The following is a 114,778-nucleotide window of genomic DNA, read 5'->3' on the forward strand; positions in this document are numbered from 1 at the left end:
CAGCGTGTCATGGCCGGCGCCGCCGGTGATCATATTGGCCAGCGCATTGCCGGTGCCGGTGAAGTTCGCCGATCCCGTGTAGCTCAGGTTCTCGACATTGATCAGTGCAGCGATCGAATAGGCTGCAAGCGACGTGCGGATTTCGTCGGTGCCGGCACTGGCCAACTCGGTGACGATGTCGCTCGCACTGTCGACCACATAGATGTCGTTGCCCGCTCCGCCGACCAGCGTGTCATTGCCGGCACCGCCGTCCAGCAGATCATTGCCGGCGCCGCCGATGATCGTGTTGGCGAGCGCATTGCCGGTGCCGGTGAAGTTGGTCGATCCCGTATAGCTCAGAATCTCGACATTGTTGCCGAGCGTATAGTTTGCCAGCACGGTCTTGACCGTGTCAGTTCCCGCGGCGGCGTTCTCGGCAACGCTGTCGCCAGCATTGTCGACCATATAGGTGTCGTTGCCCGCTCCGCCTATCAGTATGTCAGCGCCAGCCGCACCATCCAGGGTGTCGTTGCCGACACCACCAGTGATCGTGTTGGCAAGGCTATTGCCTGTCCCGACAAAGGCTGCCGTTCCGATATAGGTGAGGTTCTCGACATTGGCTCCCAGTGTGTAGGCGGCCAGGGCCGTGCGAACCGTGTCGGTTCCCGCGACGGCGTTCTCGGCAACGCTGTCACCGGCATTGTCGACGATATAGGTGTCGTCGCCCGCACCGCCGATCAAGCTATCGGCGCCTGCCCCGCCATTCAGCGTGTCATGGCCGGCGCCGCCGGTGATCGTGTTGGCGAGCGCATTGCCGGTGCCGGTGAAGTTGGCAGATCCCGTGTAGCTCAGGTTCTCGACATTGATCAGTGCAGCGATCGAGTAGGTCGCAAGCGACGTGCGGATTTCGTCGGTGCCGGCACTGGCCAACTCGGTGACGATGTCGCTCGCACTGTCGACCACATAGATGTCGTTGCCCGCTCCGCCGACCAGCGTGTCGTTGCCGGCGCCACCGTCCAGCGTGTCGTTGCCGGCGCCGCCGGTGATTGTGTTGGCGAGCGCATTGCCGGAACCGATAAAATCGCCGGCGCCGATGAAAGCCAGGTTTTCGACATTGGCAATATTGGTCAAGGCATAGGAAGAAAGCACCGTCCTGATCAGATCGGTTCCTGCATTCAGCCCTTCGGTGACCACGTCGGCCAGATCATCGACGATATAGGTGTCGCTGCCCGCTCCGCCGATCAGCATGTCTGCTCCGGCCTTCCCGTCCAGGGTGTCGGCACCTGCCCCCCCGGTCAGGATGTTGTTCAACGCATTGCCTATGCCGGTAAACGTTCCCGTGCCGATATAGGTGAGGTTCTCGACATTAGCACCAAGCGTATAGTTTGCCGATGTCGTGCGAACCGTGTCGGTTCCCTCATCGGCGGCTTCGGTGACGACGTCGAAAGCATTGTCGACGATATAGGTGTCGTCGCCCGCACCGCCGATCAAGCTGTCCGCACCGGCTCCGCCGTTCAGCGTATCGTTGCCGGCGCCGCCGGTGATCGTGTTGGCGAGAACGTTGCCGGTGCCGGTGAAGCTGGCGGATCCCGTATAGGTCAGGGTCTCGATATTTTCGCGGAGCGTATAACTTGAAAGCGCCGTCCGAACTGTGTCCGTCCCCTGATTCGGGCTCTCGATCACAAAATCGAAATTATCGTCGACAACATAGAGGTCGTTACCCGCCCCGCCCACCATCCAGTCGGAACCAGCCCCTCCAATCAATGTGTCAGCGCCGGCACCACCATAAAGGGAATCATTTCCGGCATTGCCCCAAAGCGTATTGTTCGCTTCGTTGCCTATAATGTTGTCGTTGCCGGAGCCGGCCTGAACGTTCTCGATCAAGGACGCAACGTTGCCGTTATAAAGAAGTGCGTTGAAAATGTTGCCGCGGGCATAGCCATTGTTCGGCCCACCCCACAGATCGGCCAACTGGCTCTGGGAAAAGACCGAATACCCCCCTGCTTGCAAGTCGATCTTGAGGGCGGTGGTATAAGCGCTCAAATCATAGGTATCGATACCACCGCCGTCCCAGATTGTCGCGAAGATCCGGTTGGCATCGGGGGTGATGGCGGCCACCCCGTCGACATAGGTGACGCCTTCGTTCGGATTCCACTTATAGACGGTATCGCCATTGTTCGTCGTGTAGTCCGCACCATACATTTCCTGCAGGGCGGCGATGTCGAGCATCATGAATGTCTGTGGCGCCCCGTCATGTTCATACTCGTACCCGTCTCCATTATCTCCGACATATGTACGGTAGGTCATGATCGTGTATTCGACCGAATCGTAGGCGCGCGGAACGACCGTGGGATTGTAAAAGAAATCCGGTTCGTGAGCATGTTTCAGCCCGAGAGCGTGACCCAGTTCATGCGCCAGGGTATGTCCCGCATAATTGCCGAACTCCGGATAGCGATAGTCGGATTCCGTGCCGGCATATTCCGTCCCGAACCAGATATCGCCGCCGCTGATGCCAGCATCCGGATAATAGGCCCATGCCGTCTCAGGTAGCCACGATTGAGCGAACCGCACCGTTGCGGTATCCGCGCTTCCGGCCTCAAAGTTGGCGTTCGTAAACCCCTCAACCGAAAAGCCGTCATTTGCCGCGTTTCCATAGGATTGCTCCATAAAAAATAAGGCTACAGACTGCTGTTGCGAGGAAATCGACGAAAAATCGAAATCTTTCTCGCCGCTATAGGAATACGATGTCGAGAGAGTGGGAAACGCATAGGTTATCGTTCCGTCCCAGGCAACGCCGCTGAGAAGCCCGTCAATTCTCTGATTTCCAGTCGAATTGACGTACTTCATCCAAGTAATAAGGTTCGTCATAAAATACCCGTTTGCCTATTCAATTCGGCCGCGCCTAATGCCAGTTTCCCTCTGCCGCAAATCAGGGGAAAATTCAACTAAAAGCTTTATTTCTCTTCAGGAAGTTTTTGACCCAACTAACGCTCCTGAAGCGCTTTCTCCGCAACCTCTATCGAAGGCCAGAAGACATATTCTAGGATTCTGTGCTCGCCGGTCCGAACCTCCGCCATTGCTGCCACGACGGCACTTAAATTGACGTTACGGTCATATGCTGAAATTTAATAAGTCTCAGGCTCGGTGATATCGGGAAAGCGAGAGGTCCGCATTGTTTCGGCGCCGCCGAACATTGTCTCGCCTGTCGTGCCGCGGGCTCGCCCTCACGACGTGCCGCGTCGGGTTCGAGGATCGCGTCTGCCGCAATCTTGGTGACGTGCGCTGTGACGTTCCGTAGCGAGTGAAGAGAAAGGCTTTGAGCTTGACGACAGCGTGCTGTCCGACCGTGATGAAGCCGGTCCTTGTTCAAAGCGTCAATTTGAAGCTCGAACGTGCTCCCCAAGAAAAACCGGCGAAGCTGAAGGCCAGCTGAGCTGATCAGCTTGAAAGCCTGCTCCGGGCGTTCTCCGCCAATTCCTGTACCCGGTCTGCCGGGATGCGGCCGATCAGCATGAAGGCGTGCGTCGCATTCGACCAGTAGACGACATTCATACCTTTGCGGTGTTCGAGGTCCGGCGCTTTCGGCCCCTTGTCAGACTCGACGATGCAGAGCGCCATCGGCCCGGTCTCGGGGTCGAGATAGGCGATCTGGGCGAGCGCCTTACCATCATATTGCAGCAACAGGGCGCGTTTGAAATCAATCCCCGGCAGCGAGACGGCTTCGGGGGAGAGTGAGAGGCCGAGCTTCTCGTCAAGACCGGCGAGCTGGGCGGCCTGGTCCTCCCTGCCAGGGACGGGGCCGGCGAGCGTTTCGGCGGTATAGAGCGAGATATAGTCGGCGACCACGGCGCGCCATTCGCTGTTTTCGTCCTTTGCCGAAAAGCCTTTGCCGATGCCGATGACGGCGCGGTCGATCGCGATGCCGGCGGCCAGCGAGGCGGCGAGCGCGCCGAGGAAGCGGCGTCGAGTGGCGAATGCGGGCGTGGGACCGGATCTTGCGCTCTGCTGCACAGGAAGGGCGGCGAGCATCGCCTGCAGCTTCTCGCGGGGGGCTTCGGCGAGCAGCGGGGCGAAGGCTTGTTCGAAGGGCAGGTTGGCGCGCGCCAGAAATTCCAGCCGTTCGGCGGTGCTCTCGTCTTCGTTCACAATGGCTTCAATGCGCGCAGCCTCTTCGGGCGTCAGTTCGCCGTCGATGAGGGCGGTGAGGTCCTCGTCGGAGGGAATGGTGTGTTTCGTCGTCATTGCCGTCCCCCTTCCGGTCCGGCGTCGGAGAGCTTGGCGCGGGCCGCCGCCAGCCGGCTCATCACGGTTCCGATCGGGATATCCAATATGCCTGCAACCTCGCGATAGGAAAGTCCTTCCACATAGGCGAGGAAAACCACTGTCCTCTGCGCCTCGGGCAGCGCATTCACCTGCTTCAGCACCTGACCCGCCATCACATGGGTTTCGGTGTCGTGGGCGCCGTCGAAGGTCAGCGTCTCCCCGGCATCGACGAAACCCTGGCCCTGGCGCACCCGGCGGGAGCGGATCTCGTTCAGCCAGATCGAGTGCAGGATCGAAAACAGCCAGCGGTCGAGCCGGGTGCCGGGGATGAACTGATCGGCGCGCTCCAGCGCACGGAGGCAGGTCGCCTGGACCAGGTCGTCGGCGACATCGCGCTGATGCGAGAGAACGAGACCATAACGCCAGAGCCTTGCCAGATTTTCCGTCAGGCCGCTCCTGATATCCGCTTCGCTCGCGATGGCCGCCTCCGCCGGTCCTGCATTCTTCGAAACCGCCGGATGAACCGGCGATTCCATTCTCGCGCGACTATAGGCAGGAAAATGGGTGCGCGCGACCGACATTCTTACATCCCTTTCGTGCTTCCATTTTCCCGCCCCGTGGCCTGCTGATCAGATCTTAGAGGGATCGAGGATTGCAGCGTTCAGATCCTGATATTCCTCGCAGCCGGTGCCGCAGATCGCCTTGATTGACTGCAGCTGGTCCTTGGCGAGATCGAGCTGGCCCTTGATGACATAGGCTTCGCCGAGATATTCGCGGACCTTGGCGTATTGCGGGTCCATCTTCACCGACTGCAGATAATAGGAAATGCCTTCGTCGGTGCGGCCAAGCTTGCGGGTGGCATAACCGCGATAATTCAGCACTTCGGCGGTGTTCTGATCCTTGACCGTGTCGAGCACGGCAAGCGCCTCCTCGTAGCGGCCGGCCTTGGCCAGCGAATAGGCATAGTCGGCGCGGTTCTCGTCGGAGACGTTGGCGCTCTGCTGCTTGACGCATTTCTTGGTCTTCTGGTCGTAGATCTCGCCCTTCTTGCAGGTCGGCGTCGTGCTGCTGTTATCGCCGATCGCAAAGACCGGGCCGGAGAGAACTGAAGCGGCGAGGCAGCCGCCGAGAAGGATGGAGGCGATGCGGATTGTCGTGATCGTCATGGGGAAACTCCTCAAAGGTGACGTTGCGAGGAGAGAACACCGCTGCATCTGGCTTTATTCGCCGGCGTCTCCATTTTCTCCATCACTGCTTCGTGAAGCAGACGAGGTCGAATAAATCATCGGCACCGCGTGTTTTTCGTTCCGCCGGGAACGACAAGGAGAATTCTGTGACCGATACCGTGAAACTCGTCAGCCTCGCCATCGCCGCACCCGAACATGTCATTTTCCAAAAACAGGCGGTCGAAGCCTCGGCCCGACTGTTTGCCGACCGTTTCGAGGATTTTCGCCATCTTGCCCGCGTCTTCGATAGCGCAGGCATCGATAAGCGCCATGCGGCGCGGCCGCTTGCCTGGTTCGACGAGCCACATGGTTGGCAGGATCGAATGCAGGCCTATGCCGAGGTGGCGGGCGGGCTTTTCGTCAAGGCCGCCAGCTCCGCCCTTCGCCAGGCACGGCTTGAGGCCGGCGATGTCGACTGTGTCGTGACCGTTTCCTCCACCGGTTTTACGACACCGAGCCTTGATGCGCAGCTTAGCCGCAGGATGGGTTTCAGACCCGATATCGAGCGCGTGCCGGTCTTCGGGCTCGGCTGTGCCGCCGGCGTGTCAGGCTTTGCGATCGCCTCGCGACTGGCGCGGAGCCGGCCGGGCACTGTTGTGCTTTTCGTCTCGATCGAGCTTTGCACGCTCGCCTTCCGGCTGGACGAGCTGACGCGGCCGAACATCATCGCGACGGCGCTTTTCGGCGACGGCGCTGCCGCCTGCCTGCTGCGATCCGGCGAAGGCGGGCTGGCGGAAGTGGAATCGACCGGCGAGCATCTCTTTCCCGACACGCTCGACATCATGGGCTGGAAGATCGATGACGGCGGCTTCGGCATCGTGCTGGCGCAATCGCTGCCGCCCTTTGCCGAACGCGAGCTCGGGCCCGCGGTAGCGGCCATTCTGGCGCGCAACGGGCTGAGACGGGAGGATATCGACCGCTTCATCTGCCATCCCGGCGGCATGAAGGTGCTGGCCGCGATGGAAAACGCGCTGTCGCTGGCGCCGGGCTCGCTCGATCACGAGCGCGCCGTGCTGGCCGAATATGGCAACATGTCCTCGCCAACCATCCTGTTCGTGCTGGAGCGGGCAATCCGCGCCGGATTGCCGGCGCGCGCCGCGATGATCGCCATGGGGCCGGGCTTTTCGGCCAGCTGCGTGACGCTCCGGAGAGCGGCATGATGTGGCCGTCAATCGCGCTTCTTGCATTCGTAACGCTGCAGCGACTGGGGGAGCTGGTGCTTGCCCGGCGCAACACGACGGCGCTTCTTGCCAGGGGTGCTAGAGAGGTGGCACCCGACCACTATCCAGTCATGGTGGCGCTGCACGCGGGCTGGATCATCGGCCTTTGGCTGCTTGCCCCCGGCAGGCCGATCGCGCTCTTCTGGTTTCTGGTGTTCATGGGGCTGCAGGTGCTGCGGCTCTGGGTGCTGGCGACGCTGAAAGGCCGCTGGACGACGCGTATCATCATCCTGCCCGGCGCGCCGCTCGTCGGATCGGGGCCTTATCGCTTCCTCCGGCATCCGAACTATACAATCGTCGTCGGCGAGATCGCCGCCCTTCCCCTCGCCTTCGGCCTGCCGCTTTACGCGATCGTCTTTTCCCTTCTCAACGGGCTTGTCCTCTATGTCCGCGTAAAGGCCGAAAATGCCGCGCTGAAAGGCGCAATGATTTTGAAATGAACGCGATTTTCCGTTTGCGTTGCGGTATCGGCACGGGCATTTTTACCCCGATAGACAAAGCGGAATGCAAGCGGAAATGACGAAGAACGCAATCGTGCTCGGCGCCGGCATCGTCGGGGTTTCCACGGCCATCCATCTTCAGCGGCGCGGCCGGCAGGTGACGCTGATCGACCGCAAGGATCCGGGCAACGAAACCTCGTTCGGCAATGCCGGCCTGATCCAGCGCGAAGGTGTGGCGCCTTACGGCTTTCCCCAGCAGCTCGGCCTTTTGCTGCGCTATGCGCTGAATAACCGCATCGACGCGCATTATCACCTGCGCACGCTGCCGAGCCAGATCGCCTTTCTCGCCCGCTACTGGTGGAATTCCAATGCGCGGCGCCACGCGATCATCACCCGGGCCTATGCGCCGTTGATCGAAAATTCGATTGCCGAACACAAAGACCTGATCGAGGCGTCGCAGGCCGAAGGGCTGATCCGCAAGGACGGCTGGATCAAGATTTTCCGCACTGAAGCCAAGCGCGACGGGGCTCTTGCGGAGGCCGCACTTTGGCAGAATGAATTCGGCGTGGAGTATGACAGCCTGACTCCGGCCGACATTGCCCACATCGAACCTCATATGACCGGCGATTTCGCCGGCGGCATCCGCTGGCGCGATCCCTGGTCGGTGCTCGATCCGCATGCGCTGACATCGGCCTATCGCCGCTATTTCGAAAGTATCGGCGGCCGCTTCGTCACGGGTGACGCCGCCTCGCTCGGCCCGTTCGGCTCCGGCTGGAAGATCATGACCGCGGAAGGTCCGCTCGAAGCCGAGGATACGGTGATGGCGCTCGGCCCCTGGGCGGCCGTTGCAACGCGCCGGCTCGGCTATTCCTTTCCGCTCGGCGTCAAGCGCGGCTATCACATGCACTATGCCGCCGAGGGCAATGCCGTGCTCAACAACTGGACGCTCGATGCCGAACGCGGCTATCTCCTGGCGCCGATGCGCCGCGGCATCCGCCTGACGACAGGGGCGGAGTTTGCAACGCTCGACGCCCCGAGGACGCCGGTCCAGCTCGACCGCGCCGAAGCCGTGGCGCGCACGATCTTCCCGCTCGGAGGCAGGCTCGATCCCGAACCCTGGATGGGCGCGCGCCCCTGCACGCCAGACATGATGCCTGTTATCGGCAAGGCGCCGCGCCATCAGGGCCTGTGGTTTGCCTTCGGCCATGCCCATCACGGACTGACCCTCGGGCCGGTGACCGGCCGCGTGCTTGCCGAACTCATCACCGGCGAGACGCCGTTCATTGATATCGCGGCCTATTCGCCGCAGCGTTTCAACCCGTAACGCCGAGCGCTGAAAGGCCCTTGAGCGCCGTTGCCGCGATGCCTTCGATCGTGTCGTCGATATCGACGGTGACGACACCCGGCTCGCCTGTAGGCACCTCAAGCGTCGCCAGCTGGCTGTCGAGCAGCGAGACCGGCATGAAATGTCCCTTGCGCTCGCCCATACGCTTCATCAGCAGCGCCCTGGAACCTTCGAGATAGACGAAGAACAGATTGCCGCCGGCGGCAGCCCTCAGCCTGTCGCGATAGAGGCGTCTCAGCGCCGAGCAGGAAACGATGATGCCCTCGCCTTTCTCCAGCGAGGCCTTGATGTCTTCGCCGATGCGGTCGAGCCAGGGCATCCGATCCTCATCGGTCAGCGGGATGCCCTTCGACATCTTCTCGACATTGGCGGCGGGATGAAGCGCATCGCCTTCGACGAAGGCCAGGCGCAGGGCTTCGGCAAGCTTCTCGCCAACGGAGGATTTACCGCAGCCGCTGACCCCCATGACGATGATCGCATGAGGCCTGTTCATCTGCTCATCCGGCATGTTTCCTTCCCCAGCATCTAACCTTTTGTCTGCGCAATTCCGGACGGAAAACCGCTACACACTTTTCCTGGAATTGCTCCGGCTCCCACTTAATCGAGCGGGAAATGACAGGCATATTGTTGTGCGCCTTCTCCCCTCAATTCGGGAGAAACCTGGCGACAATAGTCCTGCGCCTTCCAGCAGCGCGGATTGAAGTGACAGCCGGACGGCGGCCTCAAGGGCGACGGCAGTTCGCCCTGCAGGCGGATGCGGGTCTTCTCGCGCTCGGGATCGGCGATCGGGGTCGCCGACAACAAGGCGGCCGTATAGGGATGGCGCGGCCGGGCGAAGACTTCAGCGGCAGGACCGGTTTCGATCGGGCGGCCGAGATACATGACCATCACCTCGTCGGCGATGTGATGGACGACCGAGAGACCGTGCGAGATGAAGAGATAGGCAAGGCCCATCTCCTTCTGCAGGTCCATCAGCAAGTTCAGCACCTGCGCCTGGATCGACAGATCGAGAGCCGAAACCGGTTCGTCGAGCACCAGCACCTTCGGCCGCAGCATCAAAGCGCGGGCAATGGCGATGCGCTGGCGCTGGCCGCCGGAGAACATATGGGGATAGCGGCCGTGATGCTCCGGACGCAGGCCGACGCGGGCCATCATCTCCTCCACCTTGCGACGGCGGGCGGCGGCATCGAGATCGGTATTGATCTTCAGCGGCTCTTCGAGGATCGCGCCGACCTTCTGGCGCGGGTTGAGCGAGCCGTAAGGATTCTGGAAGACGATCTGCACCTGGCTGCGCAGGCTACGGTCGCCGACGCGGGCGGGCCTGCCGTCGATCAGCAATTCGCCGGCCGTCGGATCCTCGATCATCGTGACCAGGCGGGCGAGCGTCGACTTGCCACAGCCGGATTCGCCGACGACGGCAAGCGTCTTGCCGGAATGGAGACTGAAGCTGACGCCGTTCAGCGCCTTGACGGTGGCATCGGCTTTGAAGAGACCGCGGTTGACGGTGTAGAAGCGGGCGAGATCCCTGCCCTCGAGAACAGCGCCGGTCATACCAGGTCTCCTGCAGTTTCAACGGCCATGATGCCGGGATGCCCGAGCGGCTTGCCGTCCTTCAAAGGATAGTTGCAGAGCGCCAGCCCGAGCTCCGGCCCCTGGCGGACGACGCCGCGATCGCATTCGACCGTGGCGTAGCCGCAGCGCGGCGCGAAAAGACAGCCTGTCGGGCGGCCATGTTGGCCGGGCACGACACCGGCGATCGAGGGAAGGCGCTGGCCGACTTTGGCGCGCTCCGGCAAAGCGGCGAGCAGGGCTGCCGTATAGGGATGGTGCGGATCGCGGAACAGCGCCCTCACCGGCTGCTCCTCGACCTTTTGGCCGGCATATTGCACCTGCACACGCTCGGCGGTTTCAGCAACGACACCCATGTCGTGGGTGATCAGCACCAGCGCCATGCCGTGCTCCTTCTGCAGGCGCACGAGCAGATCGAGGATCTGTGCCTGGATGGTCACGTCGAGCGCGGTCGTCGGCTCGTCGGCGATCAGAAGCTTCGGATTGCAGGCGAGCGCCATGGCGATCATGACGCGCTGGCTCATGCCGCCGGACATCTGATGCGGGAAGTTCGACAGGCGGTCTTCCGGCGCCGGAATGCCGACGAGGTTCAGAAGCTCGATCGAACGTTCGCGACGTTCCTTCCGGTTGAGGCCCATATGGAAGCGCAGTGTCTCGCCAAGCTGGAAGCCGACCGTGAAGCACGGATTGAGGCTCGACATCGGCTCCTGGAAGATCATCGCCATGTCCTTGCCGATGATCCTGCGGCGCTGGCGGGCGGAGATGCCGCGCAGATCCTGGCCATCGAACTGCATGCGATCGGCGGTGATCTTCGCCGTCCAGGGCAAAAGCCCCATCAGTGCCAGCATGGCAACGGATTTGCCCGAGCCGGATTCACCGACGATCGAGAGGATCTCGCCCTTGTCGCAGGTGAGCGATACGCCATCGACGGCGCGGAAAAGACCCGATGACGTCTGGAATTCGACAGTCAGATTTTCGATTTCGAGAAGTGGCATCACGACCTCTTCAGCTTGGGGTCAAGCGCATCGCGCAGGCCGTCACCCATCAGGTTGATGGCGAGAACGGTGATGAGGATGGCAAGACCCGGGAATGTTACGACCCACCAGGCGCGCGAGATGAACTCACGGGATTCGGCCAGCATCGTCCCCCATTCGGGTGTCGGCGGCTGGGCGCCCATGCCGAGGAAGCCGAGGGCAGCGGCATCGAGGATCGCGGCCGAAAAGGCGAGCGTCGCCTGAACGATCAGTGGCCCTAGACAGTTCGGCAAAATCGTCTTGAACATCAACCGGAAGGTGCCGGCACCGGCGACACGCGAAGCGATCACATATTCCTTCTCACGCTCTGAAATGACCGAGGCGCGCGTCAGCCGGACGAAATGCGGCTGGTTGACCAGCGAAATCGCGATCATCGCATTGGTCAGACCGGGGCCTAGCACGGCCACCAGAACGAGAGCGAGCAGCAGCGACGGAAAGGCCAGGATGATATCCATCAGGCGCATGATTGCCGTATCGACCTTGCCGCGGAAATATCCGGCGACGAGGCCGATCAGGACGCCTGAAATGACCGAAAGCGTGACGACGACGACGCCGATGAAGAGCGAGAACCGCGCGCCGTAGATCAGGCGCGAGAGGATATCGCGGCCAACGGCATCTGTTCCGAGCAGGTAGGAGGCGCTGCCCGCCTCCATCCAGAAGGGTACGGCCAGCAGCACTTGGCGGTTCTGCTCGTTTGGCGCATGCGGCGCAAAGAGCGGCGCGAGGATTGCGACGACCAGGATGATGACGAAAACCACCAGGCCGATGACGGCGCCCTTGTTGCGGGAGAAATAATGCCAGAATTCCGCAAGAGCGGATGGCTGGCCGGTTTTGACGGTGACCGTGCTCATGGACCGCTCCTAATGACGAATGCGCGGATTGATGAAGCCGTAAAGAACATCAACAATCAGATTGACCAGCATGATGACGCCGGCGATCAGCAGAAGGCCGCCCTGGACCACGGCGTAGTCGCGCTTGAAGACCGAATCGACCATCCATTTGCCGATACCCGGCCAGGAGAAGATCGTCTCGGTGAGGATGGCGCCGGCAAGAAGAACGCCGATCTGCAGACCGATCGTGGTGATAACAGGGATCATCGCATTGCGCAGCGCATGCACGCCGACGACACGCAGCGGCTTCAGTCCCTTCGAGCGTGCCGTGCGAACATAGTCCTCACCCAGCACCTCGAGCATCGCCGAACGCGTCTGGCGGGCGATAACGGCGAGAGGGATGGTTGCCAGCACGATGGTCGGCAGAATGAGGTAGCTGACGGCCGAGGCGAAGGCTCCCTTCTGGCCCGACAGCAGACTGTCGACAAGCATGAATCCGGTGACCGGCTTGAAGAAATACATCAGCGAGATGCGGCCGGAAACCGGCGTCCAGCCGAGATAGCCGGAGAAGAAGATGATGAGCAGCAGACCCCACCAGAAAATCGGCATGGAATAACCGATGAGGGCAACTCCCATCACGCTCTGATCGAACCACGTGCCTCGCTTGACGGCCGCAAAGACGCCGGCGGGCACGCCAAGACAGACGGCAATGATGATGGCACAGAGCGAAAGCTCCAGCGTTGCCGGGAACAATGTGAAGAACTCGCCGAGAACGGGCCGCTTGGTGACGATCGAGGTGCCGAGATCGCCTTGCAGCACTTTTCCGAGATAATCGAAATACTGCACATATAGGGGCCGGTCGAAACCGAGATCGTGCATGATCTGGGCGTGACGTTCCGGCGCCATCACACGTTCACCCGACAAAAGCATGACGGGGTCGCCGGGGATCATGCGGATGAACGAGAAGGCTATCAGCGAAACGCCAAGGAATGTCGGGATCAGCACCGCGAGGCGGCCGATGAAAAAACGCAACATAGCAGGTTTTCCAATAGTTTCCGGCGGTCAGGGGAACCTGACCGCCGGCCGCACCCGGCGTTGACCGGGCAGTTTACAGATTTTTTATTATTCGGAAATGTCCACGCCGTCGAAGCGGTGAATTCCGAGCGGGTCCATGAAGAATCCCGAGACCTTCTTGCTCATCGGAACGAAGACCAATGAGTGGTCGAGCGTATTCCAGGGAGCTTCCTTCTTGAAGATCAGCTGAGCCTGTTCATAGGCCTTCGTGCGCTCGGCGACGTCGGCCGTCTGCTTGGCCTTCGTCATCAGATCGTCGAATTCCTTGTTGCACCACTGAGCGCGGTTGTTACCGCCGACAGCGTCGCAGCCAAGCAACGTATCCATGAAGTTGTCAGGGTCGCCATTGTCGCCGGTCCAGCCGAGGATGACGGCACCGTCGCGATTCTTGTCGGACGAGAGCTTCAGATATTCGGCCCATTCATGGGTGACGATTTCCACATCGACGCCGACCTTGGCCAAGTCGGCCTGCATCAATTCTGCGGCGCGACGTGCGTTCAACATGTACGGACGCGAAACCGGCATCGCCCAGATCTTCATCTTCAGATCCTTGACGCCGGCATCTGCCAGCATCTTCTTCGACGCATCGGGGTCATACTTGTCGTCTACGACGGCATCGTTATAGGACCACATGGTCGGCGGGATCGGGTTCTTGGCAACGGCCGCAGCACCCTGGAAGACGGCGTCGACGATCGCCTGCTTGTTGATCGCCATGTTCAGCGCCTTGCGGACTTCGGCCTTGTCGAAGGGAGCAATCAAGGTGTTGTAAGCGAGATACGAAACGTTCAGGCCGGCCTGCTCGAGCACGGTCAGGTTCTCGTCCTTCTTGAGTTCGGCGACGTCAGCCGCATTCGGATAAGGAATGAGGTGGCATTCGCCGGCCTTCAGCTTCTGCGCGCGGACGGCGGCATCAGAGGTGATGGCGAAAACCAGATCGTCGATCTTTTCCTTGCCCTTGAAATAGGTTTCGTTCGCCTTGTAGCGGATGACGGCATCCGGCTGGTAGGCGACGAAGGTGAACGGGCCGGTGCCGAGCGGCTGCTGATTGAGCTGCGCCATCTTGCCGTCGGCGGCGAGCTTGTCGGCATATTCCTTGGAGACGATCGAGGCAAAGTCCATGGCGAGGTCGGCAAGGAACGGCGCTTCGGGATGGTTGAGCGTGAACTTGACGGTGAGGTCATCGACCTTCTCGATCGACTTGATCAACTCCGGGAAGCCCATGCCGGCCGCGTATTCGTAGGAACCGCCCTCGACATATTTGTTCCACGGATTGTCAGCCTTGAGCTGACGCTCGAACGAGAAGATGACGTCGTCCGCGTTGAAGTCACGTGTCGGCGTGAAGAAGTCGGTGGTCTGGTACTTGACGCCCGGATGCAGCTTGAAGGTATACTCCTTGCCGTCGGCCGAAACGCTCCAGCTGTCGGCCAGGCCGGGCTCGATCTCGGTTCCGCCATGCTTGAATTCGACGAGGCGGCTATAGACCGTGCGCGACGACGCGTCGAAGGTCGTGCCTGCCGTATAGAGGCTGGGGTCGAAGCCTTCCGGCGAGCCCTCGGAGCAATAAACAAGGGTCTTGGACCAGGCCGACGTCGCCATGACGGAAATCAAGGCCGTCGCTGCCAGCAGGACAGAGATCTTTTTCATAATATTGTTTCCCGGTTGTTCTTTTTTGATGTTTGGAGACCGTAGATTGCCATCCCGGTCGACGGTCGATGGAACGATATTTATTTACTGAAAGCAACGGGCTACGCAGAAAATTTTTCCAGCTGGACAATTTTAGAAATTTTCCGTCAAAAATCAGCCTCATTCGGAAATATTCGCACAAAAAAGACCGAAATTTTGTCGCATTTGGTATAAAAGCGCGCCCGTCGCGACACGCAGCCGGCATTTCCCCGTTCTGGAGCCCACGGAGATGCCCCGCAAAAACAAAAACCGCGGTTGCCGGGGCAACCGCGGTTCAGAAGTTTGTGCTGGTCTTTTGATCAGGCGGCCGGGGCGACGATCGCGGGTTTGCGATAGGCCGGCTCGCCGGTGATTCCGAGAAGGAAATTGATCTGCGGACGCGCCTTGACGAGATCGTCAATCGAGTATTCCGAAAGCACGGCAAAGAAAGCGTTGAGCGCCTTGCGCAGCGCCGAATTCAAACCGCAGCTGTCGACCAGCGGGCATTCGACCTCGCCGTCGTCCTCGAAGCATTCGGCCATGGCGAAGCTATCTTCCGTCACCCGAACGACGTCGAAAAGACTAATGTCGGCGGCCGGCTTGCCCAAGCGCACGCCGCCGTTGCGACCGCGCACCGTTTCGACCAGACCCGCCTTGTTCAGCGGCTGGAGGATCTTGAAAAGAAAGAGCTCGGAAACGCCATAGGCCTTGGCGATTTCCGGAATCCGGCTCAAGTGCCCGTCGTTGGCAGCACAATACATCAACATGCGAACCGCATAGTTCGTCTGCTTCGTCAACCGCATGCCATTCTCCTGACTCGTCTGTTCAGACCTATATAGGCGGTTTGCTAGTTTTGAACAATTCCAAAATATGAAATTCGCATTCAGCTTATGAGGCCATTTGCCGCGACGTCAATCCCGCCTCAGGATCTTCTGGTTGCAATCCATGATGACCTGCCGGCGCTCGGGCGGGCCGGGACAGTGAAAGCATGCCGGTGCGGCGTGCGCTTGGTTTCCAAGATCAAATAGAACGGGGGCCGAAAGGCCCCCGAATTGCAGATTGGAATGTCGTAACGATCACTTCATCGTCGGCATGACGAATTCGGCGCCGCTCTTGATGCCGGAAGGCCAGCGGGCGGTGACGGTCTTGGTCTTCGTCCAGAACTTGATCGAATCCGTGCCGTGCTGGTTGAGGTCGCCGAAGCTCGAGGCCTTCCAGCCGCCGAAGGAGTGATAGGCGAGCGGAACCGGGATCGGAACGTTGATGCCGATCATGCCGATATTGATGCGCGAGGCGAAATCGCGGGCGGCATCGCCGTCGCGGGTGTAGATGGCGACGCCGTTGCCATATTCGTGCTTCATCGGCAGCGACAGCGCTTCCTCATAGTTCTGGGCACGAACGACGGAGAGGACGGGTCCGAAGATCTCGGTCTTGTAGATGTCCATCTCGGGCGTGACGTGGTCGAACAGGCAGCCGCCGACGAAATAGCCGTCTTCATAGCCCTGGAGCTTGAAATCGCGGCCGTCGACGACGAGCTTGGCGCCTTCTTCGATGCCGCGGTCGATCAAGCCGCGAACACGGGTATAGGCTTCCTTGGTGACGAGCGGGCCCATGTCGGCCTTGTCGTCGGTGTAGGGGCCGATGCGCAGGGATTCGATCTTCGGCGTCAGCTTCTCGACGAGGCGGTTGGCGGTCTCCTCGCCGACCGGAACGGCAACCGAGATCGCCATGCAGCGCTCGCCGGCCGAACCATAGCCTGCGCCCATCAGCGCGTTGACGGCCTGATCCAGGTCAGCATCCGGCATGATGATCATGTGGTTCTTGGCGCCGCCGAAGCACTGGGCGCGTTTGCCGTTCATCGCCGCGGTGCCATAGACGTAGCGGGCGATCGGCGTCGAGCCGACGAAGGAGACGGCGCCGATATCGGGATCGGTGAGGATCGCGTCGACGGCACCCTTGTCGCCATTGACGACGTTGAGGATGCCGGCCGGCAGGCCGGCCTCGATCATCAGTTCGGCGAGACGGATCGGCAGGGAGGGATCGCGCTCGGAGGGCTTCAGGATAAAGGCGTTGCCGCAGGCGATCGCCGGCGCAAACATCCACATCGGGATCATGCCCGGGAAATTGAAGGGCGTAATGCCGGCGCCGATGCCGACCGGCTGGCGGATCGAATACATGTCGATCGCAGGCCCGGCGCCCTCGGTGAATTCGCCCTTGGCGAGATGAGGAATGCCGCAGACGAATTCGCAGACTTCGAGGCCGCGGATAACGTCGCCCTTGGCATCCTCGATCGTCTTGCCGTGTTCCTTGGAGAGGATTTCGGCAAGCTCGTCCATGTGCTTGTTCAGGAGTTCGACGAATTTGAAGAAGACGCGGGCGCGGCGCTGAGGATTGGTGGCGGCCCATTTCGGCTGCGCAGCCTTGGCGTTTTCGACAGCGGCGCGCAATTCCTCGACGCTTGCGAGTGCGACCGTCGCCTGCACTTCGCCGGTTGCCGGATTGTAGACGTTGCTTACGCGGCCGCTGGTGCCGGCAACCTGTTTGCCGCCGATGAAATGACCGATCTCACGCATGGGTGTTCCTCCTGTTTTTGGATGGCCGACAATCGCACTTCAATTTGCACAAATCAATGCGCTGATGTAAGCAACCGTTGTGCGTAAATTATAGCTCTATCGTTGCATCAGGCGCTGCCGCTGCTTTCAAATTTGGTACGGCACGCCCACAAGTCAAACGACGACAAGTTAAACCGTAGGGAGGTCAAACCGATGAACCGGAAACCCGTCGTCAGAATGGCGGAGCTGGAGATCGATCCGGAAACGCTTGAATCATATCGCGCATTGCTCAAGGAAGAAATCGAAGCGTCCGTCGCGCTGGAAGACGGCGTCCTTTCCCTGAGCGCTGTCTCCATCAGGGACAACCCAAACCGGATCCGTATCCTTGAAGTCTACGCCGACCAGAAAGCATACGAGGCCCATCTGCGGACACCGCATTTCCTGAAGTACAAAAACCAGACGGTGCATATGGTCACATCGCTGACACTTACCGAGGTTGATCCGATCGCAATGCGTGCCAAGCCATGAACTGGGACGATGTTCGGATTTTCCTCGCCGTTGCCCGTACCGGGCAGATCCTTGCCGCCTCGAAGCGGCTGGGGCTCAATCACGCGACACTCTCGCGTCGACTGACGTCGCTGGAAGAGGCGCTGAAGACGCGGCTTTTCATCCGCCGCACGAATGGCTGCGAGCTGACGGCCGAAGGTGAAGTGTTTCTGGCATCCGCAGAGCGGATGGAAACGGAAATGCTCGCAGTACAGGCCAGCCTCGGCCACACCGATACGGCAATTGCCGGAACCGTGCGTGTCGGCGCGCCCGACGGCTTCGGTGTTTCCTTTCTTGCGCCGCGCATGGGCAGGTTGATCGAGCGCCATCCGGCACTGAAGATCCAACTCGTGCCGGTGCCGCGCTCTTTCTCACTCTCGCAGCGCGAGGCCGATATCGCCATCACGCTGGAGCGACCGGACCAAGGCCGGCTCGTTTCCTCGAAGCTGACGGATTACACACTCGGCCTTTATGCCTCACGGGATTATCTGGCGTCACAGGGAGCACCTGCCGATATCGACGCGCTCAAGGAGCATCGCCGCATCGGCTATGTCGAAGACCTGATCTTCACTGCGTCGCTGAATTTTTCCGGCGCAGTCATGCGAAGCTGGGATGCAGGCTTCGAGATTTCGACGGCGATCGGACAGACGGAGGCGGTACGAACAGGCGCCGGCATCGGCATCCTGCACGACTATATCGCCAGGCAGTATCCGGAACTCCAGCGCATTCTGCCGGAGGTTTCGATCCGGCGCGCCTACTGGACGACCTATCACGAAACGGCGCGCGACCTGCTACGCGTCCGGAGCGTCATCGATTTCCTGCAGGAACTCGTCAGCGCCGAACGGCAAATTTTTCTTTAGGAGACGTGCTTGGCCGGCTCGTCGTTCTCATCCGGGTTCGGAACCGGCGCTTCATCAGGAAGCCTGTCCGGCTCCGGTTCCTTGATCGGCGGCACCGGCTTCCAGCCGGGCCCGGGCATCGGCGGCTGATCAGGAATGGGTTCGTTGGGCACGGACATGACCGCCTCCCTTTTCATGATGTTGGAATAAACGCGACGTTCGACCGGGGCTACTTGTCCGGCTTCAACGATTCGGCAGCGCGCATCGGCATGCTGTCGATGATGGCGAAAAGCTCGCCATCGGTGATCGGCTCGCTGACCTTGAGCTTGACGGTGCCGTCCTTGCCGACAAGGAAGGCGGCGAATTCGCCGACCTCCGTCGCCTCGAGATCGCAGCGGATCGCTTCGCCGTCGAGGCCGTCAGCCGCACCGAAGAGCGGTCGAACGCCGGCGCCGGAAACCTTCAGCACCACCAAGTCACGCTCATCGAGGGCCGAGCGGTCGGCGAGCAGGTGATTTTCCTGCCGGGCGGCGCGGGAATTATCCCTGTCGGCGAAAAGGATGAAGACGCGGTTCTTCCACTGAAACTGGGCGAGACTTTCGACCGGCGCGTAAGCGCTGTTGGTCTCGTCGATTTTCGTCGCGCCGTAGAGCAGGGTTTTCGACATGCATATTCTCCCGTTAACATGAGAACGACCCGATGCCGCATGGGTTCCATCGAAACGATAGGAACCAGGTTTTCATTCTGATGGTGGGGGAGATGGTACGGTTGGGGGGTCTCGAACCTCCGACCTCAGGTGCCACAAACCTGCGCTCTAACCAACTGAGCTACAACCGCATAAATCGCGCTTGGCGCGACGGGGGTCACATACGAGGACTTGGCGAGGAATTCAAGTCCCATTCCTCGTCAATATACAAAAAGGCTGGACGCGAGGTCCAGCCTTTTATCTCCGATCGGTAAGGACCGATCAGGCAACCTTGAAGGAAGCCATGGCCTTTTCGGCGGCGTCCTTGGAGGGCTTTGCGAGCTTTTCGGCCACCTGCTTGGTGGTTTCCTGGATCGACTTCGCCTGCTCGACGGTGAGTTCGGCCTGCTTGCGGATGAACGAGGTCTGCAGCTCGAAGAATTCGGCCGGCGACTTGACGCCGAGCAGCGCTTCGAAGTGCGACAGCGAGTTCTCGGAATTGATGCGCAGGATGTCGATCGCCTTCAGGCCGATCTCGACGCTGCCGGCCTGTGCCGTCTGGACGGTGGCTTCGAGCGTCTTGCCGGCTTCCTCGCCAGCGGTCTTCAGCTTGGCATATGCATCCTTCGACTGCTGAGCGCCCTTTTCGGCGAATTCACGGAAGGATTCCGTGAACTTGGACGGGTCGAAAGAAGCGATTGAAAAAACGTCGTCGGTCTTTATGGTAGCCATGGGTCGCATCCTTTGGGTTGAGGCAGCCGCTGCCTGCATAGTTGGGATGATGCTTATATAAGACATTTTATTGTGCATTGCAACAATTATTGTGCAGTGCACAAGACGTTAACCTTTCCGGCCGAAAACCCCCTCCTCTTCTGGACCGGCATGCGCCCCGCAGTTATTAATAAGCCGTTAATTTAAGAAGGCCGACAGCGACAAGGTTCGAACATGCCCGCAGTCCAATATCCGTTCATCGATATCGCCGTGCACGCACGGGTGCGGGAACGCTTTTCACGCGGCGAGGCCATGGTGCTGTTTTCGGCCGATCTTGCGCGCCTGCTCTGGGCGAACGGTGCGGGTGCGGAGCTTTTCGGCCATTCGGCAGTCTATGACCTGCTCGATCAGGGGGTCGACCGCACCGACATCACCTTCCGCCAGCTGGAAACCGCCGCGCGCCAGCTGACCGATATCGGTGACAACAGAAGCCTGATGATCCGCGTCGCCAAGGGCTTTCAGCGTGCGCAGGTGCAGGCGGCTGCCGAACTGATCCGGCTTTCCCAAGGCGAAAAGGCCATCCTGTTTTCGGTGCCGGTCTCGGCAAAGCCACTCGCGGCCGGCGCATCGGCCGCTCAGATGCTACAGGGACTTGATGATCCCGACACGCATATGGCGGTGATCGGCGCCAATGGCGAGGTTATCGCCGCTTCTCCGGGCTTTGCCTCGCTCGGGATCTCCGAGCTGACGGCAAAGACCTTGATCAACCTTGCCGGCGCGCATCCCGACCGGCTGGTGAAACGACCTGTCGCCACCGGCAGAGGCAATCTTCCGGCCGCGGTCGGCAAACTCAGCGACGATCCGGCGCTCAATCTGCTCTTTGCCGTGGAGACTGCGATCGGTCATCTCGACGCGGTCGAAGCGCCCGCGCTCGACGCGATCGATGCGCCCGCACAGGAAGAAAGCGCGCCGCCGGCCGAACTGCGTCAAGACGAACCTGTCGCCGTCGCAGGCTTCACCGAGATCATCGACGCGGTCTCGGGGATCGAAGAGGTCGAGGAGACGCTCGAGGAGATCGCCGGCGAAAACGAACAGCCCGCCGAAACAGCCGCGGCATCCGCAGACGAGGCGATTGAAGAGACGCATCCTGCCGCGGATGCGGAGCCGGAGAGCGACGGCGACATGATCGATAGCAGCGCGGATGAGGCCACCGAGCCCGCCGCGGTCATCGAGGACGATGTGACCTCCATTGCGGAGACGGTGGAAACGGCTGCGGCGGAGCCGCCTGTTGAAGCCAGCGAAACGCCTATCGAAGACACGCCGGAAGCGGTCCGCGAAGAGCCAGCCATTGAAACGCCTGTGGTCGCCGATGCCACCCCTGCCCCTCAGCTTGCGGCTGAGCCCGGCTTCGTCTTCAGGCCGAACAGCCGTGCCACACGCTTCGTCTGGAAGATCGACGCCGAAGGCCGGTTCAACGAGGTCAGCCACGAATTTGCAGAGGCCGTCGGTCCGCATGCGTCCGACATCATCGGCTCTGCCTTCGGCGATGTCGCCGCCCTCTTCAATCTCGATCCCGACGGCAAGCTTTCCGAGGCGCTCGCCCGCCGCGACACATGGTCGGGCAAGACGATCCTCTGGCCGGTCGAAGGCACCAGTCTCGTCGTTCCGGTCGATCTGGCAGCACTGCCGACCTATACCCGCAACCGCGACTTCGATGGTTTCCGCGGTTTTGGCGTCGTTAGGCTTTCGGATGCGCAGGAAGATCCGCTGGCGCTCGGCCTGACACTCGGCCCTGATGCTATCGGCCATGATGCAGCGAGCCTCGGCCCGGTGGCCGAGCCCGTCGCCGAAGTGGCAGATGAAGCGGAAGCCGCCCCCCAAGGGGTCTCGGCCGAAACCATTGCAGCGGAAGAGATCGACGACCAAGCGTTTACGGCAGCCGAGCCGGAGACCGAAGAGACAGGATCGGAAGAGATCACTGCCGAAGAGGCGATCGTGGAGACATCAGCGCCGGAGAGTGCCGTAGAAGAACAGGCGGTCGGCGCCGACGAAGCACCTGCCGCCGAGCCGGCAGCGGATGTTTCGGACGAGCCGCCGGCGCTTCGGATTTCGGAAACGCCCAATCGCCGTTTCTCCGACAAGATCGTTCAGCTCCACAACAGCGGCGCCGGACTGACGGCTGCCGAACAGGCCAATTTCCGCGAGATCGCCAAGCGGCTCGAAGCCTTCGGCACGCGTAAGGAAGAGCCTGTCGCCCCGGCGCCGATGGAACCCAGCGCCGCGGCGCCGGCTGAACCCGCCGTCACTGAAACGGCCGGCTTCGAAGAGGCCTCCGGACCCGAAGAGTTCGAGGCCGAAACTCCCGCCGACAAGGCTGATATACCGTCGCCCGAGGAAATCGCGCCGCAGCAGGCGATCTTCGAGAATGCCGTCGAGGCAGAGCACGAAGACGACGGTGCCGCTGAAGAACCGATTGTCATCGCCGAGGACGAGGCGACGGAAGGGCTGGAGGAGACGGCCAGCCAGATCGAGGTTCTCACCAGCTTCATCCCGCCGCGCATCAAGATGACGGACGGGCTTTCGATGGGCACGGTCGATCAACTGCCTGTCGCCGTGCTCATCCATATCGGCGATGCGCTGATCCATGCCAATCCGGAATTCATGCGGCTGACGGGCTACGGTTCACTCGACGCATTGCGCGAAGTGGGCGGCATCGAAGCCCTGCTGCAGCGCCGCGAACTCGAGGAGAAGGCCGCAGGCTCCGGTACCATGATGCTCGTCAAGGCCGACGATACGCTGGCGCCGGTGACTGCGCGGCTGCAATCGGTGCGCTGGGAAGACGCCAACGCCCTGATGCTGGCGCTGATGCCGGTGGAGGGTAAGGAAGATGGCCGCAGCGATGTAAACCGGTCCGAGGGCCGCTCCGAAGGCCGCCCCGAGCGGATGGTCGAGAAGGTCGCTAAACTCCAGGTCGAAGTGGAAGAATTGCGCTCGATCCTGGAAACGGCGACCGACGGCGTCGTCGTCATCGGCACGGAGGGCGATATCCGCTCGATGAACCGGTCGGCCAGCGCGCTTTTCAATTATGACGAACAGGAGACGCGCGGCAAACCCTTCGTCATGCTGTTTGCCCATGAGAGCCAGAAGGCGGTCATCGACTATCTGAACGGCCTCTCCGGCCATGGCGTGGCAAGCGTGTTGAACGACGGGCGTGAAGTGATCGGCCGCGAGGCCGCCGGCGGCTTCGTGCCGCTGTTCATGACGATGGGCCAGCTCACCTCCTCCAACGGCTATTGCGCCGTCATCCGCGACATCACCCAATGGAAGCGCACCGAAGACGAGTTGCGCAACGCCAAGGGTGCGGCCGAAACCGCCAACGCCCACAAGACCGATTTCCTCGCCCGCGTCAGCCACGAGATCCGCACGCCGCTCAACGCCATCATCGGCTTTTCCGACATGATGGCCGGCGAGCGTTTCGGGCCGATCGGCCATCCGCGTTATATCGAATATGCCAACGACATCGGCCGCTCCGGCAGGCATGTCCTCGACATCGTCAACGACCTGCTCGACATTTCGAAGATCGAGGCGGGCGAGATGGATCTCGATTTTGCTGCCGTCGGCCTCAATGAGGCGGTCTCCGAGGCCGTGGCTCTGGTACAGCCGCAGGCGAACAGCCAGCGCGTCATCATCCGCACGGCGCTGTCGCATGCAGTGCCTGAGGTCGTGGCGGATCTGCGCTCGATCAAGCAGATCGCGCTCAACATCCTGTCGAACGCCATCCGCTTCACCCCGTCAGGCGGGCAGATCGTCGTTTCGACGTCCTATGAGGCGAATGGCAGCGTTGTCCTCAGGGTCCGCGATACCGGCATCGGCATGACGCGCAGCGAGCTCGACCAGGCGATGAAGCCGTTCCGGCAGGTCTCCTCGACCCAATCGCGCCACCGCGGCGACGGCACCGGCCTCGGCCTGCCGTTGACCAAGGCGATGGTGGATGCCAACCGGGCGACCTTCTCGATCAATTCGGCGCCGAACGAGGGCACGCTCGTCGAGATCACCTTCCCGTCGCAGCGGGTGCTGGCCGGTTGATAAAGAAAAGGCAGCCACGAGGCCGCCTTGAAATTTGGTGCTGTTCAACAAGAGCTCAGTCGATCAACGTCATGTTGTAAGCCCGAAGGCTCCAGCCGCCTCGTTCATGTGCGGCCCCAAGTTAGCTTTACATTTGACAAACCTTTCTTAACGAAAGGTTTCCATGACAGAAGATTGATAGATGGTGAAAGCTTCTAGCTTAAGAGTACTATCAATCCTTCAGCTCGCTTAGCCCGGCGAAGAGTCTTAGAGCCTCTGGATTGGCAAGCGCTTCCTGGTTTTTCACCGGCCGGCCGTGAACGACCTCGCGCACGGCAAGCTCGACGATCTTGCCGGATTTGGTGCGGGGAATATCGGCAACCGCGATGATCTTCGCCGGCACGTGCCGCGGCGAGGCGCCGGTGCGGATGCGGGCCTTGATCGCCTTGACGAGATCCTCGGTCAACGTCACGGCGGGGGCAAGGCGGACGAAGAGGATGACGCGCACGTCGTCGTCCCAGTCCTGGCCGATGCACAGCGCCTCGGCCACCTCCTCCATCTGCTCCACCTGATTGTAAATCTCGGCCGTGCCGATGCGCACACCACCAGGATTGAGCGTCGCATCCGAGCGGCCGTGGATGATCAAACCGCCATGCTCCGTCCATTCGGCGAAATCGCCGTGGCACCAGACATTGTCGAACCGGTCGAAATAGGCGGCGCGATATTTGGCGCCATCGGGGTCGTTCCAGAACATCACCGGCATCGAGGGGAAGGCCTTGGTGCAAACCAGTTCACCCTTCTCCCCGCGCACCGGCTTGCCGTCATCGTTCCAGACGTCGACCGCAAGGCCGAGGCCAGGTCCCTGGATCTCGCCGCGCCAGACCGGCTGCAGCGGATTACCGAGCACGAAGCAGGAGACGATATCGGTGCCGCCTGAGATCGAGGCGAGCTGTACGTCTTCCTTGATACCCTCATAGACGAAGGTGAACCCTTCCGGCGACAGCGGCGAGCCGGTGGAGGTCATCAGCCGCAGGCTGGAGAGATCGTGGCTGACGCGCGGCGTCAGCCCACCCTTGCGCACCGCGTCGATATATTTCGCCGAGGTGCCGAAGATGGCGAATTTTTCCGCCTCGGCATAGTCGAACAGCACGTTGCCATCGGGGGCGAAGGGCGAACCGTCGAACAGGCAGAGCGTTGCGCCGCTGGCAAGACCGCTGACCAGCCAGTTCCACATCATCCAGCCACAGGTGGTGAAATAGAACAGCTTCTCGCCCGCCTGCAGGCCGCAATGCAGCCGCTGCTCCTTGAGGTGCTGCAGCAGCGTTCCGCCGGCCGAATGCACGATGCATTTCGGCACGCCTGTCGTGCCCGACGAAAAGAGGATGTAGAGCGGGTGGGAAAAGCCAAGCCGGGTGAACTCGACCTCCCTTGCCTCATAGGGCGCGACAAAGGCCTCGAGCGTTAAAGCCCCCGGCGTCTGGCGCGCCACGGCCTCCGCATCGCCGGCGTAATGGACGATGACCGTCGGGACACCCAGGCTTTTTGCAACCGTGGCGACCTTGGCGCCGACATCCTGCAGCTTGCCGGAATACCAATAGGCATCACAGGCGATGAACAGCCTTGGCTCGATCTGGCCGAAGCGGTCGAGCACACCCTGCTCGCCGAAATCAGGCGAACAGGACGACCAGATGGCGCCGATCGAGGCGGCGGCGAGCATGGCCGCGACGGTCTCCGGCATGTTCGGCATCATAGCGGCGATGCGGTCGCCCTTGCCGATGCCGAGTGCTGCAAAGGCCTGCTGCAGCTTCGAGACCAGCACGTGCAACCGGTCCCACGACCAGCGGTCCTCGGCCTTGTCCTCGCCGCGGAAGATGATGGCATCGCCCTCACCGCGGCGGGGCAGCAGGTTTTCGGCGAAGTTCAGCGTCGCATCGGGAAAGAAGCGGGCTTCCAGCATGCGGTCGCCATTGGCAAGCACCTTGGCGCCACGCTCTCCCTTGACGCCGCAGAAATCCCAGACGGTCGACCAGAAACTCTCCCGCTCGGCCACCGACCATGCATGCAGATCCTCAAAGCGGGAAAGAGAAAGCCCGAAATCGGCATTGCAGCGCTCCATGAAGGCATGGATCGGGCTTCTTGCTACCGCATTCTCCGAGGGCACCCAAAGTGGTCTGGTATCGCGCATTCAATCTCCTCCCCAATAGCGTCTTTATAACATGCTGCATTGCATTATAAAGTGTGGAACCGACGCGATCCGTCGCCTCGAGCATGATGCCGAAAAGTGTGGGCGGTTTTCGGACAACATCATGCTCTAACTATTTTATTGAAGTGCTACGTCGTCCTTGGCGCGTCTGAAAAGACGCGCGGCGCTGTAGGGATTTGCATATGCCTGATATTTCCTATATCCGGCGAAATCAGCGCATAACGGGATGACCGGCTGAATTTGCCGGCGGAGATCATGAGCACGTCAAGACATCGCAGGTGGCGCAGGAAGATCGGACCCGTTTCGCGCTGGCTTCCGGCCTTCGCCCGCCTGTCGACGGTATTCCTGCTGATCGCGCTGGCGCTTTTCGTGGCGCTCAGGGTTGCCGCCCCCTATCTCATCTCGACCGGCTTTGTGCGCTCCGGCATCGAGGACACGCTGTCGAAATGGACGGGCTACCATGCCGAGATCAAGGGTAGTCCGGTTCTCGAATTCTGGCCGACGCCACGCATCACGCTGAACCAGATCACCATCCGCCAACCGCGCGAAAGCGGCGACAAGCTGCTCGGCAGCATTGAAAGCCTGTCGGCCGATTTCAGCCTCATCGACGCGTTGAGAGGCCGGACGAGTTTCCACGAGTTCCACCTGGTGCGCCCCAAGCTGGCGCTGACGCGCGACGAAAAAGGGCTGATCGACTGGAGTTATGCCGGCCTGCTCGCACGCGCGATCAGCGGCGTACGTTACGAAAACGGAGCTGAGGTGCTCGATCCCGATCTCGATGCCGAGATCGGCGCGGTGACCGTCGAGGACGGCACGCTTGTGGTCACCGACATCAAGTCCGCCACGACCTATCATTTCGACAGCGTCACCGCCGATATCGCTTGGCCGAGACTATCCGGCGCGATCTCGGCAGTGGTCATCGCCCGCATCAACGGCGAGGACCTGAAGGTCGATTTCGCCTCGCGCCAGCCGCTGCTCGCCTTTGCCGGCAGGAATGCCGAGACACGGACGTCGCTCACATCAAACCTTTTGACCGCGCACTTCCAGGGCATTGCCAGCATCGCCAGCCTTTCGGCCTTTTCCGGCAATATCACCGCCAGCATTCCCGATGTGCCCGCACTTCTGACATGGTCGGGCAAATCGATCCCCGGCATCGCAACGCTGAAGAGCGCCTCGCTGGAATCCGATATCATGTCGTCGGGCAACGGGCTGCGTTTCAACAATCTCAGCCTCTCGCTGAACGAAGCGAGCGCCACCGGGGTGATGGACCTTTTCACCCAACCCGGCAAACGACCGAAAATCGGCGGCACGCTCGCCTTCGACCAGATGAACCTCAAGCCTTTCCTCGATGCCTTCGCGCTCAGGCTCGCAGCCGGCGAGGCGGAGGAAATCTCCGCCGGCATCAGCGGACCGCTGCGGGTGCTGGATGTCGACGTCAGGCTTTCGGCACGGCGCGCGCAGATGGGTCTCTTCGAGCTTTCCGATGTCGGCGCCAGCATGATCGTTGCCGGCGGCGAGGCGAAATTCGATATTGGCGACAGCCAGTTCGAAGGCGGTGAAATGACCGCGCATCTGGAAGCGACGCAGCGCGACTTCGACGGCGGCGGCAAGCTGCAGCTGTCGATCCGCAATGCCGATTTCGCAGCCCTTGCCGAGCGCCTGCAGCTGAAGGGTCCGCTGCCGCTTGCGACCGGATCGCTCGATCTCGACCTGCAGTCGCCGAAGGCGATCTGGACGACCGGCCTTGCCGACGTCACCGGCAGGCTGCACTTCTGGACCAGGGAAGGCACGATTCCCGGCATCGATGCTGCAGCAGTCCGGACGCAGGCGGCCGAAAAACCGTTCTTTCCGCTGAGCGCGGCAGCAGGCGGCGCCTTCGCCTTCAACCAGCTCAACCTTCAGGCCGATTTCGCCAACGGCTCTGCCGAAATGCACGACGCCCGCATTGCCGGCGTCACACAGACGCTGACGCTTTCCGGCGTCATCACCTATCAGTCGAACGGGCTGGCGCTATCCGGATCGCTGGCGGCGACCGATCCGGCCAAGGCAGCGGAACTGCCGCTTCTGCCGTTCTTCATCGGCGGCTCATGGCCGAACCCGGTGATCTCGCCGGTTCCGCTTTTCGGCAATACGCCTCAGGCGCAATAGAGCATGTCGCGCAAAAGTGTGCGCGGTTTTGCGATAACGACATGCGCAAAAATAAGACCTAAAGCGCGTCGCACGGCATCAGGCGCCGGCGGCTGCCGCACGCTCGTCCCGCTGGCGCTGGATTTCACGGCGCTTGGTGACGATCGAGGCGCAGATGACACCAACGGTCACGATCGCGATCAGGATCGTGCACACCGCATTGATTTCCGGCGTCACACCGAGGCGCACCTGACTGTAGATCCTCATCGGCAGCGTGGTGGCGCCCGGCCCCGACGTGAAACTGGCGATCACCAGATCGTCGAGCGACAGGGTGAAGGCAAGGATCCAGCCGGAGAGCACAGCCGGCGCGATGATCGGCAGGGTGATCTCGAAGAAAGTCCGCACCGGCGGCGCGCCGAGATCCTGCGCCGCTTCCTCGATCGATTGATCGAAGCTCAACAGGCGCGACTGCACGACGACGGCGACGAAGCACATGGTCAGCGTCGTATGCGCGAGCGTGATCGTCCAGAAGCCGCGGTCGAAACCGATCGCGACGAAGAGCAGCAGCAGCGACAGGCCGGTGATGACGTCAGGCATGACGAGCGGCGCGTAGATCATGCCCGAAAACAGCATGCGGCCACGAAAGCGCGTGTAGCGCACCAGCGTCAGCGCCGCCATCGTGCCGAGGATGGTTGCGGCCGTTGCCGACAGCAGGCCGACACGGATCGTCACCCAGGCGGCGTCGAGCAGGCCCTGGTTCGAGAGCAGCGAGACATACCACTTGGTGGAGAAGCCGCCCCAGACGGTGACGAGCTTCGATTCGTTGAAGGAGAAGATCACCAGCAGCACGATCGGCAGGTAGAGAAAGGCAAAGCCGAGCGTGACGGAGATGATGTTGAAACGGGTCCATCTCAGCATGACTTATTTCCCCCGCTCTTCGGCTTTGGCCTGGGCGTTCTGGAAGAAGACGATCGGGATCACCAGGATCATCAGCAGGATCGTTGCGACCGCCGAGGAAACCGGCCAATCGCGGTTGGCGTTGAATTCGTTCCAGAGCGTCTTGCCGATCATCAGCGTCTGCGAACCGCCGAGCAGGTCGGGAATGACGAATTCACCGACGGCGGGGATGAAGACCAGCATGCAGCCCGCGACCACGCCGGGGATCGACAGCGGAAAGGTGACGCGCCAGAAGGCCTGGATCGGCGTGCAGCCGAGATCCTGCGCCGCCTCGATGAGCGTACCGTCCATCTTTTCCAGAGCCGAATAGAGCGGCAGCACCATGAAGGGCAGATAGGAATAGACGATGCCGATATAGACGGCGGTATTGGTGTTGAGGATGATCAGCGGGCTGTCGATGATGTGCAGCGACAGGAGAAGCTGGTTGAAAAGCCCTTCCGGCTTCAGGATCGCGATCCAGGAATAAACGCGTATCAGGAAGCTTGTCCAGAACGGCAGGATGACCAGCATCACCAGCGTCGGGCGGATGGTGCGCGGCGCCTGTGCCATGCCATAGGCAATCGGATAGGCGATCAGCAGTGTGAGGAAGGTGGAGATCCCGGCAATCACCACGCTCGAGACATAGGCATTGAAATAGAGCGAGTCCTCGGTGAGGTAGCTGTAATTGTCGAAGGAGAGCTCTCCGATCTTGCTCCAGAGCCCGGCCCAACCGTCGGCAAGCGAGAAGACCGGCTCGTAAGGCGGCATGGCGATCGCCGTCGTCGACAGCGAAATGCGGAAAACGATAAAGAAGGGCGCCAGGAAGAAGAGCAGCAGCCAAGTATAGGGGATGGCAATGACGAGGCGATTGTAGAGGCCGGAGGTGAGCTTGCCCATGACGTCAATCCTTCAGCAGAATGCCGGCGTTCTCATCGAAAGAGACCCAGACTTCCTGATCGTAGGTGAAGGGGTCGTCGACGGAGCGCTGCGCATTGAGGGACGAGGCCTTGACGATAGTGCCGCTCTGCAATTTCACATGGAAGACGGTCATGTCGCCGAGATAGGCGATATCCCAGAGTTCGCCTCTCGCGGCGTTGACCGAAGCGTTGGCGGGAGGCGTACGCTCGACCCGCATCTTTTCCGGCCGGATGGCGAAGCCGACGGCGCTGCCGGCCGAGGGCGTTTCGGCAGCGGCGACGCGCACGCTGAAGCCGCTGTCGATGGCGATCTCGATGGTGCCGTTGCCCGATGAGGCGACCTTGCCGTCGAAGATGTTCACGTCGCCGATGAAATCCGCGACGAAGCGGGAATTCGGCGCCTCGTAGATCTCCGCCGGCGTCGCTACCTGCACGACCTTGCCGTGGCTCATGACGGCGATCCGGTCGGCCATGGTCATCGCCTCTTCCTGGTCATGGGTGACGACGACGAAGGTGAGGCCGAGGTTCTGCTGCAGGTCCATCAGCTCGAACTGGGTTTCCTCGCGCAGCTTCTTGTCGAGCGCGCCGAGCGGTTCGTCGAGCAGCAGCACTTTCGGGCGCTTGGCAAGCGAGCGGGCGAGCGCCACGCGCTGGCGCTGGCCGCCGGAAAGCTGGTTCGGCTTGCGGGAGGCGAACTGCTCCAGCTTGACCAGCTTCAGCATCTGCGAGACACGCTCGGCCATCTCGTCCTTCGACATGCCGTCCTGCCTCAGGCCGAAGGCGATATTCTTCTCGACCGTCATGTGCGGGAAAAGCGCATAGGACTGGAACATCATGTTGACCGGCCGTCTGTAGGGCGGGGTGCCGGCCATGTCGGTGCCGTCGAGAACGATTTCGCCCGAGGTCGGCTGCTCGAAACCGGCGAGCATGCGCAGCAGCGTCGACTTGCCGCAACCCGACGCTCCGAGCAGCGCGAAGAACTCGCGGTGATAGATGTTCAGCGACAGATCGTCGACGGCGGTAAAATCGCCAAAGCGCTTGGTGACATTCTTGAAAGCAATGAAGGGTTTTGCAGACGGATCGGTCCAAGGCGCAAAAGCGCGGCGGATATTGCCGAGAGACTTCATATTATTCCCCGAAATACAAGGTTCTGCCGGCCTCCACCCCGGCCGGTAATTGAAAGGCCCGGACGTTTCCGTCCGGGCCTAAGGCTGAATTACTGGCCGGTGACGACCTTCGTCCAGAGGCGCGTCCCCAGACGCTGCGTTTTCGGATCCCACGGCTTGACCGTGAAGAGGTTCTTCATCACCTCCTCGGTCGGATAGATCGCCGGGTCTTCCAGAATCTCCTTGCTGACGAACTGCTGCGAAGCCTTGTTGCCGTTGGCGTAGAAGGTGTGGTCGCTCGCCTTGGCGATGACCTCAGGCTTCATCATGTAGTTCAGGAACTCGTGGGCTTCCGCGACATGGGGCGCATCGGCGGGGATAGCCATCATGTCGAACCACATCTGGGCGCCCTGCGAGGGGATCGAATAATTGACCTCGACGCCGTTCTTGGCTTCGGCCGCACGGTCGCGCGCCTGCAGCATGTCGCCGGAATAGCCGAAGGCGATGCAGATGTCGCCGTTGGCAAGCGCATTGATGTATTCGGACGAGTGGAACTTGCGGATATTGGGGCGGACGGCCGTCAGCAGATCTTCGGCCTTCTTGAAATCCTCAGCGTTTGTGGAGTTCGGGTCGAGGCCGAGATAACGGAACGCCGTGGAGATGACGTCCTTCGGCGTGTCGAGAACGTAGATGCCGCAATCCTTGAACTTTTCGGCGACCTTCGGATCGAAGATCACTTCGAGGCCGGGCTTGACATCGGGACCGAGGATTTCAGCGACCTTCTTGACGTTGTAGCCGATGCCGTCCGTACCCCACATATAATCGACCGCGTGTTCGTTGCCCGCGTCATATTCGGCTGTGCGCTTCTGGATCACATCCCACATGTTGGAAAGGTTCGGCAGTTTCGACTTGTCGAGCTTCTGGAAGACGCCGGCCTGGATCTGACGCTGAAGGAAGTCGGCTGTGGGAACGACGACGTCATAACCCGTGCCGCCGGCAAGCAGCTTGGTTTCCACGGTCTCGTTGGAATCGAAGGTGTCGTAGACGACCTTGATGCCGGTTTCCTTGGTGAAGTCGGTCAGGATGGAGTCGTCGATATAATCCGACCAGTTGTAGACGTTGACCACGCGCTCCTGCGCATAGGCCGGCGCGGCAGCAAGGAGTGCGGTAACGGCGGCGGCCGTCACGCATAGAATGGTTGACCTCATGACTTCTCCTGTTTGTTCAAAGATTCCGCACCCGGGGCATCTTTTCCCTCTGGTTTTGCCCGCAGACTAAGAAGGAATTTCACAGCCCACAAGCGTAAAATCCTGCGCCCTCAATGATTTCACAATCACTGGAAATCGAAGGCGCTGAGGCCTGCCACCATCTCGTCGAGCCCGAGCGGTCTCGTCACCGGCGGCTCGGCGCGGGAAAGGCAGCCGCGCCGCTCGCAGAGGCGACAGGCCGGACCGACCGCGACCGGCTCGAGCGCCATCGCCTGCCCATAGACCACGCCCTCGCCAAGGGCAGCGTCGCAGCCGATCAGGATCGCAGTGCGCCTGACCCGTTCGCCGAATTCGACGCTCGGTCCCTCCAGGGTGCGGGCGACCGTCAGAAAGGATGCGCCGTCAGGCATGACGACCGTTTCGGCGAGGATCTGGCCCGGCTGCAGGAAGGCGGCATGGATATTGAGCTTCGGACAGCCGCCGCCGAAACGGGCCTGCGGAAAGCCCTGGGCGCCGGCCCTGCGCAGGCGGTGGCCGGCGGCATCGATCTCGATCAGGAAGAAGGGAATGGCGGCCGCCCCGGGGCGCTGCAGCATGGCAAGCCTCGCAGCCGCCTGGCCGAAGGAGACGCCGAAACGCGCACGCAGAATATCAATATCGTAGCGCGTCGCCTTCGCCGCCGAAAGAAAGGCCTCGTAGGGCATTGCCAGCGCTAGTGCGGCGATGCGGGCAAGCTCAAAGCGGGCGATGCGGCGTGCCTCGGCGGAGGAGAGCGAGAGATCGTCGAGCTCGGCATCGATTGCCGGCAGCAAAGCGAGAGTCGCGGCCTCGACGGCGATCTCGTGCGCCCGGTCGGCTTGTGATAGGCGCTCCGAGACGAAAAGCCGCATCGAATGGCGATCGAAACGGCGGCGCAGATCCGGCATGACGTGGACGGGCAGGACACGTACCGCGATGCCGCGCTCGGAACGCAACCAGTCCCTCAGCCCGGCGGCAAGATCGAGGCCGCCGGGGAGCGTTGCGGCAAGGGCTTCTGCCGCCGTCTCGATCCGTCCGAAATAACCGGACCTGCGCTCCAGCATCTCGCGCACCTCGTCCAGCGGCAACCGGCCGGCGGCGACCGGCGCATGCCCTTCGGCGGCCATCAGCGCCGTCAGATCGGAAAGTCTTGCCGCCTGCTCGCGATAGGCGCGGTAGAGCTTGATCATGCCGCTTGCGGCATTGGGTGCTGCCTCGGCCACCTCCACCAATTCCTGATCACCCGGCAGCTCGCCCGACAGCAGCGGATCGGCAAAGACCTCCTTGAGCTGGCCGAGACTGCCGCCGCTCTGTCCCCGCAACTCTTCCAGATCGACCCTGTAGACGCTTGCAAGCTTGAGAAGGAGCTGCACCGTCAACGGCCGCTGGTTGCGCTCGATCAGGTTCAGGTAGGACGGCGATATTTCAAGCGCTTCGGCCATGGCGGTCTGCGTCAGCGCCAGCGCATTGCGGATGCGCCTGACTTTTGGGCCTGCGAATATCTTTCGTTCCGCCATGTCACACCCTTTGACAGGAAGGAGCGCTCATATTTACAAAATTTTACAAATTCACAGCGCCGCTCTGTCAATCATCCTCATCTTAACCTCTTTCCCGCCAGCAAATCAAAGGTTTTTCTGGTCAAAGCGCGTCATATTGTCAATCTTGTCACGCAGCACCTTTATCGGGCTTTTAGTGAGGAGAGCAGCATGACCGATTTTTACAAACTTGTCCCCAACACATCGGCTGGTCGTTTCGACGGCATCGAGAGACCCTACTCGGCCGATGACGTGCAGCGGCTGCGGGGCTCGGTGGCGCTTCGCCACACGCTGGCAGAAATGGGGGCGGACCGGTTGTGGCGGCTTCTGCATCAGGAGGATTTCGTCAATGCGCTCGGCGCACTGTCCGGCAACCAGGCAATGCAGATGGTGCGCGCCGGACTGAAGGCGATCTATCTCTCCGGCTGGCAGGTGGCGGCCGACGCCAATACGGCGTCCGCCATGTATCCCGACCAGTCACTCTATCCCGCCAATGCCGGTCCGGAACTGGCCAAACGCATCAACCGCACGCTGCAGCGCGCCGATCAGATCGAGACCTCGGAAGGCCAGGGACTTTCCGTCGACACCTGGTTCGCGCCGATCGTTGCCGATGCGGAAGCCGGTTTTGGCGGGCCGCTCAACGCCTTCGAGATCATGAAGGCCTATATCGAGGCCGGTGCGGCCGGCGTTCATTTCGAAGACCAGCTCGCCTCGGAGAAGAAATGCGGCCATCTCGGCGGCAAGGTGCTGATCCCGACGGCGGCCCATATCCGCAATCTTGACGCCGCCCGGCTTGCCGCCGACGTCATGGGCGTTGCGACGCTGGTCATCGCCCGCACAGACGCGGAAGCAGCAAAGCTCCTGACATCCGACATCGACGAGCGCGACCAGCCCTTCGTCGACTACGATGCCGGCCGCACGGTCGAAGGTTTCTATCAGGTGCGAAACGGCATCGAGCCGTGCATCGCGCGCGCCGTCGCCTATGCGCCGCACTGCGATCTCATCTGGTGCGAGACCTCGAAGCCGGACCTCGATCAGGCGCGGCGCTTTGCCGAAGGCGTGCACAAGGTCCATCCCGGTAAGCTGCTCGCCTATAATTGTTCGCCTTCGTTCAACTGGAAGAAGAACCTCGACGAAGCGACAATCGCGAAGTTCCAGCGCGAGCTCGGCGCGATGGGCTACAAGTTCCAGTTCATCACGCTCGCCGGCTTCCACCAGCTGAATTACGGCATGTACGAACTGGCGCGCGGCTACAAGCAGCGGCAGATGTCGGCCTATTCCGAGCTGCAGCAGGCGGAATTCGCCGCCGAGGTCAATGGCTATACCGCCACAAAACATCAACGCGAGGTCGGCACCGGCTATTTCGACGCCGTGTCGCTCGCCATCACCGGCGGCCGGTCTTCGACCACGGCGATGCACGATTCAACTGAACATGCGCAGTTCAAGCCGGCTGCGGAATAACTCGAAGAGGAGGAGAAGATCATGGCATCCATTACACGCGTCCGGGAACGGGCCGAGGAGCAGGCAAGCAGCATGAGCGAGGATCAGCAGACGACGATCCGCATGCTCGCCAACGACCTGCATCGGCTGAACCAATCGGTCATGAAAGCCGTCGAGGCCGGCGTCTCGGTCGAACTGGTGCGCTCGGCCCGTCATCATGGCGGCGACGGCAACTGGGGCGACCTGCTGATCCCGATCGTCGTCACCAACCGGCATTGACCAAAGCCGACTGCGGCGCGCGAAAGCAATTCCAGGAAAAGTGCGAAGCGGTTTTCCGTCCGGAATTGCCTGAAAACAAAAGGTTAGAGCGGTTCTGCGTTTCTGTGAAAAGCTGAACTGCTCTAGCCGCGGCTCGGTCGTTTTCCGGCGAAGAGATCGGCATAACTTTTGATCAGCTTGGTCATGCGGTCGGCGACCGTCCGGATCTCCGGGCGGTGGCGGTCCTCGGCATTCATGACGATCCATTGCCGGTGGCGCAATTCCGGCAACTCGCCGCCCTGCCGCTGCAGTTCGGGATGGAGATCACCGACGAAACAGGGAAGTACGGTCTTGCCGGCGCCGGCGCGCACCAGATCCGGCAGCGAGCGCGGCCGATTGACCGTGGCAACGATCCCCGTCCCGGCATGGGTATGCGGCCAGCGCAGATAGGCCGATATCGCCTCTTCCTCAGCGACGGCAATCCAGCGTTCGTCGGTCTCGGCGGCGTTGCGCCTGATATAGACGGCATAGGCCACCTCCCCGAGCAAACGTGCGGCAAGATTGGCTTCCTCAGGCTCGAAGGCGCGAATACCGATATCGCTTTCACGATATGCAAGGCTCGCCCGCGCCTCGCCGATGGTGAGCGAAATAGCGAAGGCATCGCCCGGCATGCGGATTGCGGCGAAATTCTCGGTCAGCAGCCAGGCGAGCCAGGTGCCGGCGGCGACCCTGACGGTCGTGCCGCCCTCGCCGGATTGCCGCCACGCCGCCACCTTGCGGGCGGCGGCCTCCATTTCCTGCAGGTGATCGAGCAGGGCCTGGCCATCCTGGGTCAGACGGTATCCGGTCTGGCTGCGCGAAAACAAGGCGCGGCCAATCTCCTGCTCGAGATCGAGCATGCGCCGGCCGACGGTCGCAGGACTGAGCCCGCTTGCGGTGCTTGCCCCCGTCAGCCCGCCGAGCCGGGCCACCTGCAGGAAAAGCTGATAGGAATCCCAACTCGCGTTTTTCATTGATGAAAAACATAGCGGGATTTTTCTCGTTTATAAAGAGAAATTCGACGCCTAGATCAGGTGATGTCTTACACAGGAAAGGACATTGTCATGATCGACATGCTCACCATCGCAGGCACCATCGGCTACCGGCACTATCCCCAGCGAAGCGGTTCAAAGGCGGACGAGGACAGATTCTATGCCGAGTTCGGAAACAATAGCCTCATTGGCTTTACCGCCTGGCTGACGTCGCTCGACCTCAACCTCAGAAAGCGCCGCAAGACCGCGGCGCAATCCCGCAGTGGCTGCGGCTGCGCGGTTCAGGCGACTCTTCTTGCTCCGAGATGAGCCGGTGCCGATTCTGCGACGATGCGGAACCGCTCGATCAGCGCCATCAGCGTATCGGCCTCGCCGGCAAGCAGACGGCTTGCCTGCGTCGTCTCGGCAACCATCGCCGCGTTCTTCTGGGTCATCTGGTCCATGGCGTTGACCGAACCGTTGACCTCCTGCAGCGCGGCCGACTGGTCGCGGCTGGCGGTGGCGATGGTTTCGACATGGCCGCTGATCGCGATGATCTCCTGGCTGATCGAGGCAAGGACGCTGCCGGTCTTTTGGACCAGTTCGGACCCTGCCGTCACTTCGCGGCTCGATGTCTCGATCAGCGACTTGATCTCGCGCGCAGCGTCGGCCGAGCGCTGGGCGAGTTCGCGGACTTCCTGGGCGACGACGGCAAAACCCTTGCCCGCCTCGCCGGCGCGCGCCGCCTCGATGCCGGCATTCAGCGCCAGAAGATTGGTCTGGAAGGCTATGTCGTCAATCACCTCGATGATCTGCTCGATACGCTGCGAGGCCTGCTCGATGCGATCCATGGCGGCGACGGCATCGCCGACGACGGCGCCGGAATTGTCGGCCGTCTTCTTGGTCGCAGCCACGACATTGTTGGCTTCACGGGCACGCTCGGCGGAAGAACGAACCGTCACGGTAATCTCTTCCACCGCCGCTGCGGTCTCCTCGAGGTTGGCCGCCTGCGCCTCGGTGCGTTTCGAAAGCTCGCCGGCAGAGGCAGAGACGGCGCCGCTGTTGCGCTGGATCGTCGAGGCGCTATCACGGATACCGGACAGCGTATCCTGGAGCCGCAGGAGGGAAGCGTTGAAGTCGACGCGCAGCTGCTCCAGCCGGCCGACGAAGGGCGTGCCGATCGTCTGCGAGACATCGCCCTGCGACAGGCGCCCGAGGCCAGCGGCCAGCTGGTTGACGGCAAAGTCGATCTGGCCGTCGAGCGAGCGCTTGTCGGCATCGTTCCTGGCCCGTTCGGCATCGCTCAAGGCGCGCTGTTCGGCGGCCTGGGTTTCCAGGTCGCGCCTTGCGCGGGCACTGTCGCTGAAAAGCGCCAAGGCCCGGCCGATATCGCCGAACTCGTTCTTCTTGTCGACACAAGGGATCGCCCCTTCGAGATCGCCCGCGGAAATCGAGTGAACGCTCGCGGTCAGCGCCTGCAAAGGCTTCACCGACAGGCGGATCGCATAGAAGGCGACAACACCGACGATCAGCATGACGATGGCGCCGACGCCGAGGACCAGCATCTGCAGCTCATACAGGCGCTGGTAATAGACCTCCATCGGAATGCCGATGAAGAGAATGCCGACATTGGCGCTCGACGCGTTCTTGATGGGGAAGTAACCGGTGATGAACTGGCGGCCGAAAAGCACCGCCGGGCCGTAATAGGCCTCGCCCTTGGCGAGAACCGGCTGTGCGGGGTGTTCGGCGACGAGCTTGGTACCGACGGCGCGGTCGCCGTTTTCCTTCTTGACGTTTGTGGATATGCGGACGTAGTCGCTGCCCTGCTTTTGGAAGATGGTCGCAACACCGGCGATCGACTGCGCCGTGCGGTCGACCAGCGAATGATCCGCAAGGGCCGGAATGGCGTCTTCGGTAACAGCGGAGAGCTGGTTGTCCTTCAGCTCGATCTTTGCCGCCTGATCGGCCGCGCCGTAGAGGACGGCCATGACGCGGGTGGCTTCCTTCGCATCGGCGACAGCCCCGTCCATGACATGGTGGCTCAGATTGTAATAGGTCACGCCGACAATGGCGGCCGTGCTGATCGCCAGCAGAAACAGCGTGATCGCAACAATCTGGCGTACGATCGACGTAGAGAAAAGGCGCAGCATCGAGACCCCCGGGAGATAGACCAAGGTTAAATTAGACTAAAAGCGTTAAGGAAAATTCTCCGCAAATCATGACTGCTGGAGATATTCATCGCCTCATTCCCGGGCGTTTTTCGATTATCCCGGCGTGATAGACCGCCCGGCATTCGACCTCTCAAATCTTCTCAGTCGCGGCGCAATTTTTTAGAAATAAGAATGGCCCCGGAAAGTCCGGGGCCGTTCGAATGAAGACGGGTCGGTCGATGATCATGCGGCGCGGTAGACCGGCGCGCCGGTGGCTTCGCCGTCGATCTTGAACTGCTGGATGAGCCTGCGTAGCGAATCGGCCTCGTCGGCCAGTTCGCGGCTGGCGGCAGTCGTCTCCTCCACCATGGCGGCGTTCTGCTGGGTCATCTGGTCCATCTGGTTGACCGTCGCGTTGACGCTCTGCAACGCGTTGGACTGGTCGTGGCTGGCGCGGGCGATCATCTCGACATGCTGGCTGATCGTGACGATCTGGGCGCTGATCTTGGCGAGCACCGTGCCGGTCTCCTGGACGAACTGCGAGCCGGAATTGACCTCGTTGGTCGACTTGTTGATCAGCCCCTTGATCTCCTGCGCCGCGGCGGCGGAGCGCTGGGCCAGTTCGCGGACCTCCATCGCGACCACCGCGAAGCCCTTGCCGGCTTCACCGGCGCGCGCTGCCTCGATACCGGCGTTGAGCGCCAGGAGGTTGGTCTGGAAGGCGATCTCGTCGATGACGCCGATGATCTGCTCGATCTGGCGCGAGGCACCTTCGATGCGGCTCATCGCGTCGATCGCATTGCTGACGACGACGGCGGAATCGTCGGCGCTGCGCTTGGCCTGACGGACGATCTGGTCCGCATCCTTGGCGCGTTCAGCCGACGAGCGGACCGTGACGGTAATCTGGTCGACGGCAGCCGCGGTCTCTTCGAGCGAGGCTGCCTGCTGTTCGGTGCGCTTGGAGAGGTCCTCGGCCGACTGGGCCATCTGGTTGCCGTTGCCCTGGATCAGCTCGACATTGTCGCGGATCTGGCTCATCGTCGCCTGCAGGCGCATCATCGAACCGTTGAAATCCTGACGCAGCTGTTCGAGACGGCCGATGAAGGGCGTTTCGATCGTCGTCGAGATATCGCCCTGCGACATGCGTTCGAGGCCGGCGGCGAGCGCGTTGACCGCGAATTCGATCTGACGATCCATCTCGCGCTTTTCGGCGTCGTTGCGCTGACGCTCGTGTTCGGCGGCGGCGCGTTCCTCGTCGCTCTGTTCCTCGATGCGGATCTTCGAGATGGCATTCTCCTTGAAGATGCCGAGCGCGCGGGCCATGTCGCCGATTTCATCGTGGCGCTGCTCGCCGGAGATGCTGGTATCCAGCGCTCCTTCGGCGATGCGGCGCATGGCGGCGGTGATATGACTGATCGGGCGCTGCAGCGTCAGCACCAGGGCAATGCCGCCGAGGATCGACAGAAGGATGCCGAGACCGGTGGTCATGACGGAGATGCTGTTTGCCTGGGTGCGCTCGGTACCGGCCGTCTGCTTCTGCAGCTCGGCGAAATCGGTCAGCTTTTTCCAGATCTGGTCGAGTTCCTGGCGGGCCGCCGCATAGGCCGCGACGCGCTCGCCGATCGTGTCGACGATCTTCGAGCCGCCGCCGGAGATGACATCCAGCGCCGGCTGGATCGCGCCGGATATGCCTTCGGCAAAACCCATGCCCTTGGCGCTGGTGACCAGCACCTGCATGTCCTTACCGAGCGTGCCGGCCTGCTGCTGCAGGCGCACGAGATTTTCCTTGCTGGAATCGGCGAGAAAGTCGGAAAGAACGATCTGAAGCGAATAGACGGAATTTTCGAGACGCCTCGTATCCTGCAGGACCGAGTTGGCCTGGGCAATCCGGCCGTCGAGCGCGGCGAATTCCTGGGTCGCGTCACGCATCTTCTGCGTTGCAGTCAGCTGCGTATAGGTCGAGGTCTGGCGGAAGCGCGAAATGAGACGGCCGAGTTCGGTGGCGGTCTCGTCGGTCGGATTGGGCGTCTGGGCGATCGCCTTGATGCCGTCGATGGTCGCAGCCAGCGCGTCGATGACATTCTTCTGATTGCTCGGAACCGAGATGGCGATCAGACGCTGCGATTTGATGATCTCCGGCATCTGTTCGTTGATGAAGGCGATCTTGTCCTGCGGTGTCTGCGGCTTGCTGAAGCCGCTGGCGACAGTGCCGAGGAAATCGCCGCCCTTCAGCAGGCGGTCGGCGGTGCGAAGGGTGCTGGTGGCGGCGCTCTCGTCGCTCTGGACGGTGCTCTGCAACTGCTCGGCCTGGTAGGACACAGTGAAACGGGTGCTGATCACGCTCTTCTGCGCTGCGTCGATCTGCTCATGCAATGCCTTCTCCTGCTCGTGCAGCGCCCAGAGCTTGTCGACGACGCCCGAAATTTCCTTGGTGCGGCGCGATGCTTCCGCAAGGCTGTCGCGACCGGCGGCCTCGTCACCGACCTGGCTCAGCGTCTGGTCGAGCACGCCTTGCTGGGTCTTCAGATCCGCAATCAGCTTGTCGCGCGCCTCAGGGCTGGTGACGCGCAGGAAATCGTCCATCGAGCCATAGAGATCCTTGAAGCCGCTCAGCGACTGCAGCACGCTGTTGGATATTTCCATGCGGCCCTGCAGAAGTCCGGAAGCATAGAGGCCCGTCAGGCCCACCGCCGAAATGGTGACGACGAAAGGCAGAACGAAGATCAGAACCTTGGTCTTGATCCTGAAGCGGGAAAGAATCTTGTCAATCAACATGGCGTTCCGGGCCTTTCATACACCACTCCTCCCGCAGGCGGCCACATGGCGCCAGCCGGGTGCACATCGAGCTGTTCTTATTTTACATTGGGGAACCCGGAGGCCAGGCGGCAGTCATTGCCAATTCACGTCCAAACAACTTGGAGATGCCCAAATATTCGCGAGCAATTGTGTCAGATTAGATATTAATTTTCGGATAAGCGGTTATGGCGGGTTAAGCCAAGGCAGTGAAATAGTTGCAAATTATGGGCCGCGACGCCGCGGTGCGACAATCACCATGCCGCAACATTGGTTTCAGGCCTGCAGACAGGATCAGATGAAGTGCGAGAGCAGCAGCGCGAGGCTGGCGGCGGTGGCGCCGGCTGCAAGCATCAGATAGCGCAGGGCGACCATTCGTGCGTTCGGCTTTGCCTCGGCAATTGCGATGGCGCGGGCGCGTCGTGCGTTTCTGTTCATGGCGAAACCTCACTTCTCTCTGACACAACAACAATCCAACAAATCGGCTTGCCGGTAAAGCTTAATTTAGGAACGACCTTACAAACCGCCAATTGAGACAGGATGGCGCACCTCTATTAAAAAGTCTTGAATCGGTATCTCCGGATACTTCCAAGGCATGTCAAAAAATGTGCAGCGGTTTTGGGCCAACGACATGCATCAAAACAAAGAGCTTTAGACGCATTCGCCGGCGGCAAAACCGGAAGCCCAGGCCCACTGAAAATTATAGCCGCCGAGCCAGCCGGTGACGTCGACGCATTCGCCGATGAAATAGAGGCCGGGCACGGCTTTTGCTTCCATGCTGCGGGAATCGAGCGCTGCCGTGTCGATGCCGCCGAGCGTCACTTCGGCGGTGCGGTAGCCTTCCGAGCCGGACGGTTTGACCGCCCAGTTCTGGACCCCGGCGGCAAGACGCAGCAGCGCCTTGTCGGGCAGGTCGGCCATGTTGCCGGAGATTTTTTCGCGCTCGACGAGAAATTGTGCCAGCCGTTTCGGCAGGATATCGCCGAGTGCCGTCTGCGGCGACTGACGGCCATTCAGCTGCTTTGCCGTTTTCAGATGCGCGGCAATGTCGATATCCGGCTCGATCGCAACCACGATCTCGTCGCCTTCGCGCCAGTAGGAGGAGATCTGCAGGATGGCGGGGCCGCTCAGCCCGCGATGGGTGAAGAGCAGCGCTTCACGGAAGGCGGTCCTGCCGTGGCGGATTTCGGCCGGGGCGGCAATGCCGGCGAGCGGCGCGATGCTTTCCAGCAGGCCGGGATCGAGCGTCAACGGCACGAGGCCGGGTCGGGTTTCGAGCACGGCCAAGCCGAACTGCTCGGCGAGACGATAGGCAAAGCCGGTGGCGCCCATCTTCGGGATCGACTTGCCGCCGGTGGCGACGATCAGCGACGATGCTTCACAGTGACCTTCGCTCGTCGATACCCGGAAGCCGGCTTCGGTCTTTTCGACGCCGGATATTTCAGTGCCAAGATGCAGCACTGCACCGGCCATGCGCATCTCCGCCAGCAGCATGCGGATGATGTCTTTGGCGCTATCGTCGCAGAAAAGCTGGCCCAGCGTCTTCTCGTGCCAGGCGATGCCGTGGCCGTCGACCATGGCGATGAAATCGGCGGGCGTGAAACGGGCAAGCGCCGACTTGCAGAAATGCGGGTTGGCGGAGAGGAAATTCTTCGGTCCGGCATGGATATTGGTGAAATTGCAGCGGCCGCCGCCTGATATGCGGATCTTCTCGCCAGGCGCCCTGGCATGGTCGAGGATGACGACTGAGCGGCCGCGTTTTCCGGCACGGATGGCCGCCATCATGCCCGCCGCTCCGGCGCCGATGACGATAACGTCGCTTTTGCGCTGCAAACCCGTTTCCCCGATCAAACCCGCGTCTTCTTTTTCCATCAAAGGGCGAAAGTCAACGTTTGCCACCCCTCGCCAATTGGCAAAGTCTGGTTATGATGGCGCCACGATCAACGCAAACCGGTGTGTCATGTCCCCAAAAAAGACGACGCTGAAGCCTGCCAGAAACGTACCCGCCTCGAAAAAAACTCCCCCGGAGCCCGGATCCCTGCGCGGCGTTGCGAACTGGAAGGAAGCAGCGCGGTGGCTGAGGGACAGGGGTATCGAAGACATCGAATGCATCACGCCGGACCTTGCCGGCGTTGCGCGCGGCAAGATGATGCCGAGCTCGAAATTCACTTCGAACACTTCGCTGGCGCTGCCGTCGGCGATCTACCGGCACACGATTTCGGGCGAATATCCCGACGAGACGGAAAGCTTTCGCTACGAACCGCGCGACAGCGACCTCAAGCTGATGCCCGACCTTTCGACGCTTTCCGTCGTACCCTGGGAAACCGACCCGACGGCGCAGGTGATCTGCGATATCGTCGATTCGGACGGTGGGGAAGTGCCCTATACGCCGCGCAACGTGCTGAAGCGGATCATGAGCCTCTATCATGAGCGCGGCTGGAAACCGATCGTGGCGCCCGAGATCGAATTCTACCTCGTCGCCAAGAACGACGATCCCGACTATCCGCTGCACCCGCCGAAAGGCCGGTCCGGCCGCTCGATCCTCGGCGGCCAGGGCTATTCGATCGCCGGCATCAACGAGTTCGACGAACTGATCGACGACGTCTATCATTTCTCGGAGAAGCAGGGGCTGGAGATCGATACGCTGATCCATGAAGAGGGACCGGCGCAGCTCGAGATCAACCTGCGCCACGGCAATCCGATCGAGCTTGCCGACCAGGTGTTCCTGTTCAAGCGGACGATCCGCGAGGCGGCGCTGAAACACGACATCTACGCGACCTTCATGGCCAAGCCGATGCAGGGCCAGCCGGGCTCGGCGATGCATATCCACCAATCGGTGGTCAACATCGAGACCGGCAAGAACATCTTCTCCAATCCCGATGGCTCGGCTTCAAAGGAATTCTTCCATTTCATCGGCGGCATGCAGAAATTTGTGCCGAGCGCGATGGCGATGCTGGCGCCCTATGTGAATTCCTACCGGCGCCTGCAGCCCGATATGTCCTGCCCGGTCAACAATGCCTGGGGTTACGACAACCGGACGACCGCCTTCCGTGTCCCGGTCTCCGATCCGCAGGCGCGGCGCGTGGAAAACCGGCTGCCGAGCTCGGACGCCAATCCCTATCTGGCGCTCGCCGCTTCGCTCGCCTCCGGCCTGCTTGGCATCATGAAGGAGATCGAGCCGACGGCGCCGACCGAGGATTCGGCCAATGAGGGTTCGATCGACCTGCCGCGCGGCCTGCTGGAAGCCGTGGCACTGCTCGAGGACGAACCCGCCTTCGAGGAGATATTCGGCAAGCAGTTCATCGGCCTTTATGCCGGCGTCAAGCGCGGCGAGTTCGAGACCTTCATGCAGGTGATCAGCCCCTGGGAGCGGGAATTCCTTCTGCTCAACGTGTGAGGGACTATCATGGCATCGCAGGAGACGTGGCAGAGCCCGATCGCGCCCGGGCTGTCCTGGTATCAGGCAACCGTCGGGGAGCGGCCCACCTACCCCGCTCTCGACGGATCGAGAACATGCGACGTCGCGATTGTCGGCGGCGGTTATACCGGCCTGCAAGCCGCCTATAATCTTGCCAAGTCAGGCGTTTCGGTGGTCCTGATCGACGCCTGCCGCTTCGGCGACGGGGCGTCCGGGCGCAATGGCGGCCAACTCGGCACCGGTCAGCGATGGTGGCCGGAGGAACTGGAGGAGAAGGTCGGCTACGAACGCTCGAAGGCGCTGTTCGATCTTGCCGAGGCGGCCAAGCGCCATCTCATCGAGTTCGCTCGCGAGCATCAGATCGAGATCGACTATGTGCCCGGCCAGCTCAATGTCGCACACAAGGCGAGCTATAAACGCGACTATTACGAAAATGCCGAGATTGCCGCAGAGCGCTACGGCTATCCGCATCTCAGCTTCATGGACGAGAAGGAAACGCAGGAGCGGCTCGGCTCGAAGCGCTTCCATTGCGGCGTGCGCGATGTCGGCACCGGCCATATTCATCCGCTGAAGCTGCTGGTGGGGCTGGCGCGGGTCGCCGCCAATGCGGGCGCTGAAATCTTCGAGATGACCAAGGCAACGGCGATCCGCCAAAGCGGCGGCAAGGTGACGATCGAAACCGAAAGGGGAACGATCACCGCCGACCGTGCACTGATCGCCTGCGACGGCCATATCGACGGGCTCGAACCGGTGACGGCAAGCCATGTCATGCCGATCCGCTCCTTCATCGGCGCCACCGCGCCGCTCGACGGGCATCCCGATGTACTGCCCGGGGGCGAGGCCGTGGCCGATTCGCGCTTCGTCGTGCGGTACTTCCGCAAATTCGGCGACGGCCGCCTGCTGTTCGGCGGGCGCGAGGCCTATACCTCCGACAATCCGCGCGACATTTCGCAGCACATCCGCCGGCAGGTCGCCGAGATCTATCCAGACCTGAAGGACATCGAGATCACCCATGCCTGGGGCGGCAGCGTCGGCATCACCTTGCCGCGCCAGCCCTTCGTGCGCGAGGTCATGCCCGGCGTCATCTCGATCGGCGGTTATTCCGGCCATGGCGTCATGCTGTCAAACTACTGTGGCAAGCTCTACGCGGAAACGGTGGTTGGAAAATCTCGCGATCTCGACCTCTTCACATCGCTTGATATTCCAGCCTTTCCCGGTGGTGCGCGCATGCGGGCGCCGTTGCTTTTCCTCGCCTTGTCGTGGTTTGCGCTTCGCGACAAGTTTTAGTCCGATTGCGGATTTCCTCTTCCGGAAATTCGCTCTAAAACCGGTGCCTGACAGATTCATTGCACTGCACACTGGCTTTTTTAAATCGATTAGATTAAAAGAGCCGTCAACCAAGCCTGATTGAGAGACAAGCTCATGAGCAGCCAGATTATTCCCGTTGAGCCTTTTGATTACGTCGTTTTCGGCGGCAGCGGCGACCTTGCCGAACGCAAGTTGCTGCCCGCCCTTTATCATCGCCAGATCGAAGGCCAGTTCAGCGAACCGACCCGCGTGATCGGCGCCTCGCGCAGCCCGTTGACCCACGAGGAATACCGCAATTTTGCCCGCGATGCGCTGAAGGAACACCTGAAGAAGGGCGAATATGACGAGGCCGAGGTGGAGAAGTTCTGTGCCCGCCTCTACTACGTCTCGGTCGATGCCCGCACCGACAGCGGCTGGGATCAGCTGAAGAAACTGCTCGATGAGGGCAAGGAGCGTGTGCGCGCCTTCTATCTGGCGGTCGCGCCCGGCATCTTCGGCGACATTTCGCAGAAGATCCACGACCACAAGCTGATCACCAAGTCGACCCGCATCGTTGTCGAGAAGCCGATCGGCCGCGACCTCGCCTCGGCGCTGCAGCTCAACGACACGATCGGCCGCGCCTTCAAGGAAGAACAGATCTTCCGCATCGACCACTATCTCGGCAAGGAGACGGTGCAGAACCTGATGGCGCTGCGCTTCGCCAACGCGCTCTATGAGCCGCTGTGGAACGCCAACTACATCGACCACGTGCAGATCACCGTGGCTGAATCGGTCGGCCTCGAAGGCCGCGCCGGCTATTACGACACGGCGGGCGCACTGCGCGACATGGTGCAGAACCACATACTGCAACTCCTCTGCCTGACGGCGATGGAAGTGCCCTCGTCGATGGATTCGGAAGCCGTTCGCGACGAGAAGCTGAAGGTGCTGCGCGCGCTGAAGCCGCTCAATGCCTCCAACGTCGAGCAGGCGACGGTGCGCGGCCAGTACCGCGCCGGCGCATCGGGCACCGGCCCGGTCAAGGGCTACCTCGAAGAGCTCGAAGGCGGCGTCTCGAACACCGAGACCTTCGTCGCCATCAAGGCCGAGATCAACAATTGGCGCTGGGCCGGCGTCCCCTTCTACATTCGCACCGGCAAGCGCCTGACCGGGCGCATGTCCGAGATCGTCATCACCTTCAAGCCGATCCCGCACGCGATCTTCGACCAGGCGGCCGGGCGCATCGTCGCCAACCAGTTGATCATCCGCCTGCAGCCGGACGAGGGCGTCAAGCAGTCACTGATGATCAAGGATCCGGGTCCGGGCGGCATGCGCCTGCGTAACGTCTCGCTCGACATGAGCTTCGCCCAGGCCTTCAATGTCCGCAATCCGGACGCCTACGAGCGTCTGCTGATGGACGTGATCCGCTCCAACCAGACATTGTTCATGCGCCGCGACGAAGTGGAAGCCGCATGGAAATGGGTGGATCCGATCCTCAAGGGTTGGGAAACGACCGGCCAGCAAGTGCAGGGCTATACGGCCGGCACCTGGGGGCCGAGCCAGGCCATCGCGCTGATCGAGCGTGACGGCCGCACCTGGCATGACGAAATCTAGGACGAAATCGATGGCATCGACCCTGCATTCCTTCGCCAGCGCCGCAGACCTCGCCGGCAGTCTCGCCGATAAGGTCGCGGATACGCTTTCGGCGGCGATTGCCGCCCGCGGAACGGCGTCCATCGCCGTTTCCGGCGGCTCCACGCCGAAGGTCTTCTTCCAGGTACTTTCGACGCGCGACATCGCCTGGGACAAGGTGACGATCACGCTTGTCGACGAACGTTTCGTGCCGGCCGACAATCCGCGCTCGAACCATCTGCTGGTCGATGCCAATCTGCTGCAGAACGAGGCACAGGCGGCGCGCTTCCTGCCGCTCTATCAGGACGCGGCCTCCGCGGAGGAGGCGGCAAGGCTCGCAACAGAGAAGACCAAGGCGATCAGTTCACCCTTCGACATCGTCATCCTCGGCATGGGTGGCGACGGACACACCGCCTCGTTCTTTCCCGGCGGCAGCAATCTTGCCAAGGCGCTCGATGCATCGACGCCGCGGGGCATCATCACCATGGAAGCGGAAGGAGCCGGCGAGCCGCGCCTGACCTTCACCTTCTCCAGTCTTGAGGATGCCGCACTCCTGGTTCTCCATATTGAGGGCGAAGGCAAAAAAGACGTTCTCGCCAAGGCGGAAGGCAGCGGTGACGAGGCAGAAATGCCGATCCGCGCCGTTCTGCGCCGGGCCACTTCCCCGGTCGAGATCTACTGGGCTCCCTGATCCGCCTTAGATCCATTGAGATTTAGGCCAGAGCCGCCGAAACAGATAGAGACAACGAACAAGGCAGGGATATTCCATGTCCGCTCACGCACGCATTTCTGCGATCACCGATCGCATCGTCGAACGCTCGAAACCAAGCCGCGAGCGCTACCTGGAACGCCTGCGGGCGGCCGCCTCGCAGGGGGTCGCGCGCTCGGTGCTTGGCTGCGCCAACCTTGCCCACGGCTTCGCGGTCTGTTCCCCCGCCGACAAGGATGCGCTTGCCGGCGACCGCATCCCCAATCTCGGCATCATCACCGCCTATAACGACATGCTCTCGGCCCACCAGCCGTTCGAGACCTATCCGGCGATCATCCGCGAGGCGGCGGCCGAGGCAGGCGGCGTGGCGCAGGTGGCCGGCGGCGTGCCGGCGATGTGCGACGGCGTCACCCAGGGACAGCCGGGCATGGAGCTCTCGCTCTTCTCGCGCGACCTGATCGCCATGTCGGCGGGCGTCGGCCTGTCGCACAACATGTTCGATGCCGCCCTCTTCCTCGGCGTCTGCGACAAGATCGTGCCCGGCCTGGTGATCGCGGCGCTCTCCTTCGGGCACCTGCCGTCGATCTTCGTTCCGGCCGGTCCGATGACCACAGGCCTGCCGAACGACGAGAAGTCGCGCGTGCGCCAGCTCTTTGCCGAGGGCAAGGTCGGACGCGCCGAGCTGCTCGAGGCGGAATCAAAATCCTATCACGGTCCCGGCACCTGCACCTTCTACGGCACCGCCAATTCCAACCAGATGCTGATGGAGATCATGGGCTTCCACATGCCGGGCTCATCCTTCATCAATCCCGGCACGCCGCTGCGCGAAGCGCTGACGCGCGAAGCCGCCAAGCGGGCGCTGGCGATCACCGCGCTCGGCAACGAATTCACGCCGGCGGGCGAAATGATCGACGAGCGCTCGGTCGTCAACGGCGTCGTCGGCCTGCATGCAACCGGCGGCTCGACCAACCATACGCTGCACCTCGTCGCCATGGCGCGGGCAGCCGGCATCCAGCTCACCTGGCAGGACATTGCCGAGCTTTCGGAAGTGGTCCCGCTGCTTGCCCGCGTCTACCCGAACGGGCTTGCCGACGTGAACCATTTCCAGGCGGCCGGCGGCATGGGTTTCCTCATCAAGGAACTGTTGAAGCACGGTCTGGTGCACGACGACGTGCGCACCGTCTTCGGCCAGGGTCTCCAAGCTTATACGGTGGATGCCCGTCTCGGCGAAAACGGCGGCGTCCTGCGCGAGCCGTCGCCGGAAAAAAGCGTCGATCCCAAAGTGCTCTCCAGCATCGAAACGCCGTTCCAGGCGAATGGCGGGCTGAAGATGCTGCGCGGCAATCTCGGCAAGGCGGTCATCAAGATATCCGCCGTCAAGCCGGAGCGTCACATCATCGAGGCGCCGGCAATCATCTTCCACAGCCAGCAGGAACTGCAGGATGCTTTCAAGGAAGGCAAGCTCAACCGCGATTTCATCGCCGTGGTTCGCTTCCAGGGCCCGAAGGCGAACGGCATGCCGGAACTGCACAAGCTGACGCCGCCGCTCGGCGTGCTGCAGGACCGCGGCTTCCGTGTGGCGCTGCTCACCGACGGGCGCATGTCCGGCGCATCCGGCAAGGTGCCGGCAGCGATCCACGTCACGCCGGAAGCGGTCGACGGCGGCCCGATCGCCCGCATCCGCGAGGGCGACATCATTCGCCTCGACGCGATCAAGGGCACACTCGAGCTGCTGGTCGACGCAGCCGATTTGGCCGAGCGGGAGCCGGTGACCGTCGATCTCTCCGACAATGAATTCGGCATGGGCCGCGAGCTCTTCGCGCCGTTCCGCCGCGCCGTCGGACCTTCGGACCAGGGTGCGAGCGTGCTCTTCCACCACTGAGCATGGTCACTGGGGGCAAACAAAAACCCGCGTGGCGCGCGAAGCACCCCGCGGGTTTTCTGTATCAGCCCGATCTATCCGTCAGGCTCGAATATCGAGAACGTAGTCGCGGTGGGCCGGATGGGTGCTGTAGACGAAGATCTTGTTCAGCTCCTTCTGCGTCAGCAGGCGCAGGAAGCGGACGTCGATCGTATTGTTGGCGTTGACCTTCATCAGCAGGCAACCGACCTTGGTGATGCGGGCATCCGGAATATCCAGATAGAACTGCTTCGGTAGGCTGAACTGGGTGAGGATCGCGAGTGTCGCGCTGCTCATCGAGATCCGGACAATATCGCAGCGGCGCGAAGCCGCGTGCATGACGCCCTTTTCCGTATATTCGATGCGCGCGGCATTCATCGTGTCCTCCATCTTGAACCGCACCTCGCGGTCATACATGAAGGATTCTTCCTTGCTCAGGAAATGAGATTTTGGCTGTGACGGATTGGAAGCGGCCACCTGCTTATCCCCCTCATAAATTGACGAGGAAAAGGTAGCAGCCGATCTTTAACAGAAAGTGAGAATTCGGCTCGCCCTGCACAATTCCTGAGGTGATCACCCCAAAAATGGCCGCCTTATTTCCGGTAGGTATGACCGGTTGCATCAAAGAGATGCAACTTCTGCCTGTCGGCGGCAAACCGCATCCTCTGGCCCTTCTTCACATCATAGATGCCGGGCAGTTTGACGACGATCGGCTCGCCGGGAACCAGGCCCTCGATATAAAGCAGCGTCACTTCGCCGAGCGCTTCGACGATCGACACTTCACCTTCAAACAGGTAGTCGGCACCATCGGCAACCTCGAGATCCTCCGGACGAACGCCGAAGCTCGCCTGCTTGCCCATTTCGGACGCATCGGTCGCCACATCTAATGTCACCGACATGCCGCCGGTCAGCGTCACCGTCGTCTGGCTTCCGGTCCCGGCGATCGTCGCGGGGATGATGTTCATCGCCGGCGAGCCGATGAATTTCGCGACGAAGAGGTTTGCCGGGCGCTCGTAGAGCTCCAGCGGCGCGCCGACCTGCTCGATATTGCCGGCGGAGAGAACGACGATGCGATCGGCGAGCGTCATCGCCTCGACCTGGTCATGGGTGACATAGATCATCGTCGTATCGGCCATCTGTTCGTTCAGGCGGGCGATCTCGATGCGGGTCGCAACGCGTAGCGCGGCATCGAGGTTGGACAGCGGCTCGTCGAACAGGAAGACCTTAGGATCGCGGCAGATGGCGCGGCCGATCGCCACGCGCTGGCGCTGGCCGCCGGAAAGCGCCTTCGGCAGGCGACCGAGATATTGGGTCAGCTGCAGGCTCTCGGCCGCCGCTTTGACGCGGCGATCGATTTCCTGCTTGCTTTCGCCGGCAATCTTCATGCCGAAAGCCATGTTGTCGAACACGGTCATATGCGGGTAGAGCGCATATGACTGGAAGACCATGGCGATGCCGCGCTTGGAGGGCGGCACGTCATTGACGAGATGGCCGTCGATATACATCTCACCGCCGGTGATCGCCTCGAGACCGGCGATCATGCGCAGAAGCGTGGACTTGCCACAGCCGGACGGACCGACGAAGACGATGAATTCGCCCTGCTTGATATCGAGGTCGATACCATGGAGAACATCCACGGAACCGTAGGATTTGCGGATATCCTTCAGCGTCAGTCCAGTCATTTCTCTCTCCCCTGTTCCTTAGGCAAGACGGGCGAAATACGCCCCCCAGGCCGGAATATCGATCTTGTCGCCATAGTTGTTGCTGGTAAAGCCGTGGCCCGTCAATGCCTGCCATTCTCCCGCGGGCAGAATGACGGCGGCCTCGGCCGGACTCATGTTGAAGATGCAGAGCAGCTTCTCATTGCCGTATTCACGGGTGAAGACCAGGCTATCGCCCTGTGTTTCCTCGAATTCGATCTCGCCCTTGGCAAAAGCCGGGTGCAGCTTGCGGAAGGCGATGAAGCGGCGATAGTGCTCCAGCACGGAAGCCTCGTCGCCCAGCTGGACGCTGACGGCACGCAGAATATGCTCGACCGGCACCGGCAACCAGGGCTTGACCGTCGAGAAGCCGCCCTGGGCGACCTGGCTGTCCCAGACCATCGGCGTGCGGCAGCCGTCGCGGCCCTTGAATTCCGGCCAGAACTGGATGCCATAGGGGTCCTGCAGATCCTGATAGGCGAGATCGGCCTCGGTCAGCGCCAGCTCCTCGCCCTGGTAGAGGCAGACGGAGCCGCGCATGGTCATCAGCAACGAAGCATAGAGCTTGGCAAAGGCGTCGTGATCGGCGACCAGCCCGCCCCAGCGGCTGACATGGCGCATGACGTCGTGATTGGAAAAGGCCCAGCAGGCCCAGCCATCCGGTGCCGCAGCTTCGAAATCCTGCATCACCTCCTCGACGCGCTCCGGCGTCAGCGGATCGGGGGCCAGGAACTCGAAGGCATAACACATATGCATCTTGTCGTTGCCGGAGGTATATTCGCCGACGATTTCGAGGCCGCGCTGGCTGTCGCCGACTTCGCCGACGGCGGCGATCGCCGGGAATTCCTCGAGAACGGCGCGGAAGCGCTTCAGGAAGGCAAGGTTTTCGGGCCGGTTCTTGTCGTAGAGATGCTCCTGAAAATTATAGGGATTGACCGCCGGCGCCGTCGAGGCGTTGCGGCGCTCGGGCGCAAGCGCCGGATTGTCGCGCAACTGCGTATCATGGAAATAGAAATTGATGGTGTCGAGGCGGAAGCCGTCGACGCCGCGATTGAGCCAGAAGCGCACGACATCGAGCAGACGGTCCTGCACTTCCGGGTTATGCAGGTTCATATCCGGCTGCGAGGTCAGGAAGTTGTGCATGTAATATTGCATGCGCGTCGGATCCCACGCCCATGCCGAGCCGCCGAAAATCGACAGCCAGTTGTTCGGCGGCGTGCCATCCGGCTTGGCATCGGCCCAGACATACCAGTCGGCCTTGGCGTTGGTCTTGCTGGAACGGCTTTGCACGAACCAGGGATGCTGATCCGAGCTGTGGGAGATGACGAGGTCGATCATCACGCGGATGCCGAGGCGATGGGCCTCGGCGATCATCGTGTCGAAATCCACCAGCGTGCCGAAGATCGAATCGACATTCTCGTAGTCGGAAACGTCATAACCGAAATCACGCATCGGCGAGGTGAAGAAGGGCGAGATCCAGATCGCATCGACGCCAAGGTTTGCCACATGCGGCAGGCGGGCGGTGATGCCCTTCAGGTCGCCGATGCCGTCGCCGTTCGAATCCTGGTAGGAGCGCGGGTAGATCTGATAGATCACCGCGCCGCGCCACCAGTCCTTGTCAGGGGTCGAGATCGATTGGGAAGCCACGTTCATAGAATATCCTGTTTGAAGTCACGGTCGGGAATGGTCATCCTCCCTTGACCGAACCCGCCAGCAGACCGCGCACCAGGTAGCGCTGAAGCCCGAAGAAGACGAGCAGCGGCACGATGATGGTGACGAAGGCTGACGCCGTCAAAATCTCCCAATTGCCGCCGCGCGAGCCGAGCAGCGCGTTCAGGCTGCCGGTCAGCACGATGTGGTCCTTGTCGGTGCCGAGGAAGACCATGGCGACGAGCAGGTCGTTCCACACCCACAGGAACTGGAAGATGGCGAAGGAGGCGAGTGCCGGGAAGGACAGAGGTAAAACGATGCGGACGAAGATCTCGAAATCACTCGCGCCGTCGACGCGGGCGGATTCGATGATCTCCTTCGGCAGGCCGGCGATATAGGCCCGCAAGAGATAGATGGCGAGCGGCATGCCGAAAGCGGTGTGCGCCAGCCAGATGCCGGGATAGGTCTTCGACGGCTGGCCGAGCATGTTGCCGATCTCGTTGTAGAGACGCAGCAGCGGGATCAGCGACATCTGCAGCGGCACGACGATGAGGCCGACAACGAGCGCGATCAGCAGCGCACGGCCGGGAAACTCCATCCAGCTCAGGGCATAAGCGGCGAAAGCGGCAATCAGGATCGGGATGATCGTCGCCGGGATCGTCACGGTCAGCGAGTTGATGAAGGATTGGCCGATGCCCTCGCCGGTCAGAACCGTGTTGTAGTTCTGCATCGTGAATTCCGGCGGCGCCGAGACGGATGCATAGATGCGCTTCGGGCGTTGGTCGGGCGAAAAGGCGGCGTTCTTCACATAGCGATAACTGCCGTCGCTGTTGATCTGCAGGGTTTCACCGTCGCCGAGATCGGCGGTCTCACCGGCCTTGAAGGCGGCCGGCTGCTGCACGCGGTTGCCGAAGGCCTTCACCGCGCGGCCGGTCTGGCCTTCCAGCACATTGCCCGCAATGACGTAGGCGGCACCTTCCTGCTGCTGCTGGTCCGGCGTGCCCAAGCGAACGGCAACGGTCTGCGTCGAGCCGACAAAGGCCGTCCACCAGCCGGAGACGACGATCTGGTCCTTGTCGCGCAGCGCGCTGACGAAGATGCCGAGCGTCGGGATGAGCCAGATGATGACGATCAACAGAACGGCTGCGTGAACGAAGAGCCGGGCGGGGCCGATCTTGAAATAGCTTCCGATAGCAGTCATCTCAGTGGCCCTTCAATTCGCGATTGGCGCGGCGCACGTTCCAAACCATGATCGGCGTGACGGCAAGCATGATGATGATGGCGATGACGGCACTTCGGCCGGAATCACCGCCACCGCGGAACATCCAGTCGAACATCAGGTTCGCCAGCACCATCGTCTGCCACTGGCCGTTGGTCATGGTCAGCACGATGTCGAAGACCTTGAGGACGAGGATCGTGATCGTCGTCCAGACGACGGCGATCGAGCCCCAGATCTGCGGCACCATGATGCGCCAGAAGATCTGCCAGCCATTGGCGCCGTCGATGACGGCGGCCTCGATCGTCTCTTCCGGAATGCCGCGAAGAGCCGCCGACAGGATGACCATGGCGAAACCGGTCTGGATCCAGATCAGGATGATCATCAAGAAGAAGTTGTTCCAGAAGGGAATGGAGATCCACACTTCCGGCGTGCCGCCGAAAGTCTGGACGATGGCGTTCAGCAGGCCGATCTGGACGTCGTTGCCGCCGCGATATTCATAGATGAATTTCCAAATGACCGAGGCGCCGACGAAGGAGATCGCCATCGGCATGAAGACGATGCTCTTGGCGATATTGCCCCACCAGATGCGATCGGTCATCACGGCGATGACGAGGCCGAAGAAGGTGCAGGCAGCCGGCACGACGGCGAGCCAGAGGATGTTGTTGAAGATCGACTGGCGGAATTCGCGGTCACCGAGCGCCCATTTGTAGTTGGCGAGGCCGACGAACTGCAGACCGGCACGGTCGTAGAAGGAGAGGATGAAGGTCGCAACGACGGGATAGACGAGATAGACGATGAGGAGGAAGAGCGCTGGGCCGATGAACAACCAAGGCCGGACAAGTGCACGCCGGTTCAGATTGCGCGATGCGGCGCGGATGTCGCCATCCTTCACCGGCAGAGCGAGATCCAGGATTTTGTTCGAAAAATAGAAATAGGCCGAGCATGCGATAACGGCTCCGACCACGACGCCCAAAGCGGACACTATCTGCGACAGCATTCGTCCCTCCCCTGCTTCCCCTGATCTTATTCCGACCGGTTTTTATTCTGACGGGTCAACGCCGGTCACCGTCAATCTATTTGTATAGCCCAATCACAATATATCCTGCGATGGCCGGGCTCTTTGCGAGCCCAGCCAGTCATGCAAGCCATGCCGCCGGCAAGCCGGCGGCATAATTTTGAAAGATTACTTGATGCCGTCCCAGGCGCTCTGGATTTCGCCAGCGGCCTCTTCAGCAGATTTGCCGCCGACGAAATCGACCATGCCCGTCCAGAAGGCGCCGGCGCCGATCTTGCCCGGCATGAGGTCGGAACCGTCGAAGCGGAAGGTGGTGGCCGACGTCAGGATATCGCCTTCCTTCTTCATCTGCGGGTTGGCATAGGCCTCGGTGCTGACGCTCTTATACGGCGTCAGGAAGCTCGACTGCGCCATCCAGACCTCATGGGCGATCGGGGTCTTCAGGAAGTCGATGAAGGCGCGGGCCGTCTTCGAGTCCTTGGCGATCGAGACGAGCGTGCCGGCGCCGAGAACCGGCTTGCCGAGCTCGGGATGCGAAGCGAAGGTCGGCATGTAGAAGAAGTCGGCATCCTGGCCGAGCTTCGTGCCCTCAGGGAAGAAGGACGGAATGAACGAGGCCTGATGGTGCATGTAGCACTTCGGCGGAACCGAGAAGAGGCCCTTCGGGCTGTCGCGGAAATCGGTCGAGGCCACGGCCGCGACGCCGCCATTGACGTATTTCTCGTTCTTGGCGAACTTGCCGAATTCGTCGATCGCGGCAACGACGGCCGGATCGGTAAATTTCAGCTCGTTGGTCGTCCATTTGTCATAGGCTTCCGGCGGCTGCATGCGCAGCATGATGTCTTCGACCCAGTCGGTCGCCGGCCAGCCGGTGGCGCCGCCGGAACCGAGACCGATGCACCAGGGAACGCCGCCATCCTTGACGATCTGGTCGGTCAGGGCATGCAGCTCTTCCATGGTGGTCGGGATCTTGTAGCCGGCTTCCTCGAAGTTCTCCGGCACATACCAGACGAGCGATTTCACGTCAGCCTTATAAGGGAAGGCGTAGAAGGCTTCCTTGCCGTCCTTGCCCTTGTAGGTACCGTAGCCGACCCAGCTGTCGCCGGCGCCGTAATTGTCCTTGATCCACTTGGAATTGTCGTCGCCGAGCGGCGTCAGGAAGCCCTTGCTGGCGAGATCGGCCAGCAGGCCCGGCTGCGGCAGAACGGCGATGTTCGGCGGCGAGCCTGCCTGCGTGTCGATGACGATCTGCTGTTCGTAGTTTTCGGAAGAGGAATATTTGACATCGATGCCGGTGGCTTCGGTGAAGTAGGCAAGCACGCTCTGGAAGAACGCCTCGTCCTCGCCGCGCCACGGTCCGAAGATCGTCAGCGGCTGACCCTTCAGATCGGCATGCGCAGCCTTGAAATCGTCATAGCTCTTCCAGTTGAACTTGGCATCCTGTCCCGGCGCAAATTTCAGATCGGCCGCAGACGCAGCACCAGCAAAAAGCGCTGCCACGGCAACGCCCATCAAAAATGACTTTTTCATGTGATCATCCTCCCATCACAATCCCAACCGCGCCGAATTCCCTCAATACAGAAATTTCAAAGCGCTTTGACACCCAACTCATTCCACTTTCGGTGGAATGGAGTCAAGTCAATTCGCGAAAACCCGCTGTGAACACGCCGGATATCGCGGCATATCGCGGCGCAACAGCGCCTATCGGGAAATATGGAGCGATTTTTCTTGAGTCAAGCGCGCCAGATGATACATAATTGAAAGCGCTTTGGATGCCACTGGGAGGCGGCAGGCCTTTTCAAGACGGCTGATGGGCGGGCTGGGAGGAAGCATAGCAGGTGAATCTCAAACAGCTATCGGAATTGCTGGGGCTGTCTCAGACGACGGTGAGCCGGGCGCTGAACGGCTATCCCGAGGTCAATGAGGCGACCCGGGAGCGCGTGCTTCAGGCTGTCAAGGAAACCGGATACAGGCCGAACAAGGCGGCGCAGCGGCTTGCGACCGGCAAGGCGGGCTCGATCGGCCTCGTCATGCCGACGGCGCCCGGCCACCAGTCCGACGTTCATTTCGGTGAATTCCTGGCCGGGCTCGGCGAAGAGGCCGTGCGCCACGATTTCCACTTCGTCATCATGCCGGCCGACCCGGATGACGAGGTGGCGGCGCTGCGCCGCCTTGCGATCAGCGGCAATGTCGATGCCCTGTTCGTCGCCTATATGCGCGGCCACGACCCGCGGCTCGCCATGCTGAAATCGCTCTCGATGCCCTATGTCGTGCACGGCCGGTCCTTCGGTTCGGAGCCCGACTACCCCTATCTCGACATTGACAATGAAGGCGCCTTCTACGACGCGACGCGGCTCTTGCTGCAGCTCGGCCATACGCGCTTTGCGCTGATGAACGGACCGATGCATCTCGATTTCGCCATCCGCAGGAAGAACGGCGTCGTATCGGCCCTTGCCGAGCGCGGGCTCACGCTCGAGGAGGGTTGTATGAGCCACGCGCTGATGACGGACGAGCAAGGCCTGCTGGCGATGGAACACTTCCTGCAATTGCCGGAGCGGCCGACGGCGATCCTCTGCTCCAGCACGGTGCTGGCGCTCGGCGCGATCCGCGCGGTCAACCAGGCCGGCTTGCGGCTCGGTGAAGATATCTCGCTGATCGCCCATGACGACGTGCTGCCGCTGCTGAAACCGGAAAGCTTTTCGGTGCCGCTGACGACGACACGCTCTTCATTGCGGGCGGCGGGCGTTCGCATTGCGCAACGGCTGATCGGCACGGTGAAGCAGGCCGGCCCCTTCCCCGACCAGGAGCTCTGGAAGACCGAGCTGATCGTCAGGGCCTCGACCGGTCCTGCCCCGCGGCCGTAGTCAAAACTGGGGCGGCGTCTGCCCCGCAGCGCGATGAGCGGCGATGACGGTGTTGGCCATCAGCATGGCGATGGTCATCGGTCCGACGCCGCCGGGAACCGGAGTAATGGTGCCGGCGACCGCCGAGACCTCCTCGAAGGCGACGTCGCCGACGAGCCGGGTCTTGCCCTCGCCTCTTTCGGGGGCCGCCACACGGTTGATGCCGACGTCGATGACCGTCGCACCGGGCTTGACCCAATCGGCCCTGACCATCTCCGGTCGGCCGACGGCGGCCACCAGGATATCGGCGTTGCGGCAGACCTCGGCAAGATTCTTGGTCCTGGAATGGGCAATCGTCACCGTCGCATTGGCGTTGAGCAGCAATTGCGCCATCGGCTTGCCGAACAGGTTGGAGCGGCCAATGACGACGGCGTTGAGGCCGGAGAGATCCTCGCCATGGGTGCGGCGGACGAAGACCATGGCGCCGGCCGGGGTGCAGGAGACCAGTCCGGTCTTCAGGTCGCCGGTGGCGAGCTTGCCGGCATTGACGACGCTCAGGCCGTCGACATCCTTTTCCGGCAGGATCGACTGGATGATCGCCTCGCTGTCGAGCGGCTTCGGCAAGGGCAGTTGCACCAGAATGCCGTGGATCGACGGATCGGCGTTGAGGGTGGCGACGAGAGCTGCCAGATCCTCCTGCTTCGTCTCAGCCGGCAGCGTGTGCTGAACGGATTTGAAGCCGCACTCCTTGGCCATGCGGCCCTTGGAGCCGACATAGGCGTGGCTTGCCGGGTCATCGCCGACGATGACGACCGCAAGGCCGGTGGTGACGCCGCTGCTCTTTTCCAGCGCCGCCGTCGCACTCTTGACCGTCTGAATGACCGATGCAGCTACGTTCTTTCCGTCGATTACTGTCGTCACGCGTCTCTCCGCCCTGTTTCGCGTCAATCTATGGATACTCGGCGAGCGTCAATTGCCCGCTAACGCCCTATCCTGTCGGAAAGCGGCAATGCAATAGCAAGCTTGCAAGGAAATGTTCGTTCAGCGCAGCGGCTGCCGCGCTTCGAGCGCATGCACACGAAGCCGGTCGCGCAGGCCGGAGATTTCGGAGCGCAACAGCTCCATTTCGTCGGCTGGTGCGAGGGCCTGCGCGGGCATCGAGGGCAGTGGGGCCTGCGGCCGGGATACGGGCATTTTCTCGCTTGCGGACTCGGCGGCAGGCCTACGCAGCCGGAGCAGGAAGGCCGCGGCAAGGCCTATCGCAAGGCCCGTCGCGGCACCGGCCAGCGCGCGGCCGGTCAGGCCATCGCTTCCCAATACTGCGGTTGCCAATGCCGGCTTCAGGAGAACGACACGACCGTCGGCGGCCGTTTCCGCCGTTGCGGACGACGCCTCTTCGAGGCGCGAGCGGGCGGCATTCGCCTTTTCGCTGAGTTCGGTCAGGCGTGACAAATCGACGCCGGTGTCCCGGCTCTGGGCGATCAGCGTGTTGCGGCGATCGTTCAGACCTTTGCGCGCATCGACGGCGACCTTGGCGGAGAGGTTGGCAGCCTGGGCAAGACGGCTAAGCTCCTTGCCCATATTCTCCTTCAGACCGTCAGTTTCGGCCTGCTGCTGCAAGAGGCGCGGATGACGCGGGCCGAGCTCGGCCGAAAGCTGCGCAAGCGTCGTTTTGGCGACGGCATATTTGTCGCGCCAGTCCTGCAGCGCCGGCGAAAGCATGTCGGAGGGGAGCGAACCGTCGAGCACTTCGGCAAGTTTTGCAGCCTTGAGCCGGTCGGCCTGCGCCTTGGCGGCAAGGATGTTCTGGTCGGCGGCTTTCAGATCGGCATCGAGCCGGTCGATCTGGCGGCGAAGATCGATCGCCACCTTGACGTTGCCCTCGCCGCTCTTCGCCGTGAAGGCGGCAAGCTCCGCCTTGACCTCGTCATAGGTTTTACGCAAGGCGGTATCGGTCTCGACGTTGCCGCCGGCTCCGTCTGCGGCGGACACCGCTTCGGCAAGCCTTGCGGCGATGCGCATGGATTTGCCGCTGTCGCCGGTCGTCACCCTGACGAGGATGGTGCCGGCGGCGGCATCGGGCAGTACCTCGACCGCATGTTTCAGCGTCGCCTCGGCCCGCGAAGCCGGATCAGCAGCAGCGCCGGTCGCCGAGAGGAGATCGAGCGCAACGCCGAGCGCATTGGCACTGGCGCCGGCAAATTCGGGATCATGATCGAGTTTCAGGGCGGCGACCGTCGAAGCAACCACCCTCGCCGACAGCAGCCCTTTCACTGCTGCCTGGGTGAAGGCCGCGCGGCTTGCGGCATCGCTCTTCACCGCAAGCGTCGTCTCGGCACGGTAGAGGGCCGGCGAAGCTGGCATCAGCGCCGGCAAGCCCGCGCCGATCATCGTCGCGGCGGCCACCATCATCGCAAGGCCGATCCCGCTCGCTCGACGCCGCGGCGCTGCCGGCCGGGGCTCGGCGAGTTCTTCGCGAACCGCGGCCAGCGGTTCGGGTGAGCTCATCGGCTCGTCGGCCGGAACGCTCAGCTCTTCATCGTCCGCCGGCTCTTGAAGAATCGGATGGCCGACATCGTTGGCGGCCCGAAGGCGGTTGCCGAGGATGGTTTCGATGCGGTCGACCAGCGGTTCGGTGCGCGCCGCTCTTGTGCGCTGTTCTTCCAGCGCGCGACCGATGGCGCGCAGTAATTCGGCCTCGGGCGGCGCGATATCAGGCCTGCTCGACCGGGGCGACCCATAGGAATCGTCATGGGCGCGGGGCCTTGCGGCTGCGCGATCCTGGAAGCTGTTTCTGGCCCTGATATCGTACATTTGCACCACATCTCATGCACATGATGGCCGAGTTCGCTCATCCGCACGAATGCAGATGATTAAGTGACTCTAAATATTCATGGCAAAGAAATGGTTAACCGCAGCGGGCAAGAATTGCTAAGCCGCGCGTCCTGTTAGACATGCGGCGCTATTAGGTCAGCTCGCCTTCTTACGCTCCGCCCGCGGCTGCAGCGCGCTGCCGTGCTCCTCCGGATGGCTGAGGATCCTTTCGCGCCGGCGGAAGCGGTAGCGCAGGACATGGAAGAGGAAGACCGGGATGCCGATGATGTAACGGCGCCAGAGGCGCGTCGGCTCCTGCAGCAGGCGATAGGCCCATTCCAGGCGCATCATCCGCACCGTCTTCGGCGCACGCGGGACGGCGCCGGAGACGAAGTCGAAGAGAGCGCCGACGGTCAGCACCAGGCGCGCATGATCGGCGCGGATATTGTTGTGAACCCATTTCTCCTGCAGCGGCGTTCCCATGCCGACGATCAGGATATCGAGCTTCTGGTGCTCGAGCTCCTCGATGACTTCAGTGGAATCGACCTTATCGAAATAACCGTCGGAAACGACGACAAATTCATGCCAAGGCGTGTGCTTGCGGAAATTTTCCGCCGCCGCCTCAACAACCGAGCGCTTGCCGCCGATGAGACCGATGCGGCGCGGGGCCTCCATGAAGGTCAGGAAAGCCGGCACGAAATCGGTGCCGTTCAGATTGGCGGGAAACGGCGCGCCATGGGCGATCTGCGATGCGATGTTGAGGCCGATGCCATCCGGCAGCACCAGATTGTGCGACATGATCCGGTAATATTCGTCGTCGCGCAGCGCCGTCAGCATGTTGTGGGCGTTGACGAAGCAAACCACGGTCTGGCCGACGGGAATGGAAGCCAGCTCGTTGATGAAAACGAGGGCGTCGTCCCAGCCGAGATCGCAGACCGGCAGATCGAAGATCGTCCGCCGCGATGCGAGCACCGCGAAGTTTGCAATCAGATTCATTCCTACCTCCTGCCGAGGGTGCTGCATGCGCCCGACATCCCGGAAAACAAGCCCATATTTCCGCACCGGAGGTCTCGAAAGGACCCGGTCGCGTCCCGCTGGTGGGCGTCGCTCCGATCCCGGATAAGCGGCGCATGCCAAGCTGTGACAGCTGATATAACAGGACGGTTTCAAACAACCCTTAGGAAAATTCCTTGAATTTCCATGCTCGCATAAGTGGTTTGTTAACCACGCGCGCCAACGACAAACGGCGCCCTCGGGCGCCGTTTGTCGTCGATGAAATGATAGTCCTTAATGGGCCGCTGGCGCCGGTGCTTCGGCGGCCGGTGCGGTCTCGACGATCTTGACGGGCGCGCCCACCTTCTTCGGCTGACCGGCGGAGCTTTCCTTGACCTCTTCCTTGGACAGATAGTCGAGCTGCTCCAGCATCACGTCGGCGACGTATTCGCCGCCGAGGCGCTCGTTCATGCCCTTCTTGATCTCCTCGCGGAAAGCCTTCGGATCGAAGGATTTGATGTGGGCGATATCGACCATCTTGTTGCCGACGAGCAGGCTGAAAAGCTCGTCCGTCGTCATCTCGCTCAGCGGCAGCGTCACGCCTTTCAGCATGTCCTTGTTCATCATGAAAGAAACGCGGCCGAGGAAATAGCCGGTGATCGCACCGTTGCCGATAATCGGCACCGTGATCGTTTCGCCCTTCACCAGTTCAAGCGCGCTTTGCTTGGAATCCGTTGCTGCGGGCGCCGGCGCGGTCGCCAGGTACACCGAGATATAGACCGATGCCAAGGTGATGGCGCAAACCCAGACACCGGTGAGGACGAGCTTGATCATCAGTTTCCACGCGCGGCGAATTGTTCCTGGGAATAGGTGCCGTCGGCATCGGCGTCCTGAACTGCGTTCTTCAGCAGGTCGGCGACAGCGCGAACAGCTTCGAGATGCGCCTCGACGCGACGGGCATTGAGAACGAGTTTCTTCTTCAGGCCGTGCAACTGATCGAGATGGGCAGCGGCAAGCTCGGCCGGATCGGTATCGCGGAAAAGCATCGACAGCTCGTAGAGGCAGCGGCTCTTATGGGCATTGGAGACCTTGAGATCGAACTGCGGATCGTTGCCGATCCGGGTGTTCTCATTGTCGATGATCATTTCGAGGCGTCCGAGAACGGATTTGATCCTGTATTCGTTCGAAATTATTTCCATGGTACCCTCGGTTATGCTTCGCTTAGAGCATGATGCCAAAAAACGTGCGCGGTTTCGGACGACAGCATGCTCTAACTGTTAATTGGAACGGGATTCGATTTTTGGCCGACGGGCCTAAGATCATCCTGTTCTATCGGTCTTGGCTTCGGCGGTCGGCGTGCCAAAGGTCTTGCGCTGGAAGTCGTCGATCATGCTGAGCGCGGTGTTGCGGTCATCGTCGTCGGTGGAGGCATTGACGATCTTGCCTTCCTGCCGGCGCAACTGCTCGCTATACATCTGCTTGGCGATGCCGATGCCGTCTCCCTTGGCCATGGTGTTGCCAAGCTGTTCGGCCATCATGCCTTTCCAGATATCGCCGGTCGCGCCCTTGCCGTAGACCTCTTCGCTTTCGCTCGGCAGCATGGACTTGACGAAATTCTGCAGGACCATGGCCTCGAACTTCCGGTAGCTTTCCGGAACTTCCTCGGTCTTGGTGCGGTTCTGGACGTTGGCGAGGCCGCTCTTCTGGCCGACATGATCGAGAACGTCGACCGTATTGGAGAAGCCCTTGCCATTTTCGGCGAGACTCGTTGCGGCAAAGGCCGCACGATTTGCCTTCAACTTTTCCTGGGCCGCCTGGACCTCCATGGGGTCGGCAGCTTTGACAACGTCCAGGACCAGATCACTGGGAGGCGAAATAGCCACGTTACAATCCTCTGAATTTAAGATCGTAACGACTATGGTTTTTGAAGCTTGCTGGAGGCTGGCGTTGCGAATTGCTGATCGATGACATCGTAGACGGCGTTGTCATCGGCCTCGCGGCGCTCGGCCTCGAGTGCTTCCTTCATGCCCTCTTCAAAGCGGTCACCCTTGGCGCGCTCGCGCGCCAGCCGCATCTCGTGGATCTGCTGCATGCCGGTCAGCTGCTGGTCCTTGATGCTGAGCCTGCCGAATCGGTCGGCGTAATTCTGCGAGAAGGCATGGTGGACGGGGTCCATCGAGCCGAGCGCGAGGATGACGTCGTCCATCGCCACATTAACCTCGACACGCTGGCGGCTGGTTTCGGCCAGGTCGTTCTCGGCCATTCTTTCGATATGCCGCTGCACCGAGAGCAGTCGCTTGAGCTTTTGGGAGCGGCTCTTTTCGACCATGACAGCCTCATCGCCCGATATAGATCGAGCCGAAGGACTGGCCGAACTGGCTGACCATCGCCGCGATCGAGAAATAGATCAGGAAGAGCCCGCCCATCAGCAGATAGGGCGTGGAAATGAAGTAGACCGGGATCTGCGGCGCCAGCTTGTTGATGAAACCGATTGAGACGTTGAAGATCAGGCCGTAGATCAAAAACGGGCTCGACAGCCGCAGCATGATGTAGGTGGTCTGCTCCAGCGTGTCGGTAAAGGAGATCAGCGTCGCGCGCATCTGCATCAGGCCGCCGAATGGCATGGTCGTGTAGGAGTCGATCAGTGCGCGGAAGACGATGTGATGGAAATCCATGATGAAGAGAATCATCATGCCGGCAAAGGTGATAAAGGCCGACAGGCTGGTCTCCGGCGTATCTTCGATCACGTCGGCAGAGCCCGGCTGGGTGTAGCCGACCATCATGGCGGTGATCGAGGCGGCGAACTGCATGCCGAGCGTGTAGATCCTCGCCAACATGCCATACATCACGCCGATCAGCGATTCGCTGAAGATCAGGCCGATATAGGTTCCGGCACCGGTGTGAACGGCCGGATAGACGGTATCCCAGAGCAACGGCATGACGGCGATCGAGAGCGCTCCGGCGATAAAGACGCGCAGCTGTTGGGGCACGCGCGCCGAGGAAAAACCCGGAAGAGCCAGCACACAGCCACCGATCCGGCAGAAAACCAGAAACAGCGCGAGAACGGTCCCTTGCGGGTCTGTTATCATGAAATAGAGCCCAAAATCTTTATCTCGATGCCCTTGGCCAGTTCGACATGCGACAGGACCGGGAGCGTGGCGAACAGCCTCTCGATGATCATGCGCACATAGGAGCGTGTTTCCGGCGACGTGACAAGTGCGAATGGCAGGCCGCGATCCATGAACTCACGGATAACTTTGGTGGCCTGCTCGCTGAACTCCTCCAGGCTGCGCGGATCGATGTCGAATTCGATCACCTCGCCCTTGGCGTCGCGCTTCAGCGCCTGGTGGAAAGCGAGATCCCATTTGCTGCCCAGCCGCAGCACGCGCAGCACGCCGTTGTCGGCGAGGTCGCCACAGAGCTGCTGGGCCATGCGGATGCGGACATGCTCGACGATCTGCTCGGTCTTCCTGACATGCGGGGCAAGCTCGGCCACCGCCTCGAGAATGAGGTGCAGGTTGCGAATCGAGACACGTTCGGCAAGCAGCAGCTTGAGCACCGCCTGCAGGCCGGAATAGGACATGTGCGACGAGCAGATTTCGTCGGCGAGCTTCTTGTATTCGGGATCGAGCCGATCGATCAGCACCTTGACGTCCTTGTAGGACAGAAGCTGCGGCAAGTTGTTGCGGATGACCTCGCTCATATGGGTCAGCACGACGGAGACATTGTCGATCGGCTGGAAGCCCTCGCGTTTCAAATCGTCGGCGAAGTTTTCGAGGATCGAGACGGCAGGCATGCCGAAGGCGGGCTCGCGGATTTCGTCGCCGGGAATGCTCGGCCTGCGGCCGGCGCCGGTCACGACGAGGACTTCGCCGACGCGCAGCAGGTTGGAGGCGACCGTCGTGCCGTGGATGCGGATCTGGTAGGACTTCTCGGCAATGGCGATATCGTCGGTCACCTTGATCTCGGGCACGACAAAGCCGTATTGCGTGGCGAACTTCTTGCGCATCTTGCCGACGCGGAAGGCGAGCTCCTGGTGGGCGCCGAGCAGGCGCGTCGAGACCATCTTGCCGAGCGCGAGCTCGATTTCAGAGGTGCGCAGCACCGCCTTGACCGAATCCTTTTCCAGTTCCTTGTTCTGGACGACCTTCTTTTCTTCCTGCTCGCGGCGAAGCATGTTCTCTGCCTCGACCTGACGCGGGATGAACCAGGCGCCGAAGGCGAGAAGACCGCCGAGGACCACGAAGGGTACAAACGGCAGACCCGGCATCAAGGCCAGGATGAACATCAGCACCGCCGAGACGGAAAGCGCACGGGGATAACCACTCAACTGGTTAACGACCGCCTGGTCGGTGGAGCCGGTGGTGCCGCCGCGAGAGACGAGAAGGCCGGCGGCCAGCGAGACGATAAGAGCCGGCATCTGTGCGACGAGGCCGTCGCCGACCGAGAGCTTGACGAAGACGTCGGCGGCTTCGCCAATCGGCATGCCGTGGCGGAAATAGCCGATAATGATGCCGCCGAAGATGTTGATGCAGGTGATGATCAAGCCGGCGACGGCATCGCCGCGTACGAATTTCGACGCACCGTCCATCGCACCGAAGAAGGAGCTTTCCTCCTCGAGTTCCCTGCGCCGGCGCTGGGCTTCCCTCTCGTCGATGATGCCGGCCGAGAGATCGGCGTCGATCGACATCTGCTTGCCGGGGATGGCATCCAGGGTGAAACGTGCGCCGACTTCGGCGATACGCGTGGCGCCCTTGGTGATGACGATGAAGTTGATGGTGATGAGAATCAGGAAGACGATCAGACCGATGACGAAGTCGCCGGACATCACCAGGCTTGCAAAACCGGCGATGACGCCGCCTGCGGCATCGTGGCCCTCATGGCCATGCGAAAGGATCACGCGTGTTGTGGCGATGTTCAGCGCCAGCCGGGTCATCGTCGCGATCAGCAGAATGGTCGGAAAGGACGAGAAATCGAGCGGTTTCTGGATCCACAGCGCGACCATCAGGATCAGCACCGAGAAGGCGATCGAGAAGGCCAGTCCCATATCGATCAGGAATGGCGGGATCGGCAGAAAGAGAATGCAGATGATGCCGATGATGCCGAGGGCAAAACCGACATCGCGCAGGCTCGGGGCGACTTTTGGAATGGGGAGTGCAGGTGGTTGCGCCATGACGATTCCGTCTCTTCATGAGAGGAGGCGGACATGCAGCCCGCCCAATTCGGATCGAGAATTAAATGGCGAAGCTTGCGCGAAGGTGGCTCAGAAACCGGACTGGATGCGCGAGAAGACCAGATTGGTGAAAATCGAGATCTGCGAGCCGACGAAGGGTGCTGTGACCCCGACGGTGATCAGCACCGCGACGATCTTCGGCACGAAGGTCAGTGTCGCTTCCTGCACCTGGGTCAGCGCCTGGATCAAGGCAATGACGAGACCCACCACCATCGCCGCGATGACGGCGGGACCGGCGGCAATCAGGACGGTCCAGATCGCCGCCTGGAACAGATCCAATGCATCAGCTTCATTCATCCGAAGGCAACCTCATATCGCCTTGAAGCGGCCCTGCCGTGGCCGGACCGCCATTGGTTGGTATCACCCCAGTTATGCGGCGCCGCGGCGCCGTGGATATCAGGTATCGCTGGTGTCGGTCGACGTGGTCGGCGCCTTGTCGGCAATAGTGATTCCCGCCTGCACGAGTATATTCCCGCCAGCCGTGGTTGTCGCAATGATTCCGTCGGAATAAACCTTGACGGATTCGATGGTGCCCTTGACCTTACCGTCGGCGCTTTCCATGTATTTGCCGACGTAGCTGCTGGCCTGAGTAAGGCTCGAGCTTGCCAGAAGTGTGTCCAGCTTGGTGTTGGTCTGGATCGTCTGCTCGACCTGCGAGAAGCTCGCCAGCTGCGACATCTGCTCGCTGGCATCCATCGGATCGGTCGGATCCTGGTTCTTCATCTGCGCGATGAGCAGCTGAAGGAAATTGTCGTAGTTCAGCGTCGCCTTCTTCTGGGCCGAACTCGTGGAGTTCGTCGAGGTCGTGCTGTTCACGTTCGACGTTGCATCTACCGCCATGGTGCAATCTCCCTGCGAATCTGCTCGACCATCGTCGGCGGCATTTCGTGGTTGTTGAGGATATTGTCTTCGATCGCGTAGAGGCCGCGGATCGCCTTGAGCGCGTCGAAGGCGCGGCCCGTCGAGACGAGCGCATCGATGCGCTTCAGTTCGGCGAGGATCTCCTCGTTCTTGAAGCAGGAGAGCAGCATGGTGATCGACTTGCGGAACAACGCCGTCGAGTGGTCCTTGCCCTCAGGGTTGATGAGGATCATCTGCGCGATGAAATAGAGCTGACGCAGCGGCGTCGTGGCTCCCTCCGGCTGGAGGACATGGTTTTCGAGAAGGAACGTCACATCATTCAGGAATTCCAGCGCGACCTTGCGGTCGACGCGCAGGACGGCGCCGTTGATGAAGATTCTTTCTCCGGCTTTCAGAGAAATGCGAAGTGTACTTTTCATTTAAGTCCATCCCTGATGATGGTGGTAACGTCGATGATGCCCTGGTAGTTATTAGACTGACGTTTTCTGATCCTGTCGCATTCCTTCAATATCCAGATCGCGATCGAGATGAGGTTGGCCCTGAGCCCGATCTCCAGCTGGTTGTCGGGATGTTTGAGATCCTCGATGAAGCTGATCCACACCCGGCGCGTATAAAACAGGGCTTCAATGGCTTCCCGGCCGTATTTTTCCTTTTCGCGCGCCAACGACAGCAGGTCTATGGACCGGTCAAGAACCTGCCATTCCCGCTCTTTCGCGTCGGCCACCGAGTCCTGCATGACTTCGGCATATGAGAACTGATACATTCATGCATCCTTCTTTATTGCGCGCCTTTGCTCATCAAAGGTAGTTTACAAGACTCAACTGCTGGATCTTCGAGACGATCGTGTAAGCCGTTTCAAGCTGCGTTTCCAAAGTCTTGACGAGCGTCGAGGCTTCGTAAGGATCGACGCCCTGGAGATCGACGAGCTTGTTCTTGATGATGTTCGATTGAGCGTCGAGAGCGTCGTTGGACTTCTTGACGCGCTCCTGCGAAAGGCCGAGCTGGCTTGCCTGGGTAACCAGGCCGCTGGTCGCCTTCGCCGTATAGCTGATCGCCTGCTTGGACACCGTGCTCATCGCATCGGTGCTCAGGGTCTGACCCAACAGTGCCGAGGTCATCACTGAGGCGAGCGCGAAGTAACGCATGCCCTCGGAATTGGCATTGGTCGAGGATTCGATCACTTCGGAGTTGCTGATGCGGCTCGTCATGTTCTGGTTCGATGCCTGCGACCAACCGGTCGCCGGATTGGTCCAGTTGGCCTGGCTGAACATCGGCTCTACCGTCGTGGTGATAAAGGTGCTCATTTCGGCGCCGGTCAGATCCTTGACCGCCTTCGGCGGGACAAGAGCGGCGGCGTAGGCATTCAACTGCGTGACGATGGCGGCACTCGTCGCGGCCGTCTTGTCTGTCAGCGGCTGCACATCGGTGTTGATGCCCGAGAACAGATATTCGCCGTTCACCATCGTGTTGGCCGTATCCATCATCGTGGACAGGGCGCTGGTCGCCGATTGAATGGCGACGGTGATGCTGCCGGGATCGTGGCTGCCCTGGAGCGCCGTCAGCTTCGAAACGAGGCCGTCGCCGACGTCCTTCATCTTGGAAAGGCCGAGCTGCGAGGATTCCATGCGCGCGGTGACAAGCGAGTTGCTTGATTTGATCGAGGCTATCCTGTCGACCTCGCGGCTGAAGTCCACGCTCCTGGCGGCGTTGCCGCCGAGAGACACACCGATATCCGCATAGACTCCCGTCGTCGCTTCCATCGTCGCCTTCGTCATCTGGTTCTGCGCCTGACGGATCGTCAAGCGCATCGCATTCTGAATGGCCGAACTTGAAATAAATGAGCTCTTCATGGCTTAACTCGCAATATCCAGCAATGACTTCAACATTTCGTCAACGGCGTTCAGGATCTTGGTCGCCGCCTTGTAGGACTGCTCTATGTCGAGGAGCAGCGTCAGTTCCTCGTCGAGGTTGACGCCCGTCTCATTGGAATAGGCTTCGTCGGAGCGTGACAGCGCCGCCGAGGTGTTTTCCGCCGCCGTCGTGGCGTTGCTGCGGTACTGCTCGAGCCAGCCGAGCGAATTCGTGGCGAATTCCATGATGCTGACGTTTGAATCGATGCCGGTCGTGGCGTCGAACCCGACAGGCGTCCCCGCCGCGGGATCGAAGTCGATGTCGGAGCCCAATGCGGTATAGAGACGATCGAGTTCAGCCGTATAACCGCTGACGCCTGACGTGTTCAAGACGAGGCCGGTGGCGTTGACGCCACCATCGCGCAGACGCATCGGATCGCCGCCTTGCGAGGTGATGACGCGGCTGCTGACCGTGATGGTTGCCGCCATGCCGGCAACCGCGGTGGCGCCGGTATCGACCGTGCCGCCGCTCCAGGTGAAGAGGCCGGGCACATAGGCCGGACCGGCTGCCGTGTTCTGCTCCTTGAAGAGCGAGACCAGGCCGCGGGCGACTTCGTCGAGCTGCTTCTGGAAGTTCGGGGCGATTTCGTCGCGGACCTGGAGGAGAGACTGAAGGCTTCCCTGCCCCGTCGTCGTCGATCCGCTGCCGCGCGGAAGTGCCACACCGTCAACATAGACCGAATTGCCGGTGATGGTCGCGGTATAAACATCCTGAGACTTGAACGTCACCTTGCGCGGGATCGTCTCGAAGAGGATCGTCCCGTCAGACGTGCTCAGCACCATGTCGTTATTGTCGCGCGTCGTTGCGTTGACGCCGACGATCTGCGAAATCTGCTTGAGAGCCTTCTCGCGTTCGTCGAGTGCGCCGGATGCATCCGCACCCGAGGCCGTGGCGGTCTTCACCGCGTTGTTGGCCTTCTCGAAGTCGCTGAGAAGCGTATTCAGCTTATCGACGTCGGTGGCGATCTGCTTGTCGGCGGTGGCGCGGACGTTCTGAACGGATTGCGAGGCATTGTTCAGCGAGTTGGCAACGTCCTGGGCGGCGGTGATGGCGCCCTGGGCGGCGACGGTGCTGCCCGGCGTCGTGCGGAAGGCCTGAAGCTTCTGCTGGAAAACGCCGAGATAGGTGGATGGCGACGTTTCGTAGTCGTTGCCACCCATGATCGACTTGAGATCCTCGAGACCGCCGAGCAATGCCTGCTGGGCGCTGTCTTGAGAGGATGTCTTCAGATATTGGCGCAGCAGCGCCTCTTCCTGCGCCCGGTCTATCTTGACGACCTGGGCGCCATTCAACGACGTGGTGAGCATCGCCTGCCGGCGCACGTAATCTTTGTTGCCCGCATTCGAGATATTGTTCGATACGACACTGCTCTGCGTGCCCGTATTGTTGAATATGTTCTGCGCGGTATTAAGTGCGGATGTGAGCGACATGGCTTACCCGGTACCTTGCTTATCTCTTGAGGTTGACGAGAACGTCCATAATGTCGGAACCCGTCTGGAACACCTTGGAATTGGCGGTATAGCTGCGCTGCGATTCGATCATTTCGGTCAGCTCGCCAGCGAGGTCGACGTTTGAACCTTCGAGAGCGCCTGCTTTGATCGTGCCGAGGCCGTTGGTCTGCGGGAAGCCGGTGACGGTGACGCCCGACTGGCCGTTGGCGCTGTAGACGTTGCCGCTCATCAGCGTCAGTTTGTCCGGGCTTGCGACGTTGGCCAGCGGAATGCGATAGAGCGGCTTGGTGCTGCCGTCTTCATATTTCGCGTAGACGATGCCGTCGCCGTCAACCGTGACGTCCTTGACGGGGGTCGCCGCCTGACCGTTCGGCGTACCGGTGCCGGAGAAGTCGGCGCCGAGCTGCGTGAAAGCGGAGAAGTCCATGGCAATCGTCTGACCAGTCACCGGATCGACGATGTTAACGGCGCCGGTCGAGGTCATCTTGCCATCGCGGTCGAAGGTGAGCGCTCCCGTGCCGACAGCGGCGGTGGAGTAAGGGAAGGAGGTCGCGCCGCCGACCGCGGCATCGGCGTTGCGGAACATCGCCACTTCCCAGGTGGCAGCGGTAGCGGGAGGTGCCGGCGGCGGCGCTGCCGCGACTGAGGACTTGGTGAAGTAGAAGTCGTACATCACCTTGTTGCCGAGACGGTCGTAGGCGACCATCGAGACCTTCTTGGTATCGGTCGTCGTCGTGGCGAGGTTTGCACTTGGAGCCGTCGCGGGAGCGACCGGAGCGATCTTGGCGTTGGAGTCCAGGTTGCCCTTGAAGATGCCGGATGTCGAGGCGATCGCGGTCAGGCCATCCTGGTTGACATTGACGGGAACGAGGCCATCGAAGCCGTTGACGACGACGGCTGGAGCGCCGGAGTCGTAGGAATAGCCCATCAGCATGAAGCCGGCGGCGTTGACGAGGTTGCCTTCGTCGTCCTTGGTGAAGTCGCCGGCGCGGGTCAGGACCGGCGTGCCGTCAGGACCCTGGACGATGAAGAAGCCGTCGCCTGAGATTGCAAGGTCGGTGCTCGAGGTGGTGTAGGAAATATCGCCCTGGTCGGAGACAGCCTGGCGGACGGAGGTCTGAACGCCGCCGGAATTGTAGTTGCCGCCCGAGGAAGGCAGAACCAGCGACGAGAAGCTCGTCGACACAGCCTTGTAACCGGTGGTGTTAACGTTGGCGATGTTGTCGGCGACGGTGCTGAGGCGGTTGGCCTGAGCGTTCATCCCCGATACTGCCGTCTTCATGCTGCCGAAAATGCTCATCTGAAAACCTCGTTTTACCTGTTATGCACGAGAGTATTTGTCGGGCCTTGCGTGAAGCTGTCTGTCATGCGAGCTGCGAGGCCAGATATTGAAGTTCAGCCGGGCGCCGCCCGACCGAGAAATCAGGCCCAATCGATGCAGTAACCAAGGAAGCGCTTGGAATCGACCGGATCGACGCCGAGCTTTTTGCGCAGCTTCTTGCGCAGCTTCGAGATGTGGCTTTCGACGACGTTCTCCTCGACCTCTTCATCGAAGATGCCGTAGATGGCGTTGAAGATCTGGGTCTTGGTGACGCGGCGACCGCGATTGGCGATCAAATATTCGAGGATGCGGCGCTCGCGCCGGGGAAGTGCGAAGACTTCGCCGTTGATCTCGGGGTCGCGACCATCCGAGAAGACGCGGATCCCGCCGATCTCGGTGTAATTGGTGATCGCCTTCAGCCGGCGCCGGATCGCAGCCGCCCTTGCAAGGATCTCGCGGGGATGCACCGGTTTGCGCACCACGTCGTCGACGCCGCAATCGAAAAGCGCAAGAGTGTTTTCGAGCGAGTGCTGGTCGCTGACCGCAATCACCGGCGCCATCGACCGGTCCCGGATCGCCCGGGGCAGTTCGAAGTTGCGCTGGCCCTGACCGATCAGAAAGGCCTCGACTGCAGCTATATCGGAATCGGCGGCGGTCTGTACCCACTCGCCAAATTCTGTTGGATCAAAGCCGGTGGAGGGAATGCCCTCACGACCGAACAGAGATGTATATCCATCTTTCACGAGCTCACGCTCATCAACCACTACGATCATTCGTCCGCCTCCGAATCAGTGTGGCACTTCGATGATCTATGGGTACGAATCGCACGAATCGGCGACAACTCGTTAAAGTTAATGGCAGAAACTAATAATTGATTAAGATCTGGGTAGCGATTTGATCTATATCTAGTGGGTGCGCCTGATTATGCACACCAAAATTTCGTGGAAAAGTTAACGGTCGGTTAAATATGACTTGCGCACGGGTTTTGTGCCGGATTCCCGCCACATTGTGACACAGTTTCGTCACAATACACCTCTTCCATTTTTGGTTGAATCAATTTCGGCAAAAGTTACTCGCATTGAGAGTCCACTTGCCATAGCCGGTGGCGACGAGATTGGAGATGACGCGGCAGACATATTGCTTCTGCGCAGGGTTGTTGTTGGGTCCGGCGTGGTATCTGGCTACCGCCATCGTCCATGTCTCGTGACGGTCATGCAGGTTGCGGAGGAATTTCGCCGCATACTCAACGTTGCGATGCGGGTCGAACATCTCCTCGGCGGAGCGGAAATTCTCGCCGTGAAAGTAATGGTTGATCTGCATGCAGCCGATGTCGATGAGCTTGGCGCCGCTGCTGCGGGCGACATCGAACTGCCGCATCGCGTCCTGCTCCGAGGGCGGAAAGATCGCCTTGCCTTCGACGTTCATGGCGTAAGGATAGAGCGAGCCCTTGCGGCCGGTCTCCGTCAGCCCAACCGAATAGAGGATGCCTTCCGGGATGCCGTATTTGGCCGCTGCCGACTGGATCTCGCGTTCGCAGGCGCCGGTGGAGGCGATCGCCTCAGAGGTAAACGCCGCCAGCGCCGTTGCTGCCAGCCCCACCGCCACGAGCGTCTTCAATACCGGTCTCGCCTGCGCCATTCAAGCCTCCGTCCGTCCGCTGTGCCGTCTGATTTTGGCGCTCGCGCGCCTCGCCGCCCTGCCCCTGCTGGGGGAGCGACTGCTGCTGGGAGGCCTGGCCCTGGTTGCCCGCGTCGGGACGCTCGACCGGCGCCATGCTGATCGTGACGTTTTCGACCGCGTAACCCTGGCTGCGCAGAGCTTCGAGAATCTTGCCGTGATCTTCCTTCATTTGACGATAGGCCGCCCCGGTTTCGACCTTGAGGTCGACGTTCAGGGCGTCGCCGGACAGGCGCATGGTCGCCGTCACCAGGCCGAGATCGAGCGGGTTCATCTGGATCTTCAACGTATTGACCACCTTGCCGGTGCTCGTCCATTCCGCCGCGTTGGAGAGCGCCGAGCTCGGCTCCATAGCGCGCGCCCATTCGGAATCGCCGGAGAGAGCGGCGGTAACAGCGGCGGAATTCGAATTCTGCATCAGGCCGATATAGCGGCGCGATTCGAGCACCGAAACGTTTTCGACATCGGCCTTCTTCGAACCATCTTTCGGCCCGGCCTGATCCGTGCCGATATGGACATCCATCGACACGCCGCGGCCATCGGCACGGCTGATCCTGAATGTCTTGCCATCGGCGGCTTCGGCAGTCTCCGATCCGGGAACCTTGATATCATCCGCCTTGCCGCTCTCGACGTTGCCGCTGACGGCGGCAAGAGCGTCGGACGCATGGCCGCCCGCCTTGGCTTCGATACCATCGAGTTTCTTGTCGGCCGGTCCAGCCTCGTCGACCTTGGCGGAGACGTGATGCGCGGTGGCCGCCGCCGGCAAAGTCACGGTCCCGTCGGCAGGATCCTGCTTCAGCAGACCGAGAACATCGGAAATGCCGCCGTCATCATCGTCGCTGGCCTTGTCCGTATCGGTTTCCAGCGCGTCGGCCTTGGTGTGTTTGCCGGCCTTGGCTGCCGGAGCGACCTCGTCTGCGGGACTGTCCTTCGGATCGAGCTTGCCGAAGGCGAGATCGGCCGGCATTTTGACCTCAGCCTTTACGGGCTTTGCCGCCGCCTTTTCAACACTGGCAATCGTTTCCGGCTGTACCTCCGCCTGTGCCTTCAACGCGGCATCGCTAAGGTCGATCAACGGCTTTGCGCTGCTGCGGCCGCGGATCGTCCGCGCCACTTTCTCGGCGCCGCCATCGGCAGCCACGCCCTGATCCGGTTGCGCATCGTCGGGCTCGTCATTGACGGCATCGCTGCCTGCCTTGGCAAGCGCGTCGAAGAAGCCGTTTTTTTGGCCGTCAGCATCACCTTTTCCGGCCAGTCGCGCGGATTTCGCAACCGCAGCCGTCTCCGTACCGGAGGCTCCTCCCGAGACGCTTATATCCATCATTGTTCGTTGCCTTCTTGCGCCAGAAGACCGTCGATCTCGTCGAGCTTGGATCGTTTGGTCGTCACAAATGCGTTGAATGAGGGGTCGGTATCCTGGCTTTGGCCAGTCGATGCCACACCTCCCGGAACAGGCTCGGGAAGCGCGTCTGGCGCTCCCGGTTGCGTGGCTATCGCCGCAGCCTTTTCAGAAGTGATTTCTTGATCATCAGTGTTAGGATTGGAGGCTTGCGTCAAGCTTGCCGGGTCGGGAGCGCGCAGGATCTGCTCGGCAACGGATCGCGCCGCCTCCTGCAGCGCCTGATCCCGCAGCGACAGCGCGTTGCCGTCGATACCGCTGACATTCTTTGCTGCCTGATCGATATCCTCCGTGGGAAGGCCGGCCATGCCGCCATAGAAATCCGCGAGCGGGCCGAAAGCATTGTCGGTGCCGGCGCCAAGCGACTGCACACGTCCGACCGCCATGCGGGCCAGCTCCGGCTTGCCTGATATCGCGGCGGCGCGGGCGATGCGCAGATAGACCTCGCGCTGGCGCGGTGCGTCCATGAAGGACAGGATGTCGATGACATCCTGCGGTTTCACGTCGTGATCGTGGCCGACGACGAGGGTGACGAAAAGATCGGCGAACTGGCTAGCATAGGGCGAATGCAGGAAGCGTCTGACATAGCGCTGCGAATAGGCCATTCCCCTGTCGAGCATCCCCTTGTCGACGCAAATGGCGACTGACCGGCGCAACGCCGCCTCCTCGACGATCGTACCGGGGGCGGCAAGACGCGCCTGGTCGTAGAGATCCAGCGCGTCTGTCGGTTTCGTCGCGATCAGCACGTTGCCGCCGATCAGCGCAAGGTAGGGGCCGATCTTCTTGTCGCGATATTCCTTGGCCGTCTCCTCCAGCGTCTTGGCGACGAGCAGCCCCTTGCCGCTCAGATATTTGCGCAGCACATCGGTGACGCGGTTGTCGAAATAGCCGTTGACGTCGTGGGCGATCAGATATTCGAGCGTCTGGGGATTGCCGCCGCTCATCGTGTAGATCAGCGCCGCGTCGACGTTGCGGTCGTCGTCGAAGATCGAAGGATTGACGGTGCGCAGCCGCTCGTCGATCGTGCCCAGCATGAAGCGCTGCATCTCGCCGGCCGAATGATCGCCGGTGACGACGGAATCCTGCACGAATTGCAGCGAGCGCAGCATCTTGTAGGGTGCGAGATCGTCCGGGTCCTGCGCATTGGCTGCGACCGGCGAAAGCATCGCCAGGCCGAGGGCCACAAATCCGACGTAACGATGCTGCCGACGCGCCATTCGACTATCCTTGATCCGCCTGCACCAGGATCTCGATCCGGCGGTTGGTCGCGTTGAACGGGTCAGACGGCAGCTTCAGTCGACGGTCGGCAAAGCCGGAGACCTGGGAGATGCGTTTCTCATCAAGCCCGCCGCGCACAAGCATGTAGTAGGCGCTCTGAGCGCGGTCCATCGAAAGCCGCCAGTTCTCGTTCTGCGTGCCCTTATACTGGCGACCGTCCGTGTGGCCGCGGATGGCAACCGCACCACCCCTCTCCTTCAGGATCGCGCCGATCTTTTCCATGGCGAGCACCATCTCCTGGCGCGGAACCGCAGAACCGATATTGAACATCGAATCGTCGGTCTGGTCGGAGATGCTGACCAGCAATCCGCCTTCGGACGCCGTCACGGTCAGGCCTTCGGCGAGCTTGCCGGCCACGCCGCCGATCTGCTGGGCGATCTGCGCCTGCAGCTGCTCGGCTTCCTTCTGCTGCTTCTGCTCGGCCTCGGCGGCACTCTTGTCGGCATCCTTCTGATGATCGGCGTCCTTCTGAGCTTCGGCCTTCTTGTCTTCCGGCGACTTGCCACCTGACGTCTTGCCGTCCTTGGCCTCGACCGAGCCCTTGGTCTCCTTGGTTTCTTTGGTCTCCTGGGCGGCCTTCTGATCGGCGGTCAGCGGTATCGGCTTGGCGTCCTCAAGCTTGGCGACCTCGGTTGTCTCGCTCTCGACCGCCTGCTCGTCGCTCTTGCCGGGCGGTAACGGCTTGCCGGCCATCGTGACCTCGACCTGCTTCGTCCAGAAATCCGGATCGAAGGGATCACGATAGGCCTCGCCGCCATCGGCGCCGGTGGCCGGCCCGGAATCGGCGGCACCGCCATCGCCCTTGGCGCTGACATTGGCCTGCTGGCCGACCTCCTGCGCGATTTCGGCAAGAACCGAATATGGGTTTTCGAAGAAATCGGCCTCGGAATAATTGGTTTGGTCGCCGGAGGTCGATGTCTGATCGTCACCATCCGCCGCGGCCTTGCCGTCGTTCGGATCTTCTTCCTTCTGTTTCGACTTTTCCTGCTTCTCCTCGCCCTCGGCGTTGTCCACGGGCTTCTTCAGGCCCTTCTGGGTCGGCTTTTCGTCGGAGAGTTTGATCGGATTGAAATAGGTCGCGACCGAGGCCTTGGTCTCCTCGTTGGCGGCATTGACCAGCCACATCACCAGGAAGAACGCCATCATCGCCGTCATGAAGTCGGCATAGGCAATTTTCCACGCACCGCCATGGGCGCCATCGTGATCACCGCCGCCATGTCTCTTGACGATGATGATCTCGTTCTTGCCGTGGTGGTGGTTTTCGCCTTCGCTCATTCCAGAACTTTCTTCAAGCTGGCCGCCCAGGCGGACATACGGGTGACGATGACGGAATCACCGATTTCGACGGCAAGATCGATATCGTCGGTCTCAAAGTGGCGAACCGCGCCTGCATGTTCGCCGAGCTCGGCCTTCAATATGTCGAAAAGCCGGGTCGGGCCCCTGACGACGATCGCTCCGGCCGCGCCTTCGAGGATCGCATCACGCAGCAGGGCGGCGAGGCTTTCGGCAGCCTTGGCTGCGAGCGCATCCGTCATCACAGGCGCAATGGCCTCAGCGGCGCCGGCGCTGACCAGCTGAGCGACCTCTTCGGCGATATCGCGGATGCGGGACGCAATGACCGCCGCCGCCTCGACCTCGTAGCGAAGTTTCAGTTCCTCGAGTTCACGCGCATGGACCTCCGCCAGCGTCCGCGCCTCGCGTTCGTACTTCTCGGTCAATTCCACGGTCGCTGCGGCATGACCTTCCGCATAGGCTTCGCGGCGCTCCGCCTCGACGTCGATCGCCGGTTCGCTCGGCATTTCGGGGAAATCGTCGCCGAAATCGTTCATGTCGAGGATCGGCGCTGACGATTCCGGTTCACCGAAATCCTTCAAATACCGGGAAAGCGTAATGCTCATAAAAACCATCCAGCATTCGGGAGACATGCAGCACGCCCGCCCCCGCTCAAAGTGACCTTGCGCGCCGGCATCCCCTTCGAAACGGGCAAGGGGCTGACCTTGCGCGGCACGGATTCGGACGATGCCTTCATGCCGGAAACTAGGCAGTCAAACTTGCGCGAGGATGAATGGCGCCGCCGCCACCCGTGATCGCGCCCACCCCTATTCCAGCAGGATCAGGATCTTACTTGCGGCCGTGTTGAGGATCGAGATCGCTTCGACGGCCATCTGCTTCTGGGTTTCGATCGCCTTCTGCCGGATCGAAGCCTCGTCCATGTCGGTATCGACGAGCGCGCCGACACTCTTGTCGATCGAATCAGACAGATCGGCGGTGTAGTCTATCTGATCGTCGATACGCGCCTTCATCACGCCGATAGAAGCGGCCGTCGTCGTCAGCGAGGAAAGCAGCGCATCGGTCACATCAAGCATGTCGACGAGCTGCGCATCGGTCGTGTTTGTGCCGATCGCAATTTCCGTACCTGTCGCCGGCGTGGTCGAGTTGGCGTTCAAAAGGTAGTAGTTGCGCGACGTCGCGCCGCTGTTGTTGATCGCGTTGGCATCGACCGGCTTGGTCAACAGGCCGCCACTCGCATTGTTCTTGTCGATGAGAATGGTCTGCGACGATGGGAAATCGATGGTCCGGGCCTGATATTCGCCGGTCGGAGCGCGCACGAAGCTCGAGATGACCGACCATGTCGGCGGCGCAGCCGCGTCGCCGTTCAGCAGCCAGTTTTCTCCCGCAAACGACGTCGATTCGACGATCGTCTGCAGCTGCTCCTTGTATTCGCTGATCTCGGCGTTGATCTTGTTCTTATCGGCGCCGGGCTCTCTTGCCGAAACCAGCTTGGCGCGAATCTGGCCTAGGAGGTCGATTGACGAGGTCATCGCCGTGTAGGTCGCATCGACCTTGGCCGCGCCGAGACCGAGCGCATCTCCGATCGTAGCGAGATTGGTGCTGTCCGAGCGCATGACGGTCGCGACCGACCAGTAGGACGCATCGTCGGCGGCCGTCTCGATACGATATCCCGAGGACACTTGCTGTTGGGTCTGGCTTGCTTCTTTGTTGATGCTGCGCAGCACCGCAAGCGCATTCACCGCGGACGCGCTGGTAATCTTAACGGTCATCGACAGGGTCTCGGAATAAGGTGAAAGGGCAGGCCGGATTGCCGGCGGCGACTGAGGTGGCATCATGCCTCCGGCAGGGTTTCCACCGGTGTGTCGCAAAAGCAAATCAACTCGAGGCGAAGGTAACTCGATATCAACCTGTTGGGCAAGAGCGCAGCATTGAGCGTGGCGCGTCGACCGTCATATCGATCAAGTTATTGATATAAAAGAAAGAACCGCGCCGTTTTGGGCGCGGTCCAGGAGGCATTTCATTTGCTGCCAGACGATGGCGCAAGATTCGGTCCAGCTTCAGCGCCGACTTAGCTGCGGAACAGCGTGAGGATGTTCTGAGCGCTGGAGTTGGCAATCGACAGCGATTGGATGGCCAGCTGCTGCTGCGTTTGCAACGCCGTCAGCTTGCTCGATTCTTCTTCCATGTCGGCATCGATCAGACGTCCGACACCGGAGTCAATCGAATCACTGAGAGAAGCGACGAAATTTTCCTGCAGGTCGATGCGGGTGGAAATCGAGCCGAGTTGCGAGGCAGCCTTGGTCATTGCTTCCAGGCCCGCCTCGATCGCCGTCAGGGCCATGGAGATCTCGGTCGAGCCGAAGCTGGTGATGTCCATCGTGTAGATCGAACCGATCGTACCGCTTGATGTGCCGATGATGCCGGAGGTCGTCTCGATTGCACCAACCGAGGTCATGCCGAAGAGAACGTTGCCCATGGAGCCCGAGCTCAGGACGTAGTCCGTCGTCTTGACCGAAACATTGCCGTTGCCGTCGCGGACGAAGGTCGAAACGACGCTCTTCGTCGAATTGCCGGCCACCCAGTTCTCGCCGGAGAAGGATGCGGACTGGGCAATGCTCATCAGCTGTGCCTGAAGCTGCTTGATCTCTTCCTGGACCTTGGTCTTGTCGACACCCTTTTCAGTCGCGGCGACGATCTTCGCCTTGATTTCGCTGATGACGTCGATGGCGCTGTCCATGGCGGAGTAAGCGGTGTCGACCTTTGCGGCTCCCAGGCCGAGAGCGTCGGAAACGGCCGAGAGAGCCTTGTTGTCCGACCGCATGGTCGTTGCGATCGACCAGTAGGCGGCGTTGTCAGCTGCCTTTTCGACGCGGTAACCCGACGATACCCGGTTCTGCGTATCCTCGAGGCTATCGTTGATTCCGCGAAGTGTCTGAAGAGCGGCCATCGCCGCGACGTTCGTCAAAATGCTGGTCATGAAATGTTTGCCCCTTGTCGGCAGATGGAAAAAAGGGACATTCCGGAAAGCTACCGGGAACGGGGGACCAGCCTCATGCCTATTAACCGGTTCTTAAACTTGGTTAACCCGCCGTCTCGTTGACCGCAGAAGACAGCATTATGGTTAATCATTGGTTAATACAAATCAAAAAGCCGCGCTCCATCGAAGCGCGGCTCTATTCCTGGATACCCGCCGGAGACCGGCGGGCCGATATTTCCGAGGGTTATTAGCCGCGGAACAGCGTGAGGATGTTCTGCGAAGAGGAATTCGCAATCGACAGCGACTGGATCGCCAGCTGCTGCTGGGTCTGCAGGGCGCTGAGCTTGGAGGATTCTTCTTCCATGTTGGCATCGACGAGGCGGCCAACACCGGAGTCGATCGAGTCGCTGAGGGCGTTGACGAAGTCTTCCTGCAGGCCGATGCGGGTGGAGACCGAGCCGAGAGCAGCGCCGGCGCTGGTCATGGCCTTCAGAGCCGATTCAACGTTGGTCAGAGCCGTCTGGATCTGGCCGAGCGTGAAGGTGGTGATGCTCATTGCGAAGACGGAGCCGACCGCGGAGTACGAGGTACCAAGGATACCTGTGGAGGTTTCGACCGAGCCGCCGCTCATACCGAACATGACGTTGCCCATGGAGCCGTTCGAGAGAACGTAGTCAGTCATCTTGACCGAAACGGCGTTGGAGGCGTCGCGGACGAAGGTGGAAACAACGCTCTTGGTGCCGTTGGTGCCGGCAACCCAGTTTTCGCCGGAGAAGGAAGCCGACTGAGCGATGCTCAGGAGCTGCTGCTGCAGCTGGCTGATTTCTTCCTGAACCTTGGCCTTGTCGACGCCGTTTTCAGTGGCGGCAACCAGCTTGGCCTTGATGTTGCCGACGACGTCGATGGCGCTGTCCATTGCGGAGTAAGCGGTGTCGACCTTGGCGGCGCCGAGGCCGAGAGCGTCGGAAACGGCCGAGAGAGCCTTGTTGTCCGAACGCATGGTCGTTGCGATCGACCAGTAAGCGGCGTTGTCGGAAGCCTTGCCGACGCGATAGCCGGACGAAACGTGAGCCTGGGTTTCCTGGAGACCCTGGTTGATGCCACGGAGAGTCTGGAGGGCTGCCATTGCAGCGTTATTGGTGTTGATGCTCGTCATAGTTTGCTTGCCCCTTGTTGGCAGATTTTTAAAAAGGGACATTCCGGATTTTCGGCCGGCCCACAGCGATCAGCATCATGCCTGTTAACCATTCCTGTTAAGGTTAACTCGCCGTTTCGATGGGCCTAGATGACAGCAAGATGGTTAAGGAAAGCTAAATTCAAATTGGAAATAGCGTAAAAATATCTGAGACTTAGAAGGATTTTCATTAACCTTATATTAAAACATTTCGCGGCCGGGGATGACCCGGCCGCGAAACTTGGAAACCTTGTGTCGACTGGTCTTAGCGGAACAGCGACAGGATGTTCTGCGAAGAGGAGTTCGCGATCGACAGCGACTGGATCGCCAGCTGCTGCTGGGTCTGCAGGGCGCTGAGCTTGGAGGATTCTTCTTCCATGTTGGCGTCAACGAGGCGGCCGACACCGGAGTCGATCGAGTCGCTGAGGGCGTTGACGAAGTCGTCCTGGCTGTCGATGCGCTTGGAGAGCGAGCCGAGAGCAGCGCCGGCGCTGGTCATGGCCTTCAGAGCCGATTCAACGTTGGTCAAAGCCGTCTGGATCTGGCCGGCGGTGAAGGTGGTGATGCTCATCGAGTAGATCGAGCCGGTCGCGCCCGACGAGGTGCCGAGGATACCCGTGGAGGTTTCGACCGAGCCGCCGCTCATGCCGAACAGGACGTTGCCGAGCGAGCCGTTCGAGAGAACGTAGTCGGTGGTCTTGATCGAAACGGCGTTGGAGCCGTCGCGGACGAAGGAGGAAACAACGCCCTTGGTGCCGGTACCAGCAACCCAGTTTTCGCCGTTGAAGGAAGCCGATTGAGCGATGCTCAGGAGCTGCTGCTGCAGCTGGCCGATTTCTTCCTGGACCTTGGCCTTGTCGACGCCGCTTTCAGTTGCAGCAACCAGCTTGGCCTTGATGTCGCCGACGACATCGATGGCGCTGTCCATGGCGGTGTAAGCGGTATCGACCTTGGCGGCGCCTACGCCGAGAGCGTCGGATACAGCCGAGAGAGCCTTGTTGTCCGAACGCATGGTCGTTGCGATCGACCAGTAGGCGGCGTTGTCGGAAGCCTTTTCAACGCGATAGCCCGAAGAAACGTGGTTCTGCGTCTGGTTGAGGCCCTGGTTGACGGCACGCAGCGTCTGGAGAGCGGCCATTGCGGAAGAATTGGTGTTAATGCTTGTCATAAGTCTGTCCCCTGGAAAACTAGATACAAAAAGGAGGACATACCGGACTATAGTACCGGCGATGACGGACCAGCTTCATGCTACTCGGCGCCTTTTTTGTTTGGCCCAAACCCGTCATGTCCAGGGCAATCTCGCAGCCAATGCTTGCCAACTTCTTAAAAATACGGGTCCTGCACCTGCCCCTCACACGGGATAGTTAATGCCTCCTCACAAGGCTTAGTTAATGGCTGCTGAAGATAATTTTCTGGCGTCCGAATTCGAGTGGCAAAAACGAACTTTACCGGCGAGAGGGGCGCTTTCCTGGACAGGCGAGGCCTTCGGGACAAAGCAGGCGTTCATCAAGCCACCGGTTTCAAGCAAGCTTCGAATGCCAGTGTGGCAGATGCCGGGATAGCATCATCGGATCGATCCCGTTTTTCGGGGAGGACGGCTCGTGCGTGCGTCGGCAATGGACATCCACGCCAGAACATTTCCCTCACGGAGTTGGGTTTTGAACAGCAAAGTTTCGTTCTCTGCGGCATCCAAGGATTACCAGATGGGCCGCTACACACAGTCCTTGGCGACGCTCAACCAGCTGATGGATATCCAGCAGGATGCCAAGACCTATGCGCTGCTGGCCAAGAACCTCGTGCAGCTCGGCTTCAAGGCCGATGCCGCGAAGGCCTATAGCCTGGCCGGCAACTGCGAAGGGCCGAATTCCTACGAATATCTGAAGCAGGCCGCCAAGCTCCATTACGAGACCGGCAGCGAGGACGAGGCTCTGCTGATCGCCATGCGCAATCTTGCCAAGGCGCAGGAAGATCCGGAGCTCGCATTCATCATCACAGCGATCTATCTGAAACGCCAGCAGCGGGATATCATCAGCCCGTTCAAGACGGTGTTGTCGGAGAGCATGAATCCCGATCACATCCGCCTGGCAGCCTTGCTGCTCGGCGACGACCTCCATGACGCAACGAACCAGAAGCTCGCGCGTAGCCTCTTCAAGCGTTTTCCCGGTAATGTCGCATTCCGTTTCCTCCATCTTGTTTTCCTCCGCGAATTCAACGAATTCGAAGAGGCGAGCAAGCATCAGGGTCTGATCGACGAGACCCTTGCAAAGGGCGATATCGAGATCCTGCGCAAGGACAACCCGTTCTATCATCTGCACTGGTGCGGGAACGAGGATTACAATCGATATGCGACGATCGGCACCACGCCCCTCAACCAGGAACGGGTGACCTTCCGCCGCAATCAGCCGCACAGCTGGTCGGACAAGATCCGAATCGGCTACATGTCATCGGACTTCTGGGATCGCCACGCGACGATGAAGCTCTTGCAGCGCATCCTGGAATTGCACGACAAGGACCGCTTCGAGATCACGCTGTTCTGCCACACTGGCCCTGAATTTCTGAAGCACAACGATACCGACCGCAGCCGCTGGGGCAGGATCGTCGACGTTCACGGCTTCTCCGACCAAGCGATGCTGGAGGCGGTGCGAGAGCATAATATCGACATCATGGTCGACCTAAAGGGCCATACGTCAGGCAGCCGCGCGACGGCCTTCAACCTGCCGCTGGCGCCGGTGCATGTCGGCTGGCTCGGTTTTCCCGGCAGCACGGTCAATATCGACCTCGATTATGTCATCGGCGACCATTCGGTATTGCCCGATGTAGCAAAGCCCTTCTATCACGAGAAGTTCTGCCGGCTGCCGGAGAGCTACCAGCCGAACGACCCGATGCATCGCCCGAAGCCCCGCCCCGTCACCCGCGAAAAGCTCGGCTTGCCGGAAGAGGCCTTCATCTTTGCGTCCTTCAACGGCAATCGCAAGATCACACCGGAGACGATCGACAGCTGGTGCCGCATTCTCAAGCGCGCGCCGAACAGCGTGCTCTGGCTGATGGCAAATACGCCGCGCAACCAGGCGAACCTCTTGAAGCAATTCCAGACGGCCGGCATTTCGCCCAAGCGGATCATCTTCTGCCCGCGCGCGCCCTATGAAGACCATATCGACCGTCAGCAGGCGGCCGACCTCGGCATCGATACCTTCCCCGTCAACGGCCATACGACCACCTCGGAGCAGCTCTGGGGCGGCCTGCCGGTCCTGACTGTCAAGGGCACCAACTTCGCCTCACGCGTCAGCGAGAGCCTGCTCAGGGCCATCGACCTGCCCGATCTCGTTGCGCCCGACCTGCAGGCCTATGAGGATATGGCCGTCGAACTGGCGCAAAATCCCGGGCGGATCGCCGAATACAAGGCGCATCTCAAGGAGAAGCGTTATATCGCGCCGCTCTTCGATGCCGAACGGTTCTGCGACCATTTGGAGCAGGCCTATGAAATCATGGCCGAGCGCGCCAGGCAGGGTCTTGCACCCGATCACATGGACATTCCGGCGCTGCCGCCGCGCACGGCGCCGTTCGCGGCCGAGTGAGGCTTTTCGACCGCTACAGCGCGCGTCTTTCAGGCGCGTGAAGGACGCCGTAGCACTTTGAATTGCTGCATAATGAAAGAACCCGCCGGAGCAGTCCGGCGGGTTCTTTCATTGGCGAATATCCAAGCGGCGGCAGCGGTCAGCTGAACGAGCGCACCAGGCTGCCGACGAGCAGGTTCCAGCCGTCGATCAGCACAAAGAAGAGAATCTTGAAAGGCAGCGAGATCGAGGTCGGCGGCAGCATCATCATGCCCATCGCCATGGTGATGGTCGCGACGATGAGGTCGATGACTAGGAACGGCAGCACGACGAGGAAGCCGATCTCGAAGCCGCGGCGAATCTCGGAAATCATGAAGGCCGGGATCAGCACGCGGTAGTCGATCGGATCGGTCGTCTGGATATTCTGTCCGCGTTCGCGCGCCAGATCGACGAAGAGCGCCAGATCCTTGTCGCGGGTATTGGCCGCCATGAAGGTACGGAAGGGTTCGGCGATACGCTGGACCGCCTCGGTCTCGTTGATCTGATTGGCAAGCAGCGGCTGCACGCCGTTCTGCCAGGCCTGATCGAAGGTCGGCGACATGACGTAGAAGGTCATGAACAGCGACAGCGACAGGAGGATCATGTTGGAGGGCGTCGAGGAGAGGCCCATCCCTGAGCGGAGGATCGAAAAAGCGATGATGAAGCGCGGAAAGCTCGTCACCATGATCAGGATGCCCGGCGCGACCGAAAGAATGGTCAGCAGGCCGAATGTCCGGATGATCCAGGCGGCGACGGAGCCATCGACCGGTATATTCAACAAGTCAGTCGGCAGCTGCTGTGCCACCGCCAGTTCCGGTACCGCCATCATGGCGGCAAGGAAAACTATGAGACGAATCATTCGATGACAAATGTCCTGAACATGACCTTCGATACCCGCCCTTGCGAGCGAAGGTCAACACGTTCCTGTATGTCATCCTTGAGATATTGAAAGCCCCGCGGCCCCTCGATCTGCTGCAGGGAGACAGTCCTGATATAGGCGAGGATATCCTGGTGAATATCCTCGGAAACCTTGACATCCGGCGGCCCGTTGAACAGCAGCGCGACTTCGAGTCGCACCCAATTTTCGGAGGGGTAGGCGAGGTTCGAGGTGATCGGCTCGAGCTGGACGACGTTGTTGGCCTCGGTCGAGATGCGCGCCAGGCCTTCCTCGGCCTTCTTCTTCGCCTCCGCATCCTTGGCCTGCTCGACCTCCTTGGCGCCCTTGATGTTGGGCGCGACGATCGTGCCGACCGCCCAGCCGCCGCCGGCGCCGACGAGCGTCAGGACGGCGATGCCGATGATCGTCATCAGCGAGCCGGATTTCTTCTGCGATTGACCTGCGCTTGCGTCTGGCTCTGCCATCGTCGTTCAGCCTCAAAGCGGCGAGAAAAGATCGACGGCCTGCTGGCCGCGCGGAGGCTGCTGCACTTCCATCAGGCGGCCGCGGCCGCCGTAGGAGATGCGGGCTTCGGCGATCTTGTCGTAGGAGATCTGGTTGTCGGCATTGACGTCCTGCGGACGAACGATACCGGCGACATTCAGGATGCGCAGCTCCTGGTTCAGGCGAACTTCCTGCGAGCCTGATATGACGAGGTTGCCGTTTTCGAGAATGCCGGTGACGACGGCGGCGACCAGAAGGGTGAGTTTGTCGGTGCGCTCGATCTTGCCCTTGCCGTCGGTGCTGGTGTCGGAGCCATAAGTCAGGTCAGTCTTCGACTCCGGCGTCCAGCCGAAGATCTGAGCGTTGACATCCCAGTTCATGCCGCTCGAATTCGTGCGGCTGCGGTTGGTCTCGTTGTCGAAGGAGGCCTTGTCGTTGATCTGGATGTCGACGGTCAGGATGTCGCCGACGTTGAGCGCGCGCGCATCCTTGAAGAGGGCGGCCTGCGAATCGCTCCACAGCGAATAGCCCTGCGCCACGGCGCGCGGCTGCTTCGGATAAAGCGCCATCTGCGGCGTCTGGCCGTAGGCGAGGCCGCTGCCGATCGGGCTCATGGCAGGCGCACGGCCGATCTCGCTGACCGCCGTCGGAGACTGGCAACCTGCAAGGAGTGCGAGGGCGGCGATCGCGGCCGGGAAACGCATATTCATGAAGGGTCCTTCGACGTATTGGGATCGGACGCACTGGCGATGACGCTGGCGATGACCGCGGCCTTCTCAGGGTCCATCTCGTTGAGGATGAGGCTCGACTGACGCGGGCCGAGCCGCATGATCACGGCGGAGGCCACCTCGATCTTCATGTCCTGCAACTGAAGTGCGGCCGCATCCGGCTTCATCTTCCTGTAGATCTCGGTGAGGCCGGCTTCAGCCTGCTTCAGGAAATCGTCGCGGCGCTTCAGCCAGTCCTGATATTCTGCCTTGCGCTTGTCCATTTCCGCCATGCGGGCGTCGATGTCGGCGCGAAGCTTTTCCAGCTCCTGCTTCTGCAGGAGGTAACGCTGGTCGCGGGCGGGCTCCGCGATGTTGGTGCAGAACTGCTTGATCTCATCCTGGGAGGTGATGTCGCCTGCCGGCGCATGTTCCTGCGCGAAGGCGCTGGGGATCGACAAAAGGACGAGGCCTGCGGCCGGCAACGCCAGCCGGCGCAGCAATTGCAGAACCGTCATGTCAGGGTTGATGATATCAATCATTGCAGCACAAGCTCCGCCTGCAGGGCGCCTGCCGACTTGATGCCCTGGAGAATGGCGATGATGCCATCCGGTTTCACACCGATATTGTTGAGGCCGGCGACAAGGGTCCTGAGATCTGGACCATCGATGATGGCGACGCGCCCGCCGGTCTGCTCGGCCGCGATATCGGTCTGCGGCTGGACGGCGGTCCGGCCGCGCGAGAAGGGTTCGGGCTGGATGATCTGCGGCGTCTCGGTGACCTGGACAGTCAAGGTGCCGTAGCTGACGGCAACCGGCGAGACGCGGACGTCGGAGCCGATCACGATCGTTCCGGTGCGCTCATTGATGACCACCTTGGCCGGCGTATCGGTTTCGACGATGAGATTTTCGACGTCGGCCATCAGCCGGGTGAGATCGGCCGCGCGCGGCTTCTGGATCACAACTTCCTGCGAATCCTTGGCTTCGGCGACCGGGCCGCCGAAGCGCGCCGAGGCATAACCGTTGACGATGTCGGCGATACGGATCGCCGTCGAGAAGTCTGGGTTGCGCAGCTGCAGGACGAGATTGACCGAATCCTTGAAACGGGACGGCAGTTCGCGTTCGATGATCGCGCCGCCGGGCACGCGGCCTGCGGTGGTGACGCCTTCGGTCACGGTCGCCGCCTGGCCCTGCGCCTGAAAACCGGAGACGATTACAGCGCCCTGCGCAACGGCGTAGATCTGGCCGTCGGCGCCGGAAAGCGAGGTCATGACGAGCGTGCCGCCGCGAAGCGACGTCGCGTCGCCGAGCGAGCTCACCGTGACGTCGATACGGCTGCCGGGACTTGCGAAGGGCGGCAGGTTGGCGGTGACCATCACGGCCGCGGTATTCTTGGCGTTGGACTGACCGCCCTGCGTCGAGATGCCGAGATTCTGCAGCATCGCCCGCATCGACTGCTCGGTGAAGGGCGAGGCACGGAAGCCGTCGCCGGTTCCCTGCAGGCCGACAATGAGGCCATAACCGATCAACTGGTTATCACGCCCGGCCTGAAGGGAGGCGATATCCTTGATGCGGGAGGTCAGCGCCCAGGCGGGCGCGACATCAGCCAAACTCATGGCGAGAACCGCGACAAGAGTGAGGAAACGGAAGAACAATTTCATTTTGCCCTCACATGGACCGTGCCGTCCGCAAGCACCGTGCCGCTGACGATGACGCCGGAGTCCATATTGCGCGCACGGACGACCTGCCCGATCGTGCCGTCTTCGAGCGGCGTGCCGGCGGCGGAGATCGTCATCGCGCCGAGCGATAAGACCAGACGGATCGAAGAGCCGCGTGTCACCGTATAGGCTTCGCGCAGGCCCGAAACCGAAATCGTGCGGCCCGGCAACAGCGTGCGCTTGGAGACCATGCCTTCGACCTGGGAAATGGATTTGGCATAATCGCCGGCGAGGTTGGGGTTGGTGACCTCGACCTCCTGAAGCTGGCTCGACGACAATGTGTCGCCGGGGTAGATGATCGTCGTCGGGACGACGGCATAACCCATGCCTGCATCCACGTCCGCGGGCAAGAAAACGCCCGCGACTGCGATCGTGGCTGCCGCCACCCATCCTGAGATGTGTCCTGCCCGGCAAAACATCATGTTTCGGCCCTTCCCTTTACTTCAGGTTCTTGCTGACGATGGAGGCCATTTCATCAGCGGTGGTGATCACCTTGGAATTCATTTCGTAAGCGCGCTGGGCCGAGATCAGCTCGGTGATTTCCTTCACCGGGTCGACGTTCGAAGATTCCAAGTAACCCTGCTTCATGTAAGCGAAACCTTCCTCGTCAGGATTGCCGATGACGGCTTCGCCGGAGGCCGGCGTTTCCTGGAAGAGATTGTCGCCGAGCGGCTGGAGACCAGCCTCGTTGACGAAGTCGGCAAGAGTCAACTGGCCGAGCTCGGTCGCCTCCGTCGCTCCCGGCAGCTTGGCCGAGACCTGGCCGGAGCGGCTGATCGTCAGTTCGGTCGAGCCCGTCGGAATGGTGATGCCGGGAAGGACCTCGTAGCCATCGATGGTGACGAGCTGGCCCTGGTCGTTTTTATTGAAGGCGCCGGCGCGGGTGTAAAGCGTCGTACCATCGGTCGACTGGATCTGGAAGAAACCCTTGCCGATCAGCGCCACGTCGAGATCGTTGCCGGTCTGGGTCAGTTCACCCTGGAGATGCAGGTTGCGGACCGCCGAGGTCTGGACGCCGAGGCCGATATTGGCACCTTCCGGAACGACGGCCTGGTTGGCGCGGTTGGCGACACCCTTGGCACGTTCGGTCTGGTAGAGAAGATCCGAGAATTCGGCGCGGGCGCGCTTGAAACCGGTCGTATTGATGTTGGCGATATTGTTCGCGATGACTTCCAGATTGGTCTGCTGGGCATCCATGCCCGTTGCTGCGATGGCGAGCGCTCTCATGTGTTCGTCCTCAAATCAGTTACATCTGCATCTTGGTGACTTCGAGAAAGGCCGAGACGACCTTGTCGCGGATGGCAATCGCGGTCTGCAGCGTCTGCTCGGCCTGGAGCATGGAATCGACGACTTCGCGCGTCGACGCCGTGCCCTTGATACCGGCAAAGGACATGCTTTCCGCACCCTTCAGGCTGTTGACCGCGTCGCTCGCCATGTTGCCCATGACGGAGGCGAAGCTCATGCCACTGGCCGCACCTGCGGCGCCCGGCATAGTGGCGGCAGACGACGAGGCGGAATTTTCGGTGTCGACGGCGCCGAGCGCGCGGGTCATCGAAAGGTTGCTGACATTCTGGACGCTGCTGATCATTATTATTGGCTCTTCAGGAGGTCGATCGTGGAGGAGATGAGATCGCGGGTCTGTTTGATGGTCTGCAGATTGGCGTCATACGAGCGGTTGGCTTCGCGCATGTCGGCCATCTCGACCAGGATATTGACGTTCGGCAGTTTGACGACGCCCTTCTGGTCCGCAGCCGGATTGCTGGGGTCGAATTCAGTGCTGAAGTCGCCTTCGTCGACGCCGACCTTCTTGACGTTGACAGTCTCGACGCCGTTGGTGCGATCCATCTGCTGGCCGAAGGTGATCGTCTTGCGGCGGTAGGGGTCGGCACCGGGCGTGTCGCCGGTCGAGCGGGCATTGGCAATGTTTTCCGAAACGATGCGCAGGCGCGTCGACTGCGCCTCGAGCCCGGAACCGGCGATTTTCATTGCTGCTGAAAGCGGATCCATGACTTTACCTCCTGACGGTCATCAACATCATGCGGTTGAAGGAACTGACCAGCGAGGTGTTCAGATCGTACTGGCGCTTGATATCGCCCGACTTGGAGAGCTCCTCGGCCAACCCGACTGTATTGCCGGATTCCTGGACGCCGATCTCCTGGTCGAGCGCGGCGTCCTTGACGTCGATATCGCCGCTGTCGCTGAAATCGTTGCCGCTGAGATGCGCCGGATTGGTGCGCGCCATGTTGATATTGGAATTGTCGAGCACCGCATCAAAGGGCGTAACGTCCTTGGCGCGGAACTTCGGGGTATTGGCATTCGCGATGTTGCCGGCAACAACCTGCTGACGGATCGTCAGCCATTCCGCCTGCCGCGAAGCCAAGTCGAAAAGTTGGATCGGTTGCATGAGAACTCTCCGTTTTTACTGTCCCGAACCTAGTGCGGTAATCTTGCGTGGGACTTACGGGAATTCAGGCTTCGAGGCGGTTTTCGGCGAACGCCGCCGCTGTGACAGCGCCGCGCGTCTTTCGGACGTGCAAGCACGCTGTAACTATTTGAATTGATGCGTCATACCTTAAGTGGGAATCGATCCAACGAATGCCGGAATTAAAAAAAGGGGCTCCGGCTGGTTCGCGGCGGAGCCCCCTGTTGCCTTCGGCGTTTGCGGACAGGTTCAATTGTTCTGGTAGATCTCGCCCTTGGAGGTGACGATCACCCATTTGCCGTCGCGCTGTTCGAGTGTCGCAAGGCGGCTTTCGTCGGGCAGGATCGAGCCGATGCGCACCACGTACATGCCCGAGGGATCCTCGATCAGCGCCCGGCCGTTGGAAACATGCAGCAGGCGGAAGGAAGATCTGCCGGGGAAAGGCTGATCTTCCTGTATGGCGCGGCCATCGCGCTCCTTGCCGAGATCGGAGACCGTCGCCGTCGTCAGCGGATCGATCGGCGGGGCCTTCTTGTCCGCCTCGTTCTTGTTGACCATGGCAAGCGGCGAGACACTGAAGACGTTGCGGGCCGGCCAATCCGGCAGTTCACGCGAATTCTCGCTGGCGGCGACATTGATGCCGAATTTGTCCGCGTTGAAGAAGACGTACCAGGGAAAGAAGGCGGAGGCGCCGGCAAGCGCCAGGCCGGAGAAAGTCAGAAACCGATCCAGGATCGCAGTCTTCCTGCGCTGCTTCAGGGAAGCGATACGTTCGTCGTCGAAATCAGCCACGTCTAGCCTCTCCTCTGAATAGGGCCGCCCTGATTGCCCATGCCGGCTGCAGCCTTGAGCGCGCCGGCGAGATCGGCGAAAGCGTCGAGCGAGTCGCGATCGCCCGGAGACTGCTTCAGAACGTCGTAAATAATCGGCACCTGCTTGATCGCCATGTCGAGATCGGGATCAGCACCCTGACGGTAACCGCCGATCATGCGCAGGTCGCGCGTCTCTTCGAAACGATGGATCAGCACCTTCAGCCGCGATACCAGCTTTTCCTGATCCGGCGTCCAGGCCTTGCGGGCAAGACGCGAGATCGAGGCGAGCGGATCGATCGGGGGATAACGCCCTTCTTCGGCGAGACTGCGCTGCAGGACGATATGACCGTCGAGGATGCCGCGGGTCGAATCGGCGATCGGGTCATTGTGATTGTCGCCGTCGACGAGGATCGAGATGATCGCCGTGATGGTGCCGGCGCCCTCGGGACCGGGACCGGCGCGTTCCAAGAGGCGCGGCAGCTCGGTGAAGACCGAGGCGGGATAACCGCGCGCGATCGGCGGCTCGCCGGAGGCGGTCGCCACCTCGCGGATCGCATGGGCGAAACGCGTGACGCTATCGACGATGAAGAGGACGTTCTCGCCCTTGTCGCGGAAATGCTCGGCGATGGTGACCGCCGTCAGCGGCGCCATCTTGCGCAGCATCGGGCTCTCGTCGCTGGTGGCGACGACGGCGATCGCCTTCTTCATATTGCTGCCGAGCGTATCCTCGATGAATTCGCGCACCTCGCGGCCGCGTTCGCCGACGAGCGCAATGACAACCTTGTCGAAGGCATCGGCGCGGGCGAGCATGGACAAAAGCGTCGACTTGCCGACCCCGGAACCGGCGAAGATGCCGAGGCGCTGGCCGAGGCAGAGCGGCGAAAAGATGTCGATCGCGCGCACGCCGGTCTTGAAGCCGGTCTCGACACGCTTGCGGGTCATCGAGGGCGGCGCGGTATTGGAGATCGAGCGGCGATCGAGGCCTTCGGTGATCGGCCCCAGCCCGTCGATCGGCTCGCAGAGCGAGTTGACGGTGCGCCCGCACCAGCTGTCCGTCGGTGAAATGCGAAAGGCGCCCTTGCGGATGACGGTATCGTGGATGCCGATCGGCTCGCCGGGTTCGATCGGGCAGACATAGATCAGTTCCGGCTCGACGCGCACGACTTCGCCGAGATGAATACCGGTCGCCGATTTATGGGCCACGAATTCGCCGAGACGAACATGGCGAGAGAGACCGTGAACCGTGTAGTGGCCGGCAGCGATGGTCTGCACGCGACCGCCGTGGGCGACCGCGAACTCCGGCGATGCGTATTGGTCGACGAGGCCCGCCAGATGCGCCAGCTTCGGAGAAAGACCGTCCACTGATAGTAGCGTGGTGCTCATGCTTCAAATCCCACCCTAAAATACGTTGTGTGCAGCTTGCTGCATGCGACGTATTTTAGATCCTTGTTCATGTGCATGTCGTTCTCCCAAAACCGCCGGACACTTTGGGCGACATGCATTAGCGGCTGCCGCCAAGCGTCTGAACGGCTTCCTTGAAGGAATCCTCGCTGTCGCGCATCAGCGACGAGACGCTTTCGAAGGCCCGGTTGACTTCGATCAGCTGGGTGATCTCGCGCATGGCGTTGACGTTGGAGTTTTCGAGATAACCCTGCTCGACACCGACATTGAAGCGGTCGACGACGGCGCGCGGCTGGTCGGTGGTCATGATGCCGCTGTTTTCGTAGCGCAGGTAACCCTTGCTGATATCGGCCTCGAACAGGCCGAGCGAACCGATCTGGCGGCCGCCCTGATAGATGATGCCGTCTGTGCCGACGGCCGGCTCACCGCCTGTCGTGTTGAGCTGGATCGGCGCGCCGCCGGCGTCAAGAACCGGGTATCCGCGGATCGAGACGAGTTCGCCGGTATCCTTGATCGTAAAGCGGCCGTCCCTCGTCAGGACCCGGCCGGCCGGCGTGTCGAGCCCAAACCAGGCATCACCCTTGACGGCGAAATCAAGCATGTTGCCGGTGTGCTGCAACTCGCCACTTCCCTCGTTCAGGTAGTCGTTGCCCTGGGAAACGAAGGCGACCTTGGTGTTCAGTTTGTTCTTGGTGGCCGCCACCATCTCGTCGAACTTCACTTCGGTGGCGCGAAAACCGGTCGTGTTCACGTTCGCCATGTTGTCTGCGATGGTGGTCAGACGCTTTTCGAGGGCCATCTGCGACGACAGAGAAACATAAAGACCGGATTGCATGTCGGTAAGCTCCAAGCATTGGCGATGAACGGAACGAAAAGCCGGGTGTCGTCTCATGTGGTTCGGCCGGGATTTCGCTGAGGCGGCATCTCAGAAACGGGTGCTGACACCCATTCGTCCCCCTTAGACTGACGGCAGATGCTTGCGCGAAGCTGGCACGCGGAAATGCCTCGCGACCGGCCCTTTCATCAGCCTCACGCAAGGCAGAAACCCTATCGGTCTCAAAGAAAAGCAACGTTCAGATTGGGCTGACGATGAACATCATTATCGGATTTATAGTGACTTGCGGCTGTGTCATCGGCGGCTTCATGGCGATGGGCGGCCACGTGGACGCTCTGTTCCAGCCCTTCGAATTCCTCATCATCGGCGGCGCCGGTATCGGCAGCTTCATCATGGCGAATCCGATGAAGGTGGTGAAGGATTCCGGCAAGGCCCTCGCCGAAGCCTTCAAGCACGCGGTGCCGAAGGAACGCAATTATCTCGATACGCTCGGCGTGCTCTATTCGCTGATGCGCGACCTGCGCACCAAGTCGCGCAACGAAATCGAAGCCCATATCGACAATCCAGCCGAATCGACGATCTTCCAGCAGGCTCCGACCGTTCTGAAGAACAAGGAACTGACGGCGTTCATCTGCGATTACGTGCGCCTGATCATCATCGGCAATGCCCGCAGCCACGAGATCGAGGCGCTGATGGACGAAGAGCTCAACACCATCATGCACGACAAGATGAAACCCTACCACGCGATCCAGATCATGGGCGATTCCTTCCCGGCGATCGGTATCGTCGCGGCCGTTCTCGGCGTCATCAAGGCGATGGCGGCGATCAACGAATCGCCTGAGGTGCTCGGTCACCTGATCGGCTCGGCGCTCGTCGGCACCTTCCTCGGCATTCTCTTGTCCTACTGCCTCTGCTCGCCGCTGGTCTCCCAGATCAAGATCGTGCGCAACAAGCAGCACCGCCTTTACGTCATCGTCAAGCAGACGCTGCTTGCCTACATGAACGGTTCGGTGCCGCAGGTCGCTCTCGAATACGGCCGCAAGACGATCTCGGCTTACGAGCGTCCGTCCATCGATGCGGTCGAGCAGGAAATGATGAACCCAGGTGGCGAAAACAAGGCGGCTTAAATGACTATGAGCAATGCTTCGCACGACAAACCGGCAATGGATCCTGCCCTCCTCGCCAAGCTGACAGGCGGGCTTGGAGACAGAGGCAGGGTCGCCAAGATCTGCAGCTCCTTCGGGGAAATCTACAGCGAATTCTTTCCCGACGTCATCAAAAGCGAGACCGGCCTCGACGTGACGGTCAACTATCTCGGCTGCGAGATCGGTTACAGGAACCACCTGATCGAAGACCTGAGCGCGAACGTCACACTCGTCGACGCGACGCTGCGCAACTGGTCGCAGAACATTACGCTTGCCTGCGGCAACGGCTTCGTCATCACACTGATGGAGCATCTGCTCGGCGCCACAGCCGATACGATCGAGGAACCGGCCGACCGGCTGCTGTCGATCATCGAGCTCGATCTGGCGGTCATGGTGTTCGACAAGATCGCCAAGGTGCTACGCTCGGCCGTCAACGCGCCTGGCGGTTTCGAGCCGAGCCTTTCGGCCCCGTACGCCCATGACATGCGCGCCCGGCCGCCGGAGGATCGTCCGGATGAATTCGCGGCCGCCATCAACATGTCGATCACGCTTGCCGGCATCGTTTCGGAATTTTCGTTGATCGTTCCGCAGACGGCGCTGCTCAAGACCAAGGTGACGCCGCCGAAGCCGAAACGTCAGGCCAGCAGCTCAGCGGAATGGACCGAACAGCTCGGCGACCAGGTCCGCCGCTCGCATGTCACGCTCGAGGCGAAGATCAGGTTGCAGGACCTGACGCTGCGCACGATATCGAAGCTGATGGTCGGCGACGTCATTCCGTTCCGCGACCACGGCGAGGTGCGTGTCGAGGTCAGCGCCAACAGCAAGGAATTGTATGTGTGCGAGTTCGGGCGTTCAGGCGAAAACTACATGGTCCGCGTCAAGGATACGATGAACTCGGATGACGAACTCATCCGTCATTTAATGAATTAATCGGTTCTCTGGCTTTTGGGCTGCAAAGGCAGTTTGAGGCAAGTTTCAACTGGAATAGTGATTTCATGGCTACGAAGAAAACACAGCAGAACAGCGACCTCTCCCTGGATCTTCCGGGCAGCGAAGCCGATCTCGATCAGGCGATCGACGATCTGCGCGGCGTGCTGAAGCAGGATGCCGATGGCGACCTGCCGCAGTTTGGCGACGACCTGCAGACCGACGCCTTCGCAGCAGGAACGGACCTGGCTGCCTTCGGCGGCGAGGCTTCGGAAAGTCCTTTCGGCGGCGACGATTTCGGCGGTGATTTCGGCGGCAGCAATGCCAGCCCGACTGCCGGCATGGATTTCGGCAGCAGCCCCTCCTTCGAGGCGTCGCCGGCTCCGCTCGGCAGCGCTTTGAATTCCAACTTCGACCTGATCATGGACATCCCGATCGACGTCCAAATCATGCTCGGCACCAGCCGCATGCAGGTCTCCGGCCTGATGAACCTCAATGAAGGGGCGACGATCGCCCTCGACAAGAAAATTGGTGAACCGGTCGAGATTATGGTGAACGGCCGCAGGATTGCACGTGGCGAAATTACGGTGCTTGATAACGACGACACGCGATTCGGTGTGAAACTGATTGAAGTTTTGAGTACGAAAAAAGCCTGATCCCTGTGTGGGACGGAGAGGTTAGACCATGATGGACTTTGACGATTTCGGCGGCGCACTAGCCGGGAAACCGTTGACCCAGGCTGAAAAGGCGGCGGCTGTTCTTCTCGCTATGGGAAAGGGCGTCGCCGGCCGGCTGTTGAAGTATTTCACTCAGGCCGAACTGCAGACCATTATCTCATCCGCCCAGTCGCTGCGTGCTATTCCGCCGGACGAGCTCCTGTTGCTCGTCTCCGAGTTCGAAGACCTCTTCACCGAGGGCGCCGGACTGATGGACAACGCCAAGGCGATCGAGGCCATTCTTGAAGAAGGCCTGACGCCCGACGAAGTCGACAGCCTGCTCGGCCGCCGCACTGCATTCCAGGCCTACGAAACCTCGATCTGGGATCGCCTCAGCGAGGCGGAGCCGGCGTTCGTCGCACAGTTCCTGCTGCGCGAGCATCCGCAGACCGTCGCCTATATTCTTTCGATGATGCCCTCCGCCTTCGGCGCCAAGGTGCTGCTGCAGCTTCCCGACAACCGCCGCGCCGACATCATGAACAGAACGGTCAACATGAAGGCGGTCAGCCCGAAGGCTGCGCAGATCATCGAGAACCAGGTCATGACGCTGCTTGCCGAGGTCGAGGCAGAGCGCAATGCGGCCGGCTCGACGAAGGTCGCCGATCTGATGAACGAACTCGACAAGCCGCAGGTCGACACGCTGCTCACCTCGCTCGAATCGATCAGCCGCGAGTCGGTCAACAAGGTTCGCCCAAAGATCTTCCTGTTCGAGGACCTCATGTACATGCCGCAGCGCAGCCGCGTCATGCTGCTCAACGACATCTCGGCGGACGTACTCACCGTCGCGCTGCGCGGGTCGCCCCCCGAGATCCGCGAATCGGTTCTCTCCGCCATCAGCCCACGCCAGCGCCGCATGATCGAATCGGATCTGCAGAGCGGCATGGGCGGCGTCAATCCGCGCGAGATCGCCATTGCCCGCCGCGCCGTGGCGCAGGAAGCGATTCGCCTGGCCAATTCCGGCCAGATCGAGCTCAAGGAAAAGGAAGGCGACGCTTCGGCGGCCGCCTAACACGTCGAGACTGTTGACAAAGCCGGCATGCCGAACGGTGGCTGTTGATCGCCGTGCCACAGGCGACTACCCTTCCAGCAACGGACCGCGCGCTAAAGCGTGTCGCATAGAACTCGGTTCTTGCGACGCGCTTTAAGTCTTTGTTCTGATGCATGTCGTCATCCCAAAAGCGCTGCACGTTTTTGGGCGACATGCATTGGCCGCGGCCTATTTCTTTGACGGAGGGCCGCGACTTGGCAGACGATGACAAGGACAGCAAAACAGAAGCCCCAACCGCGAAAAAGCAAAGCGATGCCGCGGAAAAGGGCAACGTACCGTCTTCGCGCGAACTTTCGATCTTTGCGACCATCCTTGCGACCTTCATTTACCTCGTATTCTTCCTTCCCGACAGCGTCGGACGCATGACTGAAATGCTGCGCGACATCTTCGAACAGCCCGACCAGTGGAAGATCGAGACGGGACCAGATGTCCTGGCGCTGTTCGTCCGGATCGGCTGGGCAAGTGCCGCGCTGCTGGCGCCCGCCTTCATCTTGTTCATGGTGTTCGGCGTCGCCTCCTCCGTCTTCCAGAATCTGCCGACACTGGTGCTTGAGCGCATCCGCCCGCAGACGTCGCGTATCTCGCCGATCAAAGGCTGGTCACGGCTCTTCAGCCTGCCCGGCCTGGTCGAATTCGGAAAATCGCTGTTCAAGGTGGTCGTCGTCGGGGTGATCCTGTTCTTCGTGCTCAGGAGCGAATATTTCGGCTCGATCGACGCGATGTTCTCCGATCCGCAGACGATTCTGGTGCGAATGATGGCGGCGATGCGCAAGATCATCATCGTCATGCTGATCGCCACGGCGATCGTCGCCATTGCCGATCTTTTCTGGACGCGCCATCACTGGTTCACCGAGCTGAAGATGACCCGGCACGAGGTCAAGGAAGAAAACAAGCAGGCGCAGGGCGACCCCTTCGTCAAGAGCCGACAGCGCTCGCTGATGCGCGACAGGGCGCGCCGGCGCATGATCGCCAACGTGGACCGCGCGACGCTGGTGATCGCAAACCCGACGCATTATGCGGTGGCGCTGCGTTACGTGCGCGAAGAGAACGACGCGCCGGTAGTGCTGGCCAAGGGTCAGGACCTGATTGCGCTCAAAATCAGGGAAATCGCCGAAAAGAACGGCATACCGGTGTTCGAAGATCCGCCACTTGCGCGCTCCATGTTTGCGCAAGTCTCGATCGATAGTGTCATCCCGTCAGTCTTCTATAAGGCGGTAGCGGAGCTCATCCACCGGGTCTACGCTGCGGACGCCAAGAACAAACGGGTAAGATAAGCCGAATGAAAAAATGCCCCCACTCTACCCAGCGTGAAAAGATCCTCGCAGACGCGATCAGCCCGGTCGCCACTGAACTGCGCCTTCTGGATGCTTCTGACCTTATTTCACTGCTGCGCTTCGAGTATTACGGCAACCTTTCCGATCTCGTCGCTTCGGCGGCGGAGCTTTTCTTTCATCCGGGCACGGTGAATTTCGGCCTGGGCGGCAATTATACCCTGGAGTGGGGCGGCAAGCCCGAAGTCGTTCTCGATCTGGAAATCAAGCCGCGCGGCGTCACCGTCTACGCACAACTCACCCTTGCCGAAGATCATGCCGGCATCGAGATCAGCCACATCGCTTTTCAGGAACCCTCGGCCGATCCCGACGAGAACACCATTTTCCTCGAAAAGAGCCTTCGGCAAGCGCGTTACAGCGTCAACCAGCCGCCGCAGGCGCTGGCCGGCTGACTTTCTTTCAAGACATTCGAGCTTTTATTCGGCTTACAGCACCCTTTGCGTGTCTTAAAGGATGCGCGACGCTGTAAAGCACTGCGGGGGTTCAGCTGATATAACCGAGCCGGATCGCCTTGGCGATCGCCTGGATGCGATTGACGGAATCGAGCTTGATGGTCGCCGAGCCGAGATAGGCGTTCACGGTGTGCACGGACAGGCCGAGCTTGTCGGCAATCTCTTCGCTGATGCGTCCGTCGCCGGCAAGCTGCAGACAGGCGATCTCGCGTTCGCTGAGCGCCTCGGCGGCAGCCGTGCGGCGTTCGTCGAGCGAGAGCAGATCCATCATGATATGGCAGCAGCGACCGTGCAGCTCGACGATGGTATCGCTCGAGGGATCGATCTCATCGCCGGTGAAAAGGATGAAACCGTTGCCGACGGCGCCGAGCCGCACCGGAAAGGCAAGGCCGGAAAAAGGCAGAATACCGTCCTGCAGTCGCGTCATGAACGGCGAGAAGTCTGCCGGACCGGGTGCCGCACGGTCGTAACCGCCGGCCCATGAGAGCGGCAGCAGCGACTTGTCGATATGATCGAGAAGAATATCGCCGTAGGCATCCGTGACGGCCTTGCCGAAACCGGCATTGGAAGAGCCCCAGTTTTCGAGTTCGCAGACAAGCCTCTGCTTTGCCGGAAGGCCCGAGCCGTTGACGCGGAAGATCGCGAAGCCTTGCGCGTCGGCCAGCTTCTGCATCGCGATCAGCCGCGGGAAAAGATCGGACCGGCTGGAAATCCTGTTCACACGCACCATGCGCAGCTGCTCGGCGCTGCTCATCGTCCTGCCTGCTGGATAGCCCATGGATCCCCCTATACGAGATTATTGCGGACGGCGAAGGCAATGGCCTCGGACCTGGTCTTGGTCGCCGTCTTGCGCATCACGCTGGTGATGTAGTTGTTGATGGTATTACGGGAGATTCCGAGGATCATCGCGATCTCGTCGCTGGTCTTGCCTTCGGCGATCCAGAACAGGCATTCCAGCTCGCGGTCGGTCAATTCGAAATCGCGATCGACCTTCGTACCGCCGCAGCGCAGGAAGCTCGCGACATAACCTGCAAGCAGACCGACATCCCGCAGGCGCTCCGGCGAAAGGATGAACCCCTCGCCGAACAGGAACATCAAGGCCAGCCGCGACCGGCCGACATTGAAGGTCACCGAACAATATTGGCGGCTGGCACCATCCGGAATCTCGGCACTGTCAGGCAGAAGAGCAAAATTCGGCTGGAAGACCTGCATGCATTTTTCCAGCTCCGTCGACCGGGAATAGCCGCGGACCAGATCATTGGCGATGTCCCTGACCAGATCGAAAGGCCAGTCCGACGAAACGATGAAATCGAGGCCACTTTCCTGGATGAGATCACAGCGCGCCAGAAGGTAGTGCGAAGCACCCACGTAGTCCGTCAGTGCGCGCAGACCAGACTGCAACCTGCCGGTGCTGGCGACACCGTGGAGGCGCTGGAGCAGCTCATCGCGCGGCAACAGATCCGGCACCACCGCACTCGCGAAATTCGCCATATGCCTCTCGCCTTTGCTCGCCTGAATTACATTCATATCCATTGGCAATGTCCTGCGGCTGAGAAACGATCGAACTCGGTGCAACAGCAATTTTTCTGTAAAGGATTCAGGTCAAGTCCCGCTCGAATCCCATTTCGAATCACCTAAGGGTAAGCCAGCCGATGCAAATCACCATCTCCGACTTCTAGGGATTTACTTTCGCTGTCGCCAATGCACTGATTCGACCGCTCGTTCCAGCCTTCAAGATATAGGGAGGCTAAGATGATTCTTGCGGTATCGCAACGTCCTTCGCGTTTTACGCGAGTCCATCTCATCACATCACCCTAAAGCCGCATTTCAGTCACGGCTTTTCGGGACAGCGGTTAGTAATCGAATTCGGTACCGATATGAAAAAAAGGCCGGTTGCCCGGCCTTTCTTTTACGCTGCGTCGTCGATCGCCCATTTCCTGAGGATTTTCGCGGCGCGTTCCTCGTTGATTTCGACCATACGGGAAAGCTTGCGTTCCGGGCCTTCCTTGACGCGACGATTGAAGTTTCCATCGTCGTCGCCGAGGCTGAGCAGATCCTCGGTACTGTCGAAGCCGAAGTCGGACCCGAAGCCGTCCATGAGAGCGCCGCCGGGTGCGCCCGATGCAGGCGCGAAGTCCGGCAGCTCGAGGCCGGCCGCTTCCGGCGTCGCGTCGCCGAAAGCCGGGGAGCTGCCGTTGCCGCTGACGCTGCGCACCAGAGGCCGCAGGCCCATCCAGACCACCACGAAGGCGACCGCGACAAAGGCGAGCGAGTTGATGATGCCGGCAAGGTTGCGGCTCAGCATGTCCATGACGCGGACGCCACCGGTGGCGTCTTCGAGCAGCTGGTTCTCGAGGAAGTCCATGGCGGTGACGGTGACGACGTCGCCGCGCTTGGCGTCGATGCCGGCCGCCGAAGCGACGATCTTTTGCATTTCGGCAAGATAGGCGTCGACCTTGGTCTGGTCGGCGGGCTCACCGACCATCTTGGCGATGCGGCCCTTGTTGACCACCACGGCGATCGAAAGCTTTTCGACCTTGTAGCTGTTGCGGGTCGTCGCCGTCGTCTTGCTGTTTATTTCGTAGTTGGTCTGTTCTTCGCGCTTGTCGGACTTGTCCTGCGATTCCGGCCCGGCGGAACCGCCGGCCTCGGGAGCCGCCTGCGGGATGTTCTGCTCGACCGTCGTCGCGCTATCGGACGTCTTCTGCTGCGACTGCTGGGCTTCCTTCGTCGAGCGGACCGAGCGTTCGACCTTGGATTCTGGATCGTAGGTCGTTTCCTGGATCTGCTGGGCGTCGGTGTTGAGATCGGCGGTGACGCTCGAGCGGAAGTTGTCCATGCCGAGGAAGGGCGCCAGCGCCTTGTCGATGTTGGATTCGACTTCCTGCTGAACGTTCTGGACGATGTTGAGCGAGCGGTTCAGCGAGCTGTTGCTCGCCTCGTCGCCGGAAGCGAGCAGCTGGCCGGCGGAATCGAGGATCGTCACGTCATCGACGTCGAGCCCCGGCACGGCCGAGGCGACGAGGTGGCGGATCGAGGTCGCCGCGCTGCGCCCGGTGGTGGCGCTTGCGCGAATCATGACGGAGGCGGTCGGTTTCTGCTCCGCCTTCCGGAAGTTTCCAACCTCCGGCATGACGATATGGACGCGCGCGGCTGTTATACCCGAGATCGACTGGATGGTGCGGGCGATTTCGCCTTCAAGCGCTCGAACTCGCGTCACCTCCTGCATGAAGGAGGTCAGGCCGAGGGAGCCGACATTGTCGAAGAGTTCGTAACCGGCATTGGCGCTGTTCGGCAGGCCGCGCTCGGCAAGCATCAGGCGGGCTTTGCCCGTCATCCCCGCGGGAACGCTGATGCTGGAGCCATCCGTGCCGACCTGGAAATTGATGTTGGCTTCGGCAAGCGCCATGCTGATCTGGTTGAGATCTGGCGAGTCCAGACCGACATAGAGCGTTTCCTGTGCCGGCTTGTTGACGAAAAGGGCGGCCGCAAGGACGATTGCAATGGAAACGGCACCGACGCCTCCGAGAATCATCAGGCGTGTTCGGCCCAGGGAACCGAAGTTCTTAAAGATCTGAACTAATTGATTTAACAGATTCATTCTGTTCTCGCACGATCCGTCAAAGACAAAGCAGGCTTATTGCCTCATCAGACGAATAGTCGGCGAAACTTGTGCGAGCGTTTCGTGAGAGCGTGCGGGAGCGAAAAGGCCTAAGGTAATTCCAGCAAAAGTGCGCAGCGGTTTACGTCCGGAATTGCGCAAGAACAAGGAGAGAGCGTTTCCGTGACTCGGAGAAACGGAGACGTTCTAGAAGAAATCGAAGTCGCCGGCTGCCTTGCTCAATGGCTGGGAATGGCCGTGGCGTGTGGCGCCGCCCAATGCCTTCTGCATCTCTGCCAGCTTGACGAGGCTGAGCGCGGTTGCAACGTCGACTGCCCAGCCGTGCGGGATTTCGCCGGTGATGGTGTCGATGAATTCGGCAAGACCACGCGATTTCTGCACGGCCAGATCGATGCCCTGCATGACCTTCATGGCATCCGGCGAGTTCAGGATTTCGGCGCCGCCGATTTCGAGAAGCTGCGGCTCGATGCGCTCGATGAGGTAGGCGACATCGTGCAGTTCGGACACGATGCGCATCAGGATGTCGCTCAGCGCTTCGACTGGCGCAGGCGGCTCCATCATCTGGGTAAATGTCATATGAAAATCCTCGCCATCAAAAAAATTCGATACTGGTTTCGACGGGTTTCTGCGGAGCGGCGGGGCGCTGCTCGAGAGCGACGGTTCTCTGCGTTTCGGCGCCGGTCAGGGGGTATTGCCGGGCACGACCGGAGACCGGCCAATATTCAAGCTTGCGTCCATGCTCTCCGCCGGTCGAGGAACCGACCACCGGAATGCCTTCATCCCTCAGGAACTGCACGGCGAAGGCCGCGTTCTGCTCACCGACATTGGAGAATGTCGAGATCGTCTTCGCGCCGCCGAAGATCTTTGCCTCCAGCCGGTCGCGCCGGGCGCCCTGCTTCAGGAGACCGTTGATCAGCAGTTCCATCAAATGCACGCCGTACCGCGTGGCATCGCCGCCTGATGTCGGCGACGTCGCCGAACCGGGCAGCAGAAAGTGGTTCATGCCGCCGACACCGGCGACAGGATCTCTGAGGCACGCAGCCACGCACGAACCGAGAATGGTCGAGAGGACCGCATTCGGATCGTTCAGAACCTTGTACTCGCCCTGAATGATGTGCACGCGGCGGGCTGCCCCCTCAGTGATCATTTCAGGGCTCCAAACACGGCTTCGATGGCCGCCTTCATCTTCTCGATCGTGAACGGCTTGGCGAGCACGTTGTTGGCGCCGAGCTGGGCCGCCTTCTGCACCAGTGCGCGGTCGCCCTGGGCGGTCAGGATGATGAAGGCCGCTTTCTTGGTGTTGGGGTTGGTGCGAACCGCCTGAAGGAAGCCGATGCCATCCATCTTCGGCATGTTGAAATCCGAGATCACCAGGTGGTGCGGCTGCTCGGCCATGATCTTCATGCCCTGCTCACCGTCACCAGCCGACGTGATCTGCTTGAAACCGAGCTGGGTCAGCGCATCGCTGAGCAGCAACCGGCTCGTTACCTGATCGTCGACGATCAGAACTTTGATTTTCTCCGCGAGCGACATTTATTCGGTCCCTTCCTTTCGGGCGGCTGTCATTTTCAATATTTCTTCACCGATGGCAGACAGCGGCAGCTGCTGCTCAACGGCGCCAAGTTCATGAGCAACCCTTGGCATTCCGTAAACGACACAGGTTTTTTCGTTCTGGCCGAGCGTTCTGGCGCCGGCGTGGCGCATTTTCAACAATCCGGCGGCGCCATCGCGGCCCATTCCGGTCAAAATCACGCCGACGGCATTACGGCCCGCCAGTTCCGCGACCGAATCGAACAGCACGTCCACCGAGGGGCGGTGACCATTGACCGGCGCCCGATCAACGAGACGGCAGCACGGCGCCGAGGCGCCGCTGACCTGCAGGTGACGCTCGCCGCCGGGCGCCAGATAGATCTTGCCGATTTCGAGCCGGGCACCGTCTGTCGCTTCCTGCACCACCGGCGCACAGAGGCGGTTTAGCCGTTCGGCGAAGCTCTTGGTGAAGGTCGGCGGCATATGCTGGGTGATGACCGTCGGCGGGCAATTCGCCGGGAATTTCTGCAGCACGGCAATCAGCGCCTCGACGCCGCCGGTCGACGAGCCGATCGCGACGATCTTGCGGCCGACGCGGAAATCGGCGACCGAGGGGGGTGGCGCGACGGCGGCGACGGGTTGGGAATACTGGCGTTGCGTGCGTGCGGCGGCCTTGACCTTCTCGGCGAGGTCGCCAAACGGCCTGAGTTCGCCCGGCGCCGGCTTGCCGACGCAGTCGAACGCGCCGATCTCCAGCGCCGCGAGCGTCGCCTCGGCGCCGCGATGGGTCATCGTGGATACCATGATCACCGGCATCGGGCGCAGCGTCATGATCTTTTCGAGGAAATCGAGGCCGTTCATGTTCGGCATCTCGATGTCGAGCGTCAGGACGTCGGGGTTCAGCCGCTTGATCGCCTCGCGCGCTTCCAGCGCGTCGCCGGCCTGGCCGATGACGTTGACCTCGGGGTCGGAACTCAGCACGGCGGTGATCAACCCCCGCATCGTCGGCGAGTCGTCAACAACGAGTACCCTTGCCGGCGCGCTCATGCCTTCCTCCCGAGACCTTTGGCCGTATAGCGATAGGTCGTGATGCCGATATTGTCGAAGACGTGTTTCGCCTCGCCCGACACACGCTCGGAATGGCCGATATAGAGATGGCCGCCTTCCGGCAGCAGGCCGGCGAAACGCTGCCAGATCTTCATCTGCGTCGGCTCGTCGAAATAGATGACGACATTGCGGCAGAAGATGACGTCGAACTTGCCCTTGAACGGCCATTGCGCCATCAGGTTCAGCTCGTTGTAGGTGATCAGCCGCTTGACGCGGTCGTCGACCTGGAACTTCCGGCGGCCCTGCACCTCGACTTCGCTGAACCATTGCTTGCGCATGGCCGGCGACACGGTTTCGAGCGCATTTTCGTCATAGGCGCCGGCCCGGGCGATCGCGAGGATCTTCGGATCGATGTCGGTCGCCAGGATCTTGAAGTCGTAATCCGCGACATTCGGCATCAGCGACAGCACCGTCAGCGCGATCGAATAGGGTTCCTGCCCGTCGGAAGAGGCGGCCGACCAGATGCGCACCCTGCCGCCCGATCTCGCCCGCTGCAGAAGCTCCGGCAGGACATGGTCGCGCAGATGGTCGAAATGGTGGTTTTCGCGGAAGAAGCGGGTAAAATTGGTTGTCAGATGCGAAAGCATCTCGCGGCGCGGCGCAGCACCCGCCGGCGAAGCGACGAGGTCGCAATACTCCCGAAAGCCGGACAGGCCGAGATTGCGGATATGCTTCGACAGGCGCGAATAGACGAGCGACGCCTTCGTCTCATTGAGGAAGATGCCGGCATCCGAATAGATCATCGCGGCGATCTCGGTGAGGTCGCGGCGCGTCAGCGGATATTCTCCGCTTGCCAGGACCTCGTCGGATCCCTGCCTCTGATCTTTTGCGCCCATTACATTCATGCGGCTTCGCTTTCGGTCTCGGGAAAGAGGGATTCGAGTTCGATCAGGCAGATCATGCGCTTCTCGATAGCGAGAATGCCGCGGGCAAATTGACGCTCGAGTTCCGAAGAGATTTCGGGCGTCGGCTGGATGGTTTCGTCGGTCACCGTCAGGATATCGGAAACGGCATCGACCAGCAGGCCGACGACCTTGCGCCGGACCTGGGCGACGATGATGACATGACGGGCAGTCGGATCGGCCGGCTTCATGCCAAGCCGTGCGGCAAGATCGATGATCGGCAGCACCGCGCCGCGCAGGTTGATGACACCCAGCATATAGCCAGGCGAATGCGGCATCGCGGTCGCCGGGGTCCAGCCGCGGATCTCGCGAACCGACATGATGTTCACGCAAAATTCCTGATCCCCGATGCGGAACGCGATCAGCTCGCGATCCCCCTCGTTCAGATTTTTTACGGCGTACGACATTCCTTATCCTACCGCTGCTAACGACATTTCTGCTTTGAGCGATTGGCCGCGCGAGGCGCCGACAACCGCGTCGACATCGAGGATGAGCGCCACGCGCCCGTCACCGAGAATGGTGGCAGCGGCAATGCCCGGGACATGGGTGTAGTTCGCTTCCAGGCTCTTGATGACCACCTGGCGCTGACCCTGGATGGCGTCGACCATCAGGGCGCGCTGGCCGCCGCCTTCGGATTCCACCAGAAGCGCCACGCCCTCGACCGGATTCGCCTGGGTGGCGCGGAAGTTCAGGATACGGCCGACATCGACGAGCGGGCAGAACGAGTTGCGGATCGAGATCAGTCGGTGGTTCGCACCGAAGGAGTGGATCGCGGCCGCTTCCGGCTGCAAGGTTTCGACGATCGCCGTCAGCGGCACGACCAGCGTCTGGCCGGCGACGGTGACCACCATGCCGTCGAGGACGGCGAGCGTCAGCGGCAGGCTCATGGTGAAGACCGAGCCGTGGCCCGGTTTCGAGGTGATGTTGATACGGCCGCCGAGCGCCTGGATCGAACGCTTGACGACGTCCATGCCGACGCCACGGCCTGAAATGTCGGAGATCTTGTCGGCCGTCGAGAAACCCGGCAGGAAGATCAGGTTGTCGATTTCCTCATCCGACAGGTTGGCATCGGCCGGGATGAGGTCGTTGTCGATCGCCTTCTGGCGGACCTTCTCGCGGTTGATGCCGGCGCCGTCGTCGGCAAGCTCGATCAGGATGCGTCCCGAACGATGCTTGGCGGTCAGGCGGACGGTGCCTTCGGTGTTCTTGCCGGCGGCCGCACGCTTTTCGGGCGTTTCGATGCCGTGGTCGACGGCATTGCGGATCATGTGGGTCAGCGGTTCGGCGAGCTTGTCGATGACTGTCTTGTCGACTTCGGTGTTTTCACCTTCGGTGATCAGGCGGATCGACTTGCCGGTCATGTCGGCGATTTCGCGGACGATACGGGACATGCGCTGGAAGACCGGCTTCACCGGCTGCGCGCGGATGGCCATGACCGAGTCCTGGATCTCGCGGGTGAGCTGCTGCAGCTCCTCGAGGCCCATATTGATCGAGGAGGTGCCGGTCGTGTCATTCTCGATGACGCTCTGCGACAGCATCGCCTGGTTGATGACCAATTCACCGACGAGGTTGATAAGGCGGTCGACACGGTCGAGATCGACGCGGATCGTCTGGCCGGCGCCAGCGGCATTGTTCTGGGCGGCAGCGCTTGCAGCGGCCGCTGCGGCGGCTGCCGATTCCTTCTTCTCGACGCGGGCGGCGACAATCTGGGTGACGTTGGAGGCAGTCTCGGCGGCAGCAACGGCCGCGGCCGTCGCCTCGGCCCGCGCGTCTGAGGCGGAAACCTCTTCCATTGCGCCCGTTTCGTCGAGGATCGACAGATCGAAAGGAACCGGCACCATCGGCAGTTCGTCGTTGCTCGTCGCGTCGGCCCTTGCCTCTTCGACCGGCTTCACCGTCAGTTCGCAATCCCACTCGGCGAATTCGAAGACGGTGCGGATGGCGTCCTCGCCCTTGTCCGTCTTGATCGTGACGTTCCAGAAGAAATAAGCGCCTTCCGGATCGAGTTCCTCGAGGCCCGGCAGGTCATCCGTATTGCAATAGATCGTCATTTCACCGAGGCGCGAGAGATCACGCAGCAGCAGGGTGGCGTCGTTGCCCTTGGAATAGAGTTCGTAGCGCGGCTTGAAGATAACTTCATAGGTCGGCATGCCGCCCGCATCATCTTCGCCGCCAAAATCGTCGAAGGAAAAGGGGACCGGCTGGAAGCCGCTGTCGTCCGTCGGCTTGGGGGTCGGCGCCGGAGCGGCCGGAGCAGCCTTTGCAGCGGCCTTCGGCGCAGGCGCCTCGGCCGACGCAGAGGGAGACGGCAATTCGCCGTTGGCCAGCGCCTCGAGCTCCTTGACGAGTCCGCGGCTGCGGCTTTCATCGACGCTGCCGCCGTCGCGCGCAGCATTCGTCAGGTCGGCCAGCACGTCGGCCGACTTCAGCATCACCTTCAGGACGTCCTGGTTCGGTTCAAGCTTGTTGGATCGAACGCAATCGAGAGTGGTCTCGAAAACATGGGCGAAGGCGACCAGATCGTCAAGGCCGAAGGCGCCGGCGCCACCCTTGATCGAATGGACGGCACGGAACACCGCATTGACGGTTTCCGGATCGCGATCGCCATCATTCATTTTCAGAAGACCGGATTCCAACTCGGCGAGCTGTTCCTCGCACTCCTGGAAAAAGATCTCTTTGATTTCGTTCATATCCATAGGAGCAAATCCTGGGTTTAAGCGGTTACACGCTCAATGGCATCGATCAGCTTGGCCGGGTCGAAAGGCTTGACGATCCAGCCCGTGGCACCGGCCTGGCGGGCGCGGTTCTTCTTTTCCGCGTCGCTTTCGGTGGTCAGGACCAGGATCGGGATCGCCCGATATTTCTCGTTGCGGCGGACACCTTCGATGAAGCCGAAACCATCGAGGCGCGGCATGTTGATGTCGGTCACGATGACGTCAGGATTGGACTCTTCGAGAACCTCGAGGCCCTCGATGCCGTCTTCCGCCTGGATCGTCTCGAAGCCGGCATTGTTGAGCGTCACGAGAAGCATGTTTCGGATGGTGCGGGAATCATCCACGGTCAGCACTTTTTTCTTCATTGCCGAATCTCCTTGGCAAGCAGGTGGTCAATATTGACGCCAACCAGCTGCATGGTTTTCTGAAATGCGTCGGACACCTTGGAGAAGGTGAACGGCTGCTTGTCCTGCTCCCAGGTCTTCTCGGCGGACATCAGAACCTGGGCGCAAAGAGCACCGATCCGTTCGACGCCGGAAGCGTCTATCGAAAGACCGCTACCCCGGAGGGAGAGGAGTTTATCGCGCAAGGCGGAAGCCTCGTTGAGGTCGAGCACCGCTGTCAAATCCAGCGTCTTGCCACTCTTCTTTGCTGCCATCAGCTTTTCCTTGTCCCCTTGTCCCCGGCCCGAAAAGACGAGCTGAGGCAATCATCCGATAGGTTAGTAAACATTCCGCCCACCTCCGACGCTTGCGAACGCTTGCGGAAGGCCAAAATCGTCATTTTCGTATTCGTCCACGACCGGTGCCGGCCGGATCGCGCCCTCAAGGGCGCGCGGCGGTGTCACGCGCACCGGCGCCGGGCGCCCGGCAGTGGCGTTTTCCCGGGCGATGCGGAATTCGCGAATCGTCTGGCCGAGCTCGAGAATGACGGTGTGGAGGTGGTCGGCGCCTTCGGCCGAGCGCTCCGCCAAGCCGGCGCTATCCGCCACCTCGCCACCCAGGCCCTTGATGTCTGATGTCACGCTGTCGAGGCTGGCGGCATGTTCGCCGGTTCGGGTGGCGATGCCGGCGATGGCGGCGTTGATATCGGTGACCTGACGCACGATGCTGCCGATCGAATCCTGTGTGCGGCCGACCATCTGCACGCCGGCGTCGACCTGCGCCTTGGTCGTCGTCACCAGGGTCTTGATCTCGCGGGCGGCTTCGGCCGAACGCTGGGCAAGGGCTCGGACTTCCTGGGCGACGACGGCAAAACCGCGGCCGGAATCGCCGGCGCGAGCCGCCTCGATGCCGGCATTCAGCGCCAGAAGATTGGTCTGGAAGGCGATCTCGTCGATCGCGCCGATGATCTGGCCGATCTTTTCAGCCGACTGCTCGATATCGGCCATGGCGCTGATCGCGCGGCCGACGACCTCGCCGCTTTCCTCGACGGCGGCGCGCGTCGAGGCGGCCGCCTGTTCGGCAGCGCGGCTGTCGGCGGCGCCGTCGCGCACACTGCCGGCGATGCCGGCAAGGGCAGCGGCGGAAAGCTGCAGCCGGTCGGCCTGGCCGGAAGCCGGGCCGGCGAACTGCCGCGACAGCCCGGCAAGCGAACCTGTCGCCGCTTCGGCCTTGAGCGTGCGCTCGGTGATGGCAGTAAACTCGGCCTGGAGGCCGTCCAACGCGCCGTTCAGCGCGGCGGCGATGCCGCCATAGGCGCCTTCGCCGTCGACGGGCGCGCGGCGCGTCAGGTCGCGTGCGGACAGGCTTTCGATGACATCGCCGAAGATCCGGGCGATTTCGGCCTCGTTGTCGGCGCGCTGGTCGGCGAGTGCGCGGCTCTGGGCGGCGCGCAGCGCATTGAAGCGGAGCGAGACGGCAATTTCCACATCGACCATGACGATGCGGATGATCGCCGTCATCAGATCGGAGATTTCGCGGGCGCGGCGCTTGGCCGACGGCAGCAGCGGACGGCCGGCGACCTCTTCGGCGAGGCCGGAAACGACATGCTCCAGCATGACGCCGTGGCCGGCCACGTGCCAGCGCGGGTCGAGGCCCATCTTGCTTTCGGTATCGGAGAGAACCTTGACGCGCTCGGCATAGAGGCTGTCGAACCGCGCATCCGTCAGCACGTCCCAATGCGAGGACTGCAGATCGTGCAGGCGCTCGACCTGGCGCTCGCTCTCGAAATTGCGCGAGGCGTCGGGGAATGACTGGAACCTGTGGAAGAGATCCCGGAGGCCTGCCTTCAGATGCGCTTCTAGCGCCGGCCGGTTACGGCGCACCAGCTCGCACTGTTCGGCATCGAGACCGGCAAAGCGCAGGCGGTCGCGCAAGCTGCCTGCCTGCGCTCCACGAGCCTGATCTGATGGCATGTCCTGCCTCAACGCCTGTCCCCAACCACTTTCCGAGCGAAGGCCCGGCCAAAAACTTTTGCAGCGTCCGATAAACGTGAAGCGTGGAGAAGGTCCTCACCACCGGTTACAACCGGCGGATCGAGCCCCCTGATCAGCTATGTTTCGGAGCTGTCTGAAGAGATGGATACCGGATCAACCCGGTACGGCGGGACGGCGTCATGCCTGGTGGGAACGAGTGCATCTTCCCATTCCGACGTGTACACCAATGTTTATGGTTAATTCCTTGCTTGAAGGTTAATAAGCCTTTCGCGGTGCAGGCTTTTGAAGCAATTCAAGGCCGTTCGCAGCAAATACTGTTGCGGAGTTGCATGGCTGCTACAAGGCACACGCAAGCTCCGTGTTATATGCCGGTCGATAACCAAGACATGACGTCGACAAGGACAGAGCAATGATTGTTCTCGGATTGGGTGCCTGCTTGATTGCAATGACGCTGCTTGCCGCCGTCGCCCGCCTCGATACCCTCGCCGCAAACCGCGACATCCGCGCCCTTCGGGTGTTCTAAAACCCATCCTTCCCCGTTGGCAG

At 61.1% G+C, this 114,778-nt stretch carries 107 protein-coding genes and 1 tRNA gene; 23 read left to right on the top strand and 85 right to left on the bottom strand.

The features are described from left to right. From G9X68_RS31790 to G9X68_RS05320, 4 genes are all read right to left on the bottom strand, one after another. Positions 1–2,847 (bottom strand): M10 family metallopeptidase C-terminal domain-containing protein (locus G9X68_RS31790; RefSeq protein ID WP_244956111.1); only part of this gene is annotated, 2,847 nt, incomplete at its 3' end. Between the two features lie 570 nt (positions 2,848–3,417). Then, the gene (locus G9X68_RS05310; RefSeq protein WP_171601547.1) at positions 3,418–4,221 is read right to left on the bottom strand and encodes an anti-sigma factor family protein; all 804 of its coding nucleotides are present in this window, start codon (positions 4,219–4,221) and stop codon (positions 3,418–3,420) included. Further along, complete coding sequence (locus G9X68_RS05315) at positions 4,218–4,823, bottom strand: RNA polymerase sigma factor (protein ID WP_171601548.1); 606 nt, start codon at positions 4,821–4,823, stop codon at positions 4,218–4,220. Before G9X68_RS05315 ends, G9X68_RS05310 begins: the two co-directional genes overlap by 4 nt. A gap of 48 nt (positions 4,824–4,871) precedes the next feature. Continuing rightward, positions 4,872–5,408 (bottom strand): tetratricopeptide repeat protein, encoded by a 537-nt coding sequence (locus G9X68_RS05320; RefSeq protein ID WP_171601549.1) that lies wholly within the window; start codon positions 5,406–5,408, stop codon positions 4,872–4,874. Positions 5,409–5,575: 167 nt separating this feature from the next. Between G9X68_RS05320 and G9X68_RS05325 the strand changes: the two genes are divergently transcribed. The 3 genes from G9X68_RS05325 (at position 5,576) to G9X68_RS05335 (ending at position 8,452) form a co-directional block, all read left to right on the top strand. Beyond that, on the top strand, positions 5,576–6,628 hold the full coding sequence (locus G9X68_RS05325; RefSeq protein WP_171601550.1) for a 3-oxoacyl-[acyl-carrier-protein] synthase III C-terminal domain-containing protein: 1,053 nt from the start codon (positions 5,576–5,578) through the stop codon (positions 6,626–6,628). Then, complete coding sequence (locus G9X68_RS05330; protein WP_171601551.1) at positions 6,625–7,128, top strand: isoprenylcysteine carboxyl methyltransferase family protein; 504 nt, start codon at positions 6,625–6,627, stop codon at positions 7,126–7,128. Before G9X68_RS05325 ends, G9X68_RS05330 begins: the two co-directional genes overlap by 4 nt. A 76-nt stretch (positions 7,129–7,204) precedes the next feature. Beyond that, complete coding sequence (locus G9X68_RS05335; protein WP_171601552.1) at positions 7,205–8,452, top strand: NAD(P)/FAD-dependent oxidoreductase; 1,248 nt, start codon at positions 7,205–7,207, stop codon at positions 8,450–8,452. Here the strand turns inward: G9X68_RS05335 and G9X68_RS05340 are convergent. The 8 genes from G9X68_RS05340 to G9X68_RS05375 form a co-directional block, all read right to left on the bottom strand. Beyond that, positions 8,442–8,981 carry a gluconokinase gene (locus tag G9X68_RS05340; RefSeq protein ID WP_171601553.1) on the bottom strand — a complete coding sequence of 180 codons (540 nt, stop codon included), beginning with the start codon at positions 8,979–8,981 and terminating at the stop codon, positions 8,442–8,444. The two genes, G9X68_RS05335 and G9X68_RS05340, sit on opposite strands and share 11 nt — an antisense overlap. Positions 8,982–9,070: 89 nt before the next feature. Further along, a complete protein-coding gene (locus tag G9X68_RS05345) occupies positions 9,071–10,024 on the bottom strand; it encodes a peptide ABC transporter ATP-binding protein (RefSeq protein ID WP_171601554.1) in 954 nt (317 codons plus the stop codon). Continuing rightward, complete coding sequence (locus tag G9X68_RS05350) at positions 10,021–11,037, bottom strand: ABC transporter ATP-binding protein (protein ID WP_171601555.1); 1,017 nt, start codon at positions 11,035–11,037, stop codon at positions 10,021–10,023. Before G9X68_RS05350 ends, G9X68_RS05345 begins: the two co-directional genes overlap by 4 nt. After that, positions 11,037–11,927 (bottom strand): ABC transporter permease subunit, encoded by an 891-nt coding sequence (locus tag G9X68_RS05355; protein WP_171601556.1) that lies wholly within the window; start codon positions 11,925–11,927, stop codon positions 11,037–11,039. The genes G9X68_RS05350 and G9X68_RS05355 overlap by 1 nt, the downstream gene beginning before the upstream one ends. A gap of 9 nt (positions 11,928–11,936) precedes the next feature. Continuing rightward, the gene (locus G9X68_RS05360; RefSeq protein ID WP_171601557.1) at positions 11,937–12,941 is read right to left on the bottom strand and encodes an ABC transporter permease subunit; all 1,005 of its coding nucleotides are present in this window, start codon (positions 12,939–12,941) and stop codon (positions 11,937–11,939) included. A gap of 87 nt (positions 12,942–13,028) precedes the next feature. Continuing rightward, entirely contained in the window at positions 13,029–14,624 is a 1,596-nt protein-coding gene (locus tag G9X68_RS05365; protein WP_171601558.1) for an ABC transporter substrate-binding protein, read from the bottom strand. 338 nt (positions 14,625–14,962) lie between these two features. Next, positions 14,963–15,445: an iron-responsive transcriptional regulator RirA gene (rirA, locus tag G9X68_RS05370; RefSeq protein WP_018244873.1), complete on the bottom strand. Its 483-nt coding sequence runs from the start codon at positions 15,443–15,445 to the stop codon at positions 14,963–14,965. Between the two features lie 273 nt (positions 15,446–15,718). Next, complete coding sequence (locus tag G9X68_RS05375; RefSeq protein ID WP_020048532.1) at positions 15,719–17,215, bottom strand: CoA-acylating methylmalonate-semialdehyde dehydrogenase; 1,497 nt, start codon at positions 17,213–17,215, stop codon at positions 15,719–15,721. A 192-nt stretch (positions 17,216–17,407) separates the two neighbouring features. Between G9X68_RS05375 and G9X68_RS05380 the strand changes: the two genes are divergently transcribed. Both G9X68_RS05380 and G9X68_RS05385 read left to right on the top strand, forming a co-directional pair. Further along, on the top strand, positions 17,408–17,722 hold the full coding sequence (locus tag G9X68_RS05380; RefSeq protein ID WP_171602163.1) for a putative quinol monooxygenase: 315 nt from the start codon (positions 17,408–17,410) through the stop codon (positions 17,720–17,722). Then, positions 17,719–18,600 carry a LysR family transcriptional regulator gene (locus G9X68_RS05385; RefSeq protein ID WP_171601559.1) on the top strand — a complete coding sequence of 294 codons (882 nt, stop codon included), beginning with the start codon at positions 17,719–17,721 and terminating at the stop codon, positions 18,598–18,600. Before G9X68_RS05380 ends, G9X68_RS05385 begins: the two co-directional genes overlap by 4 nt. Here the strand turns inward: G9X68_RS05385 and G9X68_RS05390 are convergent. The 4 genes from G9X68_RS05390 to G9X68_RS05405 all read right to left on the bottom strand — a co-directional run bounded on the left by G9X68_RS05390 (position 18,597) and on the right by G9X68_RS05405 (position 19,996). Further along, positions 18,597–18,758, bottom strand: a complete 162-nt coding sequence (locus tag G9X68_RS05390; protein WP_171601560.1) for a hypothetical protein — start codon at positions 18,756–18,758, stop codon at positions 18,597–18,599. The genes G9X68_RS05385 and G9X68_RS05390 overlap by 4 nt on opposite strands. Positions 18,759–18,808: 50 nt before the next feature. Further along, positions 18,809–19,246 carry a DUF4174 domain-containing protein gene (locus G9X68_RS05395; RefSeq protein WP_171601561.1) on the bottom strand — a complete coding sequence of 146 codons (438 nt, stop codon included), beginning with the start codon at positions 19,244–19,246 and terminating at the stop codon, positions 18,809–18,811. A 93-nt stretch (positions 19,247–19,339) separates the two neighbouring features. Beyond that, positions 19,340–19,416, bottom strand: a tRNA-His gene (locus G9X68_RS05400). 130 nt (positions 19,417–19,546) lie between these two features. Next, positions 19,547–19,996 carry a phasin gene (locus G9X68_RS05405; protein WP_003545621.1) on the bottom strand — a complete coding sequence of 150 codons (450 nt, stop codon included), beginning with the start codon at positions 19,994–19,996 and terminating at the stop codon, positions 19,547–19,549. A 213-nt stretch (positions 19,997–20,209) separates the two neighbouring features. Here G9X68_RS05405 and G9X68_RS05410 point away from each other — a divergent pair, with 213 nt between their 5' ends. Beyond that, entirely contained in the window at positions 20,210–24,061 is a 3,852-nt protein-coding gene (locus G9X68_RS05410; RefSeq protein ID WP_171601562.1) for an ATP-binding protein, read from the top strand. Between the two features lie 211 nt (positions 24,062–24,272). Here the strand turns inward: G9X68_RS05410 and G9X68_RS05415 are convergent, their stop codons facing one another. Further along, positions 24,273–26,225, bottom strand: coding sequence for an acetoacetate--CoA ligase (locus G9X68_RS05415; protein WP_171601563.1), 1,953 nt, complete (start codon positions 26,223–26,225; stop codon positions 24,273–24,275). A gap of 273 nt (positions 26,226–26,498) precedes the next feature. On the opposite strand from G9X68_RS05415, the gene G9X68_RS05420 reads away from it, so the two are divergent. Continuing rightward, the gene (locus G9X68_RS05420) at positions 26,499–28,391 is read left to right on the top strand and encodes an AsmA family protein (RefSeq protein ID WP_171601564.1); all 1,893 of its coding nucleotides are present in this window, start codon (positions 26,499–26,501) and stop codon (positions 28,389–28,391) included. Between the two features lie 78 nt (positions 28,392–28,469). On the opposite strand, the gene G9X68_RS05425 is transcribed toward G9X68_RS05420, so the two are convergent. From G9X68_RS05425 to G9X68_RS05445, 5 genes are all read right to left on the bottom strand, one after another. After that, positions 28,470–29,288, bottom strand: coding sequence for an ABC transporter permease (locus G9X68_RS05425; RefSeq protein ID WP_138334326.1), 819 nt, complete (start codon positions 29,286–29,288; stop codon positions 28,470–28,472). 3 nt (positions 29,289–29,291) lie between these two features. Continuing rightward, positions 29,292–30,203, bottom strand: coding sequence for an ABC transporter permease subunit (locus G9X68_RS05430; protein ID WP_171601565.1), 912 nt, complete (start codon positions 30,201–30,203; stop codon positions 29,292–29,294). Positions 30,204–30,207: 4 nt separating this feature from the next. Beyond that, positions 30,208–31,350, bottom strand: a complete 1,143-nt coding sequence (locus G9X68_RS05435; RefSeq protein WP_171601566.1) for an ABC transporter ATP-binding protein — start codon at positions 31,348–31,350, stop codon at positions 30,208–30,210. An 89-nt stretch (positions 31,351–31,439) separates the two neighbouring features. After that, positions 31,440–32,537 carry a polyamine ABC transporter substrate-binding protein gene (locus tag G9X68_RS05440; protein ID WP_171601567.1) on the bottom strand — a complete coding sequence of 366 codons (1,098 nt, stop codon included), beginning with the start codon at positions 32,535–32,537 and terminating at the stop codon, positions 31,440–31,442. Positions 32,538–32,662: 125 nt separating this feature from the next. After that, entirely contained in the window at positions 32,663–34,072 is a 1,410-nt protein-coding gene (locus tag G9X68_RS05445) for a helix-turn-helix domain-containing protein (RefSeq protein ID WP_171601568.1), read from the bottom strand. Positions 34,073–34,261: 189 nt separating this feature from the next. Between G9X68_RS05445 and aceA the strand changes: the two genes are divergently transcribed. Further along, positions 34,262–35,551, top strand: a complete 1,290-nt coding sequence (gene aceA / locus G9X68_RS05450) for an isocitrate lyase (protein ID WP_171601569.1) — start codon at positions 34,262–34,264, stop codon at positions 35,549–35,551. Positions 35,552–35,572: 21 nt separating this feature from the next. Continuing rightward, positions 35,573–35,809: an SMc00767 family acetate metabolism repressor gene (locus G9X68_RS05455; protein WP_018244855.1), complete on the top strand. Its 237-nt coding sequence runs from the start codon at positions 35,573–35,575 to the stop codon at positions 35,807–35,809. A 122-nt stretch (positions 35,810–35,931) separates the two neighbouring features. Here the strand turns inward: G9X68_RS05455 and G9X68_RS05460 are convergent, their stop codons facing one another. Continuing rightward, a complete protein-coding gene (locus G9X68_RS05460) occupies positions 35,932–36,801 on the bottom strand; it encodes a LysR family transcriptional regulator (RefSeq protein ID WP_171601570.1) in 870 nt (289 codons plus the stop codon). 90 nt (positions 36,802–36,891) lie between these two features. On the opposite strand from G9X68_RS05460, the gene G9X68_RS05465 reads away from it, so the two are divergent. Further along, positions 36,892–37,128, top strand: coding sequence for a hypothetical protein (locus tag G9X68_RS05465; RefSeq protein ID WP_171601571.1), 237 nt, complete (start codon positions 36,892–36,894; stop codon positions 37,126–37,128). Here G9X68_RS05465 and G9X68_RS05470 read toward each other — a convergent pair. The 4 genes from G9X68_RS05470 to G9X68_RS05485 form a co-directional block, all read right to left on the bottom strand. After that, positions 37,101–38,948, bottom strand: a complete 1,848-nt coding sequence (locus tag G9X68_RS05470; protein WP_171601572.1) for a methyl-accepting chemotaxis protein — start codon at positions 38,946–38,948, stop codon at positions 37,101–37,103. The two genes, G9X68_RS05465 and G9X68_RS05470, sit on opposite strands and share 28 nt — an antisense overlap. Positions 38,949–39,191: 243 nt before the next feature. Next, the gene (locus G9X68_RS05475; RefSeq protein WP_171601573.1) at positions 39,192–41,723 is read right to left on the bottom strand and encodes a methyl-accepting chemotaxis protein; all 2,532 of its coding nucleotides are present in this window, start codon (positions 41,721–41,723) and stop codon (positions 39,192–39,194) included. 312 nt (positions 41,724–42,035) lie between these two features. Beyond that, complete coding sequence (locus G9X68_RS05480) at positions 42,036–42,179, bottom strand: hypothetical protein (protein ID WP_012756101.1); 144 nt, start codon at positions 42,177–42,179, stop codon at positions 42,036–42,038. Between the two features lie 213 nt (positions 42,180–42,392). Next, positions 42,393–43,613: a BaiN/RdsA family NAD(P)/FAD-dependent oxidoreductase gene (locus tag G9X68_RS05485; protein WP_171601574.1), complete on the bottom strand. Its 1,221-nt coding sequence runs from the start codon at positions 43,611–43,613 to the stop codon at positions 42,393–42,395. Positions 43,614–43,701: 88 nt separating this feature from the next. Here G9X68_RS05485 and G9X68_RS05490 point away from each other — a divergent pair, with 88 nt between their 5' ends. The 5 genes from G9X68_RS05490 to edd all read left to right on the top strand — a co-directional run bounded on the left by G9X68_RS05490 (position 43,702) and on the right by edd (position 50,666). Beyond that, positions 43,702–45,138 (top strand): glutamine synthetase family protein, encoded by a 1,437-nt coding sequence (locus G9X68_RS05490; RefSeq protein ID WP_129417963.1) that lies wholly within the window; start codon positions 43,702–43,704, stop codon positions 45,136–45,138. A gap of 9 nt (positions 45,139–45,147) precedes the next feature. Beyond that, the gene (locus G9X68_RS05495) at positions 45,148–46,446 is read left to right on the top strand and encodes an NAD(P)/FAD-dependent oxidoreductase (RefSeq protein ID WP_171601575.1); all 1,299 of its coding nucleotides are present in this window, start codon (positions 45,148–45,150) and stop codon (positions 46,444–46,446) included. A 135-nt stretch (positions 46,447–46,581) separates the two neighbouring features. Then, a complete protein-coding gene (gene zwf, locus G9X68_RS05500) occupies positions 46,582–48,057 on the top strand; it encodes a glucose-6-phosphate dehydrogenase (protein ID WP_129417961.1) in 1,476 nt (491 codons plus the stop codon). Between the two features lie 10 nt (positions 48,058–48,067). Further along, positions 48,068–48,766 (top strand): 6-phosphogluconolactonase, encoded by a 699-nt coding sequence (gene pgl, locus G9X68_RS05505; RefSeq protein WP_171601576.1) that lies wholly within the window; start codon positions 48,068–48,070, stop codon positions 48,764–48,766. Between the two features lie 76 nt (positions 48,767–48,842). Beyond that, a complete protein-coding gene (gene edd / locus G9X68_RS05510; protein WP_171601577.1) occupies positions 48,843–50,666 on the top strand; it encodes a phosphogluconate dehydratase in 1,824 nt (607 codons plus the stop codon). Between the two features lie 81 nt (positions 50,667–50,747). On the opposite strand, the gene G9X68_RS05515 is transcribed toward edd, so the two are convergent. The 6 genes from G9X68_RS05515 to G9X68_RS05540 form a co-directional block, all read right to left on the bottom strand. Further along, positions 50,748–51,101, bottom strand: a complete 354-nt coding sequence (locus G9X68_RS05515) for a hypothetical protein (protein WP_171601578.1) — start codon at positions 51,099–51,101, stop codon at positions 50,748–50,750. A 176-nt stretch (positions 51,102–51,277) separates the two neighbouring features. Further along, positions 51,278–52,366 carry an ABC transporter ATP-binding protein gene (locus tag G9X68_RS05520; protein ID WP_171601579.1) on the bottom strand — a complete coding sequence of 363 codons (1,089 nt, stop codon included), beginning with the start codon at positions 52,364–52,366 and terminating at the stop codon, positions 51,278–51,280. Positions 52,367–52,384: 18 nt separating this feature from the next. Next, positions 52,385–54,037, bottom strand: coding sequence for a beta-galactosidase BglA (gene bglA, locus G9X68_RS05525; RefSeq protein WP_171601580.1), 1,653 nt, complete (start codon positions 54,035–54,037; stop codon positions 52,385–52,387). Positions 54,038–54,071: 34 nt separating this feature from the next. Continuing rightward, positions 54,072–55,235: a carbohydrate ABC transporter permease gene (locus G9X68_RS05530; protein ID WP_171601581.1), complete on the bottom strand. Its 1,164-nt coding sequence runs from the start codon at positions 55,233–55,235 to the stop codon at positions 54,072–54,074. 1 nt (position 55,236) lies between these two features. Further along, positions 55,237–56,250 (bottom strand): carbohydrate ABC transporter permease, encoded by a 1,014-nt coding sequence (locus G9X68_RS05535; protein ID WP_171601582.1) that lies wholly within the window; start codon positions 56,248–56,250, stop codon positions 55,237–55,239. A gap of 186 nt (positions 56,251–56,436) precedes the next feature. Then, positions 56,437–57,798, bottom strand: a complete 1,362-nt coding sequence (locus G9X68_RS05540; RefSeq protein ID WP_171601583.1) for an ABC transporter substrate-binding protein — start codon at positions 57,796–57,798, stop codon at positions 56,437–56,439. A gap of 308 nt (positions 57,799–58,106) precedes the next feature. Here G9X68_RS05540 and G9X68_RS05545 point away from each other — a divergent pair, with 308 nt between their 5' ends. Beyond that, positions 58,107–59,132 (top strand): LacI family DNA-binding transcriptional regulator, encoded by a 1,026-nt coding sequence (locus G9X68_RS05545; protein WP_171601584.1) that lies wholly within the window; start codon positions 58,107–58,109, stop codon positions 59,130–59,132. Here the strand turns inward: G9X68_RS05545 and folD are convergent, their stop codons facing one another. The 26 genes from folD to G9X68_RS05675 all read right to left on the bottom strand — a co-directional run bounded on the left by folD (position 59,133) and on the right by G9X68_RS05675 (position 84,661). Then, the gene (gene folD, locus G9X68_RS05550) at positions 59,133–60,032 is read right to left on the bottom strand and encodes a bifunctional methylenetetrahydrofolate dehydrogenase/methenyltetrahydrofolate cyclohydrolase FolD (protein ID WP_171601585.1); all 900 of its coding nucleotides are present in this window, start codon (positions 60,030–60,032) and stop codon (positions 59,133–59,135) included. A 120-nt stretch (positions 60,033–60,152) separates the two neighbouring features. Further along, positions 60,153–61,925, bottom strand: a complete 1,773-nt coding sequence (locus G9X68_RS05555; protein WP_171601586.1) for a GumC domain-containing protein — start codon at positions 61,923–61,925, stop codon at positions 60,153–60,155. Positions 61,926–62,081: 156 nt separating this feature from the next. After that, positions 62,082–62,921 carry a WecB/TagA/CpsF family glycosyltransferase gene (locus G9X68_RS05560; protein ID WP_171601587.1) on the bottom strand — a complete coding sequence of 280 codons (840 nt, stop codon included), beginning with the start codon at positions 62,919–62,921 and terminating at the stop codon, positions 62,082–62,084. Between the two features lie 291 nt (positions 62,922–63,212). Next, entirely contained in the window at positions 63,213–63,752 is a 540-nt protein-coding gene (locus G9X68_RS05565; RefSeq protein WP_168314439.1) for a hypothetical protein, read from the bottom strand. Continuing rightward, a complete protein-coding gene (locus G9X68_RS05570; protein ID WP_003545575.1) occupies positions 63,752–64,117 on the bottom strand; it encodes a hypothetical protein in 366 nt (121 codons plus the stop codon). The genes G9X68_RS05565 and G9X68_RS05570 overlap by 1 nt, the downstream gene beginning before the upstream one ends. A 120-nt stretch (positions 64,118–64,237) precedes the next feature. Beyond that, positions 64,238–64,801: a rod-binding protein gene (locus tag G9X68_RS05575; protein WP_168314440.1), complete on the bottom strand. Its 564-nt coding sequence runs from the start codon at positions 64,799–64,801 to the stop codon at positions 64,238–64,240. Positions 64,802–64,833: 32 nt separating this feature from the next. After that, on the bottom strand, positions 64,834–65,247 hold the full coding sequence (locus G9X68_RS05580) for a hypothetical protein (RefSeq protein WP_151520224.1): 414 nt from the start codon (positions 65,245–65,247) through the stop codon (positions 64,834–64,836). 7 nt (positions 65,248–65,254) lie between these two features. Beyond that, on the bottom strand, positions 65,255–66,007 hold the full coding sequence (locus G9X68_RS05585) for a flagellar biosynthetic protein FliR (protein WP_171601588.1): 753 nt from the start codon (positions 66,005–66,007) through the stop codon (positions 65,255–65,257). Continuing rightward, a complete protein-coding gene (gene flhA / locus G9X68_RS05590) occupies positions 66,004–68,091 on the bottom strand; it encodes a flagellar biosynthesis protein FlhA (RefSeq protein WP_028743716.1) in 2,088 nt (695 codons plus the stop codon). Before flhA ends, G9X68_RS05585 begins: the two co-directional genes overlap by 4 nt. 90 nt (positions 68,092–68,181) lie before the next feature. Continuing rightward, a complete protein-coding gene (gene fliQ, locus G9X68_RS05595) occupies positions 68,182–68,448 on the bottom strand; it encodes a flagellar biosynthesis protein FliQ (RefSeq protein WP_009992823.1) in 267 nt (88 codons plus the stop codon). Positions 68,449–68,547: 99 nt separating this feature from the next. Then, on the bottom strand, positions 68,548–68,991 hold the full coding sequence (gene flgD / locus G9X68_RS05600) for a flagellar hook assembly protein FlgD (protein WP_168310490.1): 444 nt from the start codon (positions 68,989–68,991) through the stop codon (positions 68,548–68,550). Then, positions 68,982–69,431 carry a flagellar biosynthesis repressor FlbT gene (gene flbT, locus G9X68_RS05605; RefSeq protein ID WP_003556571.1) on the bottom strand — a complete coding sequence of 150 codons (450 nt, stop codon included), beginning with the start codon at positions 69,429–69,431 and terminating at the stop codon, positions 68,982–68,984. Before flbT ends, flgD begins: the two co-directional genes overlap by 10 nt. Further along, on the bottom strand, positions 69,428–69,775 hold the full coding sequence (flaF, locus tag G9X68_RS05610; RefSeq protein WP_027666404.1) for a flagellar biosynthesis regulator FlaF: 348 nt from the start codon (positions 69,773–69,775) through the stop codon (positions 69,428–69,430). The genes flbT and flaF overlap by 4 nt, the downstream gene beginning before the upstream one ends. Before the next feature lie 34 nt (positions 69,776–69,809). Continuing rightward, positions 69,810–70,862 carry a flagellar hook-associated family protein gene (locus G9X68_RS05615; RefSeq protein WP_168314443.1) on the bottom strand — a complete coding sequence of 351 codons (1,053 nt, stop codon included), beginning with the start codon at positions 70,860–70,862 and terminating at the stop codon, positions 69,810–69,812. Between the two features lie 3 nt (positions 70,863–70,865). Continuing rightward, positions 70,866–72,353: a flagellar hook-associated protein FlgK gene (gene flgK / locus G9X68_RS05620; RefSeq protein WP_171601589.1), complete on the bottom strand. Its 1,488-nt coding sequence runs from the start codon at positions 72,351–72,353 to the stop codon at positions 70,866–70,868. 19 nt (positions 72,354–72,372) lie between these two features. Further along, positions 72,373–73,674 carry a flagellar hook protein FlgE gene (locus G9X68_RS05625; protein ID WP_171601590.1) on the bottom strand — a complete coding sequence of 434 codons (1,302 nt, stop codon included), beginning with the start codon at positions 73,672–73,674 and terminating at the stop codon, positions 72,373–72,375. 122 nt (positions 73,675–73,796) lie between these two features. Further along, the gene (gene rem, locus G9X68_RS05630; protein ID WP_171601591.1) at positions 73,797–74,468 is read right to left on the bottom strand and encodes a transcriptional activator Rem; all 672 of its coding nucleotides are present in this window, start codon (positions 74,466–74,468) and stop codon (positions 73,797–73,799) included. 280 nt (positions 74,469–74,748) lie between these two features. Continuing rightward, positions 74,749–75,333, bottom strand: a complete 585-nt coding sequence (locus G9X68_RS05635; protein ID WP_425328636.1) for a transglycosylase SLT domain-containing protein — start codon at positions 75,331–75,333, stop codon at positions 74,749–74,751. Next, positions 75,254–76,696, bottom strand: a complete 1,443-nt coding sequence (fliK, locus tag G9X68_RS05640) for a flagellar hook-length control protein FliK (protein ID WP_171601592.1) — start codon at positions 76,694–76,696, stop codon at positions 75,254–75,256. Before fliK ends, G9X68_RS05635 begins: the two co-directional genes overlap by 80 nt. Further along, on the bottom strand, positions 76,693–77,988 hold the full coding sequence (motC, locus tag G9X68_RS05645) for a chemotaxis protein MotC (protein WP_171601593.1): 1,296 nt from the start codon (positions 77,986–77,988) through the stop codon (positions 76,693–76,695). Before motC ends, fliK begins: the two co-directional genes overlap by 4 nt. A 4-nt stretch (positions 77,989–77,992) precedes the next feature. Next, the gene (locus tag G9X68_RS05650) at positions 77,993–79,324 is read right to left on the bottom strand and encodes a MotB family protein (RefSeq protein ID WP_171601594.1); all 1,332 of its coding nucleotides are present in this window, start codon (positions 79,322–79,324) and stop codon (positions 77,993–77,995) included. Continuing rightward, entirely contained in the window at positions 79,321–79,947 is a 627-nt protein-coding gene (locus G9X68_RS05655) for a hypothetical protein (RefSeq protein ID WP_171601595.1), read from the bottom strand. Before G9X68_RS05655 ends, G9X68_RS05650 begins: the two co-directional genes overlap by 4 nt. A 201-nt stretch (positions 79,948–80,148) precedes the next feature. Further along, complete coding sequence (locus G9X68_RS05660) at positions 80,149–81,111, bottom strand: flagellin N-terminal helical domain-containing protein (RefSeq protein WP_171601596.1); 963 nt, start codon at positions 81,109–81,111, stop codon at positions 80,149–80,151. Between the two features lie 299 nt (positions 81,112–81,410). Beyond that, entirely contained in the window at positions 81,411–82,319 is a 909-nt protein-coding gene (locus tag G9X68_RS05665) for a flagellin N-terminal helical domain-containing protein (RefSeq protein WP_168310498.1), read from the bottom strand. Between the two features lie 247 nt (positions 82,320–82,566). Next, positions 82,567–83,475, bottom strand: a complete 909-nt coding sequence (locus tag G9X68_RS05670) for a flagellin N-terminal helical domain-containing protein (RefSeq protein ID WP_168314451.1) — start codon at positions 83,473–83,475, stop codon at positions 82,567–82,569. A gap of 283 nt (positions 83,476–83,758) precedes the next feature. Next, a complete protein-coding gene (locus tag G9X68_RS05675; RefSeq protein WP_171601597.1) occupies positions 83,759–84,661 on the bottom strand; it encodes a flagellin N-terminal helical domain-containing protein in 903 nt (300 codons plus the stop codon). Positions 84,662–85,094: 433 nt separating this feature from the next. On the opposite strand from G9X68_RS05675, the gene G9X68_RS05680 reads away from it, so the two are divergent. Next, positions 85,095–87,068 (top strand): O-linked N-acetylglucosamine transferase family protein, encoded by a 1,974-nt coding sequence (locus G9X68_RS05680; RefSeq protein WP_171601598.1) that lies wholly within the window; start codon positions 85,095–85,097, stop codon positions 87,066–87,068. Between the two features lie 139 nt (positions 87,069–87,207). Here the strand turns inward: G9X68_RS05680 and fliP are convergent, their stop codons facing one another. The 13 genes from fliP to flgF form a co-directional block, all read right to left on the bottom strand. After that, positions 87,208–87,945, bottom strand: coding sequence for a flagellar type III secretion system pore protein FliP (gene fliP, locus G9X68_RS05685; RefSeq protein ID WP_171601599.1), 738 nt, complete (start codon positions 87,943–87,945; stop codon positions 87,208–87,210). Continuing rightward, on the bottom strand, positions 87,942–88,448 hold the full coding sequence (locus G9X68_RS05690; RefSeq protein WP_171601600.1) for a flagellar basal body-associated FliL family protein: 507 nt from the start codon (positions 88,446–88,448) through the stop codon (positions 87,942–87,944). The genes fliP and G9X68_RS05690 overlap by 4 nt, the downstream gene beginning before the upstream one ends. A 12-nt stretch (positions 88,449–88,460) precedes the next feature. Next, the gene (flgH, locus tag G9X68_RS05695) at positions 88,461–89,177 is read right to left on the bottom strand and encodes a flagellar basal body L-ring protein FlgH (protein ID WP_011650477.1); all 717 of its coding nucleotides are present in this window, start codon (positions 89,175–89,177) and stop codon (positions 88,461–88,463) included. Further along, positions 89,174–89,716, bottom strand: a complete 543-nt coding sequence (locus G9X68_RS05700) for a MotE family protein (RefSeq protein WP_012756064.1) — start codon at positions 89,714–89,716, stop codon at positions 89,174–89,176. The genes flgH and G9X68_RS05700 overlap by 4 nt, the downstream gene beginning before the upstream one ends. Further along, entirely contained in the window at positions 89,713–90,834 is a 1,122-nt protein-coding gene (locus G9X68_RS05705; RefSeq protein WP_025393157.1) for a flagellar basal body P-ring protein FlgI, read from the bottom strand. Before G9X68_RS05705 ends, G9X68_RS05700 begins: the two co-directional genes overlap by 4 nt. Next, positions 90,831–91,313, bottom strand: coding sequence for a flagellar basal body P-ring formation chaperone FlgA (gene flgA, locus G9X68_RS05710; RefSeq protein WP_171601601.1), 483 nt, complete (start codon positions 91,311–91,313; stop codon positions 90,831–90,833). The genes G9X68_RS05705 and flgA overlap by 4 nt, the downstream gene beginning before the upstream one ends. A gap of 16 nt (positions 91,314–91,329) precedes the next feature. After that, the gene (flgG, locus tag G9X68_RS05715) at positions 91,330–92,118 is read right to left on the bottom strand and encodes a flagellar basal-body rod protein FlgG (RefSeq protein ID WP_168310504.1); all 789 of its coding nucleotides are present in this window, start codon (positions 92,116–92,118) and stop codon (positions 91,330–91,332) included. Positions 92,119–92,137: 19 nt separating this feature from the next. Continuing rightward, positions 92,138–92,479, bottom strand: a complete 342-nt coding sequence (gene fliE / locus G9X68_RS05720; RefSeq protein ID WP_171601602.1) for a flagellar hook-basal body complex protein FliE — start codon at positions 92,477–92,479, stop codon at positions 92,138–92,140. Between the two features lie 2 nt (positions 92,480–92,481). Further along, a complete protein-coding gene (gene flgC, locus G9X68_RS05725; protein ID WP_168310506.1) occupies positions 92,482–92,898 on the bottom strand; it encodes a flagellar basal body rod protein FlgC in 417 nt (138 codons plus the stop codon). 4 nt (positions 92,899–92,902) lie between these two features. After that, the gene (gene flgB, locus G9X68_RS05730) at positions 92,903–93,295 is read right to left on the bottom strand and encodes a flagellar basal body rod protein FlgB (protein WP_003545529.1); all 393 of its coding nucleotides are present in this window, start codon (positions 93,293–93,295) and stop codon (positions 92,903–92,905) included. Between the two features lie 267 nt (positions 93,296–93,562). Continuing rightward, the gene (locus G9X68_RS05735) at positions 93,563–94,105 is read right to left on the bottom strand and encodes a flagellar protein (RefSeq protein ID WP_171601603.1); all 543 of its coding nucleotides are present in this window, start codon (positions 94,103–94,105) and stop codon (positions 93,563–93,565) included. A gap of 2 nt (positions 94,106–94,107) precedes the next feature. Further along, positions 94,108–95,508, bottom strand: coding sequence for a flagellar protein export ATPase FliI (gene fliI, locus G9X68_RS05740; RefSeq protein WP_171601604.1), 1,401 nt, complete (start codon positions 95,506–95,508; stop codon positions 94,108–94,110). Positions 95,509–95,626: 118 nt separating this feature from the next. After that, entirely contained in the window at positions 95,627–96,361 is a 735-nt protein-coding gene (gene flgF, locus G9X68_RS05745; RefSeq protein ID WP_171601605.1) for a flagellar basal-body rod protein FlgF, read from the bottom strand. 254 nt (positions 96,362–96,615) lie between these two features. On the opposite strand from flgF, the gene motA reads away from it, so the two are divergent. The 6 genes from motA (at position 96,616) to G9X68_RS05775 (ending at position 101,920) form a co-directional block, all read left to right on the top strand. Continuing rightward, on the top strand, positions 96,616–97,488 hold the full coding sequence (gene motA / locus G9X68_RS05750; protein WP_171601606.1) for a flagellar motor stator protein MotA: 873 nt from the start codon (positions 96,616–96,618) through the stop codon (positions 97,486–97,488). Continuing rightward, positions 97,489–98,436: a FliM/FliN family flagellar motor switch protein gene (locus G9X68_RS05755; RefSeq protein WP_171601607.1), complete on the top strand. Its 948-nt coding sequence runs from the start codon at positions 97,489–97,491 to the stop codon at positions 98,434–98,436. It abuts the gene before it with no gap. Positions 98,437–98,501: 65 nt separating this feature from the next. Beyond that, positions 98,502–99,089, top strand: a complete 588-nt coding sequence (gene fliN, locus G9X68_RS05760; protein ID WP_171601608.1) for a flagellar motor switch protein FliN — start codon at positions 98,502–98,504, stop codon at positions 99,087–99,089. A gap of 28 nt (positions 99,090–99,117) precedes the next feature. Beyond that, positions 99,118–100,158 (top strand): flagellar motor switch protein FliG, encoded by a 1,041-nt coding sequence (gene fliG, locus G9X68_RS05765; protein WP_168314460.1) that lies wholly within the window; start codon positions 99,118–99,120, stop codon positions 100,156–100,158. A 233-nt stretch (positions 100,159–100,391) separates the two neighbouring features. After that, complete coding sequence (gene flhB, locus G9X68_RS05770) at positions 100,392–101,471, top strand: flagellar biosynthesis protein FlhB (RefSeq protein ID WP_171601609.1); 1,080 nt, start codon at positions 100,392–100,394, stop codon at positions 101,469–101,471. 5 nt (positions 101,472–101,476) lie between these two features. After that, entirely contained in the window at positions 101,477–101,920 is a 444-nt protein-coding gene (locus tag G9X68_RS05775; protein ID WP_171601610.1) for a hypothetical protein, read from the top strand. Between the two features lie 91 nt (positions 101,921–102,011). Here the strand turns inward: G9X68_RS05775 and visR are convergent, their stop codons facing one another. The 13 genes from visR to G9X68_RS05840 form a co-directional block, all read right to left on the bottom strand. Further along, positions 102,012–102,758 carry a transcriptional regulator VisR gene (visR, locus tag G9X68_RS05780; RefSeq protein ID WP_171601611.1) on the bottom strand — a complete coding sequence of 249 codons (747 nt, stop codon included), beginning with the start codon at positions 102,756–102,758 and terminating at the stop codon, positions 102,012–102,014. A gap of 8 nt (positions 102,759–102,766) precedes the next feature. Further along, positions 102,767–103,513, bottom strand: a complete 747-nt coding sequence (visN, locus tag G9X68_RS05785; RefSeq protein WP_171601612.1) for a transcriptional regulator VisN — start codon at positions 103,511–103,513, stop codon at positions 102,767–102,769. 376 nt (positions 103,514–103,889) lie between these two features. Then, entirely contained in the window at positions 103,890–105,581 is a 1,692-nt protein-coding gene (gene fliF, locus G9X68_RS05790) for a flagellar basal-body MS-ring/collar protein FliF (RefSeq protein ID WP_171601613.1), read from the bottom strand. Between the two features lie 207 nt (positions 105,582–105,788). Next, positions 105,789–106,178, bottom strand: a complete 390-nt coding sequence (cheT, locus tag G9X68_RS05795; RefSeq protein ID WP_003545510.1) for a chemotaxis protein CheT — start codon at positions 106,176–106,178, stop codon at positions 105,789–105,791. Between the two features lie 16 nt (positions 106,179–106,194). Beyond that, the gene (gene cheD / locus G9X68_RS05800) at positions 106,195–106,749 is read right to left on the bottom strand and encodes a chemoreceptor glutamine deamidase CheD (RefSeq protein WP_003545509.1); all 555 of its coding nucleotides are present in this window, start codon (positions 106,747–106,749) and stop codon (positions 106,195–106,197) included. Further along, the gene (locus G9X68_RS05805) at positions 106,746–107,135 is read right to left on the bottom strand and encodes a response regulator (RefSeq protein ID WP_003545503.1); all 390 of its coding nucleotides are present in this window, start codon (positions 107,133–107,135) and stop codon (positions 106,746–106,748) included. The genes cheD and G9X68_RS05805 overlap by 4 nt, the downstream gene beginning before the upstream one ends. Beyond that, positions 107,136–108,179: a protein-glutamate O-methylesterase CheB gene (cheB, locus tag G9X68_RS05810; RefSeq protein ID WP_168310519.1), complete on the bottom strand. Its 1,044-nt coding sequence runs from the start codon at positions 108,177–108,179 to the stop codon at positions 107,136–107,138. Further along, positions 108,176–109,084, bottom strand: coding sequence for a protein-glutamate O-methyltransferase CheR (gene cheR / locus G9X68_RS05815; RefSeq protein WP_129417923.1), 909 nt, complete (start codon positions 109,082–109,084; stop codon positions 108,176–108,178). The genes cheB and cheR overlap by 4 nt, the downstream gene beginning before the upstream one ends. After that, positions 109,081–109,548, bottom strand: a complete 468-nt coding sequence (locus G9X68_RS05820) for a chemotaxis protein CheW (protein ID WP_088937874.1) — start codon at positions 109,546–109,548, stop codon at positions 109,081–109,083. Before G9X68_RS05820 ends, cheR begins: the two co-directional genes overlap by 4 nt. A 3-nt stretch (positions 109,549–109,551) precedes the next feature. Further along, complete coding sequence (locus G9X68_RS05825) at positions 109,552–111,837, bottom strand: chemotaxis protein CheA (protein WP_171601614.1); 2,286 nt, start codon at positions 111,835–111,837, stop codon at positions 109,552–109,554. A gap of 17 nt (positions 111,838–111,854) precedes the next feature. Next, positions 111,855–112,220: a chemotaxis response regulator CheY1 gene (gene cheY1, locus G9X68_RS05830; protein ID WP_003545492.1), complete on the bottom strand. Its 366-nt coding sequence runs from the start codon at positions 112,218–112,220 to the stop codon at positions 111,855–111,857. Further along, positions 112,217–112,513 (bottom strand): STAS domain-containing protein, encoded by a 297-nt coding sequence (locus tag G9X68_RS05835; protein WP_003545491.1) that lies wholly within the window; start codon positions 112,511–112,513, stop codon positions 112,217–112,219. Before G9X68_RS05835 ends, cheY1 begins: the two co-directional genes overlap by 4 nt. Positions 112,514–112,576: 63 nt before the next feature. Beyond that, the gene (locus tag G9X68_RS05840) at positions 112,577–114,211 is read right to left on the bottom strand and encodes a globin-coupled sensor protein (RefSeq protein ID WP_171601615.1); all 1,635 of its coding nucleotides are present in this window, start codon (positions 114,209–114,211) and stop codon (positions 112,577–112,579) included. Positions 114,212–114,778 lie beyond the last annotated feature (567 nt).

Source organism: Rhizobium changzhiense, from assembly GCF_013087625.1.
Lineage (GTDB): Bacteria > Pseudomonadota > Alphaproteobacteria > Rhizobiales > Rhizobiaceae > Rhizobium > Rhizobium sophorae.

Coding starts and splice junctions, on each gene's coding strand:
- fliK (WP_171601592.1), bottom strand. CDS start 76,696: ATGATGGATATAAGCGTCTCGGGAGGAGCCTCCGGTACGGAGACGGCT.
- rirA (WP_018244873.1), bottom strand. CDS start 15,445: ATGCGGTTGACGAAGCAGACGAACTATGCGGTTCGCATGTTGATGTAT.
- G9X68_RS05380 (WP_171602163.1), top strand. CDS start 17,408: ATGAACCGGAAACCCGTCGTCAGAATGGCGGAGCTGGAGATCGATCCG.
- G9X68_RS05455 (WP_018244855.1), top strand. CDS start 35,573: ATGGCATCCATTACACGCGTCCGGGAACGGGCCGAGGAGCAGGCAAGC.
- G9X68_RS05460 (WP_171601570.1), bottom strand. CDS start 36,801: ATGAAAAACGCGAGTTGGGATTCCTATCAGCTTTTCCTGCAGGTGGCC.
- G9X68_RS05565 (WP_168314439.1), bottom strand. CDS start 63,752: ATGATCAAGCTCGTCCTCACCGGTGTCTGGGTTTGCGCCATCACCTTG.
- G9X68_RS05345 (WP_171601554.1), bottom strand. CDS start 10,024: ATGACCGGCGCTGTTCTCGAGGGCAGGGATCTCGCCCGCTTCTACACC.
- edd (WP_171601577.1), top strand. CDS start 48,843: ATGTCCGCTCACGCACGCATTTCTGCGATCACCGATCGCATCGTCGAA.
- G9X68_RS05660 (WP_171601596.1), bottom strand. CDS start 81,111: ATGACCGTTAAGATTACCAGCGCGTCCGCGGTGAATGCGCTTGCGGTG.
- cheY1 (WP_003545492.1), bottom strand. CDS start 112,220: ATGAAGAAAAAAGTGCTGACCGTGGATGATTCCCGCACCATCCGAAAC.
- G9X68_RS05520 (WP_171601579.1), bottom strand. CDS start 52,366: ATGACTGGACTGACGCTGAAGGATATCCGCAAATCCTACGGTTCCGTG.
- G9X68_RS05320 (WP_171601549.1), bottom strand. CDS start 5,408: ATGACGATCACGACAATCCGCATCGCCTCCATCCTTCTCGGCGGCTGC.
- cheR (WP_129417923.1), bottom strand. CDS start 109,084: ATGAATGTAATGGGCGCAAAAGATCAGAGGCAGGGATCCGACGAGGTC.
- G9X68_RS05360 (WP_171601557.1), bottom strand. CDS start 12,941: ATGTTGCGTTTTTTCATCGGCCGCCTCGCGGTGCTGATCCCGACATTC.
- G9X68_RS05585 (WP_171601588.1), bottom strand. CDS start 66,007: ATGATAACAGACCCGCAAGGGACCGTTCTCGCGCTGTTTCTGGTTTTC.
- G9X68_RS05825 (WP_171601614.1), bottom strand. CDS start 111,837: ATGGATATGAACGAAATCAAAGAGATCTTTTTCCAGGAGTGCGAGGAA.
- flgF (WP_171601605.1), bottom strand. CDS start 96,361: ATGCAATCCGGTCTTTATGTTTCTCTGTCGTCGCAGATGGCCCTCGAA.
- G9X68_RS05540 (WP_171601583.1), bottom strand. CDS start 57,798: ATGAAAAAGTCATTTTTGATGGGCGTTGCCGTGGCAGCGCTTTTTGCT.
- G9X68_RS05440 (WP_171601567.1), bottom strand. CDS start 32,537: ATGAGGTCAACCATTCTATGCGTGACGGCCGCCGCCGTTACCGCACTC.
- G9X68_RS05330 (WP_171601551.1), top strand. CDS start 6,625: ATGATGTGGCCGTCAATCGCGCTTCTTGCATTCGTAACGCTGCAGCGA.
- fliQ (WP_009992823.1), bottom strand. CDS start 68,448: ATGAATGAAGCTGATGCATTGGATCTGTTCCAGGCGGCGATCTGGACC.
- G9X68_RS05480 (WP_012756101.1), bottom strand. CDS start 42,179: ATGAACAGAAACGCACGACGCGCCCGCGCCATCGCAATTGCCGAGGCA.
- G9X68_RS05555 (WP_171601586.1), bottom strand. CDS start 61,925: ATGTACGATATCAGGGCCAGAAACAGCTTCCAGGATCGCGCAGCCGCA.
- G9X68_RS05375 (WP_020048532.1), bottom strand. CDS start 17,215: ATGCGTGAGATCGGTCATTTCATCGGCGGCAAACAGGTTGCCGGCACC.
- G9X68_RS05315 (WP_171601548.1), bottom strand. CDS start 4,823: ATGTCGGTCGCGCGCACCCATTTTCCTGCCTATAGTCGCGCGAGAATG.
- flgG (WP_168310504.1), bottom strand. CDS start 92,118: ATGAGAGCGCTCGCCATCGCAGCAACGGGCATGGATGCCCAGCAGACC.
- fliN (WP_171601608.1), top strand. CDS start 98,502: ATGGCTACGAAGAAAACACAGCAGAACAGCGACCTCTCCCTGGATCTT.
- G9X68_RS05615 (WP_168314443.1), bottom strand. CDS start 70,862: ATGAAGAGCTCATTTATTTCAAGTTCGGCCATTCAGAATGCGATGCGC.
- G9X68_RS05805 (WP_003545503.1), bottom strand. CDS start 107,135: ATGTCGCTCGCGGAGAAAATCAAAGTTCTGATCGTCGACGATCAGGTA.
- flgH (WP_011650477.1), bottom strand. CDS start 89,177: ATGAATATGCGTTTCCCGGCCGCGATCGCCGCCCTCGCACTCCTTGCA.
- G9X68_RS05420 (WP_171601564.1), top strand. CDS start 26,499: ATGAGCACGTCAAGACATCGCAGGTGGCGCAGGAAGATCGGACCCGTT.
- G9X68_RS05415 (WP_171601563.1), bottom strand. CDS start 26,225: ATGCGCGATACCAGACCACTTTGGGTGCCCTCGGAGAATGCGGTAGCA.
- fliI (WP_171601604.1), bottom strand. CDS start 95,508: ATGAGCACCACGCTACTATCAGTGGACGGTCTTTCTCCGAAGCTGGCG.
- G9X68_RS05755 (WP_171601607.1), top strand. CDS start 97,489: ATGACTATGAGCAATGCTTCGCACGACAAACCGGCAATGGATCCTGCC.
- G9X68_RS05465 (WP_171601571.1), top strand. CDS start 36,892: ATGATCGACATGCTCACCATCGCAGGCACCATCGGCTACCGGCACTAT.
- visR (WP_171601611.1), bottom strand. CDS start 102,758: ATGGGCTATCCAGCAGGCAGGACGATGAGCAGCGCCGAGCAGCTGCGC.
- motC (WP_171601593.1), bottom strand. CDS start 77,988: ATGGCGCGTCGGCAGCATCGTTACGTCGGATTTGTGGCCCTCGGCCTG.
- cheB (WP_168310519.1), bottom strand. CDS start 108,179: ATGAGCGCGCCGGCAAGGGTACTCGTTGTTGACGACTCGCCGACGATG.
- G9X68_RS05425 (WP_138334326.1), bottom strand. CDS start 29,288: ATGCTGAGATGGACCCGTTTCAACATCATCTCCGTCACGCTCGGCTTT.
- G9X68_RS05560 (WP_171601587.1), bottom strand. CDS start 62,921: ATGAATCTGATTGCAAACTTCGCGGTGCTCGCATCGCGGCGGACGATC.
- aceA (WP_171601569.1), top strand. CDS start 34,262: ATGACCGATTTTTACAAACTTGTCCCCAACACATCGGCTGGTCGTTTC.
- G9X68_RS05670 (WP_168314451.1), bottom strand. CDS start 83,475: ATGACGAGCATCAACACCAATAACGCTGCAATGGCAGCCCTCCAGACT.
- pgl (WP_171601576.1), top strand. CDS start 48,068: ATGGCATCGACCCTGCATTCCTTCGCCAGCGCCGCAGACCTCGCCGGC.
- G9X68_RS05570 (WP_003545575.1), bottom strand. CDS start 64,117: ATGGAAATAATTTCGAACGAATACAGGATCAAATCCGTTCTCGGACGC.
- G9X68_RS05355 (WP_171601556.1), bottom strand. CDS start 11,927: ATGAGCACGGTCACCGTCAAAACCGGCCAGCCATCCGCTCTTGCGGAA.
- G9X68_RS05390 (WP_171601560.1), bottom strand. CDS start 18,758: ATGTCCGTGCCCAACGAACCCATTCCTGATCAGCCGCCGATGCCCGGG.
- G9X68_RS05490 (WP_129417963.1), top strand. CDS start 43,702: ATGTCCCCAAAAAAGACGACGCTGAAGCCTGCCAGAAACGTACCCGCC.
- G9X68_RS05310 (WP_171601547.1), bottom strand. CDS start 4,221: ATGACGACGAAACACACCATTCCCTCCGACGAGGACCTCACCGCCCTC.
- flgD (WP_168310490.1), bottom strand. CDS start 68,991: ATGGCGGTAGATGCAACGTCGAACGTGAACAGCACGACCTCGACGAAC.
- G9X68_RS05485 (WP_171601574.1), bottom strand. CDS start 43,613: ATGGAAAAAGAAGACGCGGGTTTGATCGGGGAAACGGGTTTGCAGCGC.
- G9X68_RS05625 (WP_171601590.1), bottom strand. CDS start 73,674: ATGAGCATTTTCGGCAGCATGAAGACGGCAGTATCGGGGATGAACGCT.
- fliG (WP_168314460.1), top strand. CDS start 99,118: ATGATGGACTTTGACGATTTCGGCGGCGCACTAGCCGGGAAACCGTTG.
- zwf (WP_129417961.1), top strand. CDS start 46,582: ATGAGCAGCCAGATTATTCCCGTTGAGCCTTTTGATTACGTCGTTTTC.
- G9X68_RS05840 (WP_171601615.1), bottom strand. CDS start 114,211: ATGCCATCAGATCAGGCTCGTGGAGCGCAGGCAGGCAGCTTGCGCGAC.
- G9X68_RS05655 (WP_171601595.1), bottom strand. CDS start 79,947: ATGAGCATTACGCTTTCCCGGTATTTGAAGGATTTCGGTGAACCGGAA.
- G9X68_RS05700 (WP_012756064.1), bottom strand. CDS start 89,716: ATGATTGATATCATCAACCCTGACATGACGGTTCTGCAATTGCTGCGC.
- rem (WP_171601591.1), bottom strand. CDS start 74,468: ATGATCGTAGTGGTTGATGAGCGTGAGCTCGTGAAAGATGGATATACA.
- G9X68_RS05535 (WP_171601582.1), bottom strand. CDS start 56,250: ATGCTGTCGCAGATAGTGTCCGCTTTGGGCGTCGTGGTCGGAGCCGTT.
- G9X68_RS05350 (WP_171601555.1), bottom strand. CDS start 11,037: ATGCCACTTCTCGAAATCGAAAATCTGACTGTCGAATTCCAGACGTCA.
- fliP (WP_171601599.1), bottom strand. CDS start 87,945: ATGATTCGTCTCATAGTTTTCCTTGCCGCCATGATGGCGGTACCGGAA.
- G9X68_RS05705 (WP_025393157.1), bottom strand. CDS start 90,834: ATGAAATTGTTCTTCCGTTTCCTCACTCTTGTCGCGGTTCTCGCCATG.
- fliF (WP_171601613.1), bottom strand. CDS start 105,581: ATGAATCTGTTAAATCAATTAGTTCAGATCTTTAAGAACTTCGGTTCC.
- flaF (WP_027666404.1), bottom strand. CDS start 69,775: ATGTATCAGTTCTCATATGCCGAAGTCATGCAGGACTCGGTGGCCGAC.
- G9X68_RS05405 (WP_003545621.1), bottom strand. CDS start 19,996: ATGGCTACCATAAAGACCGACGACGTTTTTTCAATCGCTTCTTTCGAC.
- flgK (WP_171601589.1), bottom strand. CDS start 72,353: ATGTCGCTCACATCCGCACTTAATACCGCGCAGAACATATTCAACAAT.
- flgC (WP_168310506.1), bottom strand. CDS start 92,898: ATGGATCCGCTTTCAGCAGCAATGAAAATCGCCGGTTCCGGGCTCGAG.
- G9X68_RS05580 (WP_151520224.1), bottom strand. CDS start 65,247: ATGGTCGAAAAGAGCCGCTCCCAAAAGCTCAAGCGACTGCTCTCGGTG.
- G9X68_RS05385 (WP_171601559.1), top strand. CDS start 17,719: ATGAACTGGGACGATGTTCGGATTTTCCTCGCCGTTGCCCGTACCGGG.
- G9X68_RS05365 (WP_171601558.1), bottom strand. CDS start 14,624: ATGAAAAAGATCTCTGTCCTGCTGGCAGCGACGGCCTTGATTTCCGTC.
- G9X68_RS05475 (WP_171601573.1), bottom strand. CDS start 41,723: ATGTTGATTGACAAGATTCTTTCCCGCTTCAGGATCAAGACCAAGGTT.
- G9X68_RS05635 (WP_425328636.1), bottom strand. CDS start 75,333: ATGGCGCAGGCGAGACCGGTATTGAAGACGCTCGTGGCGGTGGGGCTG.
- visN (WP_171601612.1), bottom strand. CDS start 103,513: ATGGATATGAATGTAATTCAGGCGAGCAAAGGCGAGAGGCATATGGCG.
- G9X68_RS05665 (WP_168310498.1), bottom strand. CDS start 82,319: ATGACCAGCATTTTGACGAACGTCGCGGCGATGGCCGCTCTTCAGACA.
- G9X68_RS05430 (WP_171601565.1), bottom strand. CDS start 30,203: ATGGGCAAGCTCACCTCCGGCCTCTACAATCGCCTCGTCATTGCCATC.
- G9X68_RS05650 (WP_171601594.1), bottom strand. CDS start 79,324: ATGAGCGAAGGCGAAAACCACCACCACGGCAAGAACGAGATCATCATC.
- flhA (WP_028743716.1), bottom strand. CDS start 68,091: ATGGCGCAACCACCTGCACTCCCCATTCCAAAAGTCGCCCCGAGCCTG.
- flbT (WP_003556571.1), bottom strand. CDS start 69,431: ATGAAAAGTACACTTCGCATTTCTCTGAAAGCCGGAGAAAGAATCTTC.
- fliE (WP_171601602.1), bottom strand. CDS start 92,479: ATGATCAGCAGCGTCCAGAATGTCAGCAACCTTTCGATGACCCGCGCG.
- cheD (WP_003545509.1), bottom strand. CDS start 106,749: ATGATCACTGAGGGGGCAGCCCGCCGCGTGCACATCATTCAGGGCGAG.
- flgB (WP_003545529.1), bottom strand. CDS start 93,295: ATGCAACCGATCCAACTTTTCGACTTGGCTTCGCGGCAGGCGGAATGG.
- cheT (WP_003545510.1), bottom strand. CDS start 106,178: ATGACATTTACCCAGATGATGGAGCCGCCTGCGCCAGTCGAAGCGCTG.
- G9X68_RS05340 (WP_171601553.1), bottom strand. CDS start 8,981: ATGCCGGATGAGCAGATGAACAGGCCTCATGCGATCATCGTCATGGGG.
- G9X68_RS05530 (WP_171601581.1), bottom strand. CDS start 55,235: ATGACTGCTATCGGAAGCTATTTCAAGATCGGCCCCGCCCGGCTCTTC.
- G9X68_RS05675 (WP_171601597.1), bottom strand. CDS start 84,661: ATGACAAGCATTAACACCAATTCTTCCGCAATGGCCGCTCTCCAGACG.
- motA (WP_171601606.1), top strand. CDS start 96,616: ATGAACATCATTATCGGATTTATAGTGACTTGCGGCTGTGTCATCGGC.
- G9X68_RS05395 (WP_171601561.1), bottom strand. CDS start 19,246: ATGTCGAAAACCCTGCTCTACGGCGCGACGAAAATCGACGAGACCAAC.
- G9X68_RS05775 (WP_171601610.1), top strand. CDS start 101,477: ATGAAAAAATGCCCCCACTCTACCCAGCGTGAAAAGATCCTCGCAGAC.
- G9X68_RS05495 (WP_171601575.1), top strand. CDS start 45,148: ATGGCATCGCAGGAGACGTGGCAGAGCCCGATCGCGCCCGGGCTGTCC.
- G9X68_RS05435 (WP_171601566.1), bottom strand. CDS start 31,350: ATGAAGTCTCTCGGCAATATCCGCCGCGCTTTTGCGCCTTGGACCGAT.
- G9X68_RS05335 (WP_171601552.1), top strand. CDS start 7,205: ATGACGAAGAACGCAATCGTGCTCGGCGCCGGCATCGTCGGGGTTTCC.
- G9X68_RS05410 (WP_171601562.1), top strand. CDS start 20,210: ATGCCCGCAGTCCAATATCCGTTCATCGATATCGCCGTGCACGCACGG.
- flgA (WP_171601601.1), bottom strand. CDS start 91,313: ATGATGTTTTGCCGGGCAGGACACATCTCAGGATGGGTGGCGGCAGCC.
- G9X68_RS05835 (WP_003545491.1), bottom strand. CDS start 112,513: ATGGCAGCAAAGAAGAGTGGCAAGACGCTGGATTTGACAGCGGTGCTC.
- G9X68_RS05515 (WP_171601578.1), bottom strand. CDS start 51,101: ATGTATGACCGCGAGGTGCGGTTCAAGATGGAGGACACGATGAATGCC.
- bglA (WP_171601580.1), bottom strand. CDS start 54,037: ATGAACGTGGCTTCCCAATCGATCTCGACCCCTGACAAGGACTGGTGG.
- G9X68_RS05690 (WP_171601600.1), bottom strand. CDS start 88,448: ATGGCAGAGCCAGACGCAAGCGCAGGTCAATCGCAGAAGAAATCCGGC.
- G9X68_RS05470 (WP_171601572.1), bottom strand. CDS start 38,948: ATGCTGCGCCTTTTCTCTACGTCGATCGTACGCCAGATTGTTGCGATC.
- G9X68_RS05820 (WP_088937874.1), bottom strand. CDS start 109,548: ATGTCGTACGCCGTAAAAAATCTGAACGAGGGGGATCGCGAGCTGATC.
- G9X68_RS05445 (WP_171601568.1), bottom strand. CDS start 34,072: ATGGCGGAACGAAAGATATTCGCAGGCCCAAAAGTCAGGCGCATCCGC.